Annotated in this window: 82 protein-coding genes, 1 rRNA gene and 1 pseudogene (1 of these 84 only partly in view); 44 read left to right on the top strand and 40 right to left on the bottom strand. The window is 66.7% G+C overall.

The window, feature by feature from the left end; genetic code table 11:
* Positions 1–42, top strand: the end of a protein-coding gene (locus AC1DFU_RS09590; protein WP_177219912.1) for a LysE family translocator. The gene continues 579 nt to the left of window position 1, outside the view; 42 of the gene's 621 nt are visible here — the last part of the coding sequence; the start codon falls outside the window, past its left edge; the stop codon is at positions 40–42.
* Between the two features lie 24 nt (positions 43–66).
* Here the strand turns inward: AC1DFU_RS09590 and AC1DFU_RS09595 are convergent.
* The 5 genes and pseudogenes from AC1DFU_RS09595 to AC1DFU_RS09615 form a co-directional block, all read right to left on the bottom strand.
* Positions 67–420, bottom strand: a pseudogene (locus AC1DFU_RS09595) (YciI family protein); the annotation flags it as partial.
* Positions 399–617, bottom strand: coding sequence for an isochorismatase family protein (locus tag AC1DFU_RS09600; RefSeq protein WP_441592849.1), 219 nt, complete (start codon positions 615–617; stop codon positions 399–401). The pseudogene AC1DFU_RS09595 and the gene AC1DFU_RS09600, both read right to left, overlap by 22 nt.
* Positions 556–702: a hypothetical protein gene (locus AC1DFU_RS09605; RefSeq protein ID WP_441592851.1), complete on the bottom strand. Its 147-nt coding sequence runs from the start codon at positions 700–702 to the stop codon at positions 556–558. Before AC1DFU_RS09605 ends, AC1DFU_RS09600 begins: the two co-directional genes overlap by 62 nt.
* 14 nt (positions 703–716) lie before the next feature.
* The gene (locus tag AC1DFU_RS09610) at positions 717–1,601 is read right to left on the bottom strand and encodes an isocitrate lyase/PEP mutase family protein (protein WP_441592830.1); all 885 of its coding nucleotides are present in this window, start codon (positions 1,599–1,601) and stop codon (positions 717–719) included.
* Entirely contained in the window at positions 1,598–1,786 is a 189-nt protein-coding gene (locus tag AC1DFU_RS09615) for a hypothetical protein (RefSeq protein WP_177219911.1), read from the bottom strand. Before AC1DFU_RS09615 ends, AC1DFU_RS09610 begins: the two co-directional genes overlap by 4 nt.
* Positions 1,787–2,005: 219 nt before the next feature.
* On the opposite strand from AC1DFU_RS09615, the gene AC1DFU_RS09620 reads away from it, so the two are divergent.
* Both AC1DFU_RS09620 and AC1DFU_RS09625 read left to right on the top strand, forming a co-directional pair.
* Positions 2,006–2,314 (top strand): hypothetical protein, encoded by a 309-nt coding sequence (locus AC1DFU_RS09620; protein ID WP_441592831.1) that lies wholly within the window; start codon positions 2,006–2,008, stop codon positions 2,312–2,314.
* A 53-nt stretch (positions 2,315–2,367) separates the two neighbouring features.
* Positions 2,368–4,563, top strand: a complete 2,196-nt coding sequence (locus tag AC1DFU_RS09625; RefSeq protein ID WP_441592832.1) for a phosphocholine-specific phospholipase C — start codon at positions 2,368–2,370, stop codon at positions 4,561–4,563.
* Positions 4,564–4,590: 27 nt separating this feature from the next.
* Here AC1DFU_RS09625 and AC1DFU_RS09630 read toward each other — a convergent pair whose 3' ends face one another.
* The gene (locus AC1DFU_RS09630; RefSeq protein WP_441592833.1) at positions 4,591–5,589 is read right to left on the bottom strand and encodes a LysR family transcriptional regulator; all 999 of its coding nucleotides are present in this window, start codon (positions 5,587–5,589) and stop codon (positions 4,591–4,593) included.
* Between the two features lie 90 nt (positions 5,590–5,679).
* Between AC1DFU_RS09630 and AC1DFU_RS09635 the strand changes: the two genes are divergently transcribed.
* The 4 genes from AC1DFU_RS09635 (at position 5,680) to AC1DFU_RS09650 (ending at position 9,233) form a co-directional block, all read left to right on the top strand.
* Positions 5,680–6,813 (top strand): DSD1 family PLP-dependent enzyme, encoded by a 1,134-nt coding sequence (locus tag AC1DFU_RS09635; protein WP_441592834.1) that lies wholly within the window; start codon positions 5,680–5,682, stop codon positions 6,811–6,813.
* Between the two features lie 61 nt (positions 6,814–6,874).
* Positions 6,875–7,774, top strand: coding sequence for a helix-turn-helix domain-containing protein (locus AC1DFU_RS09640; protein WP_441592835.1), 900 nt, complete (start codon positions 6,875–6,877; stop codon positions 7,772–7,774).
* Positions 7,775–7,896: 122 nt separating this feature from the next.
* Positions 7,897–8,871 (top strand): Bug family tripartite tricarboxylate transporter substrate binding protein, encoded by a 975-nt coding sequence (locus AC1DFU_RS09645; RefSeq protein WP_092294532.1) that lies wholly within the window; start codon positions 7,897–7,899, stop codon positions 8,869–8,871.
* 44 nt (positions 8,872–8,915) lie between these two features.
* Entirely contained in the window at positions 8,916–9,233 is a 318-nt protein-coding gene (locus AC1DFU_RS09650) for an NIPSNAP family protein (protein ID WP_441592836.1), read from the top strand.
* Positions 9,234–9,247: 14 nt separating this feature from the next.
* Here the strand turns inward: AC1DFU_RS09650 and AC1DFU_RS09655 are convergent, their stop codons facing one another.
* The 4 genes from AC1DFU_RS09655 to AC1DFU_RS09670 form a co-directional block, all read right to left on the bottom strand.
* A complete protein-coding gene (locus AC1DFU_RS09655) occupies positions 9,248–10,867 on the bottom strand; it encodes a carboxylesterase/lipase family protein (protein WP_441592837.1) in 1,620 nt (539 codons plus the stop codon).
* A gap of 65 nt (positions 10,868–10,932) precedes the next feature.
* Positions 10,933–11,691, bottom strand: coding sequence for an enoyl-CoA hydratase/isomerase family protein (locus AC1DFU_RS09660; protein WP_441592838.1), 759 nt, complete (start codon positions 11,689–11,691; stop codon positions 10,933–10,935).
* Positions 11,692–11,707: 16 nt separating this feature from the next.
* A complete protein-coding gene (locus AC1DFU_RS09665; RefSeq protein ID WP_441592839.1) occupies positions 11,708–12,460 on the bottom strand; it encodes a glutathione S-transferase family protein in 753 nt (250 codons plus the stop codon).
* 15 nt (positions 12,461–12,475) lie between these two features.
* Positions 12,476–13,456 carry a quinone oxidoreductase family protein gene (locus AC1DFU_RS09670; protein ID WP_441592840.1) on the bottom strand — a complete coding sequence of 327 codons (981 nt, stop codon included), beginning with the start codon at positions 13,454–13,456 and terminating at the stop codon, positions 12,476–12,478.
* 192 nt (positions 13,457–13,648) lie between these two features.
* Between AC1DFU_RS09670 and AC1DFU_RS09675 the strand changes: the two genes are divergently transcribed.
* Complete coding sequence (locus tag AC1DFU_RS09675; protein WP_092294522.1) at positions 13,649–14,839, top strand: CaiB/BaiF CoA transferase family protein; 1,191 nt, start codon at positions 13,649–13,651, stop codon at positions 14,837–14,839.
* Between the two features lie 43 nt (positions 14,840–14,882).
* Entirely contained in the window at positions 14,883–15,866 is a 984-nt protein-coding gene (locus tag AC1DFU_RS09680) for a Bug family tripartite tricarboxylate transporter substrate binding protein (RefSeq protein ID WP_369823418.1), read from the top strand.
* Between the two features lie 33 nt (positions 15,867–15,899).
* Here AC1DFU_RS09680 and AC1DFU_RS09685 read toward each other — a convergent pair whose 3' ends face one another.
* Both AC1DFU_RS09685 and AC1DFU_RS09690 read right to left on the bottom strand, forming a co-directional pair.
* A complete protein-coding gene (locus AC1DFU_RS09685; protein WP_092294518.1) occupies positions 15,900–16,586 on the bottom strand; it encodes a GntR family transcriptional regulator in 687 nt (228 codons plus the stop codon).
* A gap of 99 nt (positions 16,587–16,685) precedes the next feature.
* Positions 16,686–17,633 carry a Bug family tripartite tricarboxylate transporter substrate binding protein gene (locus tag AC1DFU_RS09690; RefSeq protein WP_441592850.1) on the bottom strand — a complete coding sequence of 316 codons (948 nt, stop codon included), beginning with the start codon at positions 17,631–17,633 and terminating at the stop codon, positions 16,686–16,688.
* A 277-nt stretch (positions 17,634–17,910) separates the two neighbouring features.
* Between AC1DFU_RS09690 and AC1DFU_RS09695 the strand changes: the two genes are divergently transcribed.
* Together AC1DFU_RS09695 and AC1DFU_RS09700 are read left to right on the top strand one after the other, a co-directional pair.
* Complete coding sequence (locus tag AC1DFU_RS09695) at positions 17,911–19,164, top strand: MFS transporter (protein ID WP_092294514.1); 1,254 nt, start codon at positions 17,911–17,913, stop codon at positions 19,162–19,164.
* A 109-nt stretch (positions 19,165–19,273) separates the two neighbouring features.
* Positions 19,274–19,498 (top strand): hypothetical protein, encoded by a 225-nt coding sequence (locus tag AC1DFU_RS09700; RefSeq protein WP_441592841.1) that lies wholly within the window; start codon positions 19,274–19,276, stop codon positions 19,496–19,498.
* 74 nt (positions 19,499–19,572) lie between these two features.
* Here the strand turns inward: AC1DFU_RS09700 and AC1DFU_RS09705 are convergent, their stop codons facing one another.
* Both AC1DFU_RS09705 and AC1DFU_RS09710 read right to left on the bottom strand, forming a co-directional pair.
* Positions 19,573–19,977: a cupin domain-containing protein gene (locus AC1DFU_RS09705; RefSeq protein ID WP_092294512.1), complete on the bottom strand. Its 405-nt coding sequence runs from the start codon at positions 19,975–19,977 to the stop codon at positions 19,573–19,575.
* Between the two features lie 4 nt (positions 19,978–19,981).
* Complete coding sequence (locus AC1DFU_RS09710; RefSeq protein WP_092294510.1) at positions 19,982–20,461, bottom strand: carboxymuconolactone decarboxylase family protein; 480 nt, start codon at positions 20,459–20,461, stop codon at positions 19,982–19,984.
* A 634-nt stretch (positions 20,462–21,095) separates the two neighbouring features.
* On the opposite strand from AC1DFU_RS09710, the gene AC1DFU_RS09715 reads away from it, so the two are divergent.
* From AC1DFU_RS09715 to AC1DFU_RS09735, 5 genes are read left to right on the top strand one after another with little or no spacing between them, the layout of a single operon-like run.
* A complete protein-coding gene (locus AC1DFU_RS09715; RefSeq protein WP_092294508.1) occupies positions 21,096–21,959 on the top strand; it encodes a branched-chain amino acid ABC transporter permease in 864 nt (287 codons plus the stop codon).
* A 10-nt stretch (positions 21,960–21,969) separates the two neighbouring features.
* A complete protein-coding gene (locus AC1DFU_RS09720; protein WP_441592842.1) occupies positions 21,970–23,001 on the top strand; it encodes a branched-chain amino acid ABC transporter permease in 1,032 nt (343 codons plus the stop codon).
* Complete coding sequence (locus AC1DFU_RS09725) at positions 22,994–23,758, top strand: ABC transporter ATP-binding protein (protein WP_092294504.1); 765 nt, start codon at positions 22,994–22,996, stop codon at positions 23,756–23,758. The genes AC1DFU_RS09720 and AC1DFU_RS09725 overlap by 8 nt, the downstream gene beginning before the upstream one ends.
* Entirely contained in the window at positions 23,745–24,452 is a 708-nt protein-coding gene (locus AC1DFU_RS09730; protein ID WP_092294502.1) for an ABC transporter ATP-binding protein, read from the top strand. The genes AC1DFU_RS09725 and AC1DFU_RS09730 overlap by 14 nt, the downstream gene beginning before the upstream one ends.
* 50 nt (positions 24,453–24,502) lie before the next feature.
* A complete protein-coding gene (locus AC1DFU_RS09735; RefSeq protein ID WP_092294500.1) occupies positions 24,503–25,675 on the top strand; it encodes an ABC transporter substrate-binding protein in 1,173 nt (390 codons plus the stop codon).
* A gap of 150 nt (positions 25,676–25,825) precedes the next feature.
* Here the strand turns inward: AC1DFU_RS09735 and AC1DFU_RS09740 are convergent, their stop codons facing one another.
* Together AC1DFU_RS09740 and AC1DFU_RS09745 are read right to left on the bottom strand one after the other, a co-directional pair.
* Positions 25,826–28,399: a DUF6600 domain-containing protein gene (locus tag AC1DFU_RS09740; protein ID WP_441592843.1), complete on the bottom strand. Its 2,574-nt coding sequence runs from the start codon at positions 28,397–28,399 to the stop codon at positions 25,826–25,828.
* A gap of 216 nt (positions 28,400–28,615) precedes the next feature.
* Positions 28,616–29,941, bottom strand: coding sequence for a putative bifunctional diguanylate cyclase/phosphodiesterase (locus AC1DFU_RS09745; RefSeq protein ID WP_092294498.1), 1,326 nt, complete (start codon positions 29,939–29,941; stop codon positions 28,616–28,618).
* 287 nt (positions 29,942–30,228) lie between these two features.
* On the opposite strand from AC1DFU_RS09745, the gene AC1DFU_RS09750 reads away from it, so the two are divergent.
* The 8 genes from AC1DFU_RS09750 (at position 30,229) to AC1DFU_RS09785 (ending at position 39,836) form a co-directional block, all read left to right on the top strand.
* The gene (locus AC1DFU_RS09750; protein WP_441592844.1) at positions 30,229–31,848 is read left to right on the top strand and encodes a methyl-accepting chemotaxis protein; all 1,620 of its coding nucleotides are present in this window, start codon (positions 30,229–30,231) and stop codon (positions 31,846–31,848) included.
* 30 nt (positions 31,849–31,878) lie between these two features.
* Positions 31,879–32,349, top strand: coding sequence for a chemotaxis protein CheW (locus AC1DFU_RS09755; RefSeq protein ID WP_441592845.1), 471 nt, complete (start codon positions 31,879–31,881; stop codon positions 32,347–32,349).
* A complete protein-coding gene (locus tag AC1DFU_RS09760; protein WP_477137273.1) occupies positions 32,346–33,629 on the top strand; it encodes a CheR family methyltransferase in 1,284 nt (427 codons plus the stop codon). The genes AC1DFU_RS09755 and AC1DFU_RS09760 overlap by 4 nt, the downstream gene beginning before the upstream one ends.
* A complete protein-coding gene (locus AC1DFU_RS09765) occupies positions 33,622–34,302 on the top strand; it encodes a chemotaxis protein CheW (RefSeq protein ID WP_441593680.1) in 681 nt (226 codons plus the stop codon). Before AC1DFU_RS09760 ends, AC1DFU_RS09765 begins: the two co-directional genes overlap by 8 nt.
* Complete coding sequence (locus AC1DFU_RS09770) at positions 34,299–36,572, top strand: hybrid sensor histidine kinase/response regulator (RefSeq protein WP_441593681.1); 2,274 nt, start codon at positions 34,299–34,301, stop codon at positions 36,570–36,572. The genes AC1DFU_RS09765 and AC1DFU_RS09770 overlap by 4 nt, the downstream gene beginning before the upstream one ends.
* Positions 36,569–37,609 (top strand): chemotaxis response regulator protein-glutamate methylesterase, encoded by a 1,041-nt coding sequence (gene cheB / locus AC1DFU_RS09775; protein WP_441593682.1) that lies wholly within the window; start codon positions 36,569–36,571, stop codon positions 37,607–37,609. Before AC1DFU_RS09770 ends, cheB begins: the two co-directional genes overlap by 4 nt.
* A 2-nt stretch (positions 37,610–37,611) precedes the next feature.
* On the top strand, positions 37,612–38,637 hold the full coding sequence (locus AC1DFU_RS09780) for a diguanylate cyclase domain-containing protein (protein WP_441593683.1): 1,026 nt from the start codon (positions 37,612–37,614) through the stop codon (positions 38,635–38,637).
* A 419-nt stretch (positions 38,638–39,056) separates the two neighbouring features.
* Positions 39,057–39,836, top strand: a complete 780-nt coding sequence (locus AC1DFU_RS09785) for a DUF4397 domain-containing protein (protein WP_092294484.1) — start codon at positions 39,057–39,059, stop codon at positions 39,834–39,836.
* Positions 39,837–39,885: 49 nt separating this feature from the next.
* Here the strand turns inward: AC1DFU_RS09785 and AC1DFU_RS09790 are convergent, their stop codons facing one another.
* From AC1DFU_RS09790 to AC1DFU_RS09805, 4 genes are all read right to left on the bottom strand, one after another.
* Positions 39,886–40,209 (bottom strand): transcriptional regulator, encoded by a 324-nt coding sequence (locus AC1DFU_RS09790; protein WP_441593684.1) that lies wholly within the window; start codon positions 40,207–40,209, stop codon positions 39,886–39,888.
* Between the two features lie 113 nt (positions 40,210–40,322).
* Positions 40,323–41,825: a tripartite tricarboxylate transporter permease gene (locus tag AC1DFU_RS09795; RefSeq protein ID WP_092294480.1), complete on the bottom strand. Its 1,503-nt coding sequence runs from the start codon at positions 41,823–41,825 to the stop codon at positions 40,323–40,325.
* 13 nt (positions 41,826–41,838) lie between these two features.
* Positions 41,839–42,300, bottom strand: a complete 462-nt coding sequence (locus tag AC1DFU_RS09800; protein ID WP_092294478.1) for a tripartite tricarboxylate transporter TctB family protein — start codon at positions 42,298–42,300, stop codon at positions 41,839–41,841.
* Positions 42,301–42,711: 411 nt separating this feature from the next.
* Entirely contained in the window at positions 42,712–44,169 is a 1,458-nt protein-coding gene (locus tag AC1DFU_RS09805) for an MATE family efflux transporter (RefSeq protein ID WP_092294476.1), read from the bottom strand.
* A 159-nt stretch (positions 44,170–44,328) separates the two neighbouring features.
* Here AC1DFU_RS09805 and AC1DFU_RS09810 point away from each other — a divergent pair, with 159 nt between their 5' ends.
* Entirely contained in the window at positions 44,329–45,756 is a 1,428-nt protein-coding gene (locus tag AC1DFU_RS09810) for an NAD-dependent succinate-semialdehyde dehydrogenase (RefSeq protein ID WP_092294475.1), read from the top strand.
* A 93-nt stretch (positions 45,757–45,849) separates the two neighbouring features.
* Here AC1DFU_RS09810 and AC1DFU_RS09815 read toward each other — a convergent pair whose 3' ends face one another.
* The 6 genes from AC1DFU_RS09815 to AC1DFU_RS09840 all read right to left on the bottom strand — a co-directional run bounded on the left by AC1DFU_RS09815 (position 45,850) and on the right by AC1DFU_RS09840 (position 51,221).
* Positions 45,850–46,203 (bottom strand): cytochrome C oxidase subunit IV family protein, encoded by a 354-nt coding sequence (locus tag AC1DFU_RS09815; protein WP_092294473.1) that lies wholly within the window; start codon positions 46,201–46,203, stop codon positions 45,850–45,852.
* A gap of 8 nt (positions 46,204–46,211) precedes the next feature.
* The gene (locus AC1DFU_RS09820; protein ID WP_092294471.1) at positions 46,212–46,934 is read right to left on the bottom strand and encodes a heme-copper oxidase subunit III family protein; all 723 of its coding nucleotides are present in this window, start codon (positions 46,932–46,934) and stop codon (positions 46,212–46,214) included.
* An 18-nt stretch (positions 46,935–46,952) separates the two neighbouring features.
* Positions 46,953–47,621, bottom strand: a complete 669-nt coding sequence (locus AC1DFU_RS09825) for a cytochrome c oxidase subunit 3 family protein (protein ID WP_441593685.1) — start codon at positions 47,619–47,621, stop codon at positions 46,953–46,955.
* A complete protein-coding gene (gene ctaD / locus AC1DFU_RS09830; protein WP_477159857.1) occupies positions 47,618–49,372 on the bottom strand; it encodes a cytochrome c oxidase subunit I in 1,755 nt (584 codons plus the stop codon). Before ctaD ends, AC1DFU_RS09825 begins: the two co-directional genes overlap by 4 nt.
* Positions 49,373–49,391: 19 nt before the next feature.
* Positions 49,392–50,576: a c-type cytochrome gene (locus tag AC1DFU_RS09835; protein WP_441593686.1), complete on the bottom strand. Its 1,185-nt coding sequence runs from the start codon at positions 50,574–50,576 to the stop codon at positions 49,392–49,394.
* 141 nt (positions 50,577–50,717) lie between these two features.
* On the bottom strand, positions 50,718–51,221 hold the full coding sequence (locus AC1DFU_RS09840) for a hypothetical protein (RefSeq protein ID WP_092294463.1): 504 nt from the start codon (positions 51,219–51,221) through the stop codon (positions 50,718–50,720).
* A 281-nt stretch (positions 51,222–51,502) separates the two neighbouring features.
* On the opposite strand from AC1DFU_RS09840, the gene AC1DFU_RS09845 reads away from it, so the two are divergent.
* On the top strand, positions 51,503–51,685 hold the full coding sequence (locus tag AC1DFU_RS09845; RefSeq protein WP_066736414.1) for a hypothetical protein: 183 nt from the start codon (positions 51,503–51,505) through the stop codon (positions 51,683–51,685).
* 47 nt (positions 51,686–51,732) lie between these two features.
* Positions 51,733–51,900, top strand: coding sequence for a hypothetical protein (locus AC1DFU_RS09850; RefSeq protein WP_177219909.1), 168 nt, complete (start codon positions 51,733–51,735; stop codon positions 51,898–51,900).
* Between the two features lie 41 nt (positions 51,901–51,941).
* Here the strand turns inward: AC1DFU_RS09850 and AC1DFU_RS09855 are convergent, their stop codons facing one another.
* On the bottom strand, positions 51,942–55,946 hold the full coding sequence (locus AC1DFU_RS09855; RefSeq protein ID WP_441593687.1) for a DUF748 domain-containing protein: 4,005 nt from the start codon (positions 55,944–55,946) through the stop codon (positions 51,942–51,944).
* Between the two features lie 332 nt (positions 55,947–56,278).
* On the opposite strand from AC1DFU_RS09855, the gene AC1DFU_RS09860 reads away from it, so the two are divergent.
* On the top strand, positions 56,279–57,589 hold the full coding sequence (locus AC1DFU_RS09860; RefSeq protein WP_092294459.1) for an MFS transporter: 1,311 nt from the start codon (positions 56,279–56,281) through the stop codon (positions 57,587–57,589).
* 72 nt (positions 57,590–57,661) lie between these two features.
* Here AC1DFU_RS09860 and AC1DFU_RS09865 read toward each other — a convergent pair whose 3' ends face one another.
* The 5 genes from AC1DFU_RS09865 to AC1DFU_RS09885 all read right to left on the bottom strand — a co-directional run bounded on the left by AC1DFU_RS09865 (position 57,662) and on the right by AC1DFU_RS09885 (position 62,041).
* A complete protein-coding gene (locus AC1DFU_RS09865) occupies positions 57,662–58,597 on the bottom strand; it encodes an extracellular catalytic domain type 1 short-chain-length polyhydroxyalkanoate depolymerase (RefSeq protein WP_255370808.1) in 936 nt (311 codons plus the stop codon).
* A gap of 384 nt (positions 58,598–58,981) precedes the next feature.
* Positions 58,982–59,854: a DUF2950 domain-containing protein gene (locus tag AC1DFU_RS09870; RefSeq protein ID WP_441593688.1), complete on the bottom strand. Its 873-nt coding sequence runs from the start codon at positions 59,852–59,854 to the stop codon at positions 58,982–58,984.
* A gap of 3 nt (positions 59,855–59,857) precedes the next feature.
* Positions 59,858–61,237 carry a DUF3300 domain-containing protein gene (locus tag AC1DFU_RS09875; protein ID WP_441593689.1) on the bottom strand — a complete coding sequence of 460 codons (1,380 nt, stop codon included), beginning with the start codon at positions 61,235–61,237 and terminating at the stop codon, positions 59,858–59,860.
* A 41-nt stretch (positions 61,238–61,278) separates the two neighbouring features.
* A complete protein-coding gene (locus tag AC1DFU_RS09880; RefSeq protein WP_441593690.1) occupies positions 61,279–61,590 on the bottom strand; it encodes a hypothetical protein in 312 nt (103 codons plus the stop codon).
* Positions 61,591–61,747: 157 nt separating this feature from the next.
* Positions 61,748–62,041, bottom strand: coding sequence for a transposase (locus tag AC1DFU_RS09885; protein WP_092294449.1), 294 nt, complete (start codon positions 62,039–62,041; stop codon positions 61,748–61,750).
* 833 nt (positions 62,042–62,874) lie between these two features.
* Here AC1DFU_RS09885 and AC1DFU_RS09890 point away from each other — a divergent pair.
* The 3 genes from AC1DFU_RS09890 to AC1DFU_RS09900 all read left to right on the top strand — a co-directional run bounded on the left by AC1DFU_RS09890 (position 62,875) and on the right by AC1DFU_RS09900 (position 66,334).
* Positions 62,875–63,828, top strand: a complete 954-nt coding sequence (locus AC1DFU_RS09890; RefSeq protein WP_092294447.1) for a LysR family transcriptional regulator — start codon at positions 62,875–62,877, stop codon at positions 63,826–63,828.
* Positions 63,829–64,167: 339 nt separating this feature from the next.
* Entirely contained in the window at positions 64,168–64,836 is a 669-nt protein-coding gene (locus tag AC1DFU_RS09895; RefSeq protein WP_092294445.1) for a response regulator, read from the top strand.
* A gap of 196 nt (positions 64,837–65,032) precedes the next feature.
* Positions 65,033–66,334 carry a cobyrinic acid a,c-diamide synthase CobB gene (locus AC1DFU_RS09900; protein WP_441593699.1) on the top strand — a complete coding sequence of 434 codons (1,302 nt, stop codon included), beginning with the start codon at positions 65,033–65,035 and terminating at the stop codon, positions 66,332–66,334.
* Positions 66,335–66,354: 20 nt separating this feature from the next.
* On the opposite strand, the gene AC1DFU_RS09905 is transcribed toward AC1DFU_RS09900, so the two are convergent.
* Complete coding sequence (locus AC1DFU_RS09905) at positions 66,355–66,816, bottom strand: MarR family winged helix-turn-helix transcriptional regulator (protein ID WP_092294441.1); 462 nt, start codon at positions 66,814–66,816, stop codon at positions 66,355–66,357.
* A gap of 58 nt (positions 66,817–66,874) precedes the next feature.
* Positions 66,875–68,488 (bottom strand): MFS transporter, encoded by a 1,614-nt coding sequence (locus AC1DFU_RS09910; RefSeq protein WP_477159770.1) that lies wholly within the window; start codon positions 68,486–68,488, stop codon positions 66,875–66,877.
* 120 nt (positions 68,489–68,608) lie between these two features.
* Here AC1DFU_RS09910 and AC1DFU_RS09915 point away from each other — a divergent pair, with 120 nt between their 5' ends.
* Genes AC1DFU_RS09915 through rocF form a run of 6 tightly spaced genes read left to right on the top strand, consistent with a single transcriptional unit; the run spans position 68,609 to position 73,373 of the window.
* Positions 68,609–68,950, top strand: coding sequence for an ArsR/SmtB family transcription factor (locus tag AC1DFU_RS09915; RefSeq protein ID WP_092294437.1), 342 nt, complete (start codon positions 68,609–68,611; stop codon positions 68,948–68,950).
* Entirely contained in the window at positions 68,947–70,023 is a 1,077-nt protein-coding gene (gene arsB, locus AC1DFU_RS09920; protein WP_441593692.1) for an ACR3 family arsenite efflux transporter, read from the top strand. The genes AC1DFU_RS09915 and arsB overlap by 4 nt, the downstream gene beginning before the upstream one ends.
* A 9-nt stretch (positions 70,024–70,032) precedes the next feature.
* The gene (gene arsC / locus AC1DFU_RS09925; RefSeq protein WP_092294433.1) at positions 70,033–70,458 is read left to right on the top strand and encodes an arsenate reductase (glutaredoxin); all 426 of its coding nucleotides are present in this window, start codon (positions 70,033–70,035) and stop codon (positions 70,456–70,458) included.
* Positions 70,455–71,219 (top strand): arsenical resistance protein ArsH, encoded by a 765-nt coding sequence (arsH, locus tag AC1DFU_RS09930; protein WP_092294431.1) that lies wholly within the window; start codon positions 70,455–70,457, stop codon positions 71,217–71,219. The genes arsC and arsH overlap by 4 nt, the downstream gene beginning before the upstream one ends.
* 8 nt (positions 71,220–71,227) lie before the next feature.
* Positions 71,228–72,430, top strand: coding sequence for an MFS transporter (locus AC1DFU_RS09935; protein ID WP_441593693.1), 1,203 nt, complete (start codon positions 71,228–71,230; stop codon positions 72,428–72,430).
* 40 nt (positions 72,431–72,470) lie between these two features.
* Positions 72,471–73,373, top strand: a complete 903-nt coding sequence (gene rocF, locus AC1DFU_RS09940) for an arginase (RefSeq protein ID WP_092294427.1) — start codon at positions 72,471–72,473, stop codon at positions 73,371–73,373.
* A gap of 52 nt (positions 73,374–73,425) precedes the next feature.
* On the opposite strand, the gene AC1DFU_RS09945 is transcribed toward rocF, so the two are convergent.
* The 5 genes from AC1DFU_RS09945 to AC1DFU_RS09965 form a co-directional block, all read right to left on the bottom strand.
* Positions 73,426–74,865 (bottom strand): AdeC/AdeK/OprM family multidrug efflux complex outer membrane factor, encoded by a 1,440-nt coding sequence (locus AC1DFU_RS09945; RefSeq protein WP_441593694.1) that lies wholly within the window; start codon positions 74,863–74,865, stop codon positions 73,426–73,428.
* Positions 74,862–78,008, bottom strand: coding sequence for an efflux RND transporter permease subunit (locus AC1DFU_RS09950; protein WP_092294423.1), 3,147 nt, complete (start codon positions 78,006–78,008; stop codon positions 74,862–74,864). Before AC1DFU_RS09950 ends, AC1DFU_RS09945 begins: the two co-directional genes overlap by 4 nt.
* 26 nt (positions 78,009–78,034) lie before the next feature.
* On the bottom strand, positions 78,035–79,210 hold the full coding sequence (locus AC1DFU_RS09955; RefSeq protein WP_143093889.1) for an efflux RND transporter periplasmic adaptor subunit: 1,176 nt from the start codon (positions 79,208–79,210) through the stop codon (positions 78,035–78,037).
* A 332-nt stretch (positions 79,211–79,542) separates the two neighbouring features.
* A complete protein-coding gene (locus AC1DFU_RS09960; protein WP_143093888.1) occupies positions 79,543–79,875 on the bottom strand; it encodes a hypothetical protein in 333 nt (110 codons plus the stop codon).
* Positions 79,876–79,958: 83 nt separating this feature from the next.
* A complete protein-coding gene (locus AC1DFU_RS09965; RefSeq protein ID WP_255370807.1) occupies positions 79,959–80,363 on the bottom strand; it encodes an endonuclease in 405 nt (134 codons plus the stop codon).
* A 377-nt stretch (positions 80,364–80,740) separates the two neighbouring features.
* On the opposite strand from AC1DFU_RS09965, the gene AC1DFU_RS09970 reads away from it, so the two are divergent.
* The 7 genes from AC1DFU_RS09970 (at position 80,741) to AC1DFU_RS10000 (ending at position 88,853) form a co-directional block, all read left to right on the top strand.
* The gene (locus AC1DFU_RS09970) at positions 80,741–81,298 is read left to right on the top strand and encodes a sigma-70 family RNA polymerase sigma factor (protein WP_441593695.1); all 558 of its coding nucleotides are present in this window, start codon (positions 80,741–80,743) and stop codon (positions 81,296–81,298) included.
* A gap of 289 nt (positions 81,299–81,587) precedes the next feature.
* Positions 81,588–82,997, top strand: a complete 1,410-nt coding sequence (locus AC1DFU_RS09975; RefSeq protein ID WP_092294417.1) for a lysine N(6)-hydroxylase/L-ornithine N(5)-oxygenase family protein — start codon at positions 81,588–81,590, stop codon at positions 82,995–82,997.
* A gap of 3 nt (positions 82,998–83,000) precedes the next feature.
* A complete protein-coding gene (locus tag AC1DFU_RS09980) occupies positions 83,001–84,251 on the top strand; it encodes an MFS transporter (RefSeq protein ID WP_092294415.1) in 1,251 nt (416 codons plus the stop codon).
* The gene (locus AC1DFU_RS09985; protein WP_441593696.1) at positions 84,241–84,864 is read left to right on the top strand and encodes a GNAT family N-acetyltransferase; all 624 of its coding nucleotides are present in this window, start codon (positions 84,241–84,243) and stop codon (positions 84,862–84,864) included. Before AC1DFU_RS09980 ends, AC1DFU_RS09985 begins: the two co-directional genes overlap by 11 nt.
* A 19-nt stretch (positions 84,865–84,883) precedes the next feature.
* Positions 84,884–86,722: an IucA/IucC family protein gene (locus AC1DFU_RS09990; protein WP_441593700.1), complete on the top strand. Its 1,839-nt coding sequence runs from the start codon at positions 84,884–84,886 to the stop codon at positions 86,720–86,722.
* Positions 86,722–87,507, top strand: coding sequence for a siderophore ferric iron reductase (locus AC1DFU_RS09995; protein WP_441593697.1), 786 nt, complete (start codon positions 86,722–86,724; stop codon positions 87,505–87,507). Before AC1DFU_RS09990 ends, AC1DFU_RS09995 begins: the two co-directional genes overlap by 1 nt.
* A gap of 92 nt (positions 87,508–87,599) precedes the next feature.
* A complete protein-coding gene (locus AC1DFU_RS10000; protein ID WP_092294407.1) occupies positions 87,600–88,853 on the top strand; it encodes an aromatic ring-hydroxylating oxygenase subunit alpha in 1,254 nt (417 codons plus the stop codon).
* A gap of 61 nt (positions 88,854–88,914) precedes the next feature.
* Here AC1DFU_RS10000 and rrf read toward each other — a convergent pair.
* Positions 88,915–89,008: ribosomal RNA gene (gene rrf / locus AC1DFU_RS10005) — 5S ribosomal RNA — on the bottom strand; the annotation flags it as partial.

The following is an 89,008-nucleotide window of genomic DNA, read 5'->3' on the forward strand; positions in this document are numbered from 1 at the left end:
CTGGTTGGCCTGGGCGTGAAGCTGGGCGTCCAGGCCTGGTAGGCAGCCGCACTCAGCCCCTCATTCGAAATCCGACATCTCGTACAGCGGCCGGATTTCGATCTCGCTCGGCCCTGGCATGGGGTTGGGGCAGCGTTTCACCCAGGCGACGGCTTCGTCCATGTCCTTGACTTCCCAGAGCCAGAAGCCGGCCACCAGTTCACGGGTCTGGGCGAACGGTCCGTCGATGACCGTACGACCGGCACCATCGAACGCCACACGCCTGCCGTGCGACGAGGGCTTGAGGCCATCGGCCGCGCGCAGGATGCCGGCCTTTGCCAGCTCCTCGTTGAACCTGTGCATCGCCTCGAACATCTCGGTTTTGGGCAGGTCGCCCCTTTCGCTGTCTTCGGTCGCTTTCACCAACACCATGACACGCATCGTCTGTCTCCTTGTCTTTCGATTTCACGGCGCCACGGCCTGCCCGTGGCGCAGCCCATCTTCAGCCCGTGGCCGTGGTCTTCGTCGCTGCGCGCCCCGCAGGCGTCCTGGATGACGATGACCTGATAGTCCCGGTCATGCGCGTCGCGCGCGGTGGACTCCACCGACGTTGCGCAGCAGGTCTTGCGAACGCGCATGGGCTGCGGTGCCGCCGCCGGCAAGCTTGCCTTGGGCATCCACAATGTCATTGATCAGGTCGAGCACGAGCAAGGCGGTTCTCATGATGGCTCCCGTGCTCAGTCGTCGCTCTTGTACCGGGCGTCAAGCTCGTCGTAGAGCGGCTTCCTGACCAGGCGCTGGCGCTCGCTGAACGGTGCCACGATCGCGGGGTCCTCGTTCATCTGGCCGTTCGACTGCAACTGGCCCAGTGCCTGCTGCATGCCGCGTACCGCGCCCTGCAGCGCCGCGTTCGCGTAGAGGACCAGCCCGTAGCCGAGCCGCTGAAGCGCGTCTCGATCCTGAACGGGCGTCTTGCCGCCGATGACGATATTGATCAGCAACGGAATCTGGAAGAGTCCGGGCAGGCGCTCGATGTCGGGCAAGTCTTCAATCGCCTCGAGAAACAGGATATCGGCGCCCGCCTCCGCAAAGCGGTGCCCCCGGTCGATGGCGTCCTCGACGCCGTGCACCGCCGCAGCGTCCGTACGGGCGATGATCTGGAACGCGTCATCCTGCCGGGCGTCGGCCGCCGCGCGGATCTTGGCGACCATCTCGCTCGTGCTGACGACGTGCTTGCCCGCGAAATGCCCGCATTTCTTGGGCATCACCTGATCCTCGAGCTGGATCGCATCCGCCCCGGCGCGCTCGAGCGTACGCACCGCGTGCTGAACATTCAGTGCGTTGCCAAACCCTGTATCGGCATCGACGATCATCGGCAACGCCACGGCATCCCGGATGCGCGCGGTATGTTCGGCGATGTCGCTCAGGCCGATGAAGCCAAGGTCAGGCAGGCCGAATGACATGTTGGTGACGCCCGCGCCGGTCAGGTAGACCGCCTGGAAGCCCAGGTCCTCGATCACGCGCGCACTCATGGCGTTGAACGCGCCGGGCACCAGCAGCGCCTGTTTCGCCGCCACCTGTTTTCGGAATGCCTGTCGGCGGGAGGATGAAAGGGAGGTCATGGTGTCTCCGGTAGTGAGGTTCGATCGCCAGCCGGCAGATAGCGCTGCGACCACGCTTCAATCAGGTTCGCCGCGTAGGCCGCCGACGCCCGGTCCTGCAACAGATGATCGGCGCCATCGAGCGACACATAGCTCTTCGGCTGCGCCGCCGCGGTGAAGATATCGAGACCGTTCTGCACGCCCACGGTAATCGCATCACGGTATCACCGTTGGCGTTCAAGTCCCCGACGAATGCCAGTAAATGCCCTCCCCGCCACCTGCCTCCAACCCCAAAAAGTGACATTCATTTGAAATGTCTTTACTTTCAAACGGTCGCTTCGTATGGATTTGGTCACATCATTGACATATCAAGAAGACAGACTCCACGTCTCGCCCACCGGCACCCCACCTGAGTAGGGTGATCCTTGTCCATCAAGACATTGGCAGACAAAGGCGGCGTGGAATCCGTACGGAATGCGGGCGATTGCGACCCGATCCGTCACCTGAACTTCTCTGACCTAGAACCCATGACAACCACAAAACCTGTTCATTCGCGCATATACAGGCCGGTGCTCGGTGCCGGTGCACTGTGTCTGGCCCTGCTGTTGAGCGCCTGCGGCGGCGACGACAACAACACCCCGCCGCCCGCCCCGGGTGGCGGCGACGGTGGCAACGGCGGCCCCGGCACCACGCCCGCTGCCTGCACCACGGCGCACTGCGCGCCCGCTCCCTGACCGCTAACCCCGCGCCGCCCGCGCCCTCCCCATCCAACCGACACCGACCCGGCATGACATTCAACCCGTCCAAGCGCAGCTTCCTGCGCAACACGCTCGGCACCGCGGCTGCGGCTGCCACGCTCGCATCGTTCCCGCCCAGCATCCGCCGCGCCCTGGCCATCGAGGCGAACAACGCCACTGGCACGATCCAGGACGTCAAGCACGTGGTGCTGCTGATGCTCGAGAACCGCTCCTTCGACAGCTATTTCGGCACGTTCAAGGGCGTGCGCGGCTACGGCGACCGCTTCGCGATCCCTCTGGCGAACGGCAAGAACGCGTTCTTCCAGACCGACGCCACGAACAACACGATCACGCCCTATCGGCTTGACGCCACGCTGGGCAACGCGCAGCGCGCGGGCAGCACCCCGCATACCTGGCCCGATGGGCAGGCGGCGTGGGACCACGGGCGCATGAATCGCTGGCCCGTGGCCAAGAACCGGCTGTCGATGTCGTACTACGACACCGCCGAGGTGCCGTTCCAGCGCGCGCTGGCCGATGCGTTCACGCTGTGCGACGCCTACCACTGCTCGATGCACACCGGCACGATCCCGAACCGCCTGTTCTACTGGACCGGCACGAACGGCCCGAGCGGCGCCAACGTGGCGGCCATGGTCAACGAGTTCAATGGCGGCAATGACGTGGGACCGTCGACCCAGGGCTGGACGTGGAAGACCTACGCCGACCGCCTGGTGGATGCGGGGGTGAGCTGGAAGGTGTATCAGAGCCTGGCCGACAACTACGGCTGCAACGAGATGATGAGCTTCCAGCACTGGCGCACGGCGATGGAGTCGATGCCGGTGGCACGGCGCCCGGTGGCGCTGCCCGGCACCTCGCCCGCCTACGATCCGACGATCGACGACGCGCTGAGCCCGCTCGCCAAGGGCTTTGGCAACACCATGCCCGACGGCCTGCTCCAGTCCTTCCGTGACGACGTGCAGAACGGCACGCTGCCGGAAATCTCGTGGATCATCCCGCCGTCGCTCTATAGCGAACACCCGGGGCCGTCGAGCCCGGCGCAGGGCGGCTGGTACGTGCAGCAGGTGCTGGACGCGCTGACCGCCAACCCCGAGGTCTTCAGCAAGACCGTGCTGCTGATCAACTACGACGAGAACGACGGCTTCTTCGACCACCTGCCGCCGCCCTCGGCCCCGTCGCGCAATGCCGATGCCACGCTCGCCGGCGGCAGCACGCTCAGCGATGCCGACATGGCCTTCGAGTATCACAACTACGCGCCCGCCACGACGAACCAGTCGGCCAGCGATGGCAAGCCTTACGGTCCGGGCCCGCGCGTGCCGATGTGGATCGTCTCGCCGTGGAGCCGCGGTGGTTTCGTCAACTCGCAGGTCTTCGACCATACGTCCACGCTGCTCTTCCTGGAAAAACGCTTCGGCGTGAAGGAGCCGCAGATCGGCGCCTATCGCCGCGCCGTGTGCGGTGACCTGACCTCGGCCTTCAACTTCGTCAGCCCGAACAAGGACGCCCTGCCGACGCTGGCGGGCCGCAGCACCAAGGTCACGGTCGACAACCTTGCGCTGACGCAAAAGGCTTCGGTCGCGATTCCCGTGCCGGCCACGCCCGTGTTGCCGCCGCAGGTGGCCGGCACGCGTCCCTCGCGCGCGCTGCCGTACGAGCTGCACACCACGTCCCGCATCGACGCCGGCGCCAAGACCGTCACGCTGATGTTCTCGAACACCGGAACGGCTGGCACGGTCTTCCACGTCTACGACAAGCTGCACCTCGACGCCATTCCGCGCCGCTACGTGGTGGAGGCGGGCAAGAGTCTGGACGGCCTGTGGAACGTGGCGGCCGACAACGGCAAGTACGATCTGTGGGTGCTGGGCCCGAACGGCTATCACCGCGAATTCGTGGGCGACCTGAACGAGCAGTCGGCTGCCGGCGGCACGGAAATCCAGGTCTGCTACGAACCGTGCGATCCGCCCGTGCTGCAGGTCAAGCTGTACAACCGCAGCGACAAGGCCTGCACGTTCAGCGCGAGCGCCAAGGCCTATCGCACGGACGGCCCGTGGGGCCAGAAGGTCGAGGCCGGCAAGGTGGGCGAGCTGACCTGGACGCTCGGTGACAGCGGCAACTGGTACGACTTCGAGATCAGTTGCGATCTGGCACCGTCGCTCCGCCGCCGTATCGCGGGCCGTATCGAGACCGGCAAGGATACGGTGAGCGATCCGGCCATGGCTCAGCTGTCGTAACCTGCCTTGGCTTGACCCGTCCGCCTTCTACGGCTGGCGGGTCATGCGCCACGGCGGCCTGGGCCCCAGCGCGTTGCGCAGCATCTCGACGAATCGTTGCGTGCGCATGGACGACTGGCGCGACTGCGGCACCAGCGCCATCACATCCGCATCGGGCAGCCGGTACGCTGGCAGCAGCGCCACCAGCCGCCCGGCGGCCAGTTCATCGGCCACATCCCATTCCGACCGCGCCATGATGCCCTTGCCGGTCAGGCACCAGTGATGAACCACGTCGCCATCATTGCTCTCCATCGTGGGACGCACCCGTACGGTCAGTTCCCGTGATCGCGCTGGGCGATGGTTCCTGTCGCCGTCGCCGTCGTCTTCGGCAAAGCGCCACAGCGTCACATCCTCGTCGTTCTCCCTGAGCACCAGGCAGGCGTGCCGTTCAAGGTCCGCCGGCGTCTCCAACGGCGGGGCCTTGGCGAGGTATTCGGGCGCGGCGCACAGGATGCGACGGTTCGGGGCAAGGCGATGCGCAATCCAGCGCGAATCCGGGATCGTGCCGATGCTGACCAGCACGTCGAAGGCATCGCGGCCATGCACGGGTTGGCGCGGCAGCATCAGGTTGTCCGACAGGTACAACTGCACCTCGAGATTAGGATGGGTGCTGTGAAACTGCGCCAACAGCGGTCCGAGGTAGCGGCGCCCGAAGCCAAACGGCCCGTGGACCTTCAGCTTGCCCGCCACAACCTGACTACGCTGCTGTAGCGCCTCTTCGATCACCTGCATCTGCTCCAGAACGCCAGTGGCGTGCTGCGCCAGGAGGTGTCCTTCGTGCGTCAGTTGCAGGCGCCGCGTGGTCCGCTGGGCCAGCCGGATCCCCAGGCGCGCCTCCAACTGGCTCAGCCGCTTGGTCACGGCCGGCGGCGTGACATTCTCTTCCCGGGCCAGGGCGGCCAGGCTCCCCAGACGGTCCAGCGCCAGGATGAACCGCAGATCCTCGATGTCCAGCTTCATTATTAACCTGTAGGTGAATGAAGCCATTCTATGGCATTAACCACCTGAGGGTCCGGCCCCTCTACACTGCAAGGCTCGAACCTCCAGCGCGTGCTGGCACTCGCATAACGGATTCCCATGAACTTGCAAGCACTTGAAACGCCGGTCCTCGTGCTGGACCGCCTGAAGATGGAGCGCAATATCGCGCGGCTGCGAGACCGCCTTGCGCCCTTCGGCGTCACGCTGCGACCACACGCCAAGACCAACAAGTCCGCCGACGTCGCGTCTCGCATCGGCGCACCGGGCACGCCCATCACCGTGTCAACGTTGAAGGAAGCAGGCTACTTCCTCGACCACGGCTGGCGCGACATCCTGTACGCAGTGGGCATCGTGCCGTCCAAGCTGCCCCATGTCGAAGACCTTCTGCGACGCGGCGCCGCGCTGACGCTGTTGCTGGACAACGTCGAGGCCGCCCACGCACTCGCCGACTGGTGTCGCGAACGCGCCCTGAACGTGCCGGTGTTGATCGAGATCGATACCGACGGGCACCGCTCGGGCGTCAAGCCGGCGGACCCGGCATTGCTCGATATCGCCGCCGCACTGGGCAAGGACGAAGGCACGGGCGCCTGGCTCGCGGGCGTGCTCACCCATGCGGGCGATTCCTACAATTGCCGTTCGGCCGAGGCCATCGAAGCCGTCGCCGAGCAGGAGCGCGCCGGCGCGGTCCAGGCGGCGGAACGGCTGCGCGCCGCCGGTTACCGGGCGCCGGTGGTGAGCGTCGGCAGCACGCCTACCGCGCATTTCGCCCGCTCGCTCGAAGGTGTGACGGAGGTCCGGGCCGGCGTGTTCGTGTTCTTCGATCTGGTGATGCACGGCATCGGGGTCTGCAACGTGGATGACATCGCCCTGTCGGTGTTGTGCACGGTGATCGGCCACCAGCGCGAGAAAGGCTGGCTGATCACGGACGCGGGATGGATGGCGATGTCGCGCGACCGTGGCACCGCGAAGCAGCCGATCGACCAGGGCTACGGGCTGGTGTGCGATATCGACGGCAAGCCGCTGCCGGATCTGGTGATGGTCGATGCCAACCAGGAGCATGGCATCGTCAGCCATCGCACGGATCCGTCCGCCACGCCGATGCTGCCGGTCGGCACGCTGTTGCGCGTGCTGCCCAATCACGCGTGCGCCACTGGGGCGCAGCATGGCGCCTACACGGTCGTCGCGGGCAGCACTGTGGTGGAAGCGCAATGGCCTCGTTTCGGGGGATGGTGAGCACGGTTTTGCGATAGCATGGCGCCGGTAACCAGGATCAGAAACACAAGGAGACCCGCGCTTGCCCGAAGCCCTCCCCGCCAGCCCCGCCGGCGAGATTCCCACCTTCGAGACATCGGATTTCGCGGGCGATGGGTCGTTCTACTTCGACCTCGTACGGCTGCAGGACCGCGACGACATCCCGCGCGGCTTCCTGCATCGGCACAACTACTATCACCTGCTCTGGATGACCCGGGCGAGCGGCACGCACATGCTCGACTTCGCGCATTTCGACGTGCGCGACCACTCGGTGTTCTTCCTCTCGCCCGGGCAGGTGCATGCCTGGACGTCATCCGTGAAGCCGCACGGCTACGTGCTGAACTTCAGCACTGACTTCTTCGCCCGGATGTTTCCGCGCGCCGACGACGCCGCGAAATTCCCGTTCTACCACCCCACGCGCACCCAGAGCGCGCTCTATCTCACGCCGGACCAGCATGACGGCCTGCTGCCATTGCTCGACGAGATGGAGCAGGAGGCGCGGAATCGCCAGCCCGGCTTCCCGGACGTGGTGCAGGCCTGCCTGCTGATCCTGCTCACGCGCCTGCGCCGCCTGTGCCCCGAGAACGAGCCCGCCGGCGGCGTTGGCCCGCATCAGGCCCTCACGCGCCGCTTCACGATGCTGGTGGAAACCCACTACCTGCGCTTCGGCACGATCGGCCAGTACGCCGAGGCGCTCTGCGTGAGCGAGCGCCAGCTCAACGAGGCAGTCAAGCGCACCCTGGCGCGCACCGCCAGCCAGGTGGTACAGGAACGCGTGGTGCTGGAAGCCAAGCGCTGGCTCAGCAACACCGAAACCGGCATCGCCGAGATCGCGTTCCGGCTCAATATCGAGGATCCGGCCTACTTCGCGCGCTTCTTCAAGAAGCAGACCGGCCTCACGCCGGGCGATTTCCGCAGGAAGCACTGCCGTCCGCTCGACTAACGCGCGAAAAAGTCCAACTCAACGTCTGATCCGTCCTAACACTGCCGCCACGCGCGTGCGTACAGTGCTCCTCATGGTGCATCCATAAGCACCAAAAAGTACCAAAAGCACAGGAGACAGACATGTACCGAGTCATCGCCCCGTTGCGGGGCCTTGCCGTGGCCGCCGTATTGGCCGTTATCCCCTTCAGCGCGATGGCGGAATACCCCGATCATCCCCTGCGCATCATCGTGCCGTTCGCCGCTGGCGGCGCCACCGACGTGATCGCGCGCACCGTGGCGCAGGCCATGTCGGCCCGGCTCGGGCAGTCGGTCGTGGTGGAGAACAAGGCCGGCGCCAATGGCAATATCGGCGCCGTCTCGGCCGCACGCGCGGACGCCGACGGCTACACGCTGCTGATGGCCACGTCGAGCCATGCCATCAACGCATCGCTCTACCAGAAGCTCAACTACAGTCTCACGCGGGATTTCGTAGGGTTGTCGAACCTGGCGTCCGTCCCCCTGCTGCTGGTGGTGAATCCGACCGTACCGGTCAATTCGGCGGCCGAACTCGCCGCCTACGCCAAGTCCAACGCCGGCCGTGTCAATTACGCGTCGGGCGGCACCGGCACCGCCTCCCATCTGGCCGGCGAGCAGTTCAGCACGCTGGCTGGTACGAAGATGACGCACGTGGCCTACAAGGGCGGGGCGCAGGCGCTCAATGACGTGATGGGTGGCCAGGTGCAGGTCATGTTCGCCAACCTGCCCGAAGTCCTCGCGCAAGTGCAGAGCGGCAAGCTCAAGGCACTGGCGGTGACGGGCAACAAGCGCCACGCCGCCCTGCCCGACGTGCCCGCCTTCTCCGAAACGCCGTTCCAGGGCATGACCGCGCGCTCGTGGTTCGGCCTGTTCGCACCGGCCGGCACGCCGAAAGCTGCCGTCGAGAAGCTCTCGCAGGCCATCGTCCAGAGCGTGGCCGACCCCGCCGTCAAGGATCGGCTGAAAGGGCTGGGCGCCGACCCGGTCGGGGACGATCAACCCGCATTTCAGAAATACGTGAATCAGGAAGTGGCGCGCTGGGCCGTGCTGGTCAAGCAGTCCGGCGCCACCGTCGATTGACGCCACGCATCGCCATCGCCATCGCTATCCCTGGAGGAAACCCCATGCTGTACGACGTTCGCACCTACACCTGCCGCCCCGGCACGATCAAGAAACACCTGGCGCTGTATGCCGAGCACGGCTACGAGACCCAGAGCCGCCATCTGGGCAAGCCGCTGGCCTATATGCAAACCGAGACCGGCAATGTGAACAGCTACACGCACATCTGGGTCTATGAAGGCGCGGCCGACCGCGAGGCCAAGCGCCAGGCGCTGCAGAAGGATCCGGCCTGGGGCGAGTACCTGAAGATAAGCGCCGACGCCGCCTACCTGATCAGCCAGGAAAACCGGCTGATGACGCCGGTGTCGTTCTTCAAGCCCTAGCCGGCACGGGTGGCCTACAGCCGCCCGGCCCAGTACTCCCGGAACGCCCGGCGAGGATCCTCCTGCGCGCGGGTGCCGGAGGCCTCGCCATCGAATACCAACGTGGTGCGCCGCGTAGCCGAATACGCTGGCCATTGCGGGGTCTTGGCATTGGCGGGGTCGCCCGTCGCGGCGAAGCTGACCCAGGCGCTGGCCAGTTGATCGGCCAGACGCAGGCTGGTGTCGCTCGGCCCGTTCAGCCCCATGCGGATGTCGTGCAGACTCGGTCCGATATCGACGCCATGCGGCGCGCCATAGCGGCCGCCGTAAGCCGGGCTCGGCGTCTTCCACAGATATGTCCACACCGGCGCGCTGTTGCCACTGGCGTGCGCGGCGGCCTTGCGATCCGCCTGCAGCTGGGCGATGCGACGGAACGTCATGTCCGTATCGATCCGCGCCTGCAGCACGAACGGCGTGGCACGCGGATCCTCATCCCGATACATCGCCACCAGACGCGACGCGTCGTCGCCCACGCGCGTCTGCGCGAATCGCAGCAGCCCGGCATCGTCGAGATCGAAATTGATCTGGCGGTACGCGCGCTCGTCCAGCGTCGTGCTGATGATCATCGGCACCTGCGACGAGATGGCCGGCGCATCCGGATCGAACGGATGGCGGGGAATCGCCACACCGTCTATCGACGGCGCGAAGGCGCGTGGCGCCTCGCCCTTCAATCGGTCTGCGGCTTCGAAGCGCATTTGCGCCGCCAGCAGTTGCTCGAACGGCAGCGTATGCAGTCGGTCCACCGAGCCCTTGCCGATCTGGAGCGTGGACAGGTACTTGGCCGCGACCTCCGTGGACTGCGCCGCCGTCAGCACACGAATGCCCGAACCGCTCATGACGCCAGCGCGATGAAACAGCCCCTGCGCCGACGGCATCGCCATCAGCGTGCTGGTCTTGAGGCCGCCGCCCGACTGGCCAAACACCAGCACGCGCGCCGGATCCCCGCCGAACGACTCCACGTTCTCCCGCACCCAGCGCAGCGCCGCGACAATATCGAGCATGCCCACCGCGCCCGACTGCGCATAGCGCTCGCCGCCAACCTCGGCCAGGTTCAGGTAGCCAAACGAACCGAGCCGGTGATTGATGGTGATGAACACCACGTCGCCAAAGCGCGCCATCATCTCGCCGTCGAACTGCGGCGAGTTGCCCGATCCCGCATAGAACCCGCCGCCGTGCAGATGCACGAGCACCGGCCGCTTCGCGGCCTTTGCGGGCGATGGCGTCCACAGGTTCAGCACCAGGCAGTCTTCGCCCATGCCGCCCGGCTGCAGATCGTAGGCGATCAGGTCCGCGTAGGCACGGCGCCGGTCGGCCGGCATCTGCGGCGCGTAGTTGCCGTAGGCGGTGGCATCGCGCACGCCGCTCCACTTCGCCACCGGCTGCGGCGGCATGAAGCGGTTGGCACCGCCTGTGTCGGCGCCGTAGCGCAGGCCCTTGAACACGTGCACGCCCCCTGACCGCAGGCCCCGCACCTTGCCATCGGCGGTCTCGACCACCGAGAACACCGGATCTTCTGCCATCGCGCGCACGCTTCCCGTGACCGCACTCCCCGCCGTCAGCACGGCAGCCGACTTCAGCCACTGCCTGCGCGACATTCCCTTGTGCTCCATCGCCCCTCCCTTTCTTTTGGTCTTGTGTTTGTCTGCTGCGTGATGCGACCTTACTTGCCCGTAAAAGCTGGCTTGCGCTTTTCCTTCCACGCGAGCGCGCCTTCGCGGATGTCTTCCGATTGCGTCGCGCGCCGGATGTCCTCGGCAAGCGCCGCGGTGTCCAGGTCTCCGCGCGCGATCGCGTTCAGATGCCGCTTCATGCCCTGCACGGCAATGGGCGCCAGCCCGGCGATGGTCCCGGCCAACTGCGCCGCACGCTCGCGCAGTTGATCCGCGGGGAGCAGTTCGGTCAGGAACCCACACGCCAGCATCTCGGGTGCCTGGATCCGTTCAGCGGTCAGGAACAGGCGCTTGGCGGCATTCAGGCCCAGCCTCGTCACGTAGCGGCGCATGCCGCGCTCATAGAAATGCAGGCCCAGGCGCGCGGCTGGCATGAACATCTCCACGGCGTCGGTGCCGAGCCGGAAGTCGCACGCCAACGACAGGTCCGTGCCGCCGCCGTAGACGCCACCCTGGATTTCGGCGATGGTCACCGCGCGGCAATCCTCCATCGCATTGACCAGCGGCTCGAAGCCCGCGCCACGCTGGCCGGCGGCGAGCTTGCCGATATCGAAGCCGCTGCAGAAGTACTTGCCCGTGCTGCGCAGGATCAGCACGCGGACATCGCTGCCGTTCACGGTTTCAATGTGCTGCAGCAATGCCTGCAGATCGTCAGGGCCCAGCCGGTTGGCCACATCGGGGCGCTGCAGCGTCAGCGTGGCCACATGGGCGGCAATATCGAGCGTGGGAAGCGAACCTTCGGAAGCCATGCGTCAAATCTCCGGATCAAGAAAGGGTAGTCTCTCGCGCTCGCAGCGCGACGTCGAATCGTTCGATGCGCGCCTGCGCGAAGGCCGGACGCTGCTGCACGCGCTGCCACCAGTCGGCCACCGCCGGCATGCGGTCTGCCGCCATGGCCTCTGGCGCGAGTTCGGCAATCCGCGCGATAAACGGCACCGCGGCGATATCGGCCAGCGAATAGTGTGGGCCCATCAGCCAGGACCCGTTGTCGAGCATCGATGCCATCTTCGGCAGCAATGCCAGCAAGGCGTCGAGCGCCGCGCGCTTCTCCTCGTCCGAGTACGGCTTGCGTGCGATACGGCGCCAGGCTTCGCGCCGCTCCGGTGTCGGGATGCGCGCAAGCTTCCCCGCCAGATCCGCATCGCTCCATTGCGACGCCACGGGCTGCAGCGCGATGCTCCAGTTCAGGATCAGCAGGTTAGGCAGCAGCTTGTCGTCGGTCCAGCGGACGAAGTTGCGCATCGTGGCCCGCGCATACGGGTCGGCGGGGCGCAGCGGGGGATGCGGCAGGGCGTCGTCGAGGTATTCGCAGATCGTGCCGCTTTCGTACAGGAAACGGCCATCGTCCAGCACCAGCGCCGGCACCACGCCGTTCGGATTCATCGCCAGGAACGCTGGCGAATGGTGCTCCTGCGCGGCCAGATCGACAGGCACGCTCTCGTAATCGACGCCCTTCTCCGCCATACACAGCCGCACGCGGCGCGACGCGCTGGATAACCAGCCGTGGAACAGTCTCATGTGGGCGATCTCCGGTCAGGGAATCAGCACGGTGGCGCCTGTCGTGGCGCGGCCTTCGAGGCTGCGATGGGCCTCCCGGACGTCGGACAAGGCAAAGCGCTGCCCCACCTCCAATCGCAGGTGCCCTGCTTCCACCGCCGAGAAAAGCGCCAGCGCCGCGCGACGTAGCGACGCCGCATCGGCGATGAACGTACGCAGCGTCGGCCGCGACACGATCAGCGACTTCGCATGCAGCAGCTGCAGGTCGAATGCTTCCACGTCGCCGGACGCGGTGCCGTAGTTGATGGCCATCCCGCATGGCTTCAGGCATTGCAGCGATGGCACGAAGACGTCCTTGCCGACCGCGTCGTAGACGACGGCGACACCCTTGCCCTGTGTCAGCGCCATGACTTCCGCGACAAAATCCGTGCCGCGATAGCAGATCACGTGATGGCAGCCGTGGTCCAGCGCCACGCGGCGCTTGGCTTCGCTGCCCACGGTGCCGATCACTGTCGCGCCGAGCGAGCGCGCCCATTGCGACAGCAGCACGCCCATTCCGCCGGCCGCCGCGTGCACCAGCACCCCATCGCCGGGCTGCACCACATACAGCCGCCGCAACAGGTACTCGGCCGTCAGTCCCCGCAACAGGGTGGCGCCGGCCACCTCCTCGGAAATCGTGTTCGGCAGCGGCACGACGCGATCGGCCGGCACGTTGCGCGTGACCTGATACGCGCCCGGATACATGGCCGCCACGCGCTGCCCGACCACAACGCCCGACACCTCCCGCCCGACCGCCGTGACGATGCCCGCGCCGACCGATCCCAACGTGATGGGAAACGGCGTCGGCGTGTGCGGGCCATGGGCGCCGTTGCGCTGGTAGATGTCGGCGAAGTTCAGGCCGATGGCCGATTGCCGGATCTGGACTTCGGCGGCTGCGGGCGCAGCAACCGGCACTTCGTCGAGTTCGAGCACGTCGGCGTCGCCATGCTTTCTTATACGGACTGCGTTCGTATGCATACGGTCTGTGGTCTCCAAGCCGGCGGGAGGTATGCCCGGCTCCGCTGCAAAAAGTGGCCTATTGGCCGTAGGTGGGCCGGGGGAAGCGTAGCGCATGTGGGGTCAAGTCGCATCATGGTAAATCCGTATACGTATATTTATGCTGCCTATTCGTATACTTTACCGGCGATAACGAATTCTCGAAGAGGACCGATGACTCACGACGCACCGCTGTCCGGCTACACCGTCCTGGATCTTTCCATCGCCCGCGCCGGCCCGGTTGCCGTGCGGCTGCTGGCGGACTGGGGGGCGGATGTCATCCGCATCGAACCGCCACCGCCGCGCGACCGCGGCTCGGTCACCGGGCGCCGCCGGGGCTCGGACGAACAGAATCTGCATCGCAACAAGCGCAGCCTCTGCCTGGACCTGAAGACGCCCGAAGGGGCTGAGATCCTGGCCACGCTGGTGCGCCGCGCGGACGTGGTGGTGGAAAACTTCCGTTCCGTGGTGAAGGAGCGGCTGGGCCTGACCTATGAACGCCTGAGCGCGCTGAACCCGCGTGTGATCCTGGCCAGCATTTCCGGATTCGGGCAGGACGGCCCGTACTGCGAGCGCCCCGGGCTCGACCAGATCGTGCAGGGCATGTGCGGACTGAGTTCGGTGACCGGCATGCCCGGGGACGGTCCGCTACGCGTGGGTATCGCCATCTCGGACACCACGGCCGGCATGTTCCTGGGGCAAGGCATCCTGCTGGCGCTGCTGCAACGCGAGCGCACGGGACGCGGCCAATGGGTCCACACCTCGCTCATCGAGGCGATGCTGAACAAGCTCGATTTCCAGGGCGCACGCTACACGGTGGAAGGCGTGGTGCCCACGCAGCAAGGCAATGCGCACCCCACGCTGGCCCCGATGGGCACGTATCGATGCCAGGATGGCGTCGTCAACATCGCCGCCAGCACCGACCGCATGTGGACCCACTTCTGCCAGGCGCTCGGCGCGGATGCGCTGTTGGCCGATACCTCGCTGCACAGTGCCGCCGGGCGAAATGCACAGCGCGAGCGGGTCGACGCGGCAATCAACGATTGCACAGCCGCGTTCACCGCTGCGGAGCTGACGGACAGGCTCAACGCCGTCGGCGTGCCGTGCGGCCCGGTCTTCGATATCGGCCAGGCGTTCGAGGATCCGCAGGTCCAGCACCTGCGCATGACACGCCCCGCCGACCACCCCGAACTGGGACCGCTGGCGCTGCTGCGTTCGCCGATCAACCTCTCCGCCGCGCCGCATCCCGAGCGATTCTTCAGCGCGGCGCCCGACCCCGGTGCCCATACGGACGCCATCCTGCGCGACCTGGGCTACGACGATGCCCGCATCGGCCGATTGCGTGAAGCCAATATCGCGGCGTGACCGGCCGCACCCGACAAGCCAAAACAATAAGCGGAGACAAGCGATGAACCCTCGATACTTGCGCGCCAGGCGCGTACTCGCGATGGCGGCGCTGGCGGCAACGTTCGCCTCGCCCGCGCTCGCGGCCGACGACTACCCGAATCGCCCCATTCGCGTGCTGGTGGGCTACACGCCGGCCGGCGCGGCCGACTACGTGGCGCGCATCTTCGGCGAAGCCTTGTCCAAGCAACTCGGACAGACCATCGTCGTCGATAACAAGCCCGGTGCGGGCAGCACGCTGGCCTCCACCGCATTGGCCAGCGCCCCGCCGGACGGCTATACGCTGGCGTTGGCCACGGCCACGCTGTATGGCATCGACCAGCGGCTCTACAAGGCGCGCTACAAAGGGGAGGATTTCACGCCCATCACGCGCCTGACCGTCTCGCCGTTGATCCTGGCCGTCAACAAGAACCTGGGTGTCGCGGACGTCAAGGCGCTCGTGGCCAAGGCGAAGGCCGATGCGGGCGGCTTCAACTACTCGTCGTCCGGCATTGGCGGTTCGCCGCACGTGGCGGGGCTGCAGTTCGAGAAAGCCACGGGCGTGCGCATGACGCATGTGCCGTACAAGGGCGGCGCGCCGGCCTTGCAGGCCGTGGCAGCCGGTGAAGTGCAAATGTCATTCGGGACGGCCGCCTCGGTGTTGCCGATGGGCACGCAAGGTGTCGTGAAGATGATTGGGGTGACGACGCCGAAGCCGTCCGAAGTGGCGCCCGGCCTGCCATCGCTGGCCGAAACCGGGCTCCCGGGGTTCAACTTCACGTTCTGGTTCGGCCTCTATGGCCCGGCGGGCTTGCCCCCGGAGATTCGGGACAAGATCTTCGCGGCCACGCGCAAGGTCATGGCCGACCCGCAAATCCGCGCCAAGCTGGCCGCCAATGGCAGCGAAGTGTCGCTATCGGAATCGCCGGCGGAGTTCGGCGCGTGGGCCTCCGCCGATGGGCGCAATGCGCTGGAGCGTATCGTGCAGGCCGGCGTGAAGCTTGATTGACGAAGATCCGACGATGAAGAGCCCCGGCGCCGATTAGCGCCGGCCACGCCCCCGCCCCGCACCGTCGCCGGGCATCGAGGCGATCATGTCCGCATAGACATCGCCGCCCGTGGCGATGTGGCGCACCATGGCCGCCGCGGCGGCGTCCTCGCTGCCGCGCAGGATCGCTTCCAGCACTTCCTCGTGCTCCGCCAGCGAGGCGCGGATGCGCGCAGGCTTTTCGAAGCGCAGATCGCGCATGCCGCGCATCCGTGCGCGCATGGTGAGGATCTGGCGCGACAGGATGTCGTTACAGCTGGCTTCGTAGATGATGTGATGGAACGTGTCGTTGGCCTTGCGGTACGCCCCGCCATCGGCCTGCTCGGCAGCCGCCCGGCATGCCTCCAGTGCCGTCTGGATCGCCTTGCGCTGCGGCGCCGAAATGCGGCGTGCCGCCAGCCGGGCGGCCAGCGACTCCAACTGCACCAGGATCTCGCTCATCGCCACGTATTCGCGCAGCGTGATCGATGCCACGATGGCGCCCTGACGCGGCACCAGATCGACCAGTCCGGCGGATTCGAGCTGGATCAGCGCCTCGCGCACCGGGGTGCGCGACACCTTGAAGCGCGCGAGCAACTGCTGTTCCTCCAGCTGCGTGCCGCTGGGCAACTTCCCGCTCAGAATGTCTTGCTCGATCGCCGTACGGATGGTCTCGGACAAGCTCTTCTTTTCATCGGACATGGAACACTGCGAGCGCGCTGAGTGGGGATGGCGCGATTCTACTACCGCGCCCGCCCGCGTATGCGCAATTGCCCGCTATGTGCACAAAAGCGACGCCACTCAGTCCAGCGAGATCTTCCCCGCCTTGACGATCTCGCCGTACCGCACCGTGTCGCGCTCGATCAGCTTGCGGAAGGCCTCCGGCGTATCGCTGACCGGCACGAAGCCGAGCTCGGTCAGCTTCTTCGATACTTCAGGACTGGTAGTGGCGGCGGCGATGGCCTTCGCCATGCGGTCCACCACCGGCTGCGGCGTGCCGGCCGGCGCCAGCAGGCCGGTCCACGAATTCATGACAAACCCGGGGAAGCCGGACTCCTCCATGGTCGGGATCTGCGGTTCTCCGGGCCAGCGCTTTGCCGACGCCACAGCCAGCACGTTGATCTTGCCGGTCTTCACGTGGGGCATGGGCACCAGCAGCGGATCGAACGCGATCGACACCTCGCCAGACACCAGCGCCGGCAGGATCGGCGCGCTACCGTTGTAGGGCACGTGCGTCATCTTGAGCTTCGACTCCATCGCCAGACGTTCGCCGGTCAGGTGCGCCGAGCTGCCAACGCCGCTCGAGCCGAAGGTCAGCGCGTCCGGGTTCTTGCGCCCATAGGCGACGAGTTCGCCGACGGTCTTTACCGGCAGCCGCTTGCTGGCAAACAGGAACAGCGGCAGTTCCGCCATCTCGGCCACCGGCACCAGGTCAGACGGCTTGTAGCTCAGCTTCGAGTAGAGCGACATGTTGGCGCTGTAGGCGGCCAGCACCGACACGAACGTATAGCCGTCAGGCGCGGAACGCGCCGCGACACCCACGCCAAGCGTGCTGTTGGCGCCCGGCTTGTTCTCGATGATGATGGGCTGGCCAAGGGTCTGCGAGACCCGCTCGAACACCACGCGCGACACGGTGTCGGTCGACCCGCCCGGCGTATAAGGAACGATGACCTTGATCGGCTTCGTCGGCCATTCTGCTGCGCTCGCCCCCTGGCCGATGGCCAGTCCCGCAATGAGGATGGCCGCCATGCGTGCGGCGCCCGTGGCGCGTGTCTTGATACTCAATTGCTGTCTCCGATTCTGTTTCTTTGAATTGCCGCGCGAGTCGGCGGCTCATTATGGGGGACGCAACGGCCAAACCAACGAGCGCCGCGCAAGTGGTGTTCGATATCCGGCCATCGGGGGGGCCGGCGCGCCGCATTCTTTACCAACGCACAAAACTGTTGATCCGCGATGTGTCTTCTTCGCTCGGCGCCGGGCAGCTAGATTGGCCCGTGCCCCCCACCGATCGCAGACGTCCGCCGCAATGACTGAATCCGCCCCCTCCCTCCCCTCTCCCGCAACCCGGCACCCGACTGACAGCTACGTCGGCCGCAATGCCGCTTACTGGCAACGGAATCTGGCGGTTGCCGTCTTCGGCTCCTTCACCACGCTGGTCAGCCTCAGCATGCTGCTGCCGTTCTTGCCGTTGTACGTGGAGCAACTCGGCGTGACGTCGCAGGACGAAGTGGTGCAGTGGTCAGGCGTGGCGTTCGGCATCACGTTCCTTGCGACCGCCGTGACCGCGCCCCTGTGGGGCAAGCTGGCCGACCGTTTCGGGCGCAAGCCGATGCTGGTACGCGCCGCGGTGGGCATGGCCATCGTGATGTCGATGATCGGGCTGGCCCACAACGTCTATGAACTCGTTGCGCTGCGCTTCGCTGCGGGGTTGATCGGCGGCTATGCGTCGGCGGCCACCGTGATGATCGGCACGCAGGCGCCGCCCGAGCGGGCGGGCTGGGCGCTCGGCGTGCTGTCCACCGGTGCGCTGACGGGTAATCTGGTCGGCCCGCTCATTGGGGGCCTGCTGCCGAACCTGATCGGGATTCGCGGCACGTTCTTCGCCGGCGGCGCCATGATCGGCGTGGCGGCGCTGCTGACGATCTTTGGCGTGCGCGAGGATTTCACACGTCCGCCGAAGGCCGCCAGCCAACCCGTGCCCTCCGACGGTGCTACCCGCAGCGCGCATCGCTTCGCGTTGCCGGCCTTGCTGGTGACCGCGGCGATGGTGTTGCTGGCCAATATGTCGATCGAGCCAATCATCACCGTCTATATCGGACAACTCGATGTACCGCACGACCGGCTGGCCACGGTGGCCGGCATCGTCATGGCCTGCTCGGCATTTGGCAGCGTACTGACGGCCTCGCGGCTAGGGGCGCTGGCCGACCGCGTCGGTGCCTGGCATGTCATCATCGGTTGCCTTGTGGCCACCGCCCTTGTCCTGATTCCCCAGGCGTTCGTGACCAACTGGTGGACGCTGGCCGCGCTGCGCGGCGTAATGGGGATGGCGCTCGCCGGGCTGCTCCCCGCCATCGGCAAGCTCGTACGCCAGGCCGTCAAGGAGCACCAGTCCGGCAAGATGCTCGGCTACCTGCAATCCGCGCAGTTCTCCGGGCAGGTGATCGGGCCGTTGATCGGCGCGCAGATCAGCGTGCACCTTGGCATGCGCGCGGTGTTCTTTGTTACCAGCGCCCTGCTGCTCGCCTGCGCCGTGTTCGATCGCTGGGCCAAGGCGCGCTGAACCGGCATGTCAGCCCCAGGGACGGGCAGAATCGGTTCGCATTCACAAGTCATCCGCAGGCAACACCGGTGGTCTATGCTGGAAGACAGCACATTCACCGGGACCATTCATGGCCTATCACCGAGATCCCCGTCCTGGCCGCGCCCTGGGCAGCGCGTTGGCCGGATGCATTCTCATTACCCTGCTCGGGCTTGGCGTGGCCGGCTGCGACACGCCGCCCCGGGACACCTCCTCCACGCCCCCGCCCCCGCGCGAGCCCATCGCCGCGAGCGACGACGTGTACCCGCCGCCCTCCACCGTGCACGACACCCGCCCCAAACGCACGGCCCCCTAGGGGATGGGTCCGGGGCAGGCAAATGTTGCCAAGTCAGATGACGTTGACGGGGACGCGCGGAGGCCCCTGTCCGGTTACTTCACCGGCGTCAGGATCGGCGCGCCCTTTTTCTTGATCAGGAACACCACGAACTTCGCCGGCTCGGTATTGCTGGCGTTGCGCCCGACCGTGTGGATATCGTTCTGGCCTTCGTAGAAGGTATCGCCCGCCTTGAGCGTGACCTCCTTGCCGCCCTTCAGGCCCATGATGATGCTGCCCTCCAGCACATAGACGAAGGCGTGCGCATCATGGCGATGCACGGGATCCACGGCGCCCGGCGGATAGTCCACGACGATCATCTCGCCTTCCTTGCCCGGATATTCGGGCAACGGCTTCGTCATCAACTGCTTGACGCTGGCCTGCGGCGCGGCGGCTGCCGGCCCGGCCACCATCAGGCACGACAGCATCAGGGTTGCAGCAACGGATGCGACTGTCTTCATGGCATTACTCCAGGTTGGCCTTGTCGAGTCCGAACGCCTTGTCCGAGGAACCGGGCACCATGCGGAACGCCACGTTCAGGCGGTTCCAGGCATTGATGGCCCCGACCAGGAAGGTCAGATCCGACAGTTCCTTTTCGCTGTACTGGGTGCGCACGCGCTCGTAGATAGCGTCGGGCACGCCGTCGGCGGCAAGGTGGGTCAGCGCTTCGGTCCAAGCCAGCGCGGCGCGTTCGCGCGGCGAGAAGAGCGTCGATTCGCGCCAGATCGCCACGTGGTGCAGGCGCAGTTCCCGCTCGCCGTGGATCTTGGCCATCTTGATGTGCATGTCGACACAGAACGCACAGCCATTGAGCTGCGACGCGCGAATCTCGACGAGCTCGTGGATCGGTGCCTCGATCGTGGTCTTCTGGAACAGGGCCCCGAACTCGATGAGCTTCTTGGTCAGTTCCGGGGATTGCTGGAAGTAGTTCGTACGTTGGGTCATGACGTTTCTCCTGTGGTCGATGCCTGAGACCATGGTAGGTGGCGCGTGGACCCCACGCCAGACCGACTCGGCGCGCACAGTGTTTCCCGTCAGGCATCAATCCGCATGCCCACGGCAGCGCACGCCGCCCCCCGTTTACCCCCAAAGAATCAGGGATAACACCAAGACCCCGAGCACTGGCGCGGGATGCGTATTTCGCACAGCGGAATGCATCGCCCGATTGCTTGACGCTGGTCGAATCGCCATGCAAATTCGCTGAAAACGAACGACCGTGCTAGAACGCGAACCGCCTCCACTGCCCCGCTGCGGGAGACAGGATTCGCGGCAACGACACGGCGTCACCGGACCCTCGGCCCTGCCGGGTTCCAGGAGAGTGGCGCGCCACCTGGCGCGGCAACGCAAGGAGACAACACATGCAAGACAACCGACACGCGGCACCAGCGCCAGGCTGGCCGCGCTTGTCCGCCACATCGACGGCCACCCCGCGACAGCGCTGAACCGCCAGCATCCGCGCCGGTCAGGCTGACGCAACGCCGATCCGGCCCGCGCTGCCGCCCCAACGGCAACGCACCTCCACGCGCCCCGGTCCCGCGCCGGCGCGCACCTTGTTTCGCGAACCGTACGAGGTAATCCCGTGGCATTGTTTTTCCAACAGTTTCTCAACGGCCTGACGCTGGGCGGCGTGTATAGCCTGGTGGCGCTGGGGCTCACGCTGGTCTACGGCATCCTGCACGTGCCGAACTTCGCGCATGGCGCGCTGTACATGGCCGGTGCCTATGTGTCGTACTACGCCATGACCACGCTGGGCCTGAACTACTGGCTGGCGATGCTGGCTGCCGCGGCCGTGGTGGCCGTTCTGTCGATGCTGGCGGACCGCCTGGTGTTTCATCCGCTGCGCAACGCGCCCGAGATCCACGACATGATTGCCGCCATCGGCATCCTGCTGTTCCTGGAAGCCGGCGCGCAGGCGCTGTGGGGCGCGGACTTCCACCGCATGCCCACGCCGTACGGCCAGATGGTGGAGTTCCTCGGCCTCACCGCGCCGATGCAGCGCCTGCTGATCATCGTCGCCGCGTTCGGCCTGATGGTGCTGCTGCACCTGTTCCTGACGCGCACGGTCACCGGCTCCACGATCATGGCGATGGCCCAGAACCGCGAGGGCGCCGCGCTGGTCGGCATCGACGCCACGCGCGTCACCCTGCTGGTCTTCGCCATCTCGGGCGCGCTCGCCGCCATCGCCGCCACGCTGTACGCGCCGATCAACCTCGTCTACCCGAGCATGGGCAACCTGGTCATCACCAAGGCGTTCGTGATCATCATCCTCGGCGGCATGGGCAGCATCCCGGGCGCGATCGTCGGCGGCCTGATCATCGGCATGGCCGAGAGCTTCGGCGGCTTCTATATCTCCACCGACTACAAGGACATCATCGCGTTCATGCTGCTGGTGATCATCCTGTCCATCCGCCCGCAGGGCCTGTTCGCCGCCAAGACGGCGTAAGGAGCGATCCATGAAAGCACTGCAAGGAAAGACCGGCTGGGCCCTGCTGCTGGCGGCCGCCATCGCGTTTCCGCTGGTCGTGCCCAACAGCTACTTCCTGACCGTGATGACGCTGGCGTTCATCTACGGCATCGCCACGCTCGGCCTGAACCTGCTGACCGGCTATACGGGCCAGCTCAACCTGGCGCACGGCGGTTTCATGGCGATTGGCGCCTACACGGTGGGCATCCTGACCGTGGACCACCAACTGCCGTTCTGGCTCGCCTTCGCGCTCTCCGGCGTGGTCTGCATGGCGTTCGGCTACGTGGTGGGCGTGGTGTCGCTGCGCCTCAAGGGCCATTACTTCTCGATCTTCACGATGTGCGTCGGCTACATCATCTACCTGCTGATCGAGAAGTGGGAAGGCCTCACGCACGGCACGGTCGGCCTGATCGGCATTCCGGTGCCGGCGGCCATCGGCCCGATCACCTTCGACAGCGTGCCGGCGCAGTACTACCTCGTGCTGACCTTCCTGGTGATCGCCATGTTCATCATGCATCGCATCGTCAGCTCGCTGCTGGGCCGCAGCTTCCTGGCGGTACGCAACAGCGACGCGCTGGCCGAAGCGCTGGGCATCAACCTGATGCGCACCAAGGTGCTGTCGTTCGTGCTGTCGGTGGGCTTCGCCGGCTATGCCGGCGCACTCTACGCGGGGCAGGTGCGCTTCCTGGGCCCGGACATCGCCCGTACCGATGTCACGTTCGACATGGTCATGGCGATGCTGGTCGGCGGTACCGGCACGCTGCTCGGACCGCTGCTCGGCTCGGTGCTGGTGCCCTGGGTCACCCAGACGCTCCAGTTCCTGCAGGACTACCGCATGCTCGTGTTCGGCCCGGTGCTGATCCTGCTGATCATCTTCTTCCCGGATGGCATCGTCGGCTCGTACCTGAAGAAGCAGGCCCGCCGCGCCGCCGCCGCACGCCGTGGCCAGCATGCCGCCGCGCGCCCCGGCAACGTGCAGCCGCCCGTCCCGACCACCCGCCCCGGAGCCGAGAATGCTTGAGATCCGCAACCTCACCAAGAAATTCGGCGGGCTGACCGCGGTGCACGACGTGTCCGTGGCGTTCGAAGCCGGCCATATCAACGCGATCATCGGCCCGAATGGCGCCGGCAAGACCACCTTCTTCAACCTGATTGCCGGCACGCACGCGCCGAGTTCTGGCCAGATCCTGTTCAAGGGGCAGGACGTGGCCGGCCTGCGCGCGGACCAGATCGCCCGGCTCGGCGTGGCGCGCACGTTCCAGGCCACGGCCCTGTTCGACCGCGCGACGGTGCTCGACAACCTGATCGTCGGCCACCGGCTGCGCACGTCGTCGGGGCTGGCCGACGTGCTGTTCAACTCCCGGCGCCTGCGCCAGGAAGAGCGGCTGTGCCGCGAGAAGGCCGAGGCGGCGCTCGACTTCGTCGGCCTGACGCATCTGGCCCATGAGGTGGCCGCCGACATCACCCAGGAAGCCCGCAAGCGCGTGGCCTTCGCGCTGGCGCTGGCCACGGACCCCGAACTGCTGCTGCTCGATGAACCGGCCGGCGGCGTGAACCCCGAGGAAACGGTGGGGCTGGCCGAACTGATCCGCAAGATGGTGCGGCACGGCAAGACCGTCTGCCTGATCGAACACAAGATGGACATGATCATGCGGCTGGCCGACAAGATCATGGTGCTCAACTACGGCGAGAAGATCGCCGAAGGCACGCCGGCGCAGGTCCAGCAGGACCCGCGCGTCATCGAAGCCTATCTGGGAGCCGACCATGTTGCAGCTTGAACGCGTCTCGCTGTCGTACGGCAGCTTCCGTGCGCTGGACAACGTCTCGCTGCACGCCAAGGCCGGCGAACTGGTGGTGCTGCTCGGCGCCAACGGCGCGGGCAAGAGCTCGATCTTCCTGGCGATGAGCGGCATCCATCGCACCAGCGGCGGCAGCATGCGCTTCGATGGCCGGGAACTGTCCGGCATGAAGCCGTCGCAGATCGTGCAGGCCGGGCTGGTGCACTGCCCCGAAGGCCGCAAGCTGTTTCCGGCGATGAGCGTGCAGAAGAACCTGACGCTGGGCGCCTACGTGCACCGCCGCGACAGCGCGGGCATCCGGGAGACGCTCGAGGAAGTCTTCGAGATGTTCCCGATCCTGCGMCAGAAGAAGGACGATCCGGCGGGCTCGCTGTCCGGCGGGCAACAGCAGATGGTGGCGCTGGGCCGCGCGCTGATGGGCCGCCCGCGTGCGCTGCTGCTGGACGAGCCGTCGCTGGGGCTGGCGCCGCTGGTGGTCAAGCAGATGTTCGAGGTGATCCAGCGCATCAACCGCGCCGGCACCACGGTGCTGCTGGCCGAGCAGAACGCCTACGCCGCCCTCGGCATCGCGCATCGGGCGTACGTGATCGAGAGCGGCCGGATCGTGATGGAAGGCGACCGGGAGTCGCTGCTCAAGGACGAAGGCATTCGGAAGGCTTACATCGGCGGGTAGATCGAACAACACCAGACAAGCGCAGTACCAAATCCAAAAAGGAGACAGCAATGCAGCACAAGACGATGGGTCGTTTCTTCCCGCTGGCCGCATGCGCCGTGGCCGCGCTCTTCGCCGCCACGCCCGCGCTCGCGCAGGAAGTGGTCAAGATTGGCTACACTGGCCCGCTCTCCGGCGGCGCCGCGCTGTATGGCAAGAACGTGCTGTCTGGCATCCAGATGGCCGTGGACGAGATCAACGCGCAGGGCCTGGCCGTCAACGGCAAGAAGGTCAAGCTGGAAGTGGTGGCGCTGGACGACAAGTACGCGCCGGCCGAGGCCGCCATCAACGCCCGCCGCCTGGTGCAGCAGCACAAGACCCCGGCCGTCTTCGTGCCGCATTCGGGCGGCATCTTCGCGCTGCAGGCCTTCAACGAGCAGGAGAAGTTCCTGGTCATGGCCTACTCGAGCGTGCCGCGCATCACCGATGCCGGCAACAAGCTGACCATCCGCATCCCGCCGGCCTATACCGGCTATATCGAGCCGTTTATCAAGGCCCAGATGAAGCGCTACGGCAAGAACGTGGCACTGGTGCCGGCCGACCATGACTACGCCAAGGCATGGGTGCAGGCCTTCGTGCCGGCCTGGGAAGGCGCCGGCGGCAAGATCGTGGGCAACAACCCGATGTCGTACACCAAGGCGACCGACTTCTACACCGGCGTGTCGCGCGCAATCGCCGAGAAGCCGGACGTGATGTTCGTGGGCGGCCCCTCGGAGCCGACCGCGCTGGTCGTCAAGCAGGCGCGCGAGCTGGGCTTCAAGGGCGGCTTCATCGTCATGGACCAGGCCAAGATGGACGAGATGGCCAAGGTCACCAACGGGCTCGGCATGCTCGAGGGCTCGATCGGCGTGATGCCGCTGGTCAACGACACGCGCCCGGCCGCGCAGGCCTACAACGCCAAGTACAAGAAGCTCCATGATGGCCGCGATGCCACCACGGAGATGTCCCTGAACTACACGATGACGTGGGCGCTGGCCAATGCGATGAAGCTGGCCGGCACGACCACCGACTCGGCGGCCATCCGCGCCAAGATTCCGGAGGCCGTCAAGGCCCTGCCGAAGGACGTGAACCCGAACGAGGTGGAGGGCATCGACGCCAAGGGCGGCTCGGTGGCGGACACCGTGGTCGGCTGGGTCCAGAACGGCAAGATCGCACCGGTGCGCCTGTCGGAACTGGCGAAGTAAGCCAGGCGGCGCAGCAACAGGCTTCTACGGAGGGAGAAGGCGTAGCAAGGCGGTACCAGCCGGCGGCACAGCCGGCGTGAAATGTGGAGAGAAAGCGAAGGGCGTCCGGTGGCTCCGGACGCCCTTTGTCTTTGGTGCGCGTCGCGCGGGTTAGCGCCGATCGTCGTTGCGCGCCTGCATCGCCCCGCGGTTGCCGTGGCCGCCCCGGTCACCCGGCTCATTCTGGCCGCGCTGTTGTTGCTGCTGCTGTTGCTGCTGGAACTGCCGCTGGCGTTCCTGCTGCTGTTGCTGTTGCTGCTGCGCCCGTTGCTGCTGGTCCTGGGCCTGCCGCTGCTGCTGGGCCTGACGCTGCTGCTCCATCTGCTGGCGCTGCTGGTCCTGCTGCGCGCGCTGCTGCTCCTGCGCCTGCCGCTGCTGTTGCGCAGCCTGGCGCTGGTGCTCCATCTGCTGGCGCTGTTGCTCCTGCGCGGCCCGCTGGTGTTCCATCTGCTGGCGTTGCTGCTCCTGCTGCGCGCGTTGCTGCTCGAACTGCTGGCGCTGCTGCCGCTGCTGATCCTGCTGCTGGCGCTGTTGCTCCTGCTGCGCCCGTTGCTGGTCGAACTGGTGGCGCTGCATCGCCTCGCGCTGCTGGTCCTGCTGCTGGCGCTGCTGCTCCTGCTGCGCCCGCTGCTGGTCGAACTGACGGCGCTGGGTCGCTTCGCGCTGCTGGTCCTGAAGCTGGCGCTGCTGCTCCTGCGCCATACGCTGCTGGTCGTACTGCTGGCGCCGCTGCAGATCCTGCCCCTGGCGCTGCTGCTCCTGCAATTGCCGCTGCTGCTCCTGGCGCTGATTCTGTAGCGCCTGCTGCTGGCGTTGCTGGAAATCGGCCGATTGCCGCTGCTGCTCGCCCAACTGCCGTTGTTGCTCGAACTGCTGGCGCTGCACGGCCTGTTGCTGGCGTTGGGCCTCGGGCGGCACGCCGCGCATCTGGTCCGGGCGTGTGCTCCAGTTCCTGCCGTTGTCGCGCGGATTGTCGTCGGGACGCTGGGCGCCACCCTGCACCGGGTTCACGAAGCCGCGCGGCGCGCCGTCACGGCTCGGATCGCCGCCACGATGGCGGGCTGCCAGCGCGGCCTCGGTCAGGCGCACGTCCGGCCGGCCCTGTCCACCTTGGCCGCCCGGCCCCCCTCGGTCACCGCGATCACCTCTATCACCTCTATCGGCCTGCCCCGCCTGTTGCGACGGCGGGCGCCCCGGGCGCCGGTCGTCGAACGCCGGGCGGCCCGGCAGGTGCGTGGCGATGGCCTGCCGCTCGAACCCCTGCCGCGCCATCGGCGGCAGCGCACGCGTCGGCGCCTCGCCTATATAACTACGCTTGACTGGCGCCATCGGCGGCGCGCCCCGGCCCTCGCCCACCGGCAAGGTCCGCCACGCGTCGTGGTGGGACCCGCGCGGCACAGGCCGGCCTTCGACGAAATTGCGCGACGGCATGCCCGTGATGGCGCCCGGCACGTTGCGATTAACCCAGCGCTCCCGGTCCCGGTCACGGCCGTCCCCGCCCCGCCCATAGTGGTGGATCGGGGCGTAGTTAATCCGCGAGACATAGTTCTGGCTGGCCCGATAGCCCGGCCGGTAGACATCGCGCGGCCCGAGCGGGTACCAGGCGACCCCGGGGCCGCCGCCAATCCGGATAGTGGCCGCGCTGCCGCCGATAAAGCCGACCACGGCCGGCGCGTAGTACGGGCGCACGCTGGCCGGGCCGGGCACCCAGCCCCAGCGGTTGCCGAAATGGGACCAGCGGCCATAGTGCGACGGGGCGAAGCCCCACGGCGCGTCATCGATCCAGGTCCAGCCCCATGGCGCCACCCAGGCCCAGTGCCCCGTGCTGTACGGCGCCCAGCCGCTCGGCACCGCGCGCGGGAACCACACCGCGCCGTAGCCGGCGTCCTGCTGCCAGTCGCCATAATCATCCAGCGCGGCGTAGCCGGTCATCTCGCGCGGCACATAGCGCGCGGCGACGGACTGGTCCTCGCGGGCGTCACGGGCGGCGGTCCATTGGTCGAAGCCGTCTGGCGGCGGGTACGCGCCCGCGCCGGCATCGGCAAGGTCGGTGCCGGCAAAGCGCATGCGCTGGCCGCGCGACAGCTCGACCGAGCGCGAATCCCCATACACGACTGCGCTGCCGTGGCGCATGCTGACCAGCGTGGTGCTGCCATCGGGCGAGACGTCGATCCGATAATCGCCCGGTTCATTGGGCACGAAGGCGAGGTTGGGCGTATCGACTTCCACCTGCTGGCCCTGCGGCAGGGCGCGCACGCGCAGTTGCAGCGAGCCTTGCGTGAGCTTGACCTGCGTGGTGTCGTCGTCGAGGTTGAGGATGCTGGCGGCCGTGCCGCCGCCCAGCCGCACCGTGGTGGTGCCGGCATGGACTTCGGCCCGGCCGCCCGGATCCACCCAGAGCCGGTCGCCGGTGGTCACGGGCCGGTTCAGGCCGATGGCCGCCCATTCGTCCGAGCCGGCCGGCGCGAAGCTGATGCCGCCGGCTGCATCGGTCAGGGTGGCGATCCGGGATGACGGATCGGCATATTGCCCGTTCGGCGCCAGTGCGTCGGGGTTGCCGAGGACGGAGCCGTCCGGGGCGCCCTGCGCGTAGCCGGGCGGTGCGTAATCCTGGGCCTGCGCCATCAGGCCGTGCGCCGCCAGCGCGGCAGCCAGGGCAATCGCCAGGCGATTAAGGGGTTGCATCGTGCAAATCATCTCTGTTCCGGACACCCATCGCGTTTGGCGGGTGTCGCCGTAATGTCACCGTATATCGGATAACGGCAGGGAACGCGACTTGCGGACCTGACTTTGTAAGCACATATTTCCCCCGCGCCGTCCTGAGGTCGGGTGGATATGCGCGGAAACAAGTCTTGCAGATGCTGACAGGACGACCGGTTTGCTGCGACGCAGCATAAACGCTCAGCGCGGCTGGTTGCGCAGGAAGTCGGTCAGCCGGTCAGGCGGCATCGGGCGGCCATAGAAGTAGCCTTGGGCCTCGATGCAGCGGTTGGCGAGCAGGAAATCGCGCTGCTCGGCGGTCTCCACGCCTTCCGCCACCACGCCGATGCGCAGGCTTTCGCCCACATTGATGACCGAGCGGACGATGGCGGCGTCCACATCGTCGTGGGTGACGTTGCGGATAAAGGACTGGTCGATCTTGAGCCGGTCCACGGGGAACGTCTTCAGGAAGCTCAGGGAGGCGTAGCCGGTGCCGAAATCGTCGCAGGTCAGCGTCACGCCGTCCCGGCGCAGGGCCTGGAGCTGGTCGGAGACATCGTCGCCCTGCTGCAGGGCGATGGTCTCGGTGATTTCGATCTCCAGCAGCTTCGCCGGCAGCTCCAGCGCGCGCAGCACGTGGCGCACCTCGGTCAGCAGCCGGCTTTCCGATAGCTGGGCGGCGAACAGGTTGATGGCCACGCGCGGCGGTTCGGCGAAGGTCAGCGACCACGCCCGCGCCTGGGCGCAGGCGGTATGCAGCAGCCACATGCCCACGTCGCCGGCCACGCTGCTGGCCGCCAGGGCGTCGATGAAAGCGGCGGGCGTCAGCAGGCCCAGCGTCGGGTGGCGCCAGCGCATCAGCGCCTCGGCGCCCACCACGCGGCCATCGCGCAGATCCACCTGGGGTTGATAGAGCAACTCGAACTGGCGCTGGGCATAGGCCTCGCGCAGCGCCTGCACCAGCGACAGCCGCGTGGTCACGTCGGTGCGCATCTGCGGCTTGAAGAAGCGGATGGTCCGGCCGCCGTCGTGCTTGGCCCGGGCCAGCGCCAGGCTGGCCGCCGCCAGGACATCGGACGAATTCTCGCCGCCGGCCGGCATCACGCAGGCGCCGATACTGGCCAGCACATGGTGCCGGCGGCCGTTCATTTCATAGGGGGCGGACAGCATCGACAGGATGGCGGCGCTCACGTGGCGCACCAGCGTCGGGTCCGAAATGGAGGTCAGCAGCACGCCGAACTCGTCGCTGCCCACGCGGCCGATGATGGCGTCGCGCGGGGAGGCGTCGGCCAGCCGCCGGGCCACGCCCTGGAGAATGGCGTCGCCCTCGGCATGCCCGTGCATGTCGTTGAAGGCGCGAAAGTCGTCGATGCCCACCAGCAGCAAAGCAAAGCGTGGCGGCGCCTCGCTGCGCAGGCGCGCCTCCAGTCGCGTCAAGTATGCCTGGCGAGCGACCACGCCGGTCAGCGGATCGAGATCCGCCGGCGGCAAGGCGCCAGTCGCCTGTACCTCCGACCTGGCCACCATCCCTGCCCTATCAGTTGTGATGAACATATGTCCCGCTCAAGCTATTTGGCAAGTGTGACGAAAACCATGGAAAAATCAAGCGGTACAGAAATGCGGCGCAACCGCGCAACGGCGCGGGCTGGCGGGCGGCTGCCCGGCACCCTCCCACGTTGTCAGCGCCGGGCGCTTACAGTACCCTACGCCGCAAACGCCTGCCGCACCCGCAAGGCCATCCGCCTTCCGGCGGATAGCGCCCCGCCGCGAATCCTGCCAGCGGCTCATTCAAGCAGACCAACGCGGACCCGACCGTGAACAACTGGACCATTCGCTCGCGCATCCTGGCGAGTTTCAGCCTCATTCTCCTTGTCATGGCGCTGATGGGCGTGGTCGCCTATAACCGCCTGTCCGCCATCGAGCATGAAAGCGATGTCATGCGCAACGATGCCCTGCCCGGCCTGAACTACAGCGCGGGCATGCGCGGCATCTGGGGCGAGTTCTACGTGCTGGCCTGGCAGATCGTGACCACCGACGACGCCGGCGCGCGCAACCGCCTGCTGGCCCAGCACCAGGACGCCACCCAGCGTTTCCACCGCATGGAACAGCTGTATGAAGCATCCATCGTCCGCGCGGACGATCGAGCCCGTTTCGCGGCGTTCAAGGAACTTCACGCACGATACGACCAGGCTGCGCAACTTTACCTCGACCCGACCAAATGGCGCGACACCGCCACCGCCGAGACCGCCCTGCGCGGGCAGGCCCACGACGTCTGGCTCGACGGCCGCAAGGCGCTGCAATCCCTGGTCGACGACAACAACGCCATCGCGAGCGGCGCCGCCACCGACATCAGCAAGGCCGTGGATGGCGCCAAGAAGAGTATCGAGGTGGCGCTGACGCTGGCGGTGGTAGTGGCCGCGGTCTGCGGCTACCTGCTGCTGCGTTCGATTACCGTGCCGATGGGCGGCATCGTCTCGCTGCTGACCGGCATGCGCGGCGGCGACCTGCGCCAGCGCATGGCGCTGGGGCGGCGCGACGAATTCCTGGCCGTCGAGGAAGGCTTCAACCAGATGTCCGGCGAACTGACCACGCTGGTCGGGCAGGCGCAGCGCTCGGCGATCCAGGTCACCACGTCGGTCAACGAGATCGCCGCCACCGCCCGCCAGCAGCAGGCTACGGCCACCGAGACCGCCGCCACCACGACCCAGATCGGCGCTACCTCGCGCGAGATCTCGGCCACTTCGCGTGACCTCGTGCGGACAATGGGCGAAGTCTCCCATGCCGCCGAGCAGACCGCCGGGCTGGCGGGCACCGGGCAGGTCGGGCTGTCGCGCATGGAGGCGACCATGCACCATGTGATGGAGGCCGCCGGCTCGGTCAACGCCCGGCTGGCCACGCTCAACGAGCGCGCCGGCAATATCAATCAGGTGGTGACCACCATCGCCCGCGTGGCGGACCAGACCAATCTGCTGTCCCTGAACGCCGCCATCGAGGCCGAGAAGGCCGGCGAGTACGGGCGCGGCTTTTCCGTGGTGGCGACCGAGATCCGGCGTCTGGCGGACCAGACCGCCGTGGCCACCTACGATATCGAGCAGATGGTGCGCGAGATCCAGTCGGCCGTCTCGGCCGGGGTGATGGGCATGGACAAGTTCTCGGAGGAAGTGCGCCGGGGCATGTCCGAGGTGACCCAGGTGGGCGACCAGCTTTCCCAGATCATCGGCCAGGTGCAGTCACTGGCGCCGCGCGTGCAGATGGTGAACGAGGGCATGCAGGCGCAGGCCGGCGGCGCCGAACAGATCAACCAGGCGCTGATGCAGCTGTCCGAAGCCGCGCAGCAGACCGTGGAGTCGCTGCGCCAGTCGAGCCAGGCCATCGACGAGCTGACCCTCGTGGCCAACGAACTGCGCAGCGGCGTCTCCCGCTTCAAGGTGTGAGCGCGGGCTCCGCGACGCGCATGTCCCGCCATGGCCCTCTTCCTGCTGTTCCGCATCGGTCCTGACCACTACGCGCTCGATACCGCCGAGGTGGCCGAGGTGCTGCCGCTGACCACGCTCAAGCAGATTCCGGGGGCGCCGGCATGGGTCGCCGGGCTGATGGTGCGTCATGGCCAGCCGGTGCCGGTGATCGACATCCCGGCGCTGGCCACGGGCACGCCCGCCGTGGCGCGCCGGAGCACGCGGACCGTGCTGGTGCACTATCGCCGCACAACCCACGATCAACCCGCCCGCCTGCTCGGCCTGCGGCTCGAATACGCCACGGAAACCCTGCGCGCCGATCCCGCCGCCTTCGTCGACGGCGGCATCGACCCTGCCCCGGTGCGCTACCTCGGGCCCGTGCTGCACGACGCGCGCGGCCTCGTGCAATGGGTGCGCGTGGGCGCGCTGCTGCCCGATGCCGTGCACGACCTGCTGTTTCCCGATCCAGCCCCGGCATGACCGACGCCCCGCACCCGCTCACGCCCATCGAGGTGTTGCTGAAAGAACGCATCGGGCTCGATGCGGGCGCCATCGGCGCCGGCACCATCGCGCGCGCCGTGCTGGAACGTCAGATCGCCGTGGGCGCCGCCGATCTCGGCAACTACTGGAACGTGCTGCACGCGGTGCCAGACGAGCTGCAGGCGCTGATCGAAGCCGTAGTGGTGCCCGAAACCTGGTTCTTCCGCCATCGTGAAGCGCTGCTGGCCATGGCGAGCTTTGCCGCCCACCGTATCTTCGGCGATGGTGTGCCGATGCTGCGCGTGCTGAGCGTGCCCTGCTCCACCGGCGAGGAGCCGTACTCCATCGTCATGGCGCTGCTGGACGCCGGCGTGCCGCCCGAACGGTTTCGCGTGGATGCCGTGGATGTCAGCGCCCGGGCGCTGGAGCGCGCGCGCGCCGGCCACTATGGCAACAACGCGTTCCGGGGCCGGCCGCTGGACTTCCGCGAGCGCTACTTCGCGCCGGTGGCGGCGGGCTACCAGATTGCCGATGGCGTCCGGGCACAGGTCCGGCTGCTATCCGGGAATCTCCTCGACCCGTCGCTGCTCGCAGCCGAGCCGCCCTACCACGTGGTGTTCTGCCGCAACCTGCTGATCTATTTCGATCCGGATACGCAGCGCCGCGCGGCGCAGGCGCTGGTGCGCCTGGCGCGCCCGGACGGTCTGATCTTCGTCGGCCCGGCCGAAGCCAGCCTGCTGACGCGCGAAGGGCTCGCCGGCGCCGGGGTGCCGCTCGCCTTCGCCTTCCATCCCCACGCGGTGCGCCCGCCCGTGCGGGACGTGCCGGCGTCGTTGGCATCGGCCTTACCCCGTGCGCCGCTGCCGGCTTCCCCCGCCGCTCCCGCGCGCCGGCCCCAGCCGGCCCCCGCGTTGCGCGCCGCGCCGCCCGCCGCCACGCACGCGCGCCCGCCCGCGCAGCAAGCCGGCGGCGATGCGCTCGCGGAGATTGCTGCCATGGCTGACCGTGGCGATGTGGCCGACGCCACCGTCGCGTGCGAGCAATACCTGGCACAGCGCGGCCCATCCGCCAACGCCTACTGCCTGCTCGGCGTGCTGCACGACGCCGCCGGCCACGTCGCCGATGCGCATGCCGCCTACCGCAAGGCGGTGTATCTCGATCCCGGCCACGAGGAAGCCCTCTACCACCTTGCCGCCCTGCTCGATAGCGAGGGCGACGCCGGCGGTGCCGCGCGCCTGCGCGAACGCGCCCAACGTCACGCCCGCATGAGCCATGGTTGAAACCTCCGCCACCCTGCTGCCGAACCTTGCCGCCATCGACGATTGCTGGCGACGCATCGGCGTGTCCGGCGACGCCTCGTGCCCGCTGCTGGCGACGCACGTCCACTGCCGCAACTGCCCGACCTACGCGCAAGCCGCCACGGCGCTGCTCGACGCGCTGGCCGTCGATGACCTTGTGGATGCCGCCACGCTCGATCAACCTACCAGGAGTGCGTTCCATGTCGACCGTGCCGCAGGGCAGTCTTGCGTGGTCTTCCGCGTGGGCGATGAATGGCTCGCGCTGCCGACCGCCGTGCTCGGCGAAGTCACCGCGCCCGCGCCGATCCACTCGCTGCCGCACCGCCGCCACGCGGCGCTGGTTGGCGTGGCATCGGTGCGCGGGGCGCTGCTGACCTGCGTGTCGCTGGCGCTGCTGTTCGGCGGCACGGCGGCCGATCCCAGCCGCGCGGGACGGTTCCTGATGCTGGGCCAGGGGCGCAATGCCATTGCGCTGCCTGTGGCCGAAGTGGCAGGCGTGCAGCACGTGCCCCACGCCGCGCTGCTGCCGCTACCGGCTACGCTCGCCCGCGCCTCCGCGCACTACACGCGCGCCCTGTTCGAGCATGACGGCCACACGGTCGGCCTGCTCGATGCCGACCTGCTCCGGCAGGCGCTGTCGCGGAGCCTGTCATGAATCCCGAACAGCTCCGCGATGCCTCGATGCTCGAACTGTTCGCGCTGGAGGCGGACGCGCAGGCGGAAATCCTAAACGCGGGGCTGCTGGCGCTCGAACGCGAGCCTGCGGCGGCCACGCACCTGGAATCGTGCATGCGCGCCGCCCACTCGCTCAAGGGTGCAGCGCGCATCGTCGGGCTGGATGGCGGCGTGCGCGTGGCGCATGTGATGGAAGACTGCCTCGTCGCCGCGCAGCGTGGCGGCCTGCTGCTGACGCCGTCCCATATCGACGCCCTGCTGCAGGGCACCGACCTGCTGCAGCGGATCGGCCATCCCCCGGGCGGCGCGCTCGACTGGCCCGAGCGGGAAGGACTGGCCGAGATCGACGCCTGCGTCGCGCACCTCAACGCGCTGCTCGACGGCACTGAACTGGAGCCGGCCCCCGCGCGGATGCCGGCGGTATCCGCAGCAACGCCCGAGGTTCTTCCCCCCGAAGTCCCGCCCGCCCCTCAGGCCACGGCCGCCGCCGACCCGCAGGAACGCATGCTGCGCGTCAACGCGGACCGGCTGGACCGGCTGCTGGCCATGGCCGGCGAATCCATGGTGGAGACGCACTGGCTGCGCCCGTTCTGCGGCGCCATGCAGCAGGCGCGGCGCCAGCAAATGCGCGCGCTCCAGGCGCTGGAAGGCATCCAGGCCCTGCTGGCCAGTGCCGATGGTACCGTGCCACGGCTACGCGCCGCGCTGGCCGAAGCGCGCCAGTTGCTTGAGGACAGCCACGGCCAGCTTTCGCAGCGCGTGGAGGAGATCGACCAGTACGATCATCGGGCGAGCCGGCTGTCGCGCCAGCTTTACGACACCGCGCTGTCCTGTCGCATGCGACCGCTCTCGGACGGCATCATGGGCTATTCGCGCATGGTGCGCGACCTCGGCCGCGCGCTCGGTAAGCCCGTGCATCTGGCGCTGGCGGGCGAACAAACCCAGGTGGACCGCGACATCCTCGAACAGCTCGACGCCCCGCTGGCCCACCTGCTGCGCAATGCGGTGGATCACGGCATCGAGCCGCCCGAAGTGCGCCGCGCCGCCGGCAAGCCCGAGGAAGGGCGCGTCTCGCTGCACGCACGCCATAACGCCGGGCGGCTTGTCATCGAGATCTTCGACGATGGGGCCGGCGTGGACTTCGGCGCGTTGCGCGAGGCCATCGTGCGCCGCAGCCTGGCGCAGCCCGAGACGGCGGCGCGGATGTCCGAGACGGAACTGCTCGAATTCCTGCTGCTGCCCGGCTTCAGCCTGCGCGAGACGGTGTCTCATGTCTCGGGGCGTGGCGTCGGGCTGGATGCGGTGCAGGACATGGTGCGCGCCGTGCGCGGCAGCCTGCGGCTCTCGCAGCAGCCCGGCAGCGGGCTCCACTTCCATCTCGAATTGCCGCTTACGCTGTCCGTCGTGCGCACGCTGCTGGTAGAAGTCGCCGGCGAAGCCTATGCCTTCCCGCTCGGGCACGTCATGCGTGCCGTGGCGGTGCGCCGGGACGAGATCGAGCAGGTGGAACAGCACCAGCACTTCCGCCATGACGGCCGGCCCGTAGGCCTCGTCAGCGCGGCGCAACTGCTGCAACGGCCCGAGACCGCCACCCCGGACGCCGACACCGTGCCGGTAGTCATCATCGGCGAGCAGGATCGCGTCTACGGCATTGCCGTGGACCGCCTGCTGGGTGAACGCATGCTGGTGGTGCAGCCGCTGGCGCAGGCGCTGGGCAAGATCAAGGACATCGCGGCGGGCAGCCTGACCGACGACGGCACGCCCGTCCTGATCTTCGATGTCGAGGACATGCTGCGCTCGGTCGAGAAACTCGTGTCGGATGGCCGGATCGAGCGCGTGCGCCAGGCCGGCGCCGGCACTGCCGACGTCCGCCGCAAGCGGGTGCTGGTGGTCGACGATTCCCTGACCGTGCGCGAACTGGAGCGCAAGCTGCTGGCCGGGCGTGGCTACGATGTGGCCGTGGCCGTGGACGGCATGGATGGCTGGAACGTCCTGCGCGCGGAGCCCTTCGACCTCGTCATCACGGACGTGGACATGCCGCGCATGGACGGCATCGAACTGGTCACCCGCATCCGCGAGGAGCCGCGCCTGCGGCAGTTGCCGGTGATGATCGTGTCGTACAAGGACCGCGAGCAGGATCGCGAACGCGGGTTGCAGGCTGGCGCGGACTATTATCTGGCCAAGGGCAGTTTCCATGACACGGCGTTGCTGGACGCCGTGCTGGATCTCATCGGCGAGGCACGTGCATGAAGATCGGTATCGTCAATGATTCTTCGCTGGCCGTGGCGGCGCTGCGGCGCGCCATCGCGCTCGATGCCACGCACGAGATCATCTGGGTGGCCGGCGATGGCGAGCAGGCCATACGCATGGCGGCCACGCAAACGCCCGACCTGATCCTGATGGACCTGCTGATGCCGGTCATGGATGGCGTGGAAGCCACACGGCGCATCATGGCCGCCACGCCGTGCGCGATCGTCGTGGTGACGATGGACCTCGGGCGCAACGCGGACCAGGTGTTCGCCGCGATGGGTCACGGCGCGATCGATGCGGTGGACACGCCCACCCTGACCGAACCGGACGCGCAACTCGCGGCGGGGCCGCTGCTGCGCAAGCTCCGCAACATCGCCCGGCTGCTGAAAGGCCGCGCCATCGCATCGCATTCCCTGACTGCCGCCACGCCTACGCCGGCCGCGCCCCGCCTGGTGGCGATTGGCGCCTCGGCAGGCGGGCCGGCTGCACTGGCCACGTTGCTGGGCGCGCTGCCGGCTGACTTCGGCGCGGCGGTGGTCGCAGTGCAGCACGTGGACGAGGCGTTCGCGCCCGGCATGGCCGAGTGGCTCAACGCCCAGTGCGCGCTGCCGGTGGGCATCGCGCGCGCCGGCGAGCGGCCGCGAATCGGCACCGTGGTCCTGGCGGGCACGAACGATCATCTGCGGTTGATACATGCCGCGCGGATGGCCTACACCCCGGAGCCGGGCGATTACCTGTACCGGCCTTCCATCGACGTGTTCTTCGAATCGGTGGTGGAGCACTGGCGCGGCGAGGCGGTCGGCGTGCTGCTCACCGGCATGGGCCGCGACGGTGCCCGCGGCCTCAAGGCCATGCGTGACCGGGGCTACCTGACCATTGCGCAGGACCAGGCCACCAGCGCGGTGTACGGCATGCCCAAGGCGGCTGCGGCGCTCGACGCCGCTGCAGAGATCCTGCCATTACCCCGGATTGCCGCGCGGCTGGTCAAGGCGTGCGGCGGCGGTCAACAGAACAAGAACAAAGCACAGGATGCATGAAAATGCCAAGATCTAACCCACCGGCCGATGCGGCGGCCAACAGCACAAAAGGCGCCAACAACGAATACATGGCGATGGTGCTGCTGGTCGACGACCAGGCCATCATCGGCGAAGCGGTGCGCCGCGCGCTGGCCGGCGAGCCCGACATCGACTTCCACTACTGCGCGCAGCCGGACGAGGCCGTGGCCGTGGCGGAGCGCACGCAGCCAACCGTCATCCTGCAGGACCTGGTGATGCCGGGCACCGACGGCCTGACGCTTGTGCGGCGCTATCGGGAGAACCCGGGCACGCGCGACATCCCCATCATCGTGCTCTCCACCAAGGAAGAGGCGACGATGAAGAGCGCCGCGTTCGCGGCTGGCGCCAACGACTATCTCGTGAAGCTGCCGGACACCATAGAACTCGTGGCGCGCATCCGCTATCACTCGCGCTCCTACCTGAACCTGTTGCAGCGCGACGAAGCGTATCGGGCACTCCGGCAGAGCCAGCAGCAGTTGCTCGAAACCAACCTCGAACTGCAGCGGCTGACCAACTCCGACGGCCTGACCGGGCTCTCGAACCGCCGCTATTTCGACGAGTACCTCGGCGCCGAGTGGCGGCGCGCACAGCGCGAGCAGACGCAACTCGCACTGCTGATGATCGACGTGGATGCCTTCAAGGCCTACAACGACACCTACGGCCACGTGGCCGGCGACGAGGTGCTGCGCCGCGTGGCGGGCGTGATCCGCGACAACTGCGCGCGGCCGGCTGACCTGCCCGCGCGTTTTGGGGGCGAGGAGTTCTCGATGATCCTGCCGGCCACCTCGGCGGGCGGTGCAAGGTTGCTCGCGGAGAAGGTGCGGCGCGCGATCGAGTCGCTGCAGATTCCGCACAACGGGTCGCCCACCAGTGGCGTGGTGACCATCAGCATCGGCGGCGCGGTGATCGTGCCCGATGAAACTGGCGATGCCAGCCGCCTCGTGCAGGCAGCGGATACCGGCCTCTATCAGGCCAAGCGCAACGGCCGCAATCAGGTCGTGATGGTGTAAGTATTTCCCGCGCGCGGCACCGCGCCGCGCGCCACCCCTCTTGCCCCACGGCCGACAACGCCTAGCGCCGTGTAAGAACTACCTCACCCTTTTGGACCACGTGCCGCGCCATGTCTTCGCGCGGCATTCCCCATGCTCGATGCGCGCGACACAACGTGTACTTGTATCAGCTTTGTAACCGAACTGTGGGAATTCTCCGACATTGATATCGGAGTCGCCCGGCTGTCTCCCCTCTCCCCGCATGTCTATCGTTGCATCAGGCAAGCGCATTCACGCACGGCTGCCAGCAGCAACAGTAACGATTGCCCGCGCGGCACGCCACCATCGCCATTCGAGAGAGCACCGGCGCATTGGGTCGGTGTGAGGTCTTGTGCGTGTCGCGCGCCCCAATGATCCCAACGTAAAAGAGGTGAAGAACCATGGAAATCAAGCGGAACATCATTCTGGGCCTGGCGCTCGCGACCACGGCAGTCCTGGCAGCGTGCGGTGGCGGCGATGACGGCATCGACGACCGCGTGGGCCTGAGCAAGCCCTCGGTGCGCGTCATCCACGCCGTGACGGCCGGCCCCAACGTCGACGTGCTGCAGAACGGCGCGCTGACCTCGCTGAGGAACATCCCCTACAAGACAGTCTCGGGCTATTTCAACGTCGAGGAAGGCAATAACCTGTTCGCGTTCAACCTGGCCAACACGTCCACGCAGATCGGTGCGACCACGGTTTCGGCGCACACCGGCCACAAGTACACCGTGGTGGCGCTGCCTGGCACGACGGCCGCCGACGTGCTGCAGATCGACGATCCGTACGGCAAGGGCCTGCTGGACACCTCCGCCCGGATTCGTGGTCTGAACGCCTCGATCAATGCGCAGAACGTGGACATGTACCTGACCACGCCGGCGCAGGACATCGCCGCCGTGAACCCGACGATCGCCGCCATCAGCTATAAGAATGCGGTGCCGGCTTCGGGTCAGGATTCGATCTATGTGGATGGCGGCACCTATCGCCTGCGCGTGACCGCGGCCGGTACCAAGACCGTGATCTTCGATTCGGGCGCGCTGACCGTGAACAAGAACGACGACTGGCTGATTACCACGATCCCGGCCGACGGCTTCGGTGCCGTGGTGCCGAACAAGATCAAGGTCCTGGTGGCACAGAGCAGCACGAGCAACGCCACGGCGCAGGAACTGGTCAGCCAGCAGTAAGCCCCGCTACATAGCAAGAGCCCTCTCCTCGGGCCAGGACGCCGCCGCTTCAGGCGGCGTCTTTCTTTTGCGCGTGGTTGCCTGCGCCCGGCAGGTCGGACTTGAGTACGTCGAGGTGCGAGAGGTACGCGTCCAGTTCGGCGCGACCGCTGTCGGTGATGGTATAGACGCGGCCGTTACCTTCCACGAGTTCCGCCGTGATCGAGCGAGCGATCATCAGGCTGCGCAGAACGGGCCGCAGTGCGCGGATGTTCTTGTCGATGCCGCGCTCGCGCAGCCGCTCCATCAGACTGAAGACGGTAGAGGGGCTGGCCTGGACGAGCTTGAGGATGTAGAGCCGGGAAACGACCCGGTCGAGCGAAGGCGTGATCATGGGCGCAGTCGCTTTGGAAAGTCCTTAAAAAAACGGGGTGCACGAGGCACCCCGAAAGCTTGCGTTGTGTGCCCGGCAAAAGCCGGTGTTGCTCAGGAGAGCGCCACGGAGCGCTATTCCTCCTGGAACGCTTCCTCGCGCTTGGCCTTGATCGACGGCAGTGCCACCACGGCCACCAGTGCGGCAGCAGCAATCAGCAGGCCCATCGACAGCGGACGCGTCACGAATACGGTGAAGTCACCACGCGACAGCAGCAGCGAGCGGCGGAAGTTCTCTTCCATCATCGGTCCCAGCACGAAGCCGAGCAGCAGCGGGGCCGGTTCGCACTTGAGTTTCAGGAACAGATAGCCGATCACGCCGAAGCCAGCCGCCATGAACACGTCGAACGTCTGGTTGTTGACCGAGTACACGCCAATGCCGCAGAACACGAGAATCGCGGGGTACAGGAAGCGATACGGCACGGTCAGCAGCTTCACCCAGATACCGATCATCGGCAGGTTCAGGATGATCAGCATCAGGTTACCGATCCACATCGAGGCGATCAGGCCCCAGAACAGCGCCGGGTTGCTGGTCATCACCTGCGGGCCGGGCTGGATGTTGTGGATGGTCATCGCGCCCACCATCAGCGCCATCACGGCGTTAGGCGGAATGCCCAGCGTCAGCAGCGGGATGAAGGACGTCTGTGCCGCGGCGTTATTGGCCGATTCCGGACCCGCCACGCCTTCGATGGCGCCCTTGCCGAATTCATGCGCGTACTTCGAGGTCTTCTTCTCGAGCGAGTAAGCCGCGAACGAAGCCAGTGCCGCACCGCCGCCGGGGAGAATACCCAGCGCCGAACCCAGGGCCGTGCCACGCAGCACCGCCGGGATCATGCGTCGGAAGTCTTCCTTGGTCGGGAACAGGTTCGTCACCTTGTTCGTGAACGTCTCGCGGGCTTCCTTCTGTTCCAGGTTCGCGATGATTTCCGCGAAGCCGAACATACCCATGGCCAGTGCGACGAAGTCGATGCCGTCGGTCAGCTCAGGCACGTCGAACGAGAAGCGCGCGGCACCCGAGTTCACGTCGGTACCGATCAGGCCCAGCAGCAGACCCAGCACGATCATCGACACGGCCTTCGGCAGCGAGCCCGAGGCCAGCACCACGGCACCGATCAGGCCCAGCACCATCAGCGAGAAGTACTCGGCGGGGCCGAACTTGAATGCCAGTTCCGACAGCGGCGTTGCGAAAGCCGCCAGAATCAGCGTAGCCACGCAACCAGCGAAGAACGAACCGAGACCGGCAGTGGCCAGCGCCACGCCAGCACGGCCGCGCCGCGCCATCTGATAGCCATCGATGGTGGTCACCACCGACGACGACTCACCGGGCAGGTTCACCAGAATGGCGGTGGTGGAACCGCCGTACTGGGCGCCGTAGTAAATACCAGCCAGCATGATCAGGGCAGCCACCGGGGGCAGCGTGTACGTGACCGGCAGCAGCATGGCGATGGTGGCGAGAGGGCCGAGGCCCGGCAGCACGCCAATCAGCGTCCCCAGCACGCACCCGAGGAAGGCGTACGCGAGGTTCTGCAGGGACAATGCCGTGGAGAAGCCCAGGGCAAGGTGATCGAACAATTCCATTTGGACGGGCTCCTTAGCCGGTAATGAAGGCAGGCCACACCGGCATCTGCAGGTTGATGCCGTACACGAAGGCGCCCAGGCTGATCAGCACGAGCACCACGCCGTTCAGGAGTGCACCCTTCCAGCTGAACTCATGGCTCGCCATCGACGAGACCAGCACCAGCACAAAGACCGACAACACCATGCCGAGCGGCTTGAGCAACAGGCCGAACAGCACCACGGAACCGAGAATCCACAACAGCGTCTTGAGGTCCCAGCGCGCGAGCTGGTCGTCTTCGCCCTTCGTCGAGAGCGAACCCACCGTCACGATCGCGCCCAGCAGGGCGAGCACGAGTCCGAGCAGGAACGGAAAATATCCTGGCCCCATCTTCGCCGCCGTTCCCATGGAATAGCCGCGCGCGACGAAGGAAAAGCCCAGGCCGACCAGGACGAACATCAGGCCGGAGGCAAAGTCCTTTTGGCTGCGTATGCGCAAAATGAATCTCCTCAAAGTGGTGAAAATCGGTACCGCGCGGCCGCCGGCTCTGGCGCCCGCACTGCGGATGCATGACAGGCAAAGCATCCGATGCGACGGAGCGAACAGTAGAGACGCGATCTTTCAGGCGCCTTTCATTTGTCTGGCTTCAGGGTAATTCCTGATTCCGTTATCAGAAGTGGGCCGACTCAAATACATCATGTTGTGATGTATTTAATCGATATGATCGACAGCGCGTGAAAGTCAACTGAAAGGCTGGGCGAAAGGGGACTGAAAGCAAAGAACGCCGCATGAAGCGGCGTTCTGATATTTGGGGAAGGCGTGGCTTTCGAATGCCTTGCATTGCTGCACCGCGGCGCGCGCGGCGACTCAAATGTCTCTCAGGTGAAAGCGCACTCACCTGTCATCCGATCACCGCGCGGGCGCCGTTGTGGTATCGGCATCTTCGCAAGGCGTGCCCATGCTGGTATCGGGCGCGAGGCCGACGGCCTCCGCATGCGGCTCGGCAGGCATGATGTGGCTGCGCTTCCAGTTGCCGAAGCGGTAGTAGGCAAAGGCCAGCGCCACGGACACGATCGAACCAACCGGGAAGCTCCACCAGATCGACTCCGCGCCGATATGCGGCTCCAGCAGCCATGCGAACGGCAGCCGTATCCCCCACATCGACACGAACAGGATGACGAGCGGCGCCATGACCGCCCCGGTGGCGCGCACCGTGCCGAACACGACGATGGTGAAGCCGAACAGGATGAACGACCACAGCACCACGCGGTTGATGTGCTGGGCGATGCCGATTGCCGTGCTGTCATCGCCCAGGAAGATGCCAAGCGAATGCCGGTTGAACAGGTAGATCAGCCCCACAATCGCCCCGGTCATCACCAGATTGAACAGCAGACCCATGCGCGTGATACGGGCCACGCGCGGCCATAGGCCCGCACCGACATTCTGCGCGACCATCGACGACACGCTGGCGCCTACGGCCAGGGCCGGCATCTGCACGTAAGTCCACAACTGAGAGGCCACCCCGTAGGCCGCCGTGGTCTGCGAGCCATAGGTATTGACCAGCGACATCATGACAATCGCGGACGATGAGATCACCACCATCTGCAGGCCCATCGGCAAGCCCTTCGCCACCAGCGCACGGAGAATTGCCGGATCGGGCCACAGCAGCGCCAGTTGCTCCTTGTGCAGCAGCAGGAAATGGCGTCGCCGGTACAGCACCGCGATCATCGCCACGAGGCTCACCAGCTGGGCGATCAGCGTAGCCAGCGCGGAGCCTGCGATGCCGAGCGCCGGCAACGGCCCGACGCCAAAGATCAGCACCGGGTTCAGCACCACGTCGAGCACCACCGACAACAGCATGAAATAGAACGGCGTGCGCGAGTCCCCTGCCCCGCGCAGCGTCATCATCACGAAGTTGTAGAAGTACATGAACGGCAGCGCCACGAAGATGATGCGCAGGTAGATCACCGCCAGTGGCGCGGCATCGTCGGGCGTATGCATCGCCGCGAGGATGTGTGGCGTGAAGACGAAACCGAGCACCGCCGCCAGGATCGACAGGCCCACGAAGAACGTCGTGCCGGTGCCGACCACGCGGCGCGCTTCGTCGACATTCCGGGCGCCCACGGCCTGGCCAATCATGATCGTGTTGGCCATGCTGATGCCGAACACCACGCCAAGCAGGAAGAACAGGATGATATTGGCGTTGGACGTGGCCGTCAGCGCGGCCTCGCCGAGGTAGCGGCCCACCCAGACCGAGTTGATCGACGCGTTCAACGACTGAAGGATGTTGCTGCCCAGCACGGGCAGCGAGAACAGCAACAGCGTGCGGCCGATCGGGCCCGTGGTCAGTCTGGCGTCTGGCTTCATGGAGGGCGGTTGGGACGATATGCGGCATCTCGGGTCCGCCAGTCTAGCGTGGATTCCCGCGGGCAAGTGGCCGATTATCGGCCACTACGACCCCGTGCGCGTTCCGGTCCGACGCGTTAAGCTTGCGGTTTCTCGACCCGACCGACTCAGGAGACACGCATGTACCAGGATCTCGCCCTCTATATTGATGGGGAATTCATCAAGGGAGGCGACCGGCGCGAGCAGGATGTCATCAACCCGGCGACCCAGGAAGTCCTTGGCAAGCTGCCCCACGCCACGCGCGGCGACCTTGATCGCGCCCTGGCCGCGGCGCAGCGCGCTTTCGAGACGTGGAAGAAGACCTCGCCGCTGGAGCGCTCCGCGATCCTGCGCCGCGTGGCAGAACTGACGCGTCAGCGCGCCAAGGAAATCGGCCGCGACATCACGCTGGACCAGGGCAAACCGCTGGCCGAGGCCGTGGGCGAAGTGATGATCTGCGCCGAGCACGCCGAATGGCATGCCGAGGAAGCCCGCCGGATCTACGGCCGCGTGATTCCGCCGCGCAACCCGGCCGTGCGCCAGATCGTCGTGCGCGAGCCGATTGGCGTCTGCGCCGCCTTCACGCCGTGGAACTTTCCGTTCAACCAGGCCATCCGCAAGATCGTGGCGGCGCTGGGCGCCGGCTGCACGCTGATCCTGAAAGGCCCGGAGGATTCGCCGAGTGCCGTAGTGGCGCTGGCGCGCCTGTTCCATGACGCCGGCCTGCCCCCGGGCGTGCTGAACATCGTCTGGGGCGTGCCGAGCGAGGTGTCGACCTACTTGATCGAATCGCCGATCGTGCGCAAGATCTCGTTCACGGGCTCCGTGCCGGTGGGCAAGCAGCTGGCCGCGCTGGCCGGCGCGCATATGAAGCGTGTGACGATGGAACTGGGCGGTCATTCACCGGTGCTCGTCTTCGACGATGCCGACATCGAGCCGGCGGCCGAGATGCTGGCGCGCTTCAAGCTGCGCAACGCCGGCCAGGTGTGCGTCTCCCCGACGCGCTTCTACGTCCAGGAAAAAGCCTACGACAAGTTCCTGGCGCGCTTCACCGAGGTCATCGGTTCGATCAAGGTCGGCAACGGCCTCGACGATGGCACGCAAATGGGCCCGCTCGCACACGAGCGGCGCATCGCATCGATGGAACAGTTCCTCGACGATGCCAACCACCGCGGCGGCAAGATCGTGGCCGGCGGCGCACGCATCGGCGACAAGGGCTTCTTCTTCGCCCCGACCGTGGTGACGGACCTGCCCGACGACGCCAAGCTGATGGTGGACGAGCCGTTCGGCCCGGTAGCGCCGGTCACGCGCTTCAAGGACGCCGAGGAAGTCCTGCGCCGCGCCAACAGCCTGCCCTTCGGCCTGGCCTCGTACGTCTTCACCAACTCGCTGAAGACGGCCCACCTGGTCTCCAACGGCCTGGAAGCCGGCATGGTCAACATCAACCACTTCGGCATGGCCCTGTCCGAAACACCGTTCGGCGGCATCAAGGACTCCGGCATCGGCAGCGAAGGCGGGATGGAGACGTTCGACGGGTATCTGGTGACGAAGTTTATTACGCAGATTTGAGCGTAAGAGCGGGCGCGCGTCGTCCGCAAGCTGAGAACAAAGGCCGGGGAAACCCAGCCTTTGTTTTGCAACCGATCATCCAGGTGCCCTTCCCTACTTGAAAAACACCCCCCGCGTCAGGAACGTGTAGTCGGCCTCTTCCGCCATCAGCCATACCAGCACCAGCAGGCACAGCGGCGGCAGCAGGATGGCGCAGATCAGTGCCATGCGCTCCCACGCCATGTGCATGAACACGGCGACGATCAGCCCCGCCTTCAGCCCCATGAAGATCAGGATCAGCGCCCAGCGCAGGAAGCCTTGCACGTGGAAGTAGTCCACCATGTACGACATCGTGGACAGGATGAACAACAGGATCCAGACCTTCAGGTACAGGCCGATCGGATGGGCCTGCCCGCCATGCGACGAGGGTTCGATGGCCGGATCGGGAGCGGTGGGAGTCGATGCCATGGCCAGCCTCACCAGAGATAGAACAGCGCGAAGATAAAGACCCAGACCAGGTCCACGAAGTGCCAGTACAGCCCGGCGATCTCCACGGGCTGGTAGTTGCCCGTCACGTCGTAGTGCCCCTGCCGCACCTTGTTGGCGATGACGAGCAGGTAGATCACACCACACGACACGTGAAAGCCGTGGAAGCCGGTAATCATGAAGAACGTCGATCCGAACTGCGCCGCGCCCATCGGGTTGCCCCACGGCCGCACGCCTTCGTGGATCAGCTTCGACCATTCGAACGCCTGCATGCCGACGAACGATGCTCCGAGGAGCGCCGTGGCCAGCATCAACATTGCGCACTCGCGGCGCTGGCGCCGGTAGGCGAAGTTGACGGCCATCGCCATGGTGCCGCTACTCGTGATCAGTACGAACGTCATGATGGCGATCAGGATCAACGGCACTTGCCGGCCGGCAATCTCCAGCGCGAACACCTCGCTCGGATTGGGCCACGGCACCGTCGTCGACATCCGCACGGTCATGTAGCCGGTCAGGAAGCAACTGAAGATGAAGGTGTCGGACAGCAGGAAGATCCACATCATGGCCTTGCCCCACGACACCTTGAAGGCCATCTGGTCCGATGACCAGTCCGCGAGCAGGCCCTTCATGCCGGACGGCAGATGGTCCGCCATGCCGTGCGCCGGCGGCGTGGGTGAAGTCGGCGATGTGGGCGACGAAACTTGCGAGGTCATCGGTATTCCCCCTCTCCGCTAGGCGGTGCCGCAGATGTAGCGAACGATCTCGGGCGTCAGCCAGCCCAGCGCCCCTAGCAACACAATCCACAGCGCCAGCAGGAAATGCCAGTACCGGGTGCACAGGCCGATACGCGTCACGGTGCGCGTGCCGCTGCCGCGATCCATCGCCACGTACGCGAACGCGACCAGCCCGCCCACCACGTGCAGGCCATGCATGGCCGTGAGCAGGTAGAAGAAGCTGCCGGCCGGATTATTGGCCGGCACCACGTGCAGCGCGTACAGCGCCTGCCAGGCCCAGAGCTGCGACGCCACAAAGGCCGCAGCGCCAAGACCGCCCAGGCGCAGTGCCCTGCGCGCCCGCTCCATCTGACCGGCCCGCGCGGCACGCGTGGAAACCTGCATCGCCACGCTGGCTGCAGCCAGCAGTCCCGTGGACAGCCACACCTGCCAGGGCAGCGCCACGCGATGCCAGTCCGGGCTATCCATCCGCATTGCAAAGGCGACGAGAAACAGCGAGAACAGCGACGTAACGACACCAATAAGCGCCCACAGGCCAACGCTGCCGGGCGCGCGCACCTCGCGGTCGTGCATGGCGCCGCCCCCGCCGGGGCCGCCGTTCGGCCCCTCGCGTGAGACCCGGAACACGCCTGACGGCGCTTGCGTGGCGATCGATTCGGCGTTCATGCCACGGCCCCCTTGCTTTCGTATGGCTCGGGCTCATGCCCACCGGCCTCAGGCGGCGCGTTCTGGGCGATGAAGTCCTCGGGCGCGTCCGGCACGCTGTATGCATAAGCCCAGCGATAGACCACCGGCTGGTGCGGCCCCCAGTTGCCATGCACGGGTGGCGTCTCCGGCGTCTGCCATTCCAGCGATGCCGCGCGCCAGGGATTCGAGCCGGAGGGCCGTCCGTGCCGCACGCTCCATGCGAGATTGAAGACGAACAGCAACTGTGCGAAGGCCACCACGAACGCGGCGATCGAGATATACATATTCATCACGTGCGCCGACTCGGGAATGAAGCTGTAGTTGTCGAACGCGTAGTAGCGGCGCGGCATGCCCAGCACGCCCAGGTAGTGCATTGGGAAGAAGATGGCGTAGGTGCCGATGAAGGTGACCCAGAAGTGGATATGGCCCAGCGTGTCGTTGAGCATGCGCCCGGTCACCTTGGGATACCAGTGATAGAGGCCGCCAAACACCACCAGGATCGGCGACACGCCCATCACCATGTGGAAGTGCGCGACCACGAAATAGGTGTTGGACAGCGGGATATCCACGCTGACATTGCCGAGGAACAGGCCGGTCAGCCCGCCGATCACGAAGGTGCTGATAAAGGCAATCGCAAACAGCATCGGCACCGAGAAGTGGATATCGCCGCGCCACAGCGTGATGACCCAGTTGTAGACCTTGATGGCCGTCGGCACCGCGATGATCAGCGTGGTCRTGGCGAAGAAGAAGCCGAAGTACGGATTCATGCCGCTGACGAACATATGGTGCGCCCACACCACCACGGAAAGCAGGCCGATGGCGAGGATGGCCCACACCATCGTGCGATAGCCGAAGATGCTCTTGCGCGAATGCACGCTGACGAGGTCCGAGACGATGCCGAAGGCCGGCAGCGCCACGATATAGACCTCGGGATGCCCGAAGAACCAGAACAGGTGCTGGAACAGCAACGGGCTGCCGCCCTTGTAGTCGAGCTGCTGCCCCATCGACACCATCGCCGGCATGAAGAAACTCGTGTGCAGCGTCTTGTCGAGCAACATCATCACGCCCGAGACGAACAGCGCCGGAAACGCCAGCAGCGCGAGGATGGTCGCCATGAAGATGCCCCACACGGCGAGCGGCATGCGCAGCAGCGTCATGCCCTCGGTGCGCGCCTGGAGCACGGTGGTCACGTAGTTCAGGCCGCCCATCGTGGCCGCGACGATGAAGATCAGCAGCGACACCAGCATCAGGATGATGCCCCAGTCATAGCCAGGCGTGCCGGGCAGGATGGCCTGCGGCGGGTAAAGCGTCCAGCCTGCACCTGTGGGCCCGCCCGGCACGAAGAAGCTCGCCAGCAGCACGATCACCGACAGGAAATAGACCCAGAAGCTGAGCATGTTGAGGAAGGGGAACACCATGTCACGCGCGCCCACCATCAACGGGATCAGGTAGTTGCCAAAGCCACCCAGGAACAGCGCCGTCAGCAGGTAGATCACCATGATCATGCCGTGCATGGTGACGAACTGGTAATAGCGGTTGGCGTCGATGAAATCGAACTTGCCCGGGAAGCCCAGCTGCATCCGCATGAGGTTGGACAGCGCGACGCCGACCAGCCCCACGATGATCGCGACGATGGTGTACTGCACCGCGATCACCTTGTGGTCCTGGCTCCAGATGTAGCGCGCCCCGAAGGTTTGCGGGCCGTGGTGGGCATCATCGGCGTAAGCCATCTCATCCTCCTCCCGCGCGTTACTTGCCCGCCTGCGGCGCGGCGGCCGCGCCGCTGCCGAGCGAACGGATATAGGCGGTCAGCGCGGCGATTTCCGCATCGGTGACCGGCAATGGCGGCATCAGCGGCCCGAAACCCTTGACCAGCCGCGCGTGCGGATCGACGATCTCGGTCTTCAGGAACGCGTCATCCACCGAGGCACTGCTGCCATCGGCAAACGTCTGCGTGCTGCCGTACAGCCCCTTCCACGTCGGCCCCACGCCGGGCTTGCCGTCCACGCTGTGGCACGCCACGCAGCCCTTGCTCTGCGCCAGCGCGCGGCCCTGCTCGACGAGGTCGGTGCCGGAGGCCACCGTGGTCTCCGGCGTGGGCGTTGCCGCCGTGCCCGGCGCCGCGGCGATCGGCGGCGCGGTCTTGGCCATCGTCATCGCGAAGGTCTGCTGCTTGGCGAGCCACGCGTCGAACGAAGCCTGATCCTCCACGACCATGTGGCCGCGCATGTTGTAGTGCCCCACGCCACACAGCTGCGCGCAGAGGATGTCGAACTTGCCGACCTGCGTTGGCGTGAACCAGAACGAGGTGACCATGCCCGGCACCATGTTCATGCGCGCGCGAATCGGCGGTACGTAGAAATCGTGCAGCACATCCTTCGAGCGCAGCAGCACCTTCACCGGCCGGTTCAGCGGCAGATGCACCTCGGGCCCCACCACCACGATGTTGTCCTGCCCGCGCGGATCGTCCGGGTTGATCCCGAGCGGATTGGACGCCGTGACGAAGCGCGGATCGGATGTACCGAGTTGCCCGCTCTTCCCGGGAAAGCGAAATGCCCATTGCCACTGCTGGCCTACCACCTCCACCACCATCGCGTCGCGCGGCGGCCGCACGTAGTCGGCGTAGACGATCAGCCCCGGCGCCAGCATCGCAATGATGCCGATGCCCGTGAGCCCGATCAGCCATAGCTCCAGCTTGCGGTTCTCCGGCTGATAGGCGGCGCGATGCCCCTCGCGATGGCGGTAGCGCCACACGATGTAGCCGACGAACAGGTTGATGACGATGAAGAGAAAGCCCGTGATGACCAGCGTAATGGTCAACGTATCGTCCATCTGTTTCCAGTTGGACGCGAGCGGCGTCGCCCACCACGGGCTCACGAAATGAAAGAGCACCGAAGCAACGACGATGACGACGAGTGCGATGGCTATCGCCATATCCACCCTCCTCCACGCGGAGGCAGTACCGCGAGGGATGCGCAGGTCACGCAGGTGGAATAAGACTAGTGCATGGGCTCAGGTCACTGCAAGGCGACATCGCCGCGTCGTCGTGCGGCGATGCACAAACGCGCCAGGGATCTAGTGCGATACGTCGCGGCTCTCCAGCTTCCAGTAGCAGAGCGCGATGGCCATGCCGAAAACCAGGTGCCCGATCAGCGTGTGCCAGCCGCGCGCATCCACGAACCACGGAAAGGCTCGCGTCATGACATAGAAGTTGAACAGGTAGACCACCAGCCCGAACACGGCGCCGGCCAGCATCGACATGCCCACGCTCGAGTCAAGCTGGAACGGCGCGATGAGCGCGCACAGCACCATGCCAAGTATCGCGCCCAGCACGAAGTGAATGATGACGGCCACGGCCACCGTGCCCACGCTGAACAGCGAGGTCTGCAGCACGTCCCGCCCCAGCACGATGGCAGCGATCATGCGCGTGGTGCCCCATGGATGGACCCCCGATACCATCGTCGACCAGAACATTTCGAGCACGATCAGCAGCGCGCCGGCTGCGAGTCCCGATACGGCAGCCGCTGTCCAGTCTGGCAAGCGGCGCACGTAATGGTGCGATTGCATGTGAAGTTCCATGGCGTCCTCCTACGTCGAACATTGATTCCGATCCAACGCGCAGCGCCCGGCAGCGCCGGGGTGTGCGCTGAGTCCAGCATAGGACACGCGCCCACGCGTAGCAGCCGCCCGTGCCGATATGCGTACCTTGGGGCGGGCAGAGTCTCTTGGGAGATACCTGGGGTGTCGCGTGCACTGCACGCACGTTTCAAACGCTACGGGTGAACCCTGAGAGCGGCGGCCTTGTATTCGCCACACACGGCCTATACTGGAAACACAAAGAAACAAGACAGGAGACCGCCATGATTCACCTACAGGCGCACGATCTTGTATTTCTGATCCCCATGGCGCTCGTCGGACTACTGGCGATGGGCGCGATTCCGGTGGCTGCCAAGGCGCTGCGCATCAGTTGCCGTTGTGCCGGCGCGATCATCGGGGTCTTGCTGGGCGTGCTGGTTCTCGAGGCGCTGCCGCTGCTGATCTAGCCAGGACACGCAGCGAGGCGCCTCTGCGAGAGAGAAGGAGAGGCGCGATGTCACTCACCCTGCTCGCCGCCCTGATGGCGGCGCTGCTCGTCGTGACTGTCGCGAGCGCCATTTGGCGCTGCAGCCATCCGTACCGGATGCGCTACCGGCGCTGTGCGCGCGAGCGCAGGCGCCGCGTGGGCATCTGCCGCGAGCCACCCCACCATCCCGGATGACGGGGCGTTGATGACCGGACCCGGCGTCCGGCCATCCTCCCTCATTGCCGAATCGAGAAGTCGACGCGGTTCGGTCCGCCTTTGTCCTTGATCCCCTCGGCAGTCAGCTTCGGTGCAGTCAGGAACAGTTTCGCGTCCGGCACCTTGCCATCGCGTTCCAGCGCCTGCTTGACGGCCAGCGCGCGCTGGTCGGCCAGCGCCCGCAGCTCGGTATCGGTCACGGGGGCGTGCTCCAGCAGCAGCTTTTCCATCTCCTGCGGGGACAAGGACTTGTTCAGGCCGATGAAGTTGGTGGGCTTCTTGAACGACTCGCGCTTGTACACGGCTTCCACGTACTTCGGATATTCTTGCGGCGACACCGTCACCCGCGCGCCCTGCTGGCCGCCCTCGCCCTCTTCCGCCTGCGCACCGGCTTGTGCGCTGCGGCGCAACTCGCGCTGCTTGGCTTCGGACACCCGCTGATCCAGCCAGACGCGGCGGGCGCCATCGGCATCGGTCGCCGGATCGATGCGCCCGCTGATCTCCAGGCGCAGCGAAGGTCGGTCGTTGAGCGCCTTGCCCACCGTGGCGATCTTGTCGCGTGCGGCATCGGTCAGCGTGGAGGAACCTGGCGCGAACTCGATATAGCCCAGTTCCTCGCCACTGCCACCAAACGCCGAGGCAATCAGCGAGAACGGCGACGTGATGGCCTTGGTCAGCAGGTTGACAATCACGCGCACGATCACGCCGCCGATGCTGAACTCGGGATCGGACAGCGACCCCGACACCGGCAGGTTCACATCGATCACCCCGTTGCGGTCCTTCAGCAGCGACACGGCCAGCAGCACCGGCAGCTTCACCGCGTCCGGGCTGTCCACGCGCTCGCCGAAGGTCAGCTGATCCAGGTAGAGGTGGTTGCGGGCATCCAGCTTGCCGTTCTCGATCTTGTACGCCACGTCCACCGTGAGCTTGCCCTTGGTGATCGGGTAGCCCGCGTACTTGGCCGCGTAGGGCGTCAGGCGCGTCAGCTCCACGCCCGCGGCCTTCGCGGCGATGTCGAGATACAGTTGCTCGCCGAGCGGATTGATCTTGCCACTGATGCTGACCGGCGCGTCGTCGTCGAGCCGGCCGTCGAGCACGAGATCCGCCGGCGTGGGGTCCGCCGACGACACCTTCGACACCGAGCCCTTCATGTCGGTCAGGTTCGCCGTGTAGTTCGGCTTGACGAAGAAGTCCGAGAAATTGATGTTGCCCTTCTGGATCGCCACGCCGCCGAGCCGGATCTGCGGACGCGGGCCTGCGGGTGCCGGCGCCTTGGCCTGTGCCGCCGGCGTGGAGGCCGCGGGCGCCGAAGCGGGGTTAGCCTGCGTCAGGCTCGTGGAGGGCGCCGCCTCGCCCTTCTCCGCGCCGCCGGCCATTACGTCCTGCAGGTTGAGCCGGCCATTGGCGTTGAGGATCACGCGCGCATAGAAATCGGACAGCGCCACGCTGTTGATCCCCAGTTGCAGCGGCCCCTTGGCCTCGTCCATATTGAAGTCGACGCCCGTCACGGCCAGCGCGCGCCAGCGCAGGAAGTCCTCGCCGCTGATGCGGTCCACGGTGCGGACGTTGCCGGCCAGCACGTTGCCGTTGAAGCGCGCCGCGATCGGCTTGCCGGTTGGCGCCACCACACCGAGTTTGCCCTTCACCGACAGCAACCCGCTACGCAGCGCCGCGTTGAAGCGATCCGCCATGTATGGCTGGAGCGATGTCATGTCGATGTCGCGCAAATCCACCTGCAATTGCGCGGCCGGCAGCGTCGGCGTGACATCGCCGTCCAGGCTCATCACGCCTTTGCGGCCACTCTCCGCGTACAGCTTCATCGGCATCGCGCCGGCCGCGAGCGGCCACGTCACGGTGCCCGTGGTCAGGCCGATATTGCGGAATTGATGGATGACCGGCCGGCCACGATTGCCCTCGGCCGGCGCGTAGTCCGCCAGCCGCGCGGCGCCCCCTTCGACCGACACCTTGCCCAGACGGACTTTCCAGCCCGGCGGGGCGGCGGCGCTGTTGCGGCCATTCGTGGCGCCGGCAGCGGGCGCAGCCGAAGTCGTCGGGACAGCCGGCCTGGCCGGCGCCGCCTTCTGCTCGGCGGATTCCACCGCCCAGATGCGGGCCATTTCCAGCAGTTCGCCGTGAAAGTCGCGCGTGGCGGCGATCTGCGGCTTCACGAGCGAGACCTGCCCGGCCTCGAAGTTCTGCCGCGCCAGGTCGAGGCTGATGTTCTCGAGCACGAGCTTTTCCGCCCGGACCAGCGGCAGCTTGTCGCCCTCCAGATCGGCGGCGCGGCGCGGCGCGCGCAGCCCGCGGCCCCTGCCGTTGCCCGCGTTGTTGCCGGCATTGTCGCCTCGGGCAGCCGATTCGGCGCGTGCGGCACGCCGTTCGGCATTCGCCGGACGCTCGGCCGCAGCCGGCGTCGCCGGCAGGACGATCGGCTCRCGCGTGGCCACGTAGACCGGCGACAGTTCCAGCCGCGATTTCTCCAGCGTGAACTGGAACACCGGCTGGGACCACGCCATCTTGTAGTGGAGTTCGGCATTGATGCCGGTATCGCCAAACTGGCTGCGCAGCGCACGCGGCCACCAGGCGGCGAAGCCCTGCGGCCGCAGCCCCGTGGATTCGAGCGTACCCGCCAGCGTGCCCTGGGTCAGCGCCAGTTCCCCGGTGTGCTTGAGCGTCTGGCCGTCGGCGATGGTCACGGTGGCGTCGAGCTTCGCCGGCTTGTCGCCGGTGCTGGCCAGGCCGGCCACGTCCACGTTGATCGGGCCGAGATCGAGCTTGCCGGGGCCAGACGGCGCGAGTTCATCGACAAAGCCAATCCGCGCACTCTTGAGCGCCACGCGCTCCACGGCATAGGACCACGGCACCTCGTCCGCCTTGGGTGGCGCCTGCACGCCGGCAGCGGCCGGGGCGGAGGCGGGCGCAGCGGGCGCGGCGGCGGCAGGTGCCGGCGTCTTCGCGGCTTCCGGCAGGAAAGCCGTGGCGAGGTTCAGCGTGCCGTCGGCGCGCCGAGCGGCCTGCAAACCCAGACCTTCCAGCTCGATGCTGCGAAGCTGAACCTTGTGCGCGAGCGGCTCGAGCCGGCCCACGTCCACGGTCAGCTTCCCGGCCTTGACCAGTTCCGCGCCCGCGTGGGTTCGCACATCGGCATCGCGCAGGGTCACCGTACCGGTGACGAACAGGTCCTGCTTGTCCTTATCCTGCCGGAACCCGATATTCAGGCGCGTATCGACCAGCCCGCCCTTGACCTCGGCATCCTTCAGGCGCGGCGCGAACGCCATATAGCGCGCCACCTCCAGGCCGTCCAGGTTGACGTTGAGATTGGTCTCGCGCGTGTCAGCGAACGGCTGCGTGGTGCCGGCCAGCGCCAGCGGCGTGCCGTTGATCTTCGCGAACAGCGTCGGGCGCGTGTTGATCGTGGCGTCGTGCGGCAGGTTGGAGAGGAACGGCAGCGTCAGCGTGAAATTCTCCACGCGCTGCACCGTATCCAGCACCTTGTCCTCGTAGACGAAGCTGGTGTTGGACACCGCGATATTGCTGACGGAGAACCGCGCCGGCTTGCTATCCGCCGGCTTGGGCGGCTGCGCGGCGAAGCGCTCCTGCACATCGGCGAAATTCATCTGCCCTTGTGCATTACGCACCACATGCACGGCCAGCCGGTCGATATGGAGGAAGTCCACCACCGGCGCGAGGTGCCACACCGAGGCCGCCGAAGTATTGGCCTCGATCTGCCCCAGCGTCACCATCGGCGTCTTGCCGTCCGGCTCGAAGATGGTCAGGTCGTTCAGTGTCGCGGCCAGCTCGAACGGCCGCACCTGTGCCGCACCGAGCGTGACCTTACGGCCCAGCGCCTCAGTCGCGTTTTTCTCGACCAGATATTTGATCAGCGGCGGCCCGCCAAAATAGCCGGCGAGTCCGAAAATCGCCAGCGCGGCCACCGCACCGCCCGCCACGCGCAACGCCACCCGCCTGCGGGGCGTCGCCATGGCCGCCCCGGTGGCGGCCTGGATGGAATCCTTGAAAGCCATGTCACCCCAGAAGATTTGACCCCACACGCCAATTTGGTCGGCTTTTTATGGTTCGCCGATGGCGCTTTGTATCCCGGATTTCACTTCTTTTGGCATTATTGTGACGGATTATGGCAGGCCGACGGGCGATTTTGAATCCGACAGGGCCAAAACCAAATGGGCGAGGGGTCGTTCTGGTATCTTTACGCCTTTGCGAAGCGTCCCGTGGCGCCCCCGCCGGCCTACCCGCCGGCCACAGGCCTGCCCATTCCGCGCTGTCATCCGTTCGGCCGTCCCCTCCACGTCATCCGTGTTGCGCGCTTCGCATGTGAATTCACCATGCGAGTCATTTCATGCCTACCACCAGCAGTACTGTCGGGGCACCGGGTGCGCAGGACGGCCAAGCCGCCCGCCCGCTGACCGGACAGGATTACAAGACGCTTGCCCTCGCCGCCCTCGGTGGCGCGCTCGAGTTCTACGACTTCATCATTTTCGTCTTCTTCGCCACGGTAATTGGCGAGCTGTTCTTCCCGCCTTCCGTGCCGGACTGGCTGCGCCAGCTCCAGACCTACGGCATTTTTGCCGCCGGTTACCTGGCGCGGCCGCTCGGCGGGATCATCATGGCGCACTTCGGCGACCTGCTCGGCCGCAAGAAGATGTTCACGCTGTCCATCCTGCTGATGTCCGTGCCGACGATGCTGATGGGCCTGCTGCCGACCTACGCGACGATTGGCCTGCTGGCCCCGATCGCGCTGCTGATCCTGCGCATCCTGCAGGGCGCAGCCGTCGGCGGCGAGGTGCCGGGCGCCTGGGTCTTCGTCTCGGAGCACGTGCCGCCGCGCCGCATCGGCTACGCGTGCGGCACGCTCACGGCGGGCCTGACCGCCGGCATCCTGCTCGGCTCGCTCGTGGCCACCGGCATGAACACCGTGTTCACGCCGGCGGAGCTGCATGACTATGGCTGGCGCCTGCCCTTCCTGCTGGGTGGCGTGTTCGGCATCGGCTCGATGTACCTGCGCCGCTGGCTGCACGAGACGCCCGTGTTCGCCGAACTCCAGAAGCGCAAGGCACTCGCCGCCGAAATGCCGCTGAAGTCTGTCGTGCGCGACCATCGCGGCGCGGTAGTCGTGTCGATGCTGCTCACGTGGATGCTGTCCGCCGGCATCGTGGTGGTGATCCTGATGACGCAGGGCTTCCTGCAGAAGTCATATCACTTCGACGGCCGCACCGCGCAACTGGCCACCAGCATCGCCACGCTGTGCCTGTCGGTCGGCTGCATCGTGGCCGGCCTGCTGGCCGACCGTTTCGGCGCCCGGCTGACGCTGTCGGTGGGCGGCACGCTGCTCGCCATCAGCGCCTATGTGCTCTATACGACGATTGGCGCGCGCCCAGACCTGCTGATTCCGCTGTACGCGGTGGCCGGCTTCTTCGTCGGCTCGATCGGTGCCGTGCCATACGTGCTGGTACATGCCTTCCCGCCGCAGGTGCGGTTCTCGGGCCTGTCCTTCTCGTACAACGTGGCCTACGCCATCTTCGGCGGCCTGACGCCGGTGGCAGTGACGCTGATGCTCAAGAACGACCCGCTCGCCCCGGCGCATTACGTGGTGGCGGTGTGTGTGATTGGCGTGGTGACGGCGCTGTTCGTGCGGAAGCGTTCGCACTGACGTCCCGATTACTGACGTCCCGATTCCCGACGCAAAGAAAAACGGGGAAGGCTGCTGGCCTTCCCCGTTTTTTTATGCCCCGCCGCGTCGGTGATCGCGGAAGAACTGCCACATCAGCTTGCTGGCGTCTGGGCCGGTATCGCTGTGATATTGCACCTTGCCGTCGCCGCCGCTCCAGGCGTGGCCCAGACCGGCCACTTCCACCAGCCGCACAAGATCGCGATTCCAGCGGCCGAAGCGGGCGTCGCGGAAATCGCCATCCGGTACCGGCGGCGCGTCATTGGCGGCCGTGGTGCCCAGGCGGTCATCGAGACGGTTGTAGGCCAGGAACTGGCGCGCCAGCAGGCGGCCGTTGATCGGGTGCACCGCCTCGTCGGCCAGCCCGTGCAGCACGATGGCCGGCATCACCGGGCCGCCCGGCACCGCACCGGCGGCGTCGAGCAGCCAGGCCGGTTCAGCCTGGGAGCCATGCTGCATTGCCCGGAGCCCGGCCCGGGGCGTATCGGCAGCGCCGATCACCACGCCCGAATGCAGCCCCACGGCCGCCACCTTGCTTGGATAGCGCAGCGCCACTACTGCGGCCATCGCCGCCCCGGCGGAAAGTCCTGCCAGATAGATCTGGTCCGCGCGCACGTCGGGGCGGCTCGCCAGTTCGTCGATCAGCATCGCCACGGCCTGCGCCTCGCGCCCGCCTTCGCCGGCGGCGAGGTCGAACCACTGCCAGCACCGATGTACCGAGCGCCGCAGCGGCTGCTGCGGATAGGCGACGATAAAGCCCTCGCGCTCGGCCAGCGCGTTCATGCGCGTGCCGGCCGCCAGGTCTTCCGGCGTCTGCTGGCAGCCGTGCAGCATCATCACCACGGGCAACGCGCCCTTGGCACCGGCTGGAATATAGAGACGATACGAGAGCTGCGGCACCAGTTCGCCCGGCAATGGGGCGAGGCTGAGCTTCAAGGATTGCCACGTGCCGGGCAGGTCACCCGGCGCGGTATCACCCGGGGCCGGCATGCGGCGGCGGGTTGCCGGAGACGCCAAGTCAAGGCGCCCCAGCCATGTTCGGATTTGCTTTGCGGTCCGGAATTGCGTGCGACCGATTTGTCGCAGTTGCGTTTCCCAGTCCGTCGACAGGCTTTTGGCCATATGAAGACTCCTGCTCATCTAGGAACGGGTCTCCTCCGCTATTGTGCGACGCAGCATACCATAGTCGGCGTGATGGATTAGCGGCATTGTCTGCAAAGCACAACATTAGATTTCGAAACAGTTTTCCCCTTGCCGGAGGGCGGCCAGCTACCATGGAGCCCGGGCGCACCGTTGTGCCGTTTAGCAGGAAAAGAAAGAGAAAGGCGCCATATAGGCGCCTGTTCGACAGATGATGCGGCAGAGTAACCGGATCTACTGTTCCGCTACCCGCGTCCACCCCTCGGGCGAAAATGTGCGCAGTGCGGCAGCCCGGCTGGCGGTGGCTGTTCCCAGGTCGCGCTCATAAAACTGGCGCTCGCTGTCCAGGATGAAGGTGTTGACGCCGCTGTCGCCATAGCGGGCCGGCCACGCGACGATCGCGAACTTCGCGTTGCTGCCCTTCGGCGCGGCGATGATGCGGTACCGGTAGCCGTAGAACGCCTCGTTTGGCGGAGTGTCGGGGCCCATCGCCAGCGCATCGGGGCCCAGCGGGCTGTCATTCTCGGCCGACGAAGACGGCCAGTAGAGCCCGTTGGTCTTGCCCGGGCTGCTGACGAGCTGGGCCGCATAGCGGCCATTGCCGGCCAGCTCGGCGTAGCGCTGCTGCGCGTCCGCCAGCTGGAGCAGCGTGTCCATCGTCACCAGTTCGTTGCGGCCGATGCGCCGCACATGCACCTCGCGCTGACCAGCCGGCATATCGAACTGCCAGCCCGCCTTGCGCTTGACGATGGGCACGGGGAAGGTCCAGCCGCTCTCCCCCACCGCCACGCGCGCCGTATCCTCGCCCGCGCGCTCCACCGCATGGTGGCGCGCCCACGCGGCCAGGAACTCGTAGATATCCTCCTGATCGACGCCCTGCGGCGGCAGCAGCGTCCGGTAGTTCGGGCCGAGCACGCCCTTGAGCGCGTCATGGTCGCTGCGGGCGATGGCGTCGCCCAGGGCGTCCGAGGCAGCCTCGGGCGAGGGATAGACCCGCTGCGCCTGCGCCGGCACGGACACCGCCAGCAACGGCACGGCCAGCATCGCGGCGCCCAGGACCCGGCGCACGATACGCGTCATGGTGGCGGACAACGTCGCTCTCATCATGTCTTATCTCCGACCATGTCCAAGATGACCGCCACCACCGCCGCCTCCTCCACCGAAGTGCGCGCCGCCCCCTCCCCCTCCACCGCCACCACGTTGCGGCATGGACCGCTGCGCCGGATGGCTGGCGCGTTGCATGCCACCGGCATTCCCGCCGCGCTGGAAGCCGCCCGCATTCCCGCCGCGCTGCACCTGCTGCCGCATGCGGTCGCCGTTGCCGGCATCGCGCAAGGCGCTATTACGATTGCTGTCCCGTGCGCGGTCGCGCGCGGCGGACTGATCGGCCCGCTGCCGATCGGCGCCGGCGGGCCGGGGATTCTGCATGCCGCCCCCACCGCCGCGATTGACGTTCGGCCCGTGTCCGGCGATCGACTGGCCCGTGCGGCCCTGGAACGATTGCGCGGCGCGGTCACGCGCGGCATCGCGCGAGCCCGCCTGCGGCGTAGGCCGGCCACCCTGCACGCCCTGGCCGCCCTGCCCAAGCCGCTGCCCGCCCTGCCCCGCCTGCCGGTTCGCCAGCCCCTGCTGCCGCTGCGTGTCGAAGCGATTCGCCACGTTCGAATTCTTGTACGGCACGTTGCCGCGATTGGCCGGGTTGTGCTGCCAGTTCACGTTCGAGCGGTTCACATCGAGCCGCTGATTCACATTGATATTGTTGTAGCGATTGACGTTGATGTTCACGTCGTGCGAGTTCCAGTTGAACCCGCCCCACAGTGAATTGACCGCGGCCACGCCCAGGCCAAAGCCCACGCCCGCCACCACGGCGCTGGCGAAGACCGATCCGGGCGGAGGTGGATAGTAGGCTGGCGGATACGCCGGATAGGGCCACGCGCCGTAGACCACCGTGGGGTTGTAGGTCGGCACATAGACCACTTGCGGATTGGCGGGCTCGATCTGCACGATGGTGGTGCCGCCGGACTGCTGTGTCACCACCTTCTGCTGCTCGGTGGTCTTCAGCGCGCCGGCTTTCTGGGCCTGTACGCGCAGGCGCTGCACCGAGTCCATCACATCATCGGGCTGGGCGAGGAAGGCGTCGCCCACCGAGTCCACCCATTGCGGCTGGCGGCCCATCATATCCATCACGGACGGGAAGGCGACGAGCGACTGCACGCTCGGGTCCCACTGTTCGTTGGCCACCGCCTTGGTTGCCGCGTCGCCGGACAGGCTGGCATTGGCCTTCGACCATTCCGCTGCCGCGGCCACGTCGGCCGGGTAGGTCGACGCCATCAGCACCTGCGACAACAGCGCGTCCGGATAGAGCGCCACGGGCGCCAGCAACTGGTCGAGATGCGCATTGTCGAGCTTGGCCTGCGCCCAGGCGGTCCCGCCGCCGAGTAACAACATCCATCCACAGCACCACGCCAGAATACGTCGCAACCGGTACATATTGGCTCCCACAATGACGGATGAGGACGGACGAGGGGGTACTACCTGGCCGACTGCGCGCACTCCTGACGATAGGCCTCTTCCAGCCGCTTGCGATCAGGCGCGCGTTCCAGCGTGGAATAGGTGCGGCCATCCGCCGTGGTCACGGACGACTTGCCCTGTTCCCACTGCTGCGGCTCCTTGGACAGGCCGTTGATCTGGTCCAGCAGTTGCCGGCAATGCTCGCGTTGCGAGACGCCCGGCGTGGCACCTTCGCCGTTGAGCGTCGCCGTGGCCGGGTCGAGCATGCGCGGGGGCGGCGGCGCGATCATCGGCGTGCCCGGGTCGATCGGCGGCGTCTGCGCCCATGCCATGCCCGCTGTCATCAACAACCCAAACCCCACACCCCACGCTACGAAAAACCTCTTCACCAGGAAACTCCGGAAACTGCCGGCGATGCACGCATGCATCGCCATGATGATAAAAAACACCGGCCCGCGCGCCCGGCAACGGCGATCCGCGCGCTATGCGCTAGCGGTCCTTGCCGTTGCCATCGCCATTGCGGCCGGTACGGTTGCGCAGCAGCTCGAGCTTGAGCAGTGCGTCCGCAAGCATACTCTTAAGACGCGCGTTCTCCTGCTGCAACTGGCGCATGCGGCGCCCGTCCGGCACATCGGACTCGCGTGCCGGGCCGTACTTCGCACGCCATCCGTAGAACGACGCATCGCTGAAACCATAGCGCGCGCAGAGTTCCCGCACGGGCACCCCACTGGCGGCCTCGGCCAGGTACATGCGGATCTGCTCCTCCGAATAGCGTCTGTTCATCCGAATGCCTCCGCTTGCACCAAGCGCTCGCCCCGCGCATGCACGCGGCCAGCCCACCCTGCCGGTAAGGTAGCCCAATGCCCGGGCAAAAGGAATTCAGTGTCTTTGCAGCGCGAGTTAAGCAAATTAACGACCCGGCCGCGTGCCCCGCGTGGTCCGAGTCCGTGTCAGGCGTGTCCGATGTTGACAGGGAAATGGCGCAAATTTCGGTATTCCAAATTGGACAAATTCATGTCATCACTCACTGCCGGACAGCCGCTTCAAACCCGTCGGACATTGCTGGCTCACACTTGCAAACGCCGGTCACGCGGGTCGGCCATCGCCCTGCAAGGCGCGCCAGGCACGGCTTTCGCGTTGTCTGATTGTCCGGACATAAGGCCCGATATGCATCCCTGTTGTGTCAGGGATCGAACCGAGTTCCTAGTAGTTTGCTAAATGATGTATTAAGATTCCTCGGCACCAACTAAATTTCGAAACGCCTGCAAAGAGTGCCACTGCGCGCTCCCGGACAGGCGACTATCGGCGCGGATTTCATTGCCGCCGCCAACCGGCCTGAGGAAGAAGGGGACCACTGCTAACGTCACGTGCCATGCAACGCTTCGGCGTCGCGCGGCGAACCCGTGGCATGCACTGCAGATTTCGGTAACCCGGGCGACTCTTGACCACTTTGCAATTCCCCGCCCTCTAGCAGTTCATAAGTCCTGGCAGTTTCGGCTTGGTCCGGCACGGGGGTGCCGACGCGCTTTCAAGCTGCGACCACACAGGCAGGAAGTCGCAACTTCCTTAGTGCCCACAAAAAATAAAACCAACAATCTGGATCGGGAGAAGTCAGCATGCGGCACGTCAGCACCAAGCTTTTGCACGTCTTTGTCCTGTTGATGGAATATCGGGACCTCAACGCGGTGGCCGCCTGTACCCAGGGCCGTGTCCCCACCGTGGCCTATAGCCTCGCGCGGCTGCGCGAGATCACCGGCGACGCGCTGTTCGTCAAGCGCAATGGCACGTTGGAGCCAACGCCCCATGCGCTGCGGCTCGAGCATACTGCCAGGCAGATTCTTGCAAAGTGGAATCTACTGGTCCGCCCGCTGGCCGAAAGCACACAAACCGGTGCCACCGGACGTCGTATTTCCATTGGTTTTTCATCGTCGATTGGCGATCCGGTCATCACCGAGATCCTCAGCACGCTGTGCGAGCAATTCCCRCAAGACAGTTTTGTGACCCGGCCGGTCATTGCCGATGCCTCCCTGGCCGGCAGCCTGGATACCGGTCAGCTCGATTGCGCCTTCGTGGTGGATGGCGCCACCGTGCCAGACGGCGTGATGCCGCACAGCATCCTCGCCACGCCGCGCCGGCTGGTCAGCGCCGCGCGCGCCCATGGCCCCGACGACGCGGAGAGCGACTGGATCCTGCTGCAGGAAGACTGCGAGGCCGGCAGCCCGCTGCGGGCGTTCCTGGCGCGGCAGGCCAATACGCCGGGGCATCGGGAAACCGTGGTGCCGTCGTGGCACACGCAGATCACCCTGCTGCACGCGGCCGGCGGCATCTGCCCGGTACTCGACTTCAACGTGCCGCTGGTCACGCGCGACCGCAAGACGCGCCTGCTGGCGCCGCCGGGCAGTTTCCCGGGCTGGGCCTCGCTCCAGTTCTGGACCGCCGAGCAAACCCCGGACCGCGTGGCGATGCGTGACATCATGGACGTGGGCGCCGCCGTGCTACGGGACCCCATCCGCGCCATCGAGAACCGCCGGCAGGGCCGGCCAGAGCCGCGCCGCCTGGCGGTGGCCTGACGCTCCTCCCCCGGCGCCCCGGCGCCGGGACACCCTCCGTGACACCCTCGGACCCCGCGCGGTAACCGCCGCGCGGGGTCTTTCCTTTCCGGCCAACCCCTGCCGCGCAAGTCCCGGCTCTCAGCCGCCTGCATTTTCCGAATCGTCTCAAATCATTTGCGCAGGAGTCCGCATTAATCTCAGCGGGCATTGACGTGCGCCGGGTCGTATCCCGTTTGGTCCGCGCGCACGCGTGCACGCAGTTGCCTGCGTGTTTGCGCCGCACGCCCTCCCGCGTGCGGCGCCTTTTTTCACGCCTGCCAAAAGTCGTATCGGACCCATGTGCACAGGAGGCATTGGATGACATTGAGGATTTTGCTGGCCGACGACCATCCCGTCATTACGGCGGCAATCCGCGCGTGCTTGCAGACACAGACGGGTTGGGAAGTCTGCGGGGAAGTGGCAAGCGCAACAGAACTGCATCAACAGGTGGAAATTCTGCAGCCCGACGTGGTGGTCACGGACTACCACATGCCCGGCCCGGCCGAACTGGACGGCGTGCGGCTGATCACCAGCCTGCGGCGGCGCTACCCCGCGCTGTCGATCATCGTGCTGACGATGATCACCAATCCACTGGTCCTGCGCACGATCCTGGACGCGCACGTCCATGGCCTGCTGCTCAAGGATTGCCCATTGACCGAGATCGTCACCGCCATCGCGCGGGCGCAGCGCGGCTTCACCTACATCGGCAAGTCCGCGCTGCGCGCGCTGGCGCCCACCGAGCTGCGCACCATGCTGCCGTGCGGGCGCAACGGCGTGCAGCGCCTGTCCGCGCGCGAAACCGAGGTCCTGCGGCTATACCTGACCGGGCGCACGGTCACGGAGATCGCCGCCACGCTGTGCCGCAGCGTGAAGACCATCAGCCGGCAAAAGAACTGCGCGATGCACAAGCTCGGCGTCAGCAACGACCGCGAACTGTTCGAATGCGCGGCGCTGCAGGGCGTCGTCCTGCCCCTAGGGCGAAACTGAGACAACACTGAGTCCAAACTGAAGCAAGACCGAAGCAAAACCGAAGCCATTGCCATCGCGACCGCTCGCTATAATCGATTTCGCCGTATGACACCGTTGTCATGCGCCACCTACCGACATGCCCGAACACCATCCCGCCACAACTGCCACAACCACCCCGCCGTCCCCCGGCACCCCCGGCCGCGCCGTGCCCGCCCTGCTCGTGGCCGCCCCGGCTTCCGGGCAAGGCAAGACCACCGTCACGGCCGCGCTGGCCCGGCTGCATGCCCGCCAGGGCCGCACCGTCCGCGTATTCAAGACTGGCCCGGACTTCCTCGACCCGACGCTGCTGGCGGCGGCCAGCGGCGCGCCGGTGCATTCGATCGATCTCTGGATGACGGGCGAGGCCGACGCGCGCGCGCGGCTGGCCGAGGCGGCGGAAGTGGCCGACCTGATCCTCGTGGAAGGCGTGATGGGCCTGCACGACGGCACGCCGAGCAGCGCCGACGTGGCGCGGCGCTTCGGCCTGCCCGTGCTGGCCGTGATCCAGGCCGGCGCCATGGCGCAGACCTTCGGCGCGCTGGCCTACGGGCTGGCGCACTATGGGGCGCCGCTGCCGCCAATGCGCGTACTGGCCAACGGGGTCGGCACGGCGCGCCACGCCGACCTGCTGCGCGAAAGCCTGCCGGCGGACATCGGCTGGGCCGGTGCGCTGGCGCGCGACGCGGCGGCGAGCCTGCCCGAGCGCCATCTGGGCCTGTTCAGCGCCGACGAACTGCCAGACCTGATCGAGCGCCTCGACCGCATGGCCGACGCGCTGGAAGCCTTGCCGATCGGCCAGTTGCCGCCCGCTGTGCCCTTCCCGGCGCCAGCGCCGCCGGCTGCGCCCGGCCCGCGCCCGCTGGCACATAAGACCGTGGCGATTGCCCGCGACGACGCGTTTCGCTTTATCTATCCCGCCAATGTGGACACGCTGTTCGCGCTCGGCGCCGATGTGGTGTGGTTCTCGCCGCTGCGCGACCGCGCGCTGCCCGCGTGCGACGCGCTGTGGCTGCCCGGCGGCTATCCGGAGCTGCACGGCGCCACGCTCGCGGCCAATGCCGACATGCGCACGGCACTGCGGCGCGCCCATGCGGACGGCCTGCCGATACTGGCCGAGTGCGGCGGCATGATGGCGCTGTTCGATACGTTGGTAGACAAGGAAGGCGTCAGCCACCAGATGGCCGGCCTGTTGCCGGGCACAGTGACGATGCAGCGGCGGCTTGCCGCCATCGGCCACCAGTCCGTAACGTTTCCGGGTCTGCCGGACAAACCCGGAGAACCCCTGCGCGGCCACACCTTCCACTATTCGAAGACCGATTCCCCGCTGGCGCCGGCGGTGCGGGCGGTGTCCCCGCGCGATGGCGCGCCGGGCGAGGCGGTCTACCAGACCGGCTCGCTCACGGCGTCATATGTGCATCTGTATTTTCCGACCAACCCGCTGGCCATTGCGGCGCTGCTGGGCGGGAAAGAGGGATAGCGGAAGGATGGGGGACCGGCTCAGGCGGCGTCGCGCTCGGCCACGGTGCGGGCCGCCGCATCGGCAATGCCTGCCTCGAGCTGCGCCAGACCCTTGGAGAGGTTGTGCATGGTCGTCTCGGACACATCGGCCAGCACGTCCTGGAGGAAGGTCGAGCGGCGCGGCAGGGCCTGCTCGACGATATCGCGCCCGAGCGGGGTCAGCGTGACATTGGTCATGCGATTGTCGCGCTCGCTCGTGGTGCGTTCGATCCAGCCCAGTTCCTGCAACGCCTTCAACTGGCGCGTGAGGGCGCCGGGGTCCATGCCGACGCGGTCCGCCAGCGGCTTTTGCGCGATGGGGCCATCGTGGCCATGCAGCGCGGACAAGATGCGCCAGCGCGGCAGCGGATGGCCGATGCGCTGCTCGAACGCCGCCGCATAGGCGCGGTAAGTGCGTCCAAACTGTTGCAGTACGGCCAGGCTTTGTCGCTCCAGTTCCACTCCGAATCTCCTTTAGGCGGACGCTTGCATCCGCGGGGGCGCCGTGATCTCAGGCGGATCAGTCGGCTGCCATCGCGGGCTCCTGCACCCGCGTCAGCTTCACCGGCGGGACCCGGCGTACGCGCCAGAGCCCCACCAGGGCCGCAATCGCCGCCACGAGCAAGCCAAGATGGATGGCCCCGACGAGCGATTGGCGCGCCTGCTCGAGCAGCAGGGCTCCATTGTGCCCTGCCTCCTGAAGGTTGGTCAGCAATTCTGCTTGCGCGACCTTGTCGATCAGGATCTGGGGGTCGGTCATCCGCCCGGCCCAGTCCGACGCGCCAGCCGCCTGCAACGCACGCTCCACGCCTCCGGTATAGCTGCGCGTCACCATCGTGCCAACCAACGCGGTGCCGACCATGCCGCCTACCATCCGCAACGATTGCAACATCGCTGTTGCAATGCCGAGGTGGGCGCGGCCGGCCGTCTGCTGGGCGAACACAGTCAGGTTCGGCAGCACGAAGCCGAGCCCGAGGCCGGCCAGCAGCATGGTCCCAAGCAGCACCATGTGATGCATGCCGCGCGTGGCCTGCGACAAACCGAGGCAGGCGAGCGCCAGCAGCGCAAATCCCGCATAAAGCATGCTGTTCGGCACCGGAATGCGCGTGATGATGCGGCCATTGAGAATGCTGCCGATGGTGATGCAGACCACCATCGGCGTCACCAGCAGTCCGGCCTCCTTCGGCGAATAACCAAACCCGCCCTGGAACAGCAGCGGCGCGTAGAGCAGCAGCGCGAACATCGCAAACCCGCCCAGCACGCCAAGCACGAACAGCGAGGCCAGCGCCGGATTGCGGAACATGTCGAGCGGCAGCAGGGGGTGCGCCGCGCGGTGCGACCACTGCCAGAGGCCGACGAACGACGCCACGGACAGCACGGCCAGGCCAATCGTCACGATGTCCAGCCCGCGCTCCGGCAGCCATTCCACCGAGAGCTGGAGGCAACCGAGCCCCGCCGCGATCAGCAGCGCGCCCAGCCAGTCCACGCGAATCGGCCCCTTGTGCGCCTGATGGCGCAGATGCGGCAGGTAGCGCCACGCGAACAGCAGGCCGAGCAGGCCCACCGGCACATTGATATAGAACACCGCGCGCCAGCCATACCATTCGGTCAGCACGCCACCCATGGACGGGCCGATGGCATTGGCGAGCCCGAATGCGGTGCTCATCATCACCTGCCAGCGCAGGCGCACGTGCGGGTCCGGGAACAGATCGGGAATACAGGCGAAGGCGGTGCCGACCAGCATGCCGCCGCCAATGCCCTGCAGGGCGCGCGCCGCCACGAGGAACGGCATGCTGGGCGCCATGCCGCACAGCACCGAGGCCACCAGGAAGACCACGATCGACACCAGCACGAAGGGCTTGCGGCCGTAGTAGTCGCCCAGCCGGCCGAAGATCGGCACGGTGACGACCGACGTCAGCAGGTAGGCCGTGGCGACCCAGGCGTAGTACTCGAAGCCCTGCAGTTCGGCGACCACCGTCGGCAGCGCGGTGGCCACCACGGTCTGGTCCAGCGCCACAAGCATCACCACGAAGGCGATGCCGATCATCGCCAGCAGCGATTCCCGGAACGGCAGGATTTGCCCGTTGCCGGACGTATGTGGAGCGCCCTGCCCTTCTTGCGACGCGGAAGTCATTCTATTGCCCGATCAATCGTTGTGCGGTCAATGATTATAGGTCGAAATTTCCTTAATTTGCAGGGCGGAACGTGGGAGAACTGCGTTGCTTCGATTCGATATTTCGACTACATTCGAATCATGGAATCTTCTCAAATCATCGAAGCGCTGGCCGCCCTCGCCCATGCCTCCCGGCTGGCGGTGTTCCGCGCGCTGGTCCAGGCCGGGCCGGAGGGCCTGCCTGCCGGGCAGATCGCCACGCTCCTGGATGTGCCGGCCTCGTCGCTTTCCTTCCATCTGAAGGAGCTGCACCGGGCCGGCCTCGCCAACAGCCGGCAGGCCGGACGGTCGGTCATCTACACCGCCCGCTACGAAACCATGAACGACCTGATCGGCTTCCTCACCGAGAACTGCTGCGGCGGCAATCCGTGCGGGCCGACGGCGGCTTGCGCCACCCCGCCGTTGCAGGGAGCCGAAGGATGAGCAGCCCGGACATTGCAGCGCCAGCCCGAGCCGCCTCCGCGCCCGCCATAGGATTCTTTGAACGTTATCTCACCGTCTGGGTGGCGTTGTGCATCGTGGTCGGCATCGCGCTCGGCCAGATGCTGCCCGGCGTGTTCCAGGCCATCGGGCGCATGGAGTACGCGCAGGTCAACCTGCCCGTGGGCGTGCTGATCTGGGTGATGATCATCCCGATGCTGCTGAAGATCGATTTCACGGCGCTGGGGCAGGTGAAATCGCACTGGCGCGGCATCGGCGTGACGCTGTTTATCAACTGGGCCGTCAAGCCGTTCTCGATGGCGCTGCTGGGCTGGCTGTTTGTGCGGCATTTATTCGCGCCGCTGCTGCCCGTCGATCAGCTGGACAGCTATGTGGCCGGCCTGATCCTGCTGGCGGCTGCGCCATGCACGGCGATGGTGTTCGTCTGGAGCCAGCTCTGCAAAGGCGATCCGTATTTCACGCTGTCGCAGGTGGCGCTGAACGACGGCATCATGATCGTGGCCTTCGCGCCGGTGGTAGCGCTGCTGCTCGGCCTGTCGTCGATCATGGTGCCGTGGGACACCCTGCTGACCTCGGTCGGCCTGTACATCGTGGTGCCGGTGGTCATCGCGCAGATCGCGCGAAAGCTGCTGCTGGCGCGCGGCGCGGCGCACTTCCAGCGCGTGCTCCGACACCTTGGCCCCTACTCTATTAGTGCGCTGCTGCTGACCCTGGTGCTGCTGTTCGCCTTCCAGGGCAAGGCGATCATCGACCAGCCGATGGTCATCGCGCTGCTGGCGGTGCCGATCCTGATCCAGGTCTTCTTCAATTCCGGTCTCGCCTACCTGCTCAATCGCCGGCTTGGCGTGGCGCACTGCGTGGCGGGGCCGTCCAGCCTGATCGGCGCGAGTAACTTCTTTGAATTGGCCGTGGCCACGGCGATCAGCCTGTTCGGCTTCCAGTCCGGCGCGGCGCTGGCTACGGTGGTCGGCGTGCTGATCGAGGTGCCGGTCATGCTGCTGGTCGTCCACATCGTCAACCGCTCGCAGCGGTGGTACGAGGCCAAGCTCCCCTGAGGAACCAAGATGATTGTCACGATTTATCACAATCCTGATTGCGGCACGTCCCGCAACACGCTGGCGATGATCCGCAATGCCGGGATCGAGCCGCAAGTCATCGAATATCTGCACACGCCGCCGTCGCGGGCGCAGTTGCAGGCCATGATCGGACAAGCCGGGCTGACCGTGCGCGAGGCGATTCGCGAAAAGGGCACGCCCTACGCCGCGCTGGGGCTGGCCGATCCGGCCTTGACGGATGACCAGTTGCTGGACGCCATGCTCGCCCATCCCATCCTGATCAACCGCCCGTTCGTCGTGACCGACCTCGGCGTGCGGCTGTGCCGGCCGTCTGAACTTGTGCTCGATATCCTGCCGTCGCCGCAGCAAAGCCCGTTCACCAAGGAGGATGGCGAGGTGGTCATCGACGCGCAGGGCCGCAGGGTGGGTCCATGACGATTGCCTTGCCCAATGTCGTGCCGGCGCTGCTGGAGACGCCCGACGTCCAGAAGCTCGAGCCCACGCGGGTCAGCACCCATCCGCCCCGCATCCTGCTGCTCTATGGCTCGCTGCGCGAGACGTCCTACAGCCGGCTCCTGACGCTGGAAGCCGAACGCATCCTCCGCCACTTCGGCGCCGAGACGCGCGTGTTCGATCCGAGCGGCCTGCCGGTCACTGACAGCGTGCCCGCCGATCACCCCAAGGTGGTGGAACTGCGCGAGCTGTCCGCATGGTCGGAAGGCCAGGTCTGGTGCAGCCCCGAGCGCCACGGCACGCTGACCGCGGTGTTCAAGAACCAGATCGACTGGCTGCCGCTGGAAAGCGCCGGCATCCGCCCTACGCAGGGCCGCACGCTGGCGGTCATGCAGGTCTGCGGCGGATCGCAGTCGTTCAACGCCGTCAACGCGCTGCGCGTGCTGGGCCGCTGGATGCGTATGGTGACGATTCCCAACCAGTCCTCCGTGGCCAAGGCGTACCAGGAATTCGACGACGCCGGGCGCATGAAGCCGTCCGCCTACTACGACCGCGTGGTCGACGTCATGGAGGAGCTGTACAAGTTCACGCTGCTGATCCGGGACCGCTCCGACTACCTGACCGACCGCTACAGCGAGCGCAAGGACGCCGCGCCGGCCCGGGCGGCGGCGCTGGCGGCGGCGGCGATGGACCACGAGCGCCAAGCGGCTGCGGGCGACACCGACGAAGGCGAAGTCGAATAAGGCCAACCATGACCGACGTACCGAATGGCAGCCTCGTGGCACGGCTCGGGGCTGCACAGACGCTCGCCTGGGCATCCTCTTACTATCTAGTGGCCATGCTCGCGGTGCCGATGGCGCGCGACACCGGCGTGTCGGTGCCGACGGTCTTCGCGGCGTTCAGCGCCGCGCTGGTGGTCTCGGCGCTGCTCGGCCCCTACGCGGGCCGGCTGATCGACCGGCTGGGCGGACGGCCGGTGCTGATGGCCACCAGCCTCGTCTTCGCGGCCGGCCTGGCGGGGCTCGGCCTGGCCCGGGAAAGCGTGGGACTGTTCCTGGCGTGGCTCGTCATCGGCATCGGCATGGGCAGCGGGCTCTACGAAGCGGCGTTCGCCACGCTGGTGCGCCTGTACGGCACGCGCTCGCGCAATGCGATCACTGGCATCACGCTGATCGCCGGCTTTGCCAGCACCGTGGGATGGCCGCTGTCATCCTGGCTGGAGAGCCACTATGGCTGGCGCGTGGCCTGTCTGGTCTGGGCCGCCTTGCACCTGACGGTGGGCCTCGCGCTCAATGCGAGCCTGCCGCGCGCGGGGGCCGATCCGGCGCCCCCATCCACGGCACCCGCAGCCGGCAAACCGGCGGCGCCCGGACCGGCGTCGGGCGCGCCGGCCACCTGGGTACTGGCCTTCGTGTTCGCGGCGACGTGGTTCATCAGCACGGCCATGGCCGCGCACCTGCCGCGGCTGTTGCAGGCCGGCGGCGCCACGTTCGCGACGGCCGTGCTCGTCGGCGCGCTGATCGGGCCGTCGCAGGTTGGCGCCCGGCTGCTGGAGTTCGGATTGTTACGCAAGGTTCATCCGCTGCTGTCGGCACGGCTGGCGGCGGCCCTGCACCCGATCGGCGCGGCGGCCTTCATGGTCGCGGGCGCGCCGGCCGCCACGCTGTTCGGGGTGCTGCACGGCGCCGGCAACGGCATCCTGACCATCGCCAAGGGCACGCTGCCGCTCGTCATCTTCGGGCCGCAGGGGTATGGGCATCGGCAGGGTGTGCTGATGGTGCCGGCGCGCATCGCGCAGGCGCTGGCACCGTGGCTGTTCGGGCTCTGTATCGACGTCTGGGGTGCACAGGCGCTCTGGGTCTCGGGCGGGCTGGGGCTGGCGGCCAGCGCGGCCCTGTTCGCCATCCAGTCGGCGCCTATCCACCAGGGCGCGCCGGCCCCGGCGGCGGAATAGCGCCTAATATGGGGAGGAGCCGCAACTACCGGAGCCTCCCATGCATCCTGTCACGCTGATTGGCGCGCCCACCGATGTCGGTGCCAGCATTCGCGGTACGTCGATGGGGCCCGAGGCCCTGCGCGTGGCCGATATTGCCGGGGCGCTGGCGCGCAACGGACTGCAGGTGACCGACTTCGGCAACCTCAGCGGCCCGGGCAACCCCGGCCAGCTTCCCGTCGACGGCATGCGCCACCTGCAGGAAGTGCTGACGTGGAACCAGTTGGTGTTCGACACCGCCTATGCCTGCTTCGCCAGCGGCCAGATGCCGCTGTTGATGGGCGGCGACCACTGCCTGGCCATCGGCTCGATCAGCGCCGCCGCGCGCCATTGCCGCGAGACCGGCAAGCGGCTGCTGGTGCTGTGGCTCGATGCCCACGCGGATGCCAACACCGGCAGCACCAGCCCCACGGGCAATATCCACGGCATGCCGGTGGCCTGCCTGTGCGGCGACGGCCCTGCGCCGCTGACCGCCCTGAGCGGCGTCACGCCGGCCATGTCGGCCCAGTCGATCCGCCAGGTGGGCATCCGCAGCGTGGATGCCGGGGAGAAGCTGCGCCTGCGCGAGCTGGGGCTGACGGTCTACGACATGCGTTATATCGACGAAAACGGCATGCGTCAGACGATGGAGCAGGCGCTCGCCGGCATCGACGCGAATACGCATCTGCATGTCAGCTTCGATGTGGATTTTCTGGATGCGCAGATCGCGCCGGGGGTGGGTACGCCGGTACGCGGCGGGCCGACGTATCGGGAGGCGCATCTGGCGCTGGAGATGATCGAGGATACCGGGGCGCTGGGGTCGCTCGATGTGCTGGAGCTGAACCCGGCCCGGGACGTCCACAATCAGACGGCCGAGCTGGTGGTGGACCTGCTGGAAAGCTTGTTCGGGAAGTCGACGCTGTAGCAGCGCTGGCTTGGGCTCCCCTCTCCCGCAAGCAGGAGAGGGGAGAACGTCTTCAGCCGCCCTTCGCCTGCGCCGTCACCTCGTTCCACCCACCGCCCAGCGCCTTGTACAGGTTGACCTCGCTGGTCAGCTGGTTGAGGCGCGAGTCGATCAGCACCTGTTGCTGCGCGTACAACTGGCGTTGTGCGTCGAGCAGCGTCAGGTAGTTGTCCACCCCGGTACGATAGCGACCCTCGGCGAGCTGGAAGTAGTCCCGGCTCGCCTCGACCAGGCGCACCTGCGCCTGGAGCTGCTCCGTGTACGTGCCGCGCGCCGCCAGCCCGTCCGCCACTTCGCGGAAGGCCGACTGCACGGTCTGCTCGTACGTCGCCACGTTGATGTCCTTCTGGATCCGCGCGTAATCCAGGCTGGCGCTCAGGCTACCCGCCGTGAAGATCGGCAGGTTGATCTGCGGCGAGAACAGCCACGTGCCCGAACCCGCATCGAACAGCCCCGACAACTGGCGGCTCGCCGTGCCCGCCGAGGCGGTCAGCGAGATGCTCGGGAAGAACGCCGCGCGCGCCGCGCCGATATCGGCGTTGGCCGACAGCAGGCGGTGCTCGGCGGCGAGGATGTCCGGGCGGTTCTGGAGCAGGTCAGACGGCAAACCCGCCGGCACGTCCGCCACCAGCTTGCCATCGAGCGGCAGCCCTTCGGGCAGGTCCGCCGGCAGGCTCGCGCCGAGCAGCAGCGTCAGCGCATTGGTGTCCTGCGCCACCAGCCGCGTATAGCGGCTCAGCGAGGCCCGGGCGTTTTCCACCTGGGTCTGCGACTGGCGCAGGTCCAGCCGCGAGGAAATGCCTTCCTCGTAGCTGCGGCGCGTGAGGTTGTAGGTCCGCTCGTAGGTCACCAGCGTCTCGCGCGTCAGCTTCAGCTGCGCCTCGTCGGCGCGCAGCGTCAGGTAGGCGTTGGCGACGCTGGCCACCAGCGCGATATGCGTGCTGCGCTGGGCTTCGTCGCTGGCGAAATACTGCTCCAGCGCTGCCTGGCTCAGGCTGCGCAGCCGGCCGAACAGGTCGATTTCCCAAACGGTGGTGCCCAGCGACACGCCATACGAACTGCTGATGACCCGCTGGCCCGTGCTGGAGAGGTCGGCCGGCACGCGCTGCCGCGTGCCCTGCGCCGCCACGCCCACCTGCGGGAACAGGTCCGCGCGCTGGATGCGGTACTGCGCGCGGTACGCCTCCACGTTCAGGGCCGCCACGCGCAGGTTGCGGTTGTTCTGCAGCGCGACGTCGATCAGCCGCTGCAGGCGCGGATCGGCGAAGTAGTCGCGCCACCCCAGTTCCGCGGCCGGTGGCACCTGGCCGGCGCCGTTGGCGGCCGGGTAGGCTTCGCCCTGCGGATAGGCGGCTTCCACCGGCGCCGCCGGACGCTCGTAGGTCGGGATCAGGCTGCACCCCGCGAGCGCCGCGCTAGCGGCGACGGCCATGCTGATTAGCGTTTGTCTCATGCTTTGGCCTCCTTTTCGAGGGAGGAGGAATCGTGCTTCTCGCGGCGCTCCTTGAGCGCGTTCACCACCACGAAGAACAGCGGCACCCAGAAGATGGCCAGCACCGTGGCCGTGAGCATGCCGCCGATCACGCCGGTACCGATGGCGTGCTGGCTGCCCGAGCCGGCGCCTTGCGACACCGCCAGCGGGAACACGCCGAGAATGAACGCGAGCGAGGTCATGATGATCGGCCGCAGGCGCATCCGGCACGCCTCCACGGCCGCATCGACCAGGCTCTTGCCCTGCTCGTGCAGTTCCTTGGCGAATTCCACGATCAGGATCGCGTTCTTGGCGGACAGGCCGATGGTCGTCAGCAGGCCCACCTGGAAGAACACGTCGTTGGACAAGCCCCGGCCAATCGTCGCCAGCAGCGCGCCGACCACGCCGAGCGGCACCACCAGCATCACCGAGAACGGAATCGCCCAGCTTTCATACAGCGCGGCGAGGCACAGGAACACCACCAGCAGGGACAGCGCGTAGAGCGCCGGCGCCTGCGAGCCCGACAGCCGCTCTTCGTACGACAGGCCGGTCCACGAGTAGGCAATGCCCTGCGGCATCTGCTTCATGATGGCTTCCACCGCCGCCATGGCCTCGCCGGAGCTCTTGCCCGCCGCCGGTTCGCCCAGGATTTCCACCGCCGGCACGCCGTTGTAGCGCTGGAGCTTGGGCGAGCCATAGCCCCACTTGCCGGTGGCGAAGGTCGAGAACGCCACCATGTCGCCCTTGTCGTTACGCACGAACCACTTGTCCAGATCTTCCGGATTCATGCGCGCGTTGGGGCGGCCCTGCAGGTAGACGCGCTTCACGCGACCGCGGTCGATGAAGTCGTTCACGTAGCTGGAACCCCAGGCGATGGAGATGGTGCTGTTGATGTCCGCCAGCGACACGCCTTGCGCGCGGGCGCGCTCGTCGTCGATCTCCAGCTGGTACTGCGGCTCGTCGTTCAGCCCGTTCGGGCGCACGCGTTGCAGCGCCGGGTCCTTGGCGGCCAGCGACAGGAACTTGTTGCGGGCTTCCATCAGCGCGTCATGCCCCAGACCGGCCTGGTCCTGCATGTAGAAGTCGAAGCCGGTGGCGTTGCCCAGCTCCTGCACGGCCGGCGGCGCGAAGGCGAAGGCCAGCGAGTCCCGGAAGGTGCTGAACTTGGCCTGGGCGCGCTTGGTGAGGTCGAACACGCTGGTGGCGTCGCCCTCGCGCTCCTTGAACGGCTTGAGCAGGATGAACGCCAGGCCCGAACTCTGGCCGCGGCCGGCGAAGTTGAAGCCGTTCACGGTGAAGAGCGAGCTGACGATCTTGCCCTCGTCATTGAGCAGGTAGTTCCGCATCTGGTCGAGCACCGCCTGCGTGCGCTCCGCCGTGGCGCCGGCCGGGGTCTGCACCTGGGCGTAGAGCACGCCCTGGTCTTCTTCCGGCAGGAACGAGGTGGGGATGCGCGTGAACAGGAAGGCCATGCCCGCCACGATCAGCACGTAGATGATCAGGTAGGGCACGCGCCGCTTCAGGATGCCGACCACGCTGCGCTCATAGCGCTGCGTGGAGCGGATGAAGCTGCGGTTGAACCAGCCGAAGAAGCCCTTCTTGTGCTCGCCGTGGTCGCCCTTCTCGATCGGCTTGAGCATGGTCGCGCACAGTGCCGGGGTCAAGATCAGCGCCACCAGCACCGAGAGCACCATCGCCGAGACGATCGTGATCGAGAACTGGCGGTAGATCACGCCCGTGGAGCCGCCGAAGAACGCCATCGGCAGGAACACCGCCGACAGCACCAGCGCGATGCCGACCAGTGCGCCCTGGATCTGCCCCATCGACTTCCGGGCGGCCTCCTTCGGCCCCAGCCCCTCCTCGGACATCACCCGCTCGACGTTCTCCACCACCACGATGGCATCGTCCACCAGCAGGCCGATGGCGAGCACCATGCCGAACATCGTCAGGGTGTTGATCGAGTAGCCGAACGCCGCCAGCACGCCAAACGTGCCCAGCAGCACCACCGGCACGGCGATCGTCGGGATCAGCGTGGCGCGGAAGTTCTGCAGGAACAGATACATCACCAGGAACACGAGCACGATGGCTTCGAGCAGCGTCTTCACCACTTCGTGGATCGAATCGGCGATGACTGGCGTCGTGTCGTACGGGAACACCACCTGCATGCCCGCCGGGAACGACGGCTCGAGCTGGTTCAGCGTGGCGCGGATGGCCTTCACCGTATCCAGCGCGTTAGCGCCCGAGGCCAGCCGGATGGCGATACCCGAAGCCGGGCGGCCGTTGTACTGCGCGTTGATGTTGTAGTCCTGGCCGCCCAGGCCCACGTCGGCCACGTCCTTGAGGCGCACCTGCGAGCCGTCCGGATTGACCTTCAGCAGGATGTTGCCGAACTGCTCGGCGGTCTGGAGACGGGTCTTGCCGATCACCGACGCATTGAGCTGCTGCCCGCGCACGGCCGGCAGGCCGCCCAGCTGGCCGGAGGCCACCTGCACGTTCTGCGCCTTGATGGCAGTGCTCACGTCCAGCGGCGCCAGCTGGAAGCTGTTGAGCTTGGCCGGGTCCAGCCAGATGCGCATGGCGTACTGCGAGCCGAACACCTGGAAGTCACCCACGCCAGCGGTCCGCGAGATCGGATCCTGGAGGTTCGAGACGATGTAGTTCGACAGATCCTCCCGCGTCTGGCTGGGGTCGGTCGACACCAGGCCGACGATGACCAGGAAGTTCCGCACGGACTTGGTCACGCGAATACCCTGCTGCTGCACTTCCTGCGGCAGGAGCGGCGTGGCCAGGGCGAGCTTGTTCTGGACCTGTACCTGGGCGATGTCCGGGCTGGTGCCCTGCTCGAACGTCACGGTGATGGTCATGCTGCCGTCGGAGTTCGACTCCGACGAGATGTAGCGCAGCTTGTCCAGCCCGTTCATCTGCTGTTCGATGACCTGCACCACGGTGTCCTGCACGGTCTGCGCGGACGCACCCGGGTAGTTCACCGAAATGGCGATGGTCGGCGGGGCGATGGCCGGGTACTGGTTGATAGGCAGCGACCGGATGGCCAACCCCCCTGCCAGCATGATGACCAGCGCGATCACCCAGGCAAAGATCGGCCGGTCGATGAAGAAATTAGACATGGCGATTCCTCATGCGTCGGTCCCGGTCAGGACTTGGCCGCGCCGGGCGCGGAAGCGGCGGCCGGGGCCGAGGCGGCATTGGGGGCCGTAACGGCGGTGGCGGTGGCGCTGGCCTCGGTGGCCTTGACCTTGGCGCCGGGGCGCACGAACTGGAGGCCTTCCACGATGACGCGGTCGCCGGCTTTCAGGCCGTCCGTGACCAGCCATTTGTCGCCAATGGTCCGGTCGGTCTTCAGCACGCGCTGCTCGACTTCATTGTTGGCGTTCACCACCAGCGAGGTCGCCTGGCCCTTGAGGTCACGCGTGACGCCGCGCTGCGGCGCCAGGATGGCCGAGGTCTTCACGCCTTCGGCCAGCCGCGCGTGCACGAACATGCCCGGGAGCAGTTCGTGGCGCGGGTTCGGGAACACCGCGCGCAGCGTGACCGAGCCGGTGCTCGGGTCCACGGACACTTCGGAGAACTCCAGCCGGCCTGCTTCCTTATAGGTGCTGCCATCCTCGAGCATCAGCATCACCTTGGCAGCGTTGGCGCCGGCGGCCTGGAGCCGGCCGTCGGCCAGTTCGCGCCGCAGCCGCAGCAGCGTGGTGGACGGTTGCGTCACATCCACGTAGATCGGGTCCAGCTGCTGCACGGTGGTCAGCGCGGTGGCCTGGCCATTGGTGACCAGCGCCCCCTCGGTGACCACCGAGCGGCCGATGCGGCCCGAAATCGGGGACAGCACCTTGGTGTAGCGCAGGTTGATATGGGCGCGGTCCGCCGTCGACTGGGCCTGCAGGTAGGCAGCCTTGGCTTCGTCGTGCTGCTGCTTGCTGACCGCTTCCTCGCCCACCAGGCGCCCGTAGCGCTCCGCGAGCAGGCGCGACGACGCCAGCGTGGCATCGGCGCTCTTGGCCGTGGCTTCGTAGGTAGCCGGGTCGATCTGGTACAGCTGCTGGCCCTGCTTGACGTCGGAGCCTTCCACGAACAGCCGCTTCAGGATGATGCCGTCCACCTGCGGGCGGACTTCGGCGATCCGGAAGGCCGTGGTCCGGCCGGGCAGCGACGAGTCGAGTGTCACGGTCTCGTCCTTCAGCGTCACGACCTTTACTTCCGGCGTCTGGGCTGCGGGCGGCTTGTTTTCCTTGCCGCAGGCGGCAAGGACCGTGACGGCGATGGCCAGCATGCCCGGAATCAAAGCACGCCTGGCGCGCATTGCTTGCATAGCGATTTCCTCGAGGATGAAACGGAATGTTGTGGCCTGGCCCCGTAGACCAGGCGGGCGCCACGGCGCAGCGCGTGGACGCAAGTGGCGTGCCGGGTCGCCGGCACGAAATTCGGTCGTCGGGTTCAGCGGATTGTCGCCATGGGCCCCTGCTTTCGCCATTTGCTGGCCTGGAGGAAAACACAAGACCGGCCGCGCCGCGCGCGCGTGTCCGGCCGCAGGGGGTTCGTGGAACCGCCCTGCTCCCCGTATTCTGAAATGTCCTGCACGTTCCTTCGCTTGTCCGGTTCACCGTGCTTCGCGCCAGCCCGTGCGCCGATCTGAACGTCGCGCTACGTCTTGCCGGCCGCCACAATAATCGGTTTTCCCGATGCTTGCTGGCGGCGCATTGCCACGGTAATGTCTGCACCGCACGGCGGCACCCTTTGTATCAGGGTAAAGACAACCGTCTCCTCCAGGGAAGCCGTCGCCGTCGTGATGCAATGCAGCATTCGGCTAACAGGATTGCAACTAGTTCCATAGCCGAATGACGAGATGCGCGTCATCGTACCAGCTTGAAGAAGAATCTGGATGACAGGACTTGCCGTGTAATGCACTGAAATACACGGCGGGTGAGTACGGATAGCGGCTTTCAGTGGATTATGGCGCACTTTTGTGACGCTCACGGCGTCCGACTGCGCCTTGCCGCCTCAATAAGAAACGCCCCCGTTTTACCGGGGGCGTTTCTTATTTGGGGTCCGATCAACGATCAGGCGCCATCAAGATAGCGATTCCGCTCGCCGATGGGCCGGCCAAGATTCGGCGTGGTCCAGCGCATGTCGCCCTGATAGGCAGCACTGCCATAGCTGCGATTGGTCGTGGTCGTCGCGCCCGGCACCAGATCGTACTTTTGCGAAGGCATCTGCATCTGCTGCTGTTGCTGCGGGGCCAGATCCTGTCGCGTCGGTTGCGCCGCGCCCTGCGAGTACGGGTCGAACTTGTCGCCCGTGCGCGCGCCGCTGGTCGAGGGGTCGACCGGCGTGGACGTGACACCGCCCTGCGTGTAGGGGTCACGCGGGCCCGGCGTCATCTGCGCGAGCGCCGACACCGACATCAGCGCCAGCGCCCCGGCGGCCAACACACTGCTGGCGCGCATCGTCTTCATGGTCTTCATGGCTTACCTCCACATGGCAAATCGTTTGCGGCGGGAGGAAATCACCACCGCTCCCTTCATGAGGTAGCGAAAGCCGTGCCGGTCCCGCACGTGCGGTGCCGGGCGCCCTGGGGGCCGCGTGCCGGCTAGGGAGCGCTCCGGAATTACAACCGATGGGTAAGGCCTGCACTGGCGTCTGTCGGCATCGTGCGTGTAACAAGACGTATCTTCCTCGCATATCACGTCATTTAAGTCTGTGTTCAGCTTTCGTCCTCAGTGACCACTTGTGCGGCGCGGTCATTAATAAGAACGATTCGCATTTACTTTAGGATGGGCGCCTCGTTGAAAACGGTACATCCCCGCTGCGGGGAACGCATGGCCCTTCCCATGGAGTTCACATGACAGTGATCGACGATCGCACGCCCCCTGCCCGCGCTGACACGCCCCCTGCGCACGATCCATCCGGCACGGTTTTACACACCTTCATCGCCCAGCGGCGCAGCCTGCTCCACGTGGCCACCCGCATCCTGGGTTGCCCCTGCCTGGCCGAGGACGTATTGCACGACGCGTTTCTCAAGCTCTGCCAGGACCCCTGCCCCGAAGCCTTGCGCAGCGAGGCGAGTTACATCAGCCGGGTGGTGCGCAATCTCGCGCTGGATAGCTACCGGCGCCAACAATTGGAGAAGCGGCTATTCATCGGCGATGTGCCCGAGCAGGACGCACCGCTCGACACCAACTCGCCGGACTGCATCGCCATGGCGCATGAGCAAACCACCTGCCTGCGTGACGCGATGCGGCGCCTGCCATCACGCACCCGCGACGCGGTGGTGCAGTACTACTACGAGGACCAGACGCAGAAGCGCATCGCCGAGCGGCTGGGCATCTCGGCCACGATGGTGAACTTCATCCTCCAGGATGCGCGCAGCGCCCTCAGTGCGATGAATATCGCGCGCTGAGCGCACGGCTGCGCGATGACCGTCGCCCGCTGATCTCTACGGCCGCGCGGTGGATGCCGCGCGCCGCTCTCCTTCCGCTTGCCGATCTTCCACACGTGCACGCGCCATGCGTGCCTCGCGCGTGCCCAGGCACGCGTAGCACGGCTTCGATGACGCGAGCCCGCACAGCCCCGCATGTTTTAAGTGAATGACATGGCCGAACTAAACGAATGACGAGGCCATTCGTCTTGATGGGTATCCCCCTTCCACTGCGGAAGCCTTCCTGTTTCGCGATCCACCAGGGCTAAACATGAGCAATGAAGATCCTTATGACTTTATCGGCGTCGGACTGGGCCCGTTCAATCTCGGCCTCGCGTGCCTGGCCGATCCGCTGCCCGGCGTACGCAGCCTGTTCCTCGAGAAGAAGGAAGCGTTCGGCTGGCACACGGGCATGCTCGTGGACGGCACGACGTTGCAGAACCCGTTCCTAGCCGACCTCGTGTCGATGGCAGACCCCACCAGCCGCTTCAGCTACCTGAACTACTGCAAGCAGCAGGGCCGCATCTACAACTACTACATCCGCGAGAACTTCTACCTGACGCGTCAGGAATACGACCGCTACTGCAAGTGGGCCGCGGGGCAGCTGCCCAACGTGCGCTATCGGCAGGACGTGCTCGACATCCGTCACGACCCGTCGCTGCCCGGCTACGTAGTGAGTGGCGTCGATACGCACACCGGAACGCCGTTCCGGCATCGCGCGCGGCGGCTTGTGCTCGGCATCGGCAGCACGCCGAACCTGCCCGCCTGCTGCGCGGGCGAGCACGCGCCGATCCACACCTCCGCCTACCTCGCCAACAAGCGCTGGCTCCAGCAGCGCCGCACCATCACTGTCATCGGCAGCGGGCAGAGCGGCGCCGAGGTCTACCACGACCTGCTCAAGGACTGCGACACCCACGGCTATACGCTGAACTGGGTGACCCGCTCGCCGCGCTTCTTCCAGATGGAGAACGCCAAGCTCACGCTGGAGTTGATCTCGCCGGCCTACAGCGACCACTTCTACGACCTGGGCGAATCCGTGAAGACGCGCGTGCTGGAGGACCAGCGCAGCATCTACAACGGCATCAACAAGACGCTGATCGACCAGATCTACGACACGCTCGACGAAAAGCGCCACCGCGCCGGGGCCCGCACGCAACTGCTGACCAACCTCGCGCTGGACGGCATGCACTTCGACCCCGCCGCGCGCCAGTACGAGATGACGTTCCGCCACATGGATCTGGGCGAGGCCTACCGCCACGTGGCCGACGGCGTGGTCATGGCGACCGGCTACACGCATCGCGTGCCAGCCTTTATCGACGGCATTCGCGAGCGCATCCGCTGGGACGCGGGCGGCCGCTACCAGCAGGCGCGCAACTTCGCGGTAGACGTGCATGGCGACGAGATCTTCGTGCAGAACGCCGGCTTCCACAGCCACGGCCTGACCAACCCGGACCTGGGCATGGCCTGCCATCGCAATGCACGGCTGCTGCACGCGCTGACCGGCGTGGACCACTATCGCGCCGAGGCGCGCACCACGTTCCAGGACTTCGCCCCGCGCGCCAACAGCGGCTTCGAGCGAATCGAGGCGACGGAAGCTTCGGCAACCGTGCCGGCCCCCGGCAACGGCACGCCCATGCCGGCCCAGCCAGCGCTGGCGCAGCTGATCACGGTGGCGGGATAGACCATGAGCCTGCGACTCACCATCGTCATCATGTCCGCGTTCGGCGTCATCAGCGACGCCATCCTGATCGCGTTCTACCCGCAGTTCTTCGAAGTGCGCTACGGCATCACCAGCCCGGTGCACGTGGGCGCCTACATCGCCGCCATCTCCATCGCCGTGATGTGCACGCTGCCGCTCTGGGCGCGCGTGGCGCGGCGCGTGGAAACCATGCACCTGCTGGTCTACACCCAGCTCGTAGCCGGCACCTTCGGCGCCCTGAGCGCCTGGGCGGAGACGGTCACCGCCTTCTGGGTGCTGACCATGCTGATGTTCATGACCAAGAGCAGCTACCTGCTGATGTTTCCGTACCTGATGCGGCTGGAGAAGGCCGAGACGCACGGCGCCACCATCGGCCTGCTCTCGGTGGTGGTGCATATCGGCGGCATCTTCGGGGCGATGGCGGGCGGGATGGCGCTCCAGCAGTTCGGCCCGCGCACCTGCCTGTGGATGATGGCCGCTGGCGACTTCGTGCAGATGGCGTTGTGCATCTACCTGATCCGGACCGGCCGGGTGGTGCGCGTGCTGGGCACCGATGCGCCGCCGCCGGCGGCAGGCAGTGCCGCCAGCACGGCGCGGCGCGGCACGCTGGGGCTGATCCTGCGCCTGAGCCTGCTGATGCTGCTGTTCGACTTCAGCGCCTACCTCGTCCGCCCGTTCTTCTCGGTGTACTGGGAGCAGATCTCCGGCATGCACAACCAGATGCTGACGGGGCTGGTGTTCGCGATTCCGGGCGTGGTCGCACTGGTGGCGCTGATCGCCAACAAGCGGGCCACGCGGGACGGCCGCAAGCTGCTCGACCATACGCTCGGCAACCTGCTGCTAGGTACTGTGGGGCTGCTGTTGCAGGCGGCGCCGTCCCCGGCGCTGGTGCTGATCGGACGCTGCCTGTACGGGTGGTCGATGTTCCAGGTCATCGTGAAGCTGGAGGTGACGCTGTTCAAGGTCAGCACGCCGGACGCCTACGCCAAGGACTTCAGCATCGCCAACTTCTTCCAGAACCTGGGGGTGCTGCTGTCGTCGTTCGGCGCCGGGCTGATCGTGAGCCACTTCGGCATCGAGGTCACCTTCGTGCTGGCCGCCGCCGGCATGCTGCTGACCGCCGCGCTGGACCGCTGGACCTTTGGGGTGGATCGTCGCCACGCGGCGCCAGCCGCGCAACCTCAGACCGATGCCGCGGGTACCGCCGGACTTGCTGGAGCGCCCCATGCAAGCTGACCGCTGGGACATCACCCGTGGAGGCGCCGAGCCGATTCCCGCCGCGTTGCGCCTGTCGCTCCACCCGGCCATGACGATCCGGGCGCTGTCGCTCGACCACGACATCGGCCTGCTCCATCGCTGGTTCACCATGGACTACGCGCGCTTCTGGAACATGCAGGACCTGACGCTCGACGAGACGCGCCGCTTCTACACGGAGCTGCTCGGGAGCGGCCATGGCGGCGCCTACATGGGCCTCTGGGAGGGGGCGCCGGCGTTCCTGATCGAATGCTACGACCCCGCGCACGAGCCCGTCGGCACGCACTTCGCGCCGCGCGCCAGTGACATCGGCATGCATTTCTTCGTCGGGCCGCCGGCCGCACCGGTGCGCCACTTCACGCGCGACGTGCTGCGCCACGTCATGGCGCACACGTTCTACACACTGGGCGCCCAGCGCGTGGTGGTGGAGCCCGATGCGCGCAACGACAAGGTCCATGCCCTGAACCGCGCCGTGGGCTTCGCCTACGACCGCCAGATCACCCTGCCGCAGAAGACCGCCTGGCTGGCCTTCTGCACCCGCCCCGATTTCGAACGATCCATCCGAGGAGATTTCACCGATGAACGCCCCGCTTGACGCCACCATCCACGCCACCTTGCAAGCCCAGACCACGCGCGAGCCGCGCCATGTGGTCAGCCACCTCGAACCGGCCGTCTGGGCCAAAGTGAACCGCCTGCTCGTGCGCAAGGCCATCGCCGAATACGCGCACGAGTTGGTCATCACGCCGGCGGCGCAAGGCGCGGCCGATGCGGACGGCTGGACCCGCTACCGCATCGACGCCGACACGCCCAACTGCCACTACACCTTCGACGGCCAGCCGATGGCCCTGCGCCACTGGCGCATCGACCCGGCCAGCATCGAGCGCGTGCTCGACGGCGCCAGCGTGCCGCTGGACGCGTTGACCTTCATCAACGACTTCAAGCACACGCTCGGCATTCCCGCCGACAAGCTGCCGGTCTACCTCGACGAGATCAGCAGCACGCTGTTCGGCGCGGCCTACAAGCACAACCCGCAGGCGCCGAGCGCAGAGGCCCTGCTCGACGCGGATTTCCAGACCTACGAGTGGGCGATGATCGAAGGCCACCCGGGCTTCGTGGCGAACAACGGCCGGCTCGGCTTCGATGCCGAGGACTACCGCGCCTTCGCCCCGGAGACCGGCTCGCGCTTCGCCGTGATCTGGCTGGCCGTGCATCGTGACAACGCCCACTTCGCCAGCATTCCCGGGCTGGACTACGAGGCCCACATGGCGAGCGAACTGGGCGAAGCGCGCCTGGCCGCGTTCCGCCAGGCGCTGGCGCAGGCCGATGTAGCGCCAGAGGACTACCTCTACATGCCGGCCCACCCGTGGCAGTGGTTCAACAAGCTCAGCATCGCGTTTGCCGCCGATGTAGCCAATCGCAAGATCATCCCGCTCGGCTACAGCGACGACCTGTACACCGCCCAGCAGTCGGTGCGCACGTACTTCAACGCCTCCCAGCCGGACAAGTGCTATGTGAAGACCTCGCTGTCGGTGCTGAACATGGGCTTCATGCGCGGGCTGTCGCCGTACTACATGGCCGGCACGCCCGCCATCAACGCCTTCCTGGACGGGCTGATCAACGACGATGCCACGCTGCGCGGCTACGGTTTCAGCATCCTGCGCGAGGTGGCGTCGGTCGGCTATCGCAACCGCTACTACGAGGCTGCGCTCGAGACGGACAGCCCCTACAAGAAGATGCTGTCGGCGCTCTGGCGCGAAAGCCCGCTCGGCAAGCTGCGCGAGGGTGAACGGCTGATGACGATGGCCGCGCTGCTCCACACCGACCCGCAGGGCGACGCCCTGCTGCCGGCGCTGATCCGCCGCTCGGGGCTCTCCGCGCGGACGTGGCTGCGCCAGTACCTGCGCGCCTACCTCGAACCGCTGATGCACTGCTTCTATGCGCACGACCTCGTGTTCATGCCGCATTGCGAGAACCTGATCCTGGTGCTGGAGGGGCATACCGTCGCGCGCGTGTTCATGAAGGACATCGCCGAGGAGTCGGCCATCCTGAACAAGGACGCGGTGCTGCCGGAAGGCATCCAGCGGCTCGCCGTGGACGTGCCCGAGGACTACAAGCTGCTCGGCATCTTCATCGACGTGTTCGACGGCGTGTTCCGGCACATGGCCCAGATCCTCGTGGAGGGCGGCAGCTGTTCCGAGGACGACTTCTGGCAGGTGGTGGCGGACAGCGCGCACGACTACCAGGCGGCGCATCCCGAGTTGCAGCACAAGTTCGCGCGCTACTACTTCTTCGCGCCGGATTTCCTGCACTCGTGCCTGAACCGGCTGCAGCTCAAGAACAACCTGCAGATGGTGAACCTGGCGGATCCGGCGTCGAGCCTGACCATGGCGGGGTCGCTGCCCAACCCCGTGGCGGGCCGCGCCCGCTCCGCCAACGTCAAGGCGGCCGCCTGATGCTCGCGCCCGCGCCGGACCGGCTCCACGCGCTGCTGGCCACGGCGGCACGTGTGGTGCCGGGACTTGACGGCACCATCGGCACGATCGGCGAGATCGACGGAATCGACGATGGCGGCGGCCGGGGCGGGCGCGCGTGGAGTGAGGCGCGCGCGGAGGACATCGCACCGATGGTGCGGCACCTCGGCGCGCATGTCCCCGAAGCCGGGGCGCACTATTGGTCACTTCGCGCTTGGGGATTGCATATCTGGCAACCGGTGTATCTCGGCATAGTCGGCGTGCATTGCTGCGCGTGCGCGCCGGATCTGTCGGCATTGTCCCAGCGCACCGAGGCGGGCGGCATCCACGGTTTCCGCATCGCGCCGCATACGCCGCGGCTGGGCGCGGAGGATGACGGGCTGCGGGGCGTCGCCCGCCAGATCGCCGAAGGCTGGACTCGGCTGCACGCGCAATGGCGTGACGTCGGCCCGCTGCCGGTCAAGGCGGCCGGCCGACTGCTGGCCGATTGCGTCCTCGGCGCCTTACTGTGCGTGCAGCGCGAGCGAACCGATTGGGACGCGCCGCGCATGCATGCGCTGGGACAACGCTGGCTCGAGGCCATCGGCCTGGGCGGCGAATGCGGTTTCCTCGCCTACCGCGATGGCAGCGGCGCCGAACGGCTCGCCCTCGCCCGCAAGGGTTGCTGCCTCCACTACCGCCGCACCGACGGCGAGATGTGCGCCACCTGTCCGCGCCAACGCGTACCCGAGCGCCTGGCACGACTCGCTGCCCGCGACGGGCCCTAGCCCGCCCGCGTCCCCTCTCTCACTTTTTTCTGATTTTTCCTCGTATGCGTCCGCCATGCGCGGCGGCGCTCATCCGTGCAAGGAGAACACCCATGTCCGATCTGAGTCAGTCCTCCCACTTCGAAGCGGAGGCCTTGCAGTTATCGGTTTCAAGTTATTGCGATGAAGACGTCTTTGCGATGGAGATGGAACGCATCTTCCCGCGCAGCTCAAGCTATATCGGCCACGACCGCATGGTGCCCGACCCGGGAGACTGGCGCGCGCTGGGCCATGAGGACAACGCACGCGTCCTGGTGCGCACCGACCATGGCGTGGAATTGATCTCGAATGTCTGCCGGCATCGGCAGGCGCTCATGCTCGGCCAATACGGCCCCGGCGGACCCGGCGGACCCGGCGGACCCGGCGGACCCGGCGCGACTGCCGGCAACGGCCAGGGTAACCTGCGCGAGCGCGGCGGCAACATCGTCTGCCCGCTCCACGGCTGGACCTACGACAGCAGCGGCCAGTTGATCGGCGCACCGCAATTTCCTGAAAAACCGTGCCGGAACCTGGAGCGCTTTCCGCTCCAGAACGTGAATGGCTTCCTGTTCGAGGGCCCGCGCAACGCCGCGCAAGACCTGCGCGGCCTGTTCGACCGGCCCGAACTGGATTTTGGCGACTACGTGCTCGACCACGTGGAAATGCACCGTTGCGACTGCAACTGGAAGACCTTCGTCGAAATCTACAACGACGACTATCACATCGGCCCCTTCCACCCGGGACTGGGCCGCTACGTGCATAGCGAGGGACTGAGCTGGGAATATGGAGACTGGTACAGCGTGCAGCGGATCGACGTGCATCCAACGCTGGAGATCGCAGGCACCGACACGTACCGTACCTGGCATGAGCGACTGCTCGCTTACGGCGATGGCCGGGTACCTGACTTCGGTGCGATCTGGGCGACCTATTATCCGACCCATATGATCGAGGTCTTCCCGTACGCGCTGGTGCTGTCGACGCTTTATCCGAAGGGTGTCCACGAGACGATGAACGTCATCGAGTTCTATTACCCGGAGGAGCTGGCCGCGTTCGACCGCGAACTGGTGGAGGCGCACCGCGCCGCCTATATGGAAACGGCGATCGAGGACGACGAGATTGCCGAGCGCGTAGACGCCGGCCGGCGCGCGCTATATCGACAAGGAAAGACGGACGCGGGTCCGTACCAGACCCCGCTGGAAGATGGCATGCGCCATTTCCACGGCTGGTATCGGAAGCTGATGGATACGCCGGTCGCGGCACCGATGCCGGTACGCGATCCGGAAGCCACGGCGCGACGGACAATTCCGATCGCACGTGCAGTATGCTGAATCGGAAGCCCACAAAGCAAAACCCCCAGCCTTTATGGGGCTGGGGGTTCTGGGTATAAGAGCCTGGCGATGACCTACTTTCACACGGGTAGTCCGCACTATCATCGGCGCAAAGTCGTTTCACGGTCCTGTTCGGGATGGGAAGGGGTGGTTCC

Source organism: Cupriavidus sp. 10L45, from assembly GCF_056395225.1.

What these genes read in the sequence shown, in the direction of transcription:
- AC1DFU_RS09980 (WP_092294415.1), top strand. Translation starts at nt 83,001, where the DNA reads ATGAGCCTGCGACTCACCATCGTCATCATGTCCGCGTTCGGCGTCATC.
- AC1DFU_RS09870 (WP_441593688.1), bottom strand. Translation starts at nt 59,854, where the DNA reads ATGATGAGAGCGACGTTGTCCGCCACCATGACGCGTATCGTGCGCCGG.
- AC1DFU_RS09790 (WP_441593684.1), bottom strand. Translation starts at nt 40,209, where the DNA reads ATGATCACGCCTTCGCTCGACCGGGTCGTTTCCCGGCTCTACATCCTC.
- AC1DFU_RS09805 (WP_092294476.1), bottom strand. Translation starts at nt 44,169, where the DNA reads ATGAAGCCAGACGCCAGACTGACCACGGGCCCGATCGGCCGCACGCTG.
- AC1DFU_RS09785 (WP_092294484.1), top strand. Translation starts at nt 39,057, where the DNA reads ATGGAAATCAAGCGGAACATCATTCTGGGCCTGGCGCTCGCGACCACG.
- AC1DFU_RS09665 (WP_441592839.1), bottom strand. Translation starts at nt 12,460, where the DNA reads ATGAGACTGTTCCACGGCTGGTTATCCAGCGCGTCGCGCCGCGTGCGG.
- AC1DFU_RS09950 (WP_092294423.1), bottom strand. Translation starts at nt 78,008, where the DNA reads ATGTCTAATTTCTTCATCGACCGGCCGATCTTTGCCTGGGTGATCGCG.
- AC1DFU_RS09945 (WP_441593694.1), bottom strand. Translation starts at nt 74,865, where the DNA reads ATGAGACAAACGCTAATCAGCATGGCCGTCGCCGCTAGCGCGGCGCTC.
- AC1DFU_RS09685 (WP_092294518.1), bottom strand. Translation starts at nt 16,586, where the DNA reads ATGTCCGATGAAAAGAAGAGCTTGTCCGAGACCATCCGTACGGCGATC.
- AC1DFU_RS09655 (WP_441592837.1), bottom strand. Translation starts at nt 10,867, where the DNA reads ATGTCGCGCAGGCAGTGGCTGAAGTCGGCTGCCGTGCTGACGGCGGGG.
- AC1DFU_RS09965 (WP_255370807.1), bottom strand. Translation starts at nt 80,363, where the DNA reads ATGAAGACCATGAAGACGATGCGCGCCAGCAGTGTGTTGGCCGCCGGG.
- AC1DFU_RS09885 (WP_092294449.1), bottom strand. Translation starts at nt 62,041, where the DNA reads ATGAACAGACGCTATTCGGAGGAGCAGATCCGCATGTACCTGGCCGAG.
- rocF (WP_092294427.1), top strand. Translation starts at nt 72,471, where the DNA reads ATGCATCCTGTCACGCTGATTGGCGCGCCCACCGATGTCGGTGCCAGC.
- AC1DFU_RS09705 (WP_092294512.1), bottom strand. Translation starts at nt 19,977, where the DNA reads ATGAAGACAGTCGCATCCGTTGCTGCAACCCTGATGCTGTCGTGCCTG.
- AC1DFU_RS09810 (WP_092294475.1), top strand. Translation starts at nt 44,329, where the DNA reads ATGTACCAGGATCTCGCCCTCTATATTGATGGGGAATTCATCAAGGGA.
- AC1DFU_RS09700 (WP_441592841.1), top strand. Translation starts at nt 19,274, where the DNA reads ATGGCCTATCACCGAGATCCCCGTCCTGGCCGCGCCCTGGGCAGCGCG.
- AC1DFU_RS09660 (WP_441592838.1), bottom strand. Translation starts at nt 11,691, where the DNA reads ATGGCTTCCGAAGGTTCGCTTCCCACGCTCGATATTGCCGCCCATGTG.
- AC1DFU_RS09740 (WP_441592843.1), bottom strand. Translation starts at nt 28,399, where the DNA reads ATGCAACCCCTTAATCGCCTGGCGATTGCCCTGGCTGCCGCGCTGGCG.
- AC1DFU_RS09710 (WP_092294510.1), bottom strand. Translation starts at nt 20,461, where the DNA reads ATGACCCAACGTACGAACTACTTCCAGCAATCCCCGGAACTGACCAAG.
- AC1DFU_RS09635 (WP_441592834.1), top strand. Translation starts at nt 5,680, where the DNA reads ATGAACTTGCAAGCACTTGAAACGCCGGTCCTCGTGCTGGACCGCCTG.
- AC1DFU_RS09680 (WP_369823418.1), top strand. Translation starts at nt 14,883, where the DNA reads ATGAACCCTCGATACTTGCGCGCCAGGCGCGTACTCGCGATGGCGGCG.
- AC1DFU_RS10000 (WP_092294407.1), top strand. Translation starts at nt 87,600, where the DNA reads ATGTCCGATCTGAGTCAGTCCTCCCACTTCGAAGCGGAGGCCTTGCAG.
- AC1DFU_RS09625 (WP_441592832.1), top strand. Translation starts at nt 2,368, where the DNA reads ATGACATTCAACCCGTCCAAGCGCAGCTTCCTGCGCAACACGCTCGGC.
- AC1DFU_RS09955 (WP_143093889.1), bottom strand. Translation starts at nt 79,210, where the DNA reads ATGCAAGCAATGCGCGCCAGGCGTGCTTTGATTCCGGGCATGCTGGCC.
- AC1DFU_RS09670 (WP_441592840.1), bottom strand. Translation starts at nt 13,456, where the DNA reads ATGCATACGAACGCAGTCCGTATAAGAAAGCATGGCGACGCCGACGTG.
- AC1DFU_RS09840 (WP_092294463.1), bottom strand. Translation starts at nt 51,221, where the DNA reads ATGGAACTTCACATGCAATCGCACCATTACGTGCGCCGCTTGCCAGAC.
- AC1DFU_RS09875 (WP_441593689.1), bottom strand. Translation starts at nt 61,237, where the DNA reads ATGTACCGGTTGCGACGTATTCTGGCGTGGTGCTGTGGATGGATGTTG.
- AC1DFU_RS09650 (WP_441592836.1), top strand. Translation starts at nt 8,916, where the DNA reads ATGCTGTACGACGTTCGCACCTACACCTGCCGCCCCGGCACGATCAAG.
- AC1DFU_RS09605 (WP_441592851.1), bottom strand. Translation starts at nt 702, where the DNA reads ATGAGAACCGCCTTGCTCGTGCTCGACCTGATCAATGACATTGTGGAT.
- AC1DFU_RS09910 (WP_477159770.1), bottom strand. Translation starts at nt 68,488, where the DNA reads ATGACTTCCGCGTCGCAAGAAGGGCAGGGCGCTCCACATACGTCCGGC.
- arsB (WP_441593692.1), top strand. Translation starts at nt 68,947, where the DNA reads ATGAGCAGCCCGGACATTGCAGCGCCAGCCCGAGCCGCCTCCGCGCCC.
- AC1DFU_RS09675 (WP_092294522.1), top strand. Translation starts at nt 13,649, where the DNA reads ATGACTCACGACGCACCGCTGTCCGGCTACACCGTCCTGGATCTTTCC.
- AC1DFU_RS09755 (WP_441592845.1), top strand. Translation starts at nt 31,879, where the DNA reads ATGGCCCTCTTCCTGCTGTTCCGCATCGGTCCTGACCACTACGCGCTC.
- AC1DFU_RS09795 (WP_092294480.1), bottom strand. Translation starts at nt 41,825, where the DNA reads ATGGAATTGTTCGATCACCTTGCCCTGGGCTTCTCCACGGCATTGTCC.
- arsC (WP_092294433.1), top strand. Translation starts at nt 70,033, where the DNA reads ATGATTGTCACGATTTATCACAATCCTGATTGCGGCACGTCCCGCAAC.
- AC1DFU_RS09735 (WP_092294500.1), top strand. Translation starts at nt 24,503, where the DNA reads ATGCAGCACAAGACGATGGGTCGTTTCTTCCCGCTGGCCGCATGCGCC.
- AC1DFU_RS09745 (WP_092294498.1), bottom strand. Translation starts at nt 29,941, where the DNA reads ATGGTGGCCAGGTCGGAGGTACAGGCGACTGGCGCCTTGCCGCCGGCG.
- arsH (WP_092294431.1), top strand. Translation starts at nt 70,455, where the DNA reads ATGACGATTGCCTTGCCCAATGTCGTGCCGGCGCTGCTGGAGACGCCC.
- AC1DFU_RS09845 (WP_066736414.1), top strand. Translation starts at nt 51,503, where the DNA reads ATGATTCACCTACAGGCGCACGATCTTGTATTTCTGATCCCCATGGCG.
- cheB (WP_441593682.1), top strand. Translation starts at nt 36,569, where the DNA reads ATGAAGATCGGTATCGTCAATGATTCTTCGCTGGCCGTGGCGGCGCTG.
- AC1DFU_RS09630 (WP_441592833.1), bottom strand. Translation starts at nt 5,589, where the DNA reads ATGGCTTCATTCACCTACAGGTTAATAATGAAGCTGGACATCGAGGAT.
- AC1DFU_RS09610 (WP_441592830.1), bottom strand. Translation starts at nt 1,601, where the DNA reads ATGACCTCCCTTTCATCCTCCCGCCGACAGGCATTCCGAAAACAGGTG.
- AC1DFU_RS09860 (WP_092294459.1), top strand. Translation starts at nt 56,279, where the DNA reads ATGCCTACCACCAGCAGTACTGTCGGGGCACCGGGTGCGCAGGACGGC.
- AC1DFU_RS09695 (WP_092294514.1), top strand. Translation starts at nt 17,911, where the DNA reads ATGACTGAATCCGCCCCCTCCCTCCCCTCTCCCGCAACCCGGCACCCG.
- AC1DFU_RS09645 (WP_092294532.1), top strand. Translation starts at nt 7,897, where the DNA reads ATGTACCGAGTCATCGCCCCGTTGCGGGGCCTTGCCGTGGCCGCCGTA.
- AC1DFU_RS09985 (WP_441593696.1), top strand. Translation starts at nt 84,241, where the DNA reads ATGCAAGCTGACCGCTGGGACATCACCCGTGGAGGCGCCGAGCCGATT.
- AC1DFU_RS09935 (WP_441593693.1), top strand. Translation starts at nt 71,228, where the DNA reads ATGACCGACGTACCGAATGGCAGCCTCGTGGCACGGCTCGGGGCTGCA.
- AC1DFU_RS09815 (WP_092294473.1), bottom strand. Translation starts at nt 46,203, where the DNA reads ATGGCATCGACTCCCACCGCTCCCGATCCGGCCATCGAACCCTCGTCG.
- AC1DFU_RS09760 (WP_477137273.1), top strand. Translation starts at nt 32,346, where the DNA reads ATGACCGACGCCCCGCACCCGCTCACGCCCATCGAGGTGTTGCTGAAA.
- AC1DFU_RS09825 (WP_441593685.1), bottom strand. Translation starts at nt 47,621, where the DNA reads ATGAACGCCGAATCGATCGCCACGCAAGCGCCGTCAGGCGTGTTCCGG.
- AC1DFU_RS09915 (WP_092294437.1), top strand. Translation starts at nt 68,609, where the DNA reads ATGGAATCTTCTCAAATCATCGAAGCGCTGGCCGCCCTCGCCCATGCC.
- AC1DFU_RS09720 (WP_441592842.1), top strand. Translation starts at nt 21,970, where the DNA reads ATGAAAGCACTGCAAGGAAAGACCGGCTGGGCCCTGCTGCTGGCGGCC.
- AC1DFU_RS09835 (WP_441593686.1), bottom strand. Translation starts at nt 50,576, where the DNA reads ATGGCGATAGCCATCGCACTCGTCGTCATCGTCGTTGCTTCGGTGCTC.
- AC1DFU_RS09600 (WP_441592849.1), bottom strand. Translation starts at nt 617, where the DNA reads ATGCGCGTTCGCAAGACCTGCTGCGCAACGTCGGTGGAGTCCACCGCG.
- AC1DFU_RS09850 (WP_177219909.1), top strand. Translation starts at nt 51,733, where the DNA reads ATGTCACTCACCCTGCTCGCCGCCCTGATGGCGGCGCTGCTCGTCGTG.
- AC1DFU_RS09780 (WP_441593683.1), top strand. Translation starts at nt 37,612, where the DNA reads ATGCCAAGATCTAACCCACCGGCCGATGCGGCGGCCAACAGCACAAAA.
- AC1DFU_RS09880 (WP_441593690.1), bottom strand. Translation starts at nt 61,590, where the DNA reads ATGGCATGGGCGCAGACGCCGCCGATCGACCCGGGCACGCCGATGATC.
- AC1DFU_RS09725 (WP_092294504.1), top strand. Translation starts at nt 22,994, where the DNA reads ATGCTTGAGATCCGCAACCTCACCAAGAAATTCGGCGGGCTGACCGCG.
- AC1DFU_RS09895 (WP_092294445.1), top strand. Translation starts at nt 64,168, where the DNA reads ATGACATTGAGGATTTTGCTGGCCGACGACCATCCCGTCATTACGGCG.
- AC1DFU_RS09975 (WP_092294417.1), top strand. Translation starts at nt 81,588, where the DNA reads ATGAGCAATGAAGATCCTTATGACTTTATCGGCGTCGGACTGGGCCCG.
- AC1DFU_RS09765 (WP_441593680.1), top strand. Translation starts at nt 33,622, where the DNA reads ATGGTTGAAACCTCCGCCACCCTGCTGCCGAACCTTGCCGCCATCGAC.
- AC1DFU_RS09970 (WP_441593695.1), top strand. Translation starts at nt 80,741, where the DNA reads ATGACAGTGATCGACGATCGCACGCCCCCTGCCCGCGCTGACACGCCC.
- AC1DFU_RS09865 (WP_255370808.1), bottom strand. Translation starts at nt 58,597, where the DNA reads ATGCCGGCCCCGGGTGATACCGCGCCGGGTGACCTGCCCGGCACGTGG.
- AC1DFU_RS09690 (WP_441592850.1), bottom strand. Translation starts at nt 17,633, where the DNA reads ATGGCGGCCATCCTCATTGCGGGACTGGCCATCGGCCAGGGGGCGAGC.
- AC1DFU_RS09995 (WP_441593697.1), top strand. Translation starts at nt 86,722, where the DNA reads ATGCTCGCGCCCGCGCCGGACCGGCTCCACGCGCTGCTGGCCACGGCG.
- AC1DFU_RS09770 (WP_441593681.1), top strand. Translation starts at nt 34,299, where the DNA reads ATGAATCCCGAACAGCTCCGCGATGCCTCGATGCTCGAACTGTTCGCG.
- AC1DFU_RS09820 (WP_092294471.1), bottom strand. Translation starts at nt 46,934, where the DNA reads ATGACCTCGCAAGTTTCGTCGCCCACATCGCCGACTTCACCCACGCCG.